The 115,343-nt window shown below is 65.7% G+C and carries 91 protein-coding genes, 6 rRNA genes and 2 pseudogenes (2 of these 99 cut by a window edge); 43 read left to right on the top strand and 56 right to left on the bottom strand.

All coding sequences use genetic code 11. The features are described 5' to 3' along the window. The 4 genes from P9849_RS01270 to P9849_RS01255 all read left to right on the top strand — a co-directional run. Window positions 1-2,626, top strand: partial view of a glycosyltransferase family 39 protein gene (locus tag P9849_RS01270; protein ID WP_278267936.1) — the 3' portion only. Its footprint begins 437 nt before the window's first position; only the last 2,626 of its 3,063 coding nucleotides appear in the window; its start codon lies beyond the left edge, outside the window; the stop codon is at window positions 2,624-2,626. 2 nt (window positions 2,627-2,628) lie between these two features. After that, on the top strand, window positions 2,629-3,774 hold the full coding sequence (locus P9849_RS01265; protein WP_278267935.1) for a glycosyltransferase family 4 protein: 1,146 nt from the start codon (window positions 2,629-2,631) through the stop codon (window positions 3,772-3,774). Further along, window positions 3,775-4,593 (top strand): PIG-L family deacetylase, encoded by an 819-nt coding sequence (locus P9849_RS01260; protein ID WP_278267934.1) that lies wholly within the window; start codon window positions 3,775-3,777, stop codon window positions 4,591-4,593. It abuts the gene before it with no gap. A 635-nt stretch (window positions 4,594-5,228) separates the two neighbouring features. Beyond that, window positions 5,229-6,578 (top strand): LssY C-terminal domain-containing protein, encoded by a 1,350-nt coding sequence (locus P9849_RS01255; protein ID WP_278267933.1) that lies wholly within the window; start codon window positions 5,229-5,231, stop codon window positions 6,576-6,578. A gap of 1,019 nt (window positions 6,579-7,597) precedes the next feature. Here P9849_RS01255 and P9849_RS01250 read toward each other — a convergent pair. Then, window positions 7,598-8,032 (bottom strand): AAA family ATPase, encoded by a 435-nt coding sequence (locus P9849_RS01250; protein ID WP_278267932.1) that lies wholly within the window; start codon window positions 8,030-8,032, stop codon window positions 7,598-7,600. 1,498 nt (window positions 8,033-9,530) lie between these two features. Here P9849_RS01250 and P9849_RS01245 point away from each other — a divergent pair. Next, window positions 9,531-10,109 (top strand): DUF1345 domain-containing protein, encoded by a 579-nt coding sequence (locus P9849_RS01245; protein ID WP_278267931.1) that lies wholly within the window; start codon window positions 9,531-9,533, stop codon window positions 10,107-10,109. 100 nt (window positions 10,110-10,209) lie between these two features. Here the strand turns inward: P9849_RS01245 and P9849_RS01240 are convergent, their stop codons facing one another. Continuing rightward, a complete protein-coding gene (locus tag P9849_RS01240; RefSeq protein ID WP_278267930.1) occupies window positions 10,210-10,848 on the bottom strand; it encodes a LysE family transporter in 639 nt (212 codons plus the stop codon). Between the two features lie 270 nt (window positions 10,849-11,118). Here P9849_RS01240 and P9849_RS01235 point away from each other — a divergent pair, with 270 nt between their 5' ends. After that, window positions 11,119-11,901, top strand: a complete 783-nt coding sequence (locus tag P9849_RS01235) for a VOC family protein (protein ID WP_278267929.1) — start codon at window positions 11,119-11,121, stop codon at window positions 11,899-11,901. Window positions 11,902-12,082: 181 nt separating this feature from the next. Here the strand turns inward: P9849_RS01235 and P9849_RS01230 are convergent, their stop codons facing one another. Then, window positions 12,083-12,700 (bottom strand): NAD(P)-binding domain-containing protein, encoded by a 618-nt coding sequence (locus P9849_RS01230; protein WP_278267928.1) that lies wholly within the window; start codon window positions 12,698-12,700, stop codon window positions 12,083-12,085. Between the two features lie 841 nt (window positions 12,701-13,541). Between P9849_RS01230 and P9849_RS01225 the strand changes: the two genes are divergently transcribed. Next, window positions 13,542-14,420: a sigma-70 family RNA polymerase sigma factor gene (locus tag P9849_RS01225; protein WP_278267927.1), complete on the top strand. Its 879-nt coding sequence runs from the start codon at window positions 13,542-13,544 to the stop codon at window positions 14,418-14,420. 36 nt (window positions 14,421-14,456) lie between these two features. On the opposite strand, the gene P9849_RS01220 is transcribed toward P9849_RS01225, so the two are convergent. Then, window positions 14,457-14,636: a hypothetical protein gene (locus tag P9849_RS01220; protein WP_347567922.1), complete on the bottom strand. Its 180-nt coding sequence runs from the start codon at window positions 14,634-14,636 to the stop codon at window positions 14,457-14,459. A 673-nt stretch (window positions 14,637-15,309) separates the two neighbouring features. On the opposite strand from P9849_RS01220, the gene P9849_RS01215 reads away from it, so the two are divergent. The 3 genes from P9849_RS01215 to P9849_RS01205 all read left to right on the top strand — a co-directional run bounded on the left by P9849_RS01215 (window position 15,310) and on the right by P9849_RS01205 (window position 20,384). Further along, window positions 15,310-17,397: a hypothetical protein gene (locus P9849_RS01215; protein ID WP_278267925.1), complete on the top strand. Its 2,088-nt coding sequence runs from the start codon at window positions 15,310-15,312 to the stop codon at window positions 17,395-17,397. Further along, a complete protein-coding gene (locus P9849_RS01210) occupies window positions 17,394-18,686 on the top strand; it encodes a sigma-70 family RNA polymerase sigma factor (RefSeq protein ID WP_278267924.1) in 1,293 nt (430 codons plus the stop codon). Before P9849_RS01215 ends, P9849_RS01210 begins: the two co-directional genes overlap by 4 nt. A 471-nt stretch (window positions 18,687-19,157) precedes the next feature. After that, complete coding sequence (locus tag P9849_RS01205) at window positions 19,158-20,384, top strand: UDP-N-acetylglucosamine 2-epimerase (protein ID WP_278267923.1); 1,227 nt, start codon at window positions 19,158-19,160, stop codon at window positions 20,382-20,384. On the opposite strand, the gene P9849_RS01200 is transcribed toward P9849_RS01205, so the two are convergent. Next, a complete protein-coding gene (locus P9849_RS01200; RefSeq protein ID WP_347567908.1) occupies window positions 20,377-21,024 on the bottom strand; it encodes an NAD(P)-binding domain-containing protein in 648 nt (215 codons plus the stop codon). The genes P9849_RS01205 and P9849_RS01200 overlap by 8 nt on opposite strands. A gap of 741 nt (window positions 21,025-21,765) precedes the next feature. Here P9849_RS01200 and P9849_RS01195 point away from each other — a divergent pair. From P9849_RS01195 to P9849_RS01165, 8 genes and pseudogenes are all read left to right on the top strand, one after another. Further along, entirely contained in the window at window positions 21,766-25,110 is a 3,345-nt protein-coding gene (locus P9849_RS01195) for a SpaA isopeptide-forming pilin-related protein (RefSeq protein WP_278267921.1), read from the top strand. 62 nt (window positions 25,111-25,172) lie between these two features. After that, entirely contained in the window at window positions 25,173-26,660 is a 1,488-nt protein-coding gene (locus P9849_RS01190) for a SpaH/EbpB family LPXTG-anchored major pilin (protein WP_278267920.1), read from the top strand. A 196-nt stretch (window positions 26,661-26,856) separates the two neighbouring features. Beyond that, the gene (locus P9849_RS01185) at window positions 26,857-27,744 is read left to right on the top strand and encodes a class C sortase (protein WP_278267919.1); all 888 of its coding nucleotides are present in this window, start codon (window positions 26,857-26,859) and stop codon (window positions 27,742-27,744) included. A 2,145-nt stretch (window positions 27,745-29,889) separates the two neighbouring features. Further along, a pseudogene (gene umuD / locus P9849_RS01180) lies at window positions 29,890-30,316 on the top strand (translesion error-prone DNA polymerase V autoproteolytic subunit). A gap of 52 nt (window positions 30,317-30,368) precedes the next feature. Then, complete coding sequence (locus tag P9849_RS01175; RefSeq protein WP_278267918.1) at window positions 30,369-30,947, top strand: hypothetical protein; 579 nt, start codon at window positions 30,369-30,371, stop codon at window positions 30,945-30,947. 27 nt (window positions 30,948-30,974) lie between these two features. After that, window positions 30,975-31,229 (top strand): annotated as a pseudogene (locus tag P9849_RS16205) (DNA polymerase V subunit UmuC); the annotation flags it as partial. Window positions 31,230-31,300: 71 nt separating this feature from the next. Beyond that, window positions 31,301-31,471: a hypothetical protein gene (locus tag P9849_RS16200; protein ID WP_347567907.1), complete on the top strand. Its 171-nt coding sequence runs from the start codon at window positions 31,301-31,303 to the stop codon at window positions 31,469-31,471. Between the two features lie 229 nt (window positions 31,472-31,700). Next, window positions 31,701-32,636 (top strand): AEC family transporter, encoded by a 936-nt coding sequence (locus tag P9849_RS01165; RefSeq protein WP_278267916.1) that lies wholly within the window; start codon window positions 31,701-31,703, stop codon window positions 32,634-32,636. Window positions 32,637-32,759: 123 nt separating this feature from the next. Here P9849_RS01165 and P9849_RS01160 read toward each other — a convergent pair whose 3' ends face one another. Next, window positions 32,760-33,734, bottom strand: a complete 975-nt coding sequence (locus P9849_RS01160; protein ID WP_278267915.1) for an EamA family transporter — start codon at window positions 33,732-33,734, stop codon at window positions 32,760-32,762. Between the two features lie 75 nt (window positions 33,735-33,809). On the opposite strand from P9849_RS01160, the gene P9849_RS01155 reads away from it, so the two are divergent. Continuing rightward, window positions 33,810-34,688 carry a LysR family transcriptional regulator gene (locus P9849_RS01155; protein WP_278267914.1) on the top strand — a complete coding sequence of 293 codons (879 nt, stop codon included), beginning with the start codon at window positions 33,810-33,812 and terminating at the stop codon, window positions 34,686-34,688. 27 nt (window positions 34,689-34,715) lie between these two features. Here the strand turns inward: P9849_RS01155 and P9849_RS01150 are convergent, their stop codons facing one another. From P9849_RS01150 to P9849_RS01140, 3 genes are all read right to left on the bottom strand, one after another. Next, the gene (locus tag P9849_RS01150) at window positions 34,716-34,991 is read right to left on the bottom strand and encodes an acylphosphatase (RefSeq protein WP_278267913.1); all 276 of its coding nucleotides are present in this window, start codon (window positions 34,989-34,991) and stop codon (window positions 34,716-34,718) included. A 69-nt stretch (window positions 34,992-35,060) separates the two neighbouring features. Next, entirely contained in the window at window positions 35,061-36,047 is a 987-nt protein-coding gene (locus tag P9849_RS01145; RefSeq protein WP_278267912.1) for an LLM class flavin-dependent oxidoreductase, read from the bottom strand. 109 nt (window positions 36,048-36,156) lie between these two features. Further along, a complete protein-coding gene (locus tag P9849_RS01140) occupies window positions 36,157-36,753 on the bottom strand; it encodes a TetR family transcriptional regulator C-terminal domain-containing protein (protein WP_278267911.1) in 597 nt (198 codons plus the stop codon). Between the two features lie 99 nt (window positions 36,754-36,852). Here P9849_RS01140 and P9849_RS01135 point away from each other — a divergent pair, with 99 nt between their 5' ends. The 3 genes from P9849_RS01135 to P9849_RS01125 all read left to right on the top strand — a co-directional run bounded on the left by P9849_RS01135 (window position 36,853) and on the right by P9849_RS01125 (window position 39,701). Further along, window positions 36,853-37,578 (top strand): GAP family protein, encoded by a 726-nt coding sequence (locus P9849_RS01135; protein ID WP_278267910.1) that lies wholly within the window; start codon window positions 36,853-36,855, stop codon window positions 37,576-37,578. A 37-nt stretch (window positions 37,579-37,615) separates the two neighbouring features. Beyond that, window positions 37,616-38,452, top strand: a complete 837-nt coding sequence (locus P9849_RS01130; protein WP_278267909.1) for a hypothetical protein — start codon at window positions 37,616-37,618, stop codon at window positions 38,450-38,452. 259 nt (window positions 38,453-38,711) lie between these two features. Beyond that, entirely contained in the window at window positions 38,712-39,701 is a 990-nt protein-coding gene (locus P9849_RS01125; protein WP_278267908.1) for an ABC transporter substrate-binding protein, read from the top strand. 92 nt (window positions 39,702-39,793) lie between these two features. Here P9849_RS01125 and P9849_RS01120 read toward each other — a convergent pair whose 3' ends face one another. After that, the gene (locus P9849_RS01120) at window positions 39,794-43,351 is read right to left on the bottom strand and encodes a bifunctional proline dehydrogenase/L-glutamate gamma-semialdehyde dehydrogenase (RefSeq protein WP_278267907.1); all 3,558 of its coding nucleotides are present in this window, start codon (window positions 43,349-43,351) and stop codon (window positions 39,794-39,796) included. A 254-nt stretch (window positions 43,352-43,605) separates the two neighbouring features. Here P9849_RS01120 and P9849_RS01115 point away from each other — a divergent pair, with 254 nt between their 5' ends. Continuing rightward, on the top strand, window positions 43,606-44,508 hold the full coding sequence (locus P9849_RS01115) for a LysR family transcriptional regulator (protein WP_066216589.1): 903 nt from the start codon (window positions 43,606-43,608) through the stop codon (window positions 44,506-44,508). A 92-nt stretch (window positions 44,509-44,600) separates the two neighbouring features. Here the strand turns inward: P9849_RS01115 and P9849_RS01110 are convergent, their stop codons facing one another. The 20 genes from P9849_RS01110 to P9849_RS01015 all read right to left on the bottom strand — a co-directional run bounded on the left by P9849_RS01110 (window position 44,601) and on the right by P9849_RS01015 (window position 62,413). Next, window positions 44,601-45,095 (bottom strand): MarR family transcriptional regulator, encoded by a 495-nt coding sequence (locus P9849_RS01110; protein WP_278267906.1) that lies wholly within the window; start codon window positions 45,093-45,095, stop codon window positions 44,601-44,603. 157 nt (window positions 45,096-45,252) lie between these two features. Then, on the bottom strand, window positions 45,253-45,429 hold the full coding sequence (locus P9849_RS01105; protein ID WP_066216585.1) for a CsbD family protein: 177 nt from the start codon (window positions 45,427-45,429) through the stop codon (window positions 45,253-45,255). A gap of 52 nt (window positions 45,430-45,481) precedes the next feature. After that, on the bottom strand, window positions 45,482-45,790 hold the full coding sequence (locus tag P9849_RS01100) for a hypothetical protein (protein ID WP_278267905.1): 309 nt from the start codon (window positions 45,788-45,790) through the stop codon (window positions 45,482-45,484). Window positions 45,791-45,997: 207 nt separating this feature from the next. Further along, the gene (locus tag P9849_RS01095; RefSeq protein WP_278267904.1) at window positions 45,998-47,206 is read right to left on the bottom strand and encodes an ABC transporter permease; all 1,209 of its coding nucleotides are present in this window, start codon (window positions 47,204-47,206) and stop codon (window positions 45,998-46,000) included. 38 nt (window positions 47,207-47,244) lie between these two features. Further along, the gene (locus tag P9849_RS01090; RefSeq protein ID WP_278267903.1) at window positions 47,245-47,823 is read right to left on the bottom strand and encodes an ABC transporter ATP-binding protein; all 579 of its coding nucleotides are present in this window, start codon (window positions 47,821-47,823) and stop codon (window positions 47,245-47,247) included. A gap of 101 nt (window positions 47,824-47,924) precedes the next feature. Beyond that, window positions 47,925-49,094 carry a hypothetical protein gene (locus P9849_RS01085; RefSeq protein ID WP_278267902.1) on the bottom strand — a complete coding sequence of 390 codons (1,170 nt, stop codon included), beginning with the start codon at window positions 49,092-49,094 and terminating at the stop codon, window positions 47,925-47,927. A 49-nt stretch (window positions 49,095-49,143) separates the two neighbouring features. Further along, on the bottom strand, window positions 49,144-50,130 hold the full coding sequence (locus tag P9849_RS01080) for a hypothetical protein (RefSeq protein ID WP_278267901.1): 987 nt from the start codon (window positions 50,128-50,130) through the stop codon (window positions 49,144-49,146). An 80-nt stretch (window positions 50,131-50,210) separates the two neighbouring features. Then, window positions 50,211-50,585, bottom strand: a complete 375-nt coding sequence (locus tag P9849_RS01075) for a hypothetical protein (RefSeq protein ID WP_278267900.1) — start codon at window positions 50,583-50,585, stop codon at window positions 50,211-50,213. A 535-nt stretch (window positions 50,586-51,120) separates the two neighbouring features. Then, window positions 51,121-52,605 (bottom strand): aldehyde dehydrogenase (NADP(+)), encoded by a 1,485-nt coding sequence (locus tag P9849_RS01070; RefSeq protein ID WP_278267899.1) that lies wholly within the window; start codon window positions 52,603-52,605, stop codon window positions 51,121-51,123. A gap of 33 nt (window positions 52,606-52,638) precedes the next feature. Continuing rightward, window positions 52,639-54,072: an FAD-dependent oxidoreductase gene (locus P9849_RS01065; RefSeq protein ID WP_278267898.1), complete on the bottom strand. Its 1,434-nt coding sequence runs from the start codon at window positions 54,070-54,072 to the stop codon at window positions 52,639-52,641. After that, window positions 54,069-54,404 (bottom strand): (2Fe-2S)-binding protein, encoded by a 336-nt coding sequence (locus tag P9849_RS01060; protein ID WP_278267897.1) that lies wholly within the window; start codon window positions 54,402-54,404, stop codon window positions 54,069-54,071. Before P9849_RS01060 ends, P9849_RS01065 begins: the two co-directional genes overlap by 4 nt. Next, window positions 54,401-55,573, bottom strand: coding sequence for an FAD-dependent oxidoreductase (locus P9849_RS01055; protein WP_278267896.1), 1,173 nt, complete (start codon window positions 55,571-55,573; stop codon window positions 54,401-54,403). The genes P9849_RS01060 and P9849_RS01055 overlap by 4 nt, the downstream gene beginning before the upstream one ends. Before the next feature lie 15 nt (window positions 55,574-55,588). Further along, entirely contained in the window at window positions 55,589-56,341 is a 753-nt protein-coding gene (locus tag P9849_RS01050) for a GntR family transcriptional regulator (protein WP_278267895.1), read from the bottom strand. Then, the gene (locus P9849_RS01045) at window positions 56,338-57,282 is read right to left on the bottom strand and encodes an ornithine cyclodeaminase family protein (protein ID WP_278267894.1); all 945 of its coding nucleotides are present in this window, start codon (window positions 57,280-57,282) and stop codon (window positions 56,338-56,340) included. The genes P9849_RS01050 and P9849_RS01045 overlap by 4 nt, the downstream gene beginning before the upstream one ends. Then, window positions 57,279-58,280: a proline racemase family protein gene (locus P9849_RS01040; RefSeq protein ID WP_278267893.1), complete on the bottom strand. Its 1,002-nt coding sequence runs from the start codon at window positions 58,278-58,280 to the stop codon at window positions 57,279-57,281. Before P9849_RS01040 ends, P9849_RS01045 begins: the two co-directional genes overlap by 4 nt. Window positions 58,281-58,366: 86 nt before the next feature. Next, on the bottom strand, window positions 58,367-59,272 hold the full coding sequence (locus tag P9849_RS01035; RefSeq protein ID WP_278267892.1) for a dihydrodipicolinate synthase family protein: 906 nt from the start codon (window positions 59,270-59,272) through the stop codon (window positions 58,367-58,369). A gap of 140 nt (window positions 59,273-59,412) precedes the next feature. Beyond that, a complete protein-coding gene (locus P9849_RS01030; RefSeq protein WP_066216544.1) occupies window positions 59,413-60,288 on the bottom strand; it encodes an ABC transporter substrate-binding protein in 876 nt (291 codons plus the stop codon). Between the two features lie 43 nt (window positions 60,289-60,331). After that, on the bottom strand, window positions 60,332-60,985 hold the full coding sequence (locus tag P9849_RS01025; RefSeq protein ID WP_278267891.1) for an amino acid ABC transporter permease: 654 nt from the start codon (window positions 60,983-60,985) through the stop codon (window positions 60,332-60,334). Then, on the bottom strand, window positions 60,982-61,626 hold the full coding sequence (locus P9849_RS01020; protein WP_278267890.1) for an amino acid ABC transporter permease: 645 nt from the start codon (window positions 61,624-61,626) through the stop codon (window positions 60,982-60,984). Before P9849_RS01020 ends, P9849_RS01025 begins: the two co-directional genes overlap by 4 nt. A 1-nt stretch (window position 61,627) precedes the next feature. After that, on the bottom strand, window positions 61,628-62,413 hold the full coding sequence (locus tag P9849_RS01015; protein WP_107003992.1) for an amino acid ABC transporter ATP-binding protein: 786 nt from the start codon (window positions 62,411-62,413) through the stop codon (window positions 61,628-61,630). A 213-nt stretch (window positions 62,414-62,626) separates the two neighbouring features. On the opposite strand from P9849_RS01015, the gene P9849_RS01010 reads away from it, so the two are divergent. Continuing rightward, window positions 62,627-63,094 (top strand): hypothetical protein, encoded by a 468-nt coding sequence (locus tag P9849_RS01010; protein ID WP_278267889.1) that lies wholly within the window; start codon window positions 62,627-62,629, stop codon window positions 63,092-63,094. A gap of 93 nt (window positions 63,095-63,187) precedes the next feature. On the opposite strand, the gene P9849_RS01005 is transcribed toward P9849_RS01010, so the two are convergent. Beyond that, the gene (locus tag P9849_RS01005; protein WP_278267888.1) at window positions 63,188-63,730 is read right to left on the bottom strand and encodes a DinB family protein; all 543 of its coding nucleotides are present in this window, start codon (window positions 63,728-63,730) and stop codon (window positions 63,188-63,190) included. A gap of 52 nt (window positions 63,731-63,782) precedes the next feature. On the opposite strand from P9849_RS01005, the gene P9849_RS01000 reads away from it, so the two are divergent. Next, window positions 63,783-64,802 (top strand): YafY family protein, encoded by a 1,020-nt coding sequence (locus tag P9849_RS01000; RefSeq protein ID WP_278267887.1) that lies wholly within the window; start codon window positions 63,783-63,785, stop codon window positions 64,800-64,802. A 6-nt stretch (window positions 64,803-64,808) separates the two neighbouring features. Here P9849_RS01000 and P9849_RS00995 read toward each other — a convergent pair whose 3' ends face one another. Beyond that, the gene (locus tag P9849_RS00995) at window positions 64,809-65,783 is read right to left on the bottom strand and encodes a helix-turn-helix domain-containing protein (protein ID WP_278267885.1); all 975 of its coding nucleotides are present in this window, start codon (window positions 65,781-65,783) and stop codon (window positions 64,809-64,811) included. 550 nt (window positions 65,784-66,333) lie between these two features. Between P9849_RS00995 and P9849_RS00990 the strand changes: the two genes are divergently transcribed. The 5 genes from P9849_RS00990 (at window position 66,334) to P9849_RS00970 (ending at window position 68,916) form a co-directional block, all read left to right on the top strand. After that, window positions 66,334-66,987, top strand: coding sequence for a hypothetical protein (locus P9849_RS00990; RefSeq protein WP_278267884.1), 654 nt, complete (start codon window positions 66,334-66,336; stop codon window positions 66,985-66,987). A gap of 83 nt (window positions 66,988-67,070) precedes the next feature. Then, the gene (locus P9849_RS00985) at window positions 67,071-67,385 is read left to right on the top strand and encodes a hypothetical protein (RefSeq protein WP_278267883.1); all 315 of its coding nucleotides are present in this window, start codon (window positions 67,071-67,073) and stop codon (window positions 67,383-67,385) included. A gap of 290 nt (window positions 67,386-67,675) precedes the next feature. Further along, on the top strand, window positions 67,676-67,909 hold the full coding sequence (locus tag P9849_RS00980; RefSeq protein ID WP_278267882.1) for a hypothetical protein: 234 nt from the start codon (window positions 67,676-67,678) through the stop codon (window positions 67,907-67,909). 43 nt (window positions 67,910-67,952) lie between these two features. Next, window positions 67,953-68,147, top strand: a complete 195-nt coding sequence (locus tag P9849_RS00975; protein WP_278267881.1) for a hypothetical protein — start codon at window positions 67,953-67,955, stop codon at window positions 68,145-68,147. A 208-nt stretch (window positions 68,148-68,355) separates the two neighbouring features. Then, window positions 68,356-68,916 carry a hypothetical protein gene (locus P9849_RS00970; RefSeq protein WP_278267880.1) on the top strand — a complete coding sequence of 187 codons (561 nt, stop codon included), beginning with the start codon at window positions 68,356-68,358 and terminating at the stop codon, window positions 68,914-68,916. 110 nt (window positions 68,917-69,026) lie between these two features. Here the strand turns inward: P9849_RS00970 and P9849_RS00965 are convergent, their stop codons facing one another. From P9849_RS00965 to P9849_RS00935, 7 genes are read right to left on the bottom strand one after another with little or no spacing between them, the layout of a single operon-like run. Then, the gene (locus P9849_RS00965; protein ID WP_278267879.1) at window positions 69,027-70,460 is read right to left on the bottom strand and encodes an NtaA/DmoA family FMN-dependent monooxygenase; all 1,434 of its coding nucleotides are present in this window, start codon (window positions 70,458-70,460) and stop codon (window positions 69,027-69,029) included. Then, window positions 70,457-71,614 carry an LLM class flavin-dependent oxidoreductase gene (locus P9849_RS00960; RefSeq protein ID WP_278267878.1) on the bottom strand — a complete coding sequence of 386 codons (1,158 nt, stop codon included), beginning with the start codon at window positions 71,612-71,614 and terminating at the stop codon, window positions 70,457-70,459. The genes P9849_RS00965 and P9849_RS00960 overlap by 4 nt, the downstream gene beginning before the upstream one ends. Continuing rightward, window positions 71,611-72,528, bottom strand: a complete 918-nt coding sequence (locus P9849_RS00955; RefSeq protein ID WP_278267877.1) for a DUF1684 domain-containing protein — start codon at window positions 72,526-72,528, stop codon at window positions 71,611-71,613. The genes P9849_RS00960 and P9849_RS00955 overlap by 4 nt, the downstream gene beginning before the upstream one ends. Further along, on the bottom strand, window positions 72,512-73,672 hold the full coding sequence (locus P9849_RS00950; RefSeq protein WP_278267876.1) for an LLM class flavin-dependent oxidoreductase: 1,161 nt from the start codon (window positions 73,670-73,672) through the stop codon (window positions 72,512-72,514). The genes P9849_RS00955 and P9849_RS00950 overlap by 17 nt, the downstream gene beginning before the upstream one ends. Further along, the gene (locus tag P9849_RS00945) at window positions 73,669-74,664 is read right to left on the bottom strand and encodes an ABC transporter substrate-binding protein (RefSeq protein ID WP_278267875.1); all 996 of its coding nucleotides are present in this window, start codon (window positions 74,662-74,664) and stop codon (window positions 73,669-73,671) included. Before P9849_RS00945 ends, P9849_RS00950 begins: the two co-directional genes overlap by 4 nt. Before the next feature lie 8 nt (window positions 74,665-74,672). Continuing rightward, on the bottom strand, window positions 74,673-75,530 hold the full coding sequence (locus tag P9849_RS00940; protein WP_278267874.1) for an amino acid ABC transporter ATP-binding protein: 858 nt from the start codon (window positions 75,528-75,530) through the stop codon (window positions 74,673-74,675). After that, window positions 75,527-76,705: an amino acid ABC transporter permease gene (locus P9849_RS00935; protein WP_278267873.1), complete on the bottom strand. Its 1,179-nt coding sequence runs from the start codon at window positions 76,703-76,705 to the stop codon at window positions 75,527-75,529. Before P9849_RS00935 ends, P9849_RS00940 begins: the two co-directional genes overlap by 4 nt. A gap of 286 nt (window positions 76,706-76,991) precedes the next feature. Between P9849_RS00935 and P9849_RS00930 the strand changes: the two genes are divergently transcribed. Then, window positions 76,992-78,965 (top strand): FAD/NAD(P)-binding protein, encoded by a 1,974-nt coding sequence (locus P9849_RS00930; RefSeq protein ID WP_278267872.1) that lies wholly within the window; start codon window positions 76,992-76,994, stop codon window positions 78,963-78,965. A 107-nt stretch (window positions 78,966-79,072) separates the two neighbouring features. Beyond that, window positions 79,073-79,669 carry a GNAT family N-acetyltransferase gene (locus P9849_RS00925; protein ID WP_278267871.1) on the top strand — a complete coding sequence of 199 codons (597 nt, stop codon included), beginning with the start codon at window positions 79,073-79,075 and terminating at the stop codon, window positions 79,667-79,669. 200 nt (window positions 79,670-79,869) lie between these two features. Here the strand turns inward: P9849_RS00925 and P9849_RS00920 are convergent, their stop codons facing one another. Further along, the gene (locus P9849_RS00920; RefSeq protein WP_278267870.1) at window positions 79,870-80,994 is read right to left on the bottom strand and encodes a GNAT family N-acetyltransferase; all 1,125 of its coding nucleotides are present in this window, start codon (window positions 80,992-80,994) and stop codon (window positions 79,870-79,872) included. Next, window positions 80,987-81,604 (bottom strand): DinB family protein, encoded by a 618-nt coding sequence (locus P9849_RS00915; protein ID WP_278267869.1) that lies wholly within the window; start codon window positions 81,602-81,604, stop codon window positions 80,987-80,989. The genes P9849_RS00920 and P9849_RS00915 overlap by 8 nt, the downstream gene beginning before the upstream one ends. A 112-nt stretch (window positions 81,605-81,716) precedes the next feature. Between P9849_RS00915 and P9849_RS00910 the strand changes: the two genes are divergently transcribed. Both P9849_RS00910 and P9849_RS00905 read left to right on the top strand, forming a co-directional pair. After that, a complete protein-coding gene (locus P9849_RS00910) occupies window positions 81,717-83,444 on the top strand; it encodes a helicase HerA-like domain-containing protein (RefSeq protein ID WP_278267868.1) in 1,728 nt (575 codons plus the stop codon). A 70-nt stretch (window positions 83,445-83,514) separates the two neighbouring features. Beyond that, window positions 83,515-84,510 carry a hypothetical protein gene (locus P9849_RS00905; protein ID WP_278267867.1) on the top strand — a complete coding sequence of 332 codons (996 nt, stop codon included), beginning with the start codon at window positions 83,515-83,517 and terminating at the stop codon, window positions 84,508-84,510. A 90-nt stretch (window positions 84,511-84,600) separates the two neighbouring features. On the opposite strand, the gene P9849_RS00900 is transcribed toward P9849_RS00905, so the two are convergent. Then, complete coding sequence (locus P9849_RS00900) at window positions 84,601-86,556, bottom strand: NHL domain-containing thioredoxin family protein (RefSeq protein WP_278267866.1); 1,956 nt, start codon at window positions 86,554-86,556, stop codon at window positions 84,601-84,603. Then, the gene (locus P9849_RS00895) at window positions 86,553-88,838 is read right to left on the bottom strand and encodes a cytochrome c oxidase assembly protein (protein ID WP_278267865.1); all 2,286 of its coding nucleotides are present in this window, start codon (window positions 88,836-88,838) and stop codon (window positions 86,553-86,555) included. Before P9849_RS00895 ends, P9849_RS00900 begins: the two co-directional genes overlap by 4 nt. Between P9849_RS00895 and P9849_RS00890 the strand changes: the two genes are divergently transcribed. The 3 genes from P9849_RS00890 to P9849_RS00880 all read left to right on the top strand — a co-directional run bounded on the left by P9849_RS00890 (window position 88,837) and on the right by P9849_RS00880 (window position 90,817). Beyond that, window positions 88,837-89,034 carry a hypothetical protein gene (locus P9849_RS00890; RefSeq protein ID WP_278267864.1) on the top strand — a complete coding sequence of 66 codons (198 nt, stop codon included), beginning with the start codon at window positions 88,837-88,839 and terminating at the stop codon, window positions 89,032-89,034. The genes P9849_RS00895 and P9849_RS00890 overlap by 2 nt on opposite strands. Further along, complete coding sequence (locus tag P9849_RS00885) at window positions 89,031-89,681, top strand: LysE family translocator (protein WP_278267863.1); 651 nt, start codon at window positions 89,031-89,033, stop codon at window positions 89,679-89,681. The genes P9849_RS00890 and P9849_RS00885 overlap by 4 nt, the downstream gene beginning before the upstream one ends. A 182-nt stretch (window positions 89,682-89,863) precedes the next feature. Beyond that, complete coding sequence (locus tag P9849_RS00880; RefSeq protein ID WP_278267862.1) at window positions 89,864-90,817, top strand: patatin-like phospholipase family protein; 954 nt, start codon at window positions 89,864-89,866, stop codon at window positions 90,815-90,817. Between the two features lie 413 nt (window positions 90,818-91,230). On the opposite strand, the gene rrf (P9849_RS00875) is transcribed toward P9849_RS00880, so the two are convergent. From rrf (P9849_RS00875) to P9849_RS00845, 7 genes are all read right to left on the bottom strand, one after another. Then, window positions 91,231-91,347 (bottom strand): 5S ribosomal RNA (rrf, locus tag P9849_RS00875). A gap of 231 nt (window positions 91,348-91,578) precedes the next feature. Next, window positions 91,579-94,707, bottom strand: a 23S ribosomal RNA gene (locus tag P9849_RS00870). A gap of 531 nt (window positions 94,708-95,238) precedes the next feature. Then, window positions 95,239-96,763, bottom strand: a 16S ribosomal RNA gene (locus P9849_RS00865). The 16S, 23S and 5S rRNA genes sit together here, the layout of an rRNA operon. 413 nt (window positions 96,764-97,176) lie before the next feature. After that, entirely contained in the window at window positions 97,177-97,812 is a 636-nt protein-coding gene (locus P9849_RS00860) for a class I SAM-dependent methyltransferase (RefSeq protein WP_278267861.1), read from the bottom strand. A gap of 92 nt (window positions 97,813-97,904) precedes the next feature. Further along, entirely contained in the window at window positions 97,905-98,189 is a 285-nt protein-coding gene (locus P9849_RS00855) for an HU family DNA-binding protein (protein WP_066217548.1), read from the bottom strand. A gap of 196 nt (window positions 98,190-98,385) precedes the next feature. After that, a complete protein-coding gene (locus P9849_RS00850) occupies window positions 98,386-99,252 on the bottom strand; it encodes a 3-hydroxyacyl-CoA dehydrogenase NAD-binding domain-containing protein (protein WP_278267859.1) in 867 nt (288 codons plus the stop codon). 9 nt (window positions 99,253-99,261) lie between these two features. Next, window positions 99,262-100,200, bottom strand: a complete 939-nt coding sequence (locus P9849_RS00845) for a hypothetical protein (protein WP_278267858.1) — start codon at window positions 100,198-100,200, stop codon at window positions 99,262-99,264. A gap of 194 nt (window positions 100,201-100,394) precedes the next feature. Here P9849_RS00845 and P9849_RS00840 point away from each other — a divergent pair, with 194 nt between their 5' ends. Next, window positions 100,395-101,297 carry an aminoglycoside phosphotransferase family protein gene (locus P9849_RS00840; RefSeq protein ID WP_278267857.1) on the top strand — a complete coding sequence of 301 codons (903 nt, stop codon included), beginning with the start codon at window positions 100,395-100,397 and terminating at the stop codon, window positions 101,295-101,297. Window positions 101,298-101,494: 197 nt separating this feature from the next. On the opposite strand, the gene rrf (P9849_RS00835) is transcribed toward P9849_RS00840, so the two are convergent. The 3 genes from rrf (P9849_RS00835) to P9849_RS00825 form a co-directional block, all read right to left on the bottom strand. Beyond that, a 5S ribosomal RNA gene (gene rrf / locus P9849_RS00835) occupies window positions 101,495-101,611 on the bottom strand. A 225-nt stretch (window positions 101,612-101,836) separates the two neighbouring features. Beyond that, window positions 101,837-104,965 (bottom strand): 23S ribosomal RNA (locus P9849_RS00830). Between the two features lie 531 nt (window positions 104,966-105,496). Beyond that, window positions 105,497-107,021: ribosomal RNA gene (locus tag P9849_RS00825) — 16S ribosomal RNA — on the bottom strand. Window positions 107,022-107,517: 496 nt separating this feature from the next. Between P9849_RS00825 and P9849_RS00820 the strand changes: the two genes are divergently transcribed. The 5 genes from P9849_RS00820 to P9849_RS00800 all read left to right on the top strand — a co-directional run bounded on the left by P9849_RS00820 (window position 107,518) and on the right by P9849_RS00800 (window position 113,172). Next, window positions 107,518-108,270 (top strand): SOS response-associated peptidase, encoded by a 753-nt coding sequence (locus P9849_RS00820; protein ID WP_278267856.1) that lies wholly within the window; start codon window positions 107,518-107,520, stop codon window positions 108,268-108,270. A 173-nt stretch (window positions 108,271-108,443) separates the two neighbouring features. Beyond that, the gene (locus P9849_RS00815) at window positions 108,444-108,869 is read left to right on the top strand and encodes an arsenate reductase ArsC (protein WP_278267855.1); all 426 of its coding nucleotides are present in this window, start codon (window positions 108,444-108,446) and stop codon (window positions 108,867-108,869) included. Between the two features lie 116 nt (window positions 108,870-108,985). Next, window positions 108,986-109,765, top strand: a complete 780-nt coding sequence (locus P9849_RS00810) for an SDR family oxidoreductase (protein WP_278267854.1) — start codon at window positions 108,986-108,988, stop codon at window positions 109,763-109,765. A gap of 147 nt (window positions 109,766-109,912) precedes the next feature. After that, window positions 109,913-110,290, top strand: coding sequence for a hypothetical protein (locus P9849_RS00805; protein ID WP_278267853.1), 378 nt, complete (start codon window positions 109,913-109,915; stop codon window positions 110,288-110,290). 23 nt (window positions 110,291-110,313) lie between these two features. Continuing rightward, window positions 110,314-113,172, top strand: coding sequence for a PHP domain-containing protein (locus P9849_RS00800; RefSeq protein WP_278267852.1), 2,859 nt, complete (start codon window positions 110,314-110,316; stop codon window positions 113,170-113,172). On the opposite strand, the gene P9849_RS00795 is transcribed toward P9849_RS00800, so the two are convergent. From P9849_RS00795 to P9849_RS00785, 3 genes are all read right to left on the bottom strand, one after another. Continuing rightward, window positions 113,084-113,677 (bottom strand): short chain dehydrogenase, encoded by a 594-nt coding sequence (locus P9849_RS00795; protein WP_278267851.1) that lies wholly within the window; start codon window positions 113,675-113,677, stop codon window positions 113,084-113,086. The genes P9849_RS00800 and P9849_RS00795 overlap by 89 nt on opposite strands. A gap of 106 nt (window positions 113,678-113,783) precedes the next feature. Beyond that, on the bottom strand, window positions 113,784-115,175 hold the full coding sequence (locus P9849_RS00790; protein WP_278267850.1) for an aspartate aminotransferase family protein: 1,392 nt from the start codon (window positions 115,173-115,175) through the stop codon (window positions 113,784-113,786). A gap of 117 nt (window positions 115,176-115,292) precedes the next feature. Continuing rightward, a protein-coding gene (locus tag P9849_RS00785) for a CoA-acylating methylmalonate-semialdehyde dehydrogenase (RefSeq protein ID WP_278267849.1) crosses the window boundary here: on the bottom strand, window positions 115,293-115,343 show its end. 1,440 nt of this gene lie beyond the right edge of the window; the window shows 51 of its 1,491 coding nt (coding positions 1,441-1,491); its start codon lies off the right edge, out of view — the gene reads right to left on this strand; its stop codon occupies window positions 115,293-115,295.

Genomic DNA, 115,343 nt, shown 5'->3' with positions numbered 1-115,343 from the left:
CGCTATTTTTATCGTGACCGCACCGGCTGGATGGCTTCAGGGCGAGCTGCGATTCACGTGGTATGCCTTGCGAACTATCGGCGAGGTCACCCTGAGGCTATTCTTCAGCCTGTTGGTGCTTGCGATGGCATGGGGTGCCGGAGGCGCCGTCACAGGCTTCGTGGTGGGAGCCTTGGGCGGGCTCCTCGTGCCTCGGGCGTTCTACCGGGACGTCCGCTGGCGACCCCAGGTCTTGCGCGAGAAGTGGCGGTGGGCCGAAACCAGCGATATTGCGTCTGTTCTCTGCGTGGTCTCTGTACTGGTGGGCATCGACGTCGTAATGGTGGGCTTCCTCGACGGTGGGTCAGCCGCCGCAGCAGGTTTCCAGGCGCTCTCCACGATCGCTAAGGGCCCCGTCTATGTGGCAGCCGGGACCGCCTTGGTGGCCTTCCCGTTACTGCGAACACCTGGCGTCAACGTGGGCGCGGTTCTCCGCGATGCTTTCGCCGCTTTCGGGCAACTCGCTGTGATGGCGTTCGCCATCATCGCCACCGCACCACACCTGCTGGTCGGGCTGGCTATTCCCCAGAAGTACCATGACTCACTCGACTTTCTGCCATGGCTGGCAGCCTCCGGCCTCAGCTACGCAGTACTGATGGGACTTTCCACCATCCTTCTGGCCTTGCGCGCTTATCGCCGTTGTCAAGTAGGACTGGCCTGTGCGTGCCTGCTCGTTGGCGGAGGTCTCTGGGTCGGCTGGAGGATGAACGCAGTCACCGGTATGGCTGTGGGATGCGCCATCGGGGCCATGTTGGCCGCACTGGTTTTAGTCGTCTTGGCGCGGCCCATCCTCCTTACGGCGAACCCAGGAAGAGTTGCCGGCCGGTATGCTCTCTACGCTGTCGCCCTCGTCGTGGTCCTTGCGGTAGCAAGCATCCTGAACCCCATTGTTTGGCTTCTTTTGGCCGCCGTCGCCGGCATCGCCGTTCTCGCCCACCAGCGCGAGTCTTTGCCGAGCCGAAAGGACCTCAGTAAGTTTCGACGGCACCTAACGGGGGCCGCGAGAAAGGGCACGGGCCGCCGGTCCAAAGCAGGACCCCACTCCACCAGCCCACTGGTGGCATGGGGAGCATGGACACTCTCACGCAATCTGACCGCATTTATCGCAGTGGTTGCCGCGGCGTTCGGAGTCCGAGCCTTAGGCCTCGAACGAGGATTTGAACTGTGGGTGGACGAAATGTTGTACGTCCGACTAGGGGAATCAATCAGCACCGGCCAATTCCCCACATTGCCTGACGGGCCGTTCTTCCTTCACCCGCCCGGATACTTCCTGCTCGAAGCCGGAGCCATCAAGCTCTTCGGCATCTCCGGCGAAATCATCGAGATGACACTTCAGCTACGCTGGCTCAACGCCGTCCTAGGGGCCATCACCGTAGGACTTGGCTTCCTCCTGGTACGCAAGCTGGCAACCAGCACCGCCGCTTGGTTCACAGCCGTTCTCCTCGCTTTCGAGCCATTCATCCTGCGCAACAACAGCCACGACTTCCTTGAAACCTCGGCCATGCTGCCGGCGCTGGCAGGATTGCTCATCCTCCTGGGAACCCGCGACCCACAGGGCAAGGCACGTTCCTTCCTGAAACTGGCAACAGTTGGACTGCTACTGGGGTACTCCGTCCTGTGCAAAGACTTCTTCCTCGTCTGCACCGTTGCGCCGGTAATAGCAGCCGTCGCATGGAGGAGGACCCTCACCTGGCGTAAAGCCCTCGTCATCATAGGGTTCGGGTCCCTGCCCTACTCGATCTACCTGCTGCTGGTGACCACCGACGGCAATCTTCCGGCTTGGGTATGGGCAAAAAGCAACGGACTGCTCCGCATGTCCGGTGTCGAGAAAACCACCGGATTCACCGCAGAAGGGTCACCAAGTCTCATCTCCCGGCTCATCGAGCAGAGCGGGCACTTCGGGACAAGTTACCTCCTGCTGGGCCTTTGCCCCGTTGCCGGATTGCTCGTGTGCTTCAGCCAACATGCCAAGAGACGTCTCATTGGGCTGACCGGGCTCTCCCTCGGAACAGCAGGCGCCTACAGCGCAATATTCGGCACGTTCGAAGAACAATACGGATACGGCGTCATGGTGGCCGGGGCACTGTGTTCAGTCCTGGCAGTAGTGGAGCTCCACGAAAGATACCCCAAGGCCCGCAAGACCCTCATCGTCATCAGCACCAGCTACATCGCACTAACCATTGCCCTCGGACTCCGCACCGAACTGACCACGGACAATGGATTTGCCAGGGCCAACGACTGGGTCAAGGCCAACCTGCCCGCCAACGCGCGCATCAGCGTCACCAACAGCACCACCTATTTCGCCTACATGGACGATCCCAGGTTCGGCATTTGGCCATCGGCCCCACTGATGAAACAAAACAAAGTCAGCTACATCATGACCCAGTCAACTCCCACCAGCCAGGGATATGGCTACGCCAACCCAACCATGCTCACCTGGCTAAAAACCCACGCAACCCCCCTGATCACCACGGCCGGCCCCACCAACGGTGACACCACCATATGGTTCGTCGATCCCCTGAAACTCGACACAGCAGCCGCAGCCAACGTCGGGGAGCCCTCAAAGGCGTACGGAACGGAAAAGTAACGATGAGAGTCTTACATCTAGGCTTCGAAGACCCCCGCATGCCAGGAGCAGGCGGAGGCTCCGTAAGAACCCACGAAATCAACCGCCGGCTGGCGGCAGAAGGCTTCCACATAACAGTACTGACCACCCGGTACCCAGGGTGGAAAGAACGGGTCCAAGACGGCGTGCACTACGTACCCATCGGCATCGGCACCGGCAAGAACAGAATGACCCGACTCCTGGCCTACGTGATACGGCTCCCCTTCGAAGTGCAAAAACGCCGCGGAACAACTGATCTAGTCGTAGAAGACTTCTTCGCTCCCTTCTCCACCATGGCCGCACCACTTTGGACCAGGCGCCCCACCATCGGCGTCGTCCAATGGCTAAATGCTAAAGACAAAGCACGCCAGTACAAACTCCCGCTGTACTGGATCGAACGCTGGGGCGTACGAAAACACCACAGACTCATCACCGTCTCCCACGGTATCGCCGAACGCCTGAGTGCACAGAACCCCACAGCGCACGTGGACGTCATAGGAAACGGAGTCGACCCCGAAGCCTGGAACCCACAACCCCACCTTGGACACGACGTTCTCTTCATAGGACGCCTTGAATACAGCGACAAAGGCCTCGACCTACTCTTGCAAGCCTGGGCACGAAGCTCCCAGCACCTAACCGCCAACCTCCTCATCGCAGGAACCGGCCCGGACGAAGCCAAAATCCGCACAACAATCCACACCCTCGGACTCACCGACCGAGTACATATGCTCGGATGGCTCTCCGGACCCAAGAAATTCCAAGCACTAAGCGACGCCCGCCTAGTAATAGTCCCTTCCCGCAATGAAACATTCGGACTCGTCGCAATCGACGCACTCGCAACAGGCACGCCCGTCATCGCCTTCAACATCCCCTGCCTCCGGGAGATCATCCCAACCGGCGCAGGCTGGCTCGTTGAACCATTCGACACCAACGCACTCGCCGAAGAGATAACCCGCCGGTATCTCCAACCCGGACTAGAAGAGGACAGCGTCCTCAGACGCCAATTTGCAGCACGGTACAACTGGGATGCGCTTGCCAGGATGCAGGCGCGCTCCTACCAAGATTCTCTGGCCGCTCTGGGTAACAGCACAGCCCGGCTCCAAGTGAACAACCAGGGGGATAGGGGATAAATGTCGAATCAAACAACATTCGAGCGTTCCTTGGAGGGCAACGCTCCCTGGCTATTCCTTTCACCCCACCTTGATGACGCTGTGCTGTCCTGTGGTGCACTTATCGAGGCGCAAACCCGCCAACGAGAGATCACCGTAGCAACGTTGTTCACCGAGGCAATGCCTGCGCCCCACACCCGCGCCGCACGCTCCTTCATGCGCCAATGCTCCGTCATGGACGCCGGGAGTTTGTTCCAAGCCCGGCAGGCCGAGGATCGGGCTGTACTTAAAGCAATGGGGGTTCAATCTGTCCATCTGGGCGCAGTGGATGCCCTTTTCCGAGGCAGACGCAGGCCGGCGAAGCTAAGGCGCGGCGTGTGGGATGCGCTCCTCCCTGAGCTGACCCACCGCTACCCTACCTTCCGGTTCGACATCGCCTTGGGCAGGATTGCGCGGGGAGATCGGGAGCTTATCCGTCACCTTCAGGGCAGCGTTGCCGAACTTCTGCATCAGACCAACTCCGAGCTGCTGTTCTGTCCAGCAGGGGTGGGAAAGCACGTGGACCACATGATTACCCGGGGTGTCGGCGAGGAGTATCCGGAAAAGCTAGTAATGTACTCAGACTTTCCCTACGATTTAGCCTCTGAACCGGATGAAGATCATCTCTCCGAGATGGGACTCTTGCGCTTCACTTGGGGTTCAGGCCTCGAAACCAAGTCTCGGCGGATCAAGGAGTACATCACCCAAGTCGACGCTCTATTCCCTGGCGGCGCAATCCCGCTGAAGCCGGAGACCTACTTCGTACCTGGACCTGGTAACGCCGTCTACGAGTCAATCTGAGCGGTGGACTCTGAGTAACCAACAGGTGAGGACCTTCGAAGGCAATACTGACCACCAGCCGCTCTCCCAGGGTAGTTGCTGGTCAGGAGAAGCCAGAGCTGGCCACGACCTCACCTGTTGCCTCCTTTCGGCGTCAAGCATGAAGCCCATGCGCTTGGCACTGCGCATCACAACCGTGCTCTGCACAAACTTGACTTCCGGAAGACGTTTCTGAATGCAGAACTCCGCCGTCAAGACGTCCGCCACGGTGCGTAACCACATGATGATGAGGAAATTGGTCTCCCCAGTGGTGGAAGCAACCAGGCGCACAGTTCGTTGACCGCTGGCACGGCGGCCAATTCAGCATGGCGGCCCGCTGGAACGTTGGCGAGCCAGCGGCACGCGATAGGGGGGTCAATGCAGAGAACCGCCACGAGCTTCCACCAGAATGCATCCGAGTGCACAATTGGCTGCGGACGCTGAGTACCCCGGGAAAGGATGAGATGCGGGACAGTACGTGTTCGGCGTGGTTGGCGAGTGAGGAGGTCACGGCTACGTAGAACTCCGGTGGCAACGGAGGCAGTGGCACGCGACCAGACGCTTAGACTCTGTTTACGATCGTCGCACCAGGCGGTCAAGGATGCGAGGAGTTCGCAATGAAGCGCACCGCCGAAGCCGCCACGTGGAGAGACCACGTCTCTCCACGTCGGTTGCCATTCCAGATGCAGCAGCCCCTGCCAAGGGCGACGATCGTTGACCGCATCGCGTTTCTTCTGGGTACGTTATCGGCGGTGTGGCTGGGCGCCTTGATCTCACTTCAAGGGCTTGGATCTCTGTGGTCCATTTGGCTGTTCATCCCCGTATGGGCGATCATCGCCTACCTTGTCCTCCCGAGACTTCACAGGCTCCTTTCAGACCTGTATGTGCCGGACTACTTTTTTGGACGAACCCGCACTGCCGATGGCCTACTGGGTGACCCTGTAAACCTAGGTGTCGACGGTGACGCAGCACAGTTAGACACAGCCATGACGGCAAGCGGGTGGAGCCGCGCAGATGAGATCACAGCTCCTTCAACATGGCGAATCATCACGTCGACGATCACGCGGCGTAGCTATCCCACTGCCCCGGTGTCACCACTCATGTTGTTCGGCCGTCGGCACGACCTCGCCTACCAGCAGGAAATCGAAGGAAACCCGAAACAAAGACACCACGTGCGGTTCTGGCATTGCCCCCCGGGATGGCTACTCCCCGGCGGCGCACACGCTGACTGGATGGGAGCAGCTACCTACGACACTGACATCGGGTTCTCGCTCTTCACCTTGCAAGTCACACATCGAATCGACGAAAACACCGACGAGGAGCGGGATTACGTCGTCACCAGTGTTAAATCATCGAACCCAAACGCCGGGTTGCGAGTGTTGAAAGACTTCACCACCGGATACCACTCGCGTAACGGTGGAGGAGACCGATTCATCACCGATGGTGATCTACCGATCATCGACGTATCGAAGATCAGCGTAGAATCGCTCCTCGATACTCCCGCCGCGCTCGGGCACCACGCGATCCCTGACGCTCGTGCCACCGCTCGAAGCGCACCTCTCAGTACCGTGGTCGCAGTCGTCTGTATAGTAATCAGCGCCCTGCTGGACCTGTTCGGGGTGCTTTCCAATCAGGATTCACTCACCGCCGAGCTGGATCAGGATCATGATGCGACCAGGAGCGCTTTCCTCGTCGTCGCTGTCGTATCTGGACTGCTCACTGTGGTCCAGATCGTACTGGCGTGGTTCGTATTACGGGGTGGACGCCGATCTCGAATCGTCTTGATGATCGCGCTCCTGCTCGGAATTCTCACCGTTGCATCAGACTTTCTGAGCGGTGCGGCAGCTCTAGGTCTCAACAGCCCCGTGTTATCAGCCACGCTGCTCAGCCTCGCACTTATCGCGCTCTCGTCGGAGTCGGCCGGGGCGTGGGCGCGGCGCGCGAATGAGCCTGAGCAGCATGAATAACGAGTTGCACGGAGAACCTGGCCCCCATGGCGTGCTGGTCCAGGCCTGAGGCGCAGCTTGGGTGAGCGGGAGAACCTCTTCTGGTGGTGCTCGCGCTGGCCGATGGCGTGATCATACTGCTGCTGGGGGTATGCCCGTCGACCGGGGCGCATTGCTGCCGCAGGAACTTGATGCTCTCCCGCTGCGTGACTAGGGCCGCCTCGGCGGCGTCCTCGAGGGCCTGGAACTCCTCGGTGCTACTCTGCTGACCGGTTGCTGGGCTGGAGCGTTCCACCGCGCCGCAGACGAGGGAAGGCTGTCCGCTGCGCAGGGTCGCAGCGAAGAGGGCTGCGGCGCTGTTCTGGCGTCCCGGGCCTCGGCAAGCTGGTGGTGGAGCGCCAGTGACTGCGTTGTGGCGGCTCGTTCTTGCGCGCGCCGATTTCGGTTCGTGTCCGCTCGATCTGCTGTTCCAGGGCGTCCATGTGCTCGCGGGCCTGTGCGGCGATCGTCCGGCGATGTTGTAGATGTTGTAGTTGTGTTTCGTTGATGAGACGGGCGGCGAGGGTGGCCACGGTTTGGTGGACCGTGGCCCGCCGGTCGGCCAGTTCCTGCCCTGGGAGCCTCTGCTCGCCCAGTGCGTCCAGGGCAGTGTCCAGGGAGGACTGTGCGGCGGCGTGTGCTTGTGAGGCGGTGTGGTAGGCGTTCAAGGGCACTGCCAGCGTCTGGACTTGTGCGTGGCGGGCCAGGAGAGGTGCTGGGCTTGCTTGGCGGCCGCCCGGTGGCGCTCGTGCGCTTCTTGGCGGCCTCGCAGTTCGTCCAGTGTCTGGTGCCGGCGCCGGCGGGCCGCGGCACCCTCCGCTGCTGTACGGGCCTCGCGGAGGGCGTCCGGGCCCTCTGGGTTTGCTCGTGGGCGGCCTGGGCGGCCGCCGCGGCAGTGTCGAAGAGTCCGGCCCAGGGATCCTCATGCGCTGCGCCCTCTTGGTCGACCTCGCCCGAGTTGGAGGCGTTCTCGTGTGAGGTTTCGGCGGCGGCGAGGGCGCTCAGGTGTGCCAGGTCGTTGCGGATCTCGGCGACTTCTTCGGCGGCTTTGCGGCTGAGCTCTGCCATTGGCCGTCTGGGTGTTCTTGCAGGAGAGCTTTGGCCCGTTCGGGCGTGGTGCCGGTGCCGCGTTGTTTGGGGCGTTCCCAGGGGAGGTTGCGGCGGATCTTCAGACGTCGGCCCTTGGTGGTGAACTCCAGGCTCACCCACGGGCCGGTTTCGGTGTCGGCGTGGTCGCTGCGCAGGTTCTGGCCGGCGCGTTGCCCGGGGACCTGGCCGTAGAGGGCATAGCAGATGGCGTCCAGCACGGAGGTTTTCCCGGAGCCGGTGGCGCCGTTGAGCAGGAAGAGCCCGTGGGGTGCGAGGGCGTCGAAGTCGACGACCTCGTGGCCGGCGAAGGGTCCGAATGCTTCGAGTTCGAGGCGGGAGAGTTTCATGCGCTGTGCCCTGCTGCTCGGGCGGTTTCCACCGCAGTAGTGAGCTCTGCCCGTTCTGCGAGATGCCCTGACTCGATTAAGAGCGTGGAAATAACGTCGATTCTCACGACCCGTGCACTACTCCCTCATGTCAAGAAGGCTCCAACCATATAGCTCTCACAACACGAGTGGCTGCTGGAACAGGATGACCGGGTAAGGGATACCTGCGGACGCGGCTTCGTCGCGGCAGCAAGACGAGTACTTTTCGCAGCCCCGCCCCCGGAAATCATGGGTGTCTCACTCTACTAGAAGGGCAACTAAGGCTCGATGGGCGCGGTTTCCGACACGGCATTGGTATCCTCTGATCCAGACCTTCGGACAGCCGTCGATACCTTTCTTGCCGCTGCGAAAAGCGACAAGCAGTTAAACACTCAGCACTCGTACGCTAGCGTGCTTGGGCGAATCGTTCACGAGTTGGGACCACACCGGCCTCTCGCGGGGGTCCGCTCGGCGGAAATCTCGTTAGTCCTGGCACAGGCCTGGGGATCCACGGCGCCTACGACTTGGAATCATCGCCGTCGCATCGTCCGTGCCTGGTTGAACTGGTGTCGACAGGACAAGGCTTGGTCGGCTCCAGAGTTCCCAGCCGATCTGATGCGACGCCAGGAGGACGCTGCAGCCAACAGAGCCAGCGCTCGGTCCCACATCGATGAGCTCCTGATCCGTCCAGACCTGCCGCTGCGTGAAAGGACTCTGTGGTGGATGCTTTACGAGAGCAAAGCTCGAACCAGCACCGTCCTGGCCCTGAACATCGAAGATCTCGACTTGGCCCGCAGACGCGCCTCTACCCATTTGAGCAGCGATAAGGCCCCATGGATCCAGTGGGGCGCAAGCACCGACCGTCTTCTCCCCCAGTTCATCGGTCACCGTACAGTTGGGCCGCTTTTCCTGACCACTCGCCCGAGGAAGTCTCTGTATCTTGATGAGGTCGCTGATCGCGACATCGATTCCGAATCAGGTCGCCTCCGGCTCGGCTACGCGGGCGCTCGCGAAGCTCTGCTGAAGTACTCTCCGACCCTACATCTTGCGCATTTCCGACTCGCATCCCCACATCGGCCCGGTGTATCTGAGTAGTAAGGCAACCTTCAGAGCCCCACCGCCGGACAGGCGAAACACACCCTGGACCAAGCCACCGAGGCCCGGCCCGGCCCGATCCACGCTACCCCGGCAGCCCGGGGATGAGGGGCGCAACGAGGTCCGGTCTGAGAGTGAAGGGCGTCCGCGTCTGTCCTCAGTCAAGCGCAGCGACAGGATTGGAGGTACTTCACTTCGCAGAACCGCGGACCTGGAACACGGGGAATCGCGGACTTATCGGCCGCCGACCTTTACCATTGCCGGTATGAGTCCAGAAGCAGCGGAACCAAGTCCCGGGGTCGAGCTTCGGCGGGCCTCGAACGTCGGGTTCGGGGTTCACTTGATTGCCCAACTGGCGCTGTGTGTATTGGGGTTCTTCCCCGTCATGGTCGCCGAGAAAAACACGAGCATCATCGAACTGCTGGCACTGTGGTGCCTGCTCGGATCGATCTACTCGTTTGTGATGATCCTCCAGCTCGGCCGCGAGGCCCGCTCAGTCCGCCCGAAGCCTTTGGTAGGCCCGACGGCAGCCGAGCTCGCGCCCGCAGTCCGGGTCCTGACCATCGTCGCGACTGCGTTGGCCAGCATGATCGGAGTGACGGCCGCAGCGCAGGTCCTTCTAACATCCAGCTCAGCGGATGAGGGGATCCGGATCCTCTCCAAAATGGTGGGTGTGTGGAGCATGCTGCTGTCCTGGGCGCTCATGCAGTGGGGATTCGCCCAGATCTACTTCCAGCGGCACTACGGGAAGACCGGCCCGCTCCTTCGCGTGCCGGGAACCACGACCCCACGGATGGTGGATTTCGTCTATTTCGCCTTCACCGTGGGGACCACGTTCGCGGCCTCCGACTGTGAAGTGCTGGACTCCCGCGGACGCTGGCTGGTCACCTGGCACTCGGTGCTCAGCTTCTTCTTCAACGGATTCATCATCGTCCTGGCCCTGAACACGATTTCGGGACAGTAGCCCATAGTTTTCACTCCGGCCAGTACGTAGGCAAGCGCATGAGTTCGGCACCACGGACCCCACCATCGACAACACCAGATGGGCTGCGGGGCGCCGCAGCTCAGGTCAAGATCGACTGGACACCGCTGACGAGGATGACAAAGCCGAGCGCGAGGATGAGCAGTGACGCCATGATCCCGATCGCATGGACAATTCGAGGCGTGAGCGCCCGGCGGAAGAAGGCCCCCGCCGAGACCAGCACAAGCTGCCACGCAAGCGATGCAAGACCTGCCGATGCCACAAAAACCCCAGCTACCACCCATGTTGTTCCTGGTGCCGTCACAGCCCCACCCAGCGCGACGAAGTAGACCAAGGTCAGAGGGTTGAAGGCAGTCAAGGCGACGAAGCGAAAGTACGCCGTGCGAGCCGTGCTCGGATCGCCCACCGCAGGTCCTTCGGCGTGCTGCCGGGAGCCCTGATGTAATTGCCAAGCTCCAATAGCAATCACCAGTGCACCCGAGATGAGCAGAAAGATCCCTCGGTGGCTTTCGATTGCCTGGACCAGCAACCTACTGGTGGCCGTTGCCACCACGCAATAAATCACGTCAACCGTGGCAACACCCATCGCGGCAGCTGCCCCGACCTTGAAACCGTTGACCAAGCCCTCTCGCAAAAGCATCGCGGCAATCGCGCCGACCGGCATTGCGACACCAAGCCCAGCGGCGATACCGGCAACAGTGGGCGCCCAGAGATCATTCATCTCCCTAGTGTGAGGTGCCCAACCCCGAAATGACCGAAACCCGAGAACACCGCAGGCGTTCCTCCCCCCTCAAGACAGGCCATCGCCGGCAGCACCGGAGATCGGACATGGATCGCGAAATCCGTTCCCCCCGTTAGTGGTGAGAAGGCAAGCATTCTTCGCGTCCAGACACGGCCTCTGCTCACCGAGCCAAACGCCGTCACTGTCTCAACAACTAGCCCTACTAAGAGATAGCGGCGGGAGGCGCCGCCCTAGTTAGAAGGAGCCTGTATGCCCACTCGTAGCGAACCGTGGCCCGAAGGGACCCCCACCTGGATTGATCTGGGCAGTGAGGACCTCGAGGGTGCCAAGGCCTTTTACTCCGGCCTTTTTGGCTGGGATTACGTTTCAGGAGGTCAAGAAGCGGGTGGGTATCTGCTCGCGGTACTCGATGGCAAAGCCGTAGCGGGTATTGGACCGAAGCAAGACCAACAGATGCCCACCGTGTGGACGAGCTATTTTGGCTCTGACGATGTCGACGCCACCGCAGAGAAAGTGACGGAGTCCGGCGGGCACGTAGTCGCCCCGCCATTCGGTGTGATGGATTCAGGGCGCATGGCCATCGCGTCTGACTCCGCGGGAGCTGTCTTTGGCATCTGGCAGGCGGGAAGCCATATCGGTGCTGAGCGATTCAATGAGCACGGGGCACTGTGCTGGACCGAACTGCACACCCCTGAGTACAACTCCGCACGTGAGTTCTACCCCAAGGTCTTCGGGGGAGAGGTCAGCGATATCTCTGAAGAGAGCTTCGTCTACTCGACGTTCCGACGGGCCTCGGACGGCGAAGAAGTCGCCGGAATGCTCCAAGATGATCGTTTGCCCGAGGCAGGCCCTGCCTACTGGCTTGCCTGGTTTGCCTCCAACGACGTCGACGCCAGTATTGCCACAGCGCTTGCACTGGGAGGATCGGTCCTGTTGGAACCGTCAGATTCTCCGTTCGGGCGTATGGCCATAGCGCGCGGGCCCCAAGGCGAGACATTCGGTCTCATCGCGGCCCCGCCTGAAAGCCACTGAAAACACAGGAAGTAGCTGTGGGGCGGCGCCATTGGGGGGGGGTGCCTCCCCACAACGGAGCAAGGCGACGATTCTGTTCCACGACGGATTTCGTCGTCTTCTCTGCCAGGCTTAGCCGTCGCAGCCTTGCTGTATGAGGCCAGGCCTTTGCCGGCACCTTTGTCAGCTCTCTGCCGTGAGCTCATGGGGAAGGGCGTTGGTCGGCGACCAGCACCGTCCTGCGGCCTCGACCACCGGTCACCGCTATCAAACCCCAATAGCGTGCGGCTTCTTCCATCGTGGCTGCCGCTGACAGGCCACCCACGGAGAGCGCGTCAAAGCCCATCTTGGTGGCGAGCTGAACGGTTCGGGCCAGCGCCCATGAGTCGTCACTGGCGACGGGAAGAACTGGTCGGCGCCCGTCCGGTAAGGCGGGGGATTCCATATGTTCGGCGCCCAGGACGTTGAACGCCTTAACTACTGTGACTGCAGGCCCAGCCGTGGAAGCGACAACTGCGGCGCCGCTGGCGAATCCGGGTGGGAGTTTCATTCCAAATGGATTGGTCGCATCGATCAGGACCGCTCCGTCTTCCAGGCCTAACAGCGGCACCGCCTCGGGCACGGCCGAAAAGGGCACGGCCAGGATAACGCGTCGATATCCAATCGCGGCCCCTTCAACGGGCACGGCATATTCAATGCCGACGCTGGCCAGTTCCGGGGTCCGCACGGCGAAACGAACCTCGTACCCGTTCCTGGTGAGGTTGGATCCCAGGGCACGGCCCACCCTTCCTGCACCAACAATCAGTACGTGGTGACTCATTGTCCCAACCTTCGCACTGAACAGCACACGTCACCATCGATGCCCTTCTGCGGGGCGCGTGATCTGTGACGCTCGCCGGCCATCTCACCACTCAGTTGAGCCACTCGCGCTCCTCTCGACGGTCTCGTCATCTCTGGGGACCGGTTGTTGGGTCGGGCAGGCCTCATCCCCCGATTCAGCCCGCCCGACCGGCCACGCCTCCTCGATAGCGTCCTATCAGCGCAGCCTTCACCAGAGGCTTAGGGAACCTCTGACACACCTAAATAGCATCTCCTCGGAAAATATCGACGCCGTTCCACGGACCAAGGCGATTCCCCTCTGGAGACAACCCGGTTCGATCCTTCACCGCTGCAGCCAGCGCAAGCGCCACTGGACACGCAACCCTCGGTATCCTCCGGCACGACAAAAATCGAGGGGTGGATGCAACAAAACTGGTCACAGTTCAGCAAAGACCACGCAAAATCAGCCGCATCGGCACCCGCAAACTCGGCTACGCGGCGAAGACGATAGACGATAGACGATTCTGTTGAATTACCAAGGAAATCGACTGTCGTATCTGTCCGGAACTCCAATTAACTTGAAGATTCAAACGTTTGTGCTGTTTTTGGGACCCCTAGGCAACCGAGCGATCCGTGAGCGAAAATGAGAGTCGACCATCTGGTTGATGACGATGTTGACAGGATCGCGCTATGTTGATCATGTAGGTCTGGACGACACTGCCGGTGTCATCCGGGCCCGCCAAATGCAAGGGGGCATGTATGGGGCTCAGTCTCCACAGGGCGATTTGCCACCACCGTTCCGCACCAGCGGGAACGCGAACTCGGTCGGAGCTTGTATAACCGTGAGCGTGCTCGACGACGACGCCAATCCCCCCTTCCCGTCCGACGCAGAACTTATCCAAGCCGTCCGTGCCGGCGATATGGTCGCCTACGGCGAACTCTATTCCCGTCACCGCCAGCGGGCTCTTGCCATTGCACGGCGACTGACTCCCGATAAGAACTTGGCTGAGGATGCCGTCAACGAAGCCTTCGCAGCTATCCTCATCGCGCTGAGATCCGGGCACGGTCCCACCGGGCTCTTCTGGCCCTACCTGTACTCGAGCGTCTCGCGCGCCATGCACCGCATGAATCGAGCCGCGCAGCGGGAAAGCCCTGGCCTGGATGATCGGGGCCAGGAGCCGCACCTTCCCGACTCGGATCACATCTTGGCCCTTTTTGAGGGCCCCGCGGCCCGCCACGCCTTCCGGCAGTTGCGGACGAGGTTCAAGGAAGTAATCTGGCTGTTGGACATTGAGCAGCTCAAGCCTCGGGAGGCCGGCAAGATCCTGGGCCTCTCGCCAAATGCGACCGTAGCCCTGCATCGCCGCGCCAAGGAGGCACTTCGCCTCGGCTACCTCGCCGCTCACCTGAGTCAGCCAACGAATCTTCCCTCGGCCTGCCGAAAGGCGATCCCCTCGATTCCTGCTTTCGTTCACGGGACGCTAAGTGAGACTAAGACCCATGCTCTGGTCGCTCACATGGCCCGATGCCCTGACTGCGTAGCCCGCGTGGACCAATTGCAGCTCTTGTGGACACCAAAGTCGAAGACCCCCCACGTCGTTGGTGAACCCAAATCAGCGCGCAGCGGCGGTCTGGACAGCAACGATCCAGACGCTCTACTCTGCGGCAACACTCCATGCCCCCCGGGATATTCAGCGGAGCCCGGGCTACGTCCATGGTGACGCTATCTGGATCGAGAGATGCAGGTAACGCTGAGCTCAGTTGAGATCGGAACAAATCCGGGACTTCAGTGCCGCCAGCTTGTCCGGGCGAAACCCGCTCCAACTTTCATGTGGCGTTACCACGACCGGCATCCTTGAGAACCCAAAGCTTTCAAGAAACCGCCGAGCCGCGGGGTCATCGGAGATGTCAATTCGGCGGTAAGAAAGCCCCTGCATCATCAACGCCTCGCAGGTGGCATCACACTGAAGGCAGTCCGGGCTGGTATACACCATGATCTCTGCTCGTAAATCGTCCCTCACCTGCTGCCTTCCCCAAAAATAACTTAGCGCTCTAGGTAACCACCTTCGCACGACGTGGGCTTCCACTGCGGTCAAATTTCCAAGTTATTTTTGGCTATTAACGATCCGGGAAGAGACCCAGGCCCAGTTGTGGACTCAGGAGTCAATGGCTTCGGCGCCGCCACGACCGGGCAAGCGTGCGAGGGCCCCGCGCCGGTCCAACCTCGCATTGGGGAGTCGAGGCTGCCTGGAACGGCCGTTGAGGTGGAGAAATATTCTCCACCGTTCTCCATCACTATCGGCGAGCAGCGAACTATCTCCGAAATGCCGGGTGGCCTTCACCTGGTGGAACAGGAGATGCCTACTCGGGTCGACAAGGGAGTTGTGCTCGCTGCCCATGCTTCTTCTCGTGCCGTGATACGGACGAAGCGCTCCCCCTGGACAGCGGGGTAGGTGGTTGCGCCAGGGGTCAGCGGAGAACATGATGTTCGACCTGATGGCGGCATCCCGGCAACAGGCTTGCGTTGTGAGGTGGCGTCTCTTGGGCGCAGTTTTTGGGTCGCCCGGTGCCGTGCTTCGGTGTGACTCAATGTTGGATGAGGGGCACACGATGAGCGAATCCTCGCTCTCAACTAAGCAGGATCGAACTACCACCCATGGAGGACATCGCCGGACTCTGGCAGGCTTGATGCTTTTGTTACCCACCCTGTTGGTGCTTGTGTTCCAAGGCGGTGCCGGCATCTCAAAGGCTTCAGCTGCCCCACAGCAGCTCGTTGAACCTCAGGCCTGGACCGTTGCCGGTACCACCGCCATAGGGCGCACAGCGGAGGGGGTGACCGTTTCGGCGTCATACTCGGGCCCCGGAAAATTGAGTTCGGAATCGCATCGACTGAGAATCGACCTGACCGGATGCACCGCCGCGTGCGGCGCTCTTACGTACACGTTCTCGGCGCCGGTGGCGACGCCGCGACTGACGGTGGCAGATATCGGAGCTGCCAGGGTAAACCCCTCGCGCATCATCACGGCCTATCACGATCACCCGATCACTGTTCGCGACGCTTCCTTTATCCCGGTGAACGCCACCCCTGATCTGGGCCTGTGGAATTCAAACAGGACCCTTGGGGTGCTCAATCCGCGGCAATTCATCGGCGCGAAAGCGGCTCCCCCGGGAAGCTGCTCGAACTTCGGCTGCGGCACCTTCGACCTGCAACTGCAGCAGCGTACGGTCTCCCAGATCGCCTTCAATTTCGGTTATGCCGGCACCGGCACCAACCGTGATGTCTTCTGGCTAGACCTCGCCTTCGTTCCCGCACCGGCCACAGTACAGGTGGGCGTATCGGCCGAAGGCCAAGCCGGAATGTTTCGCTTCACCACCAGCAACCTGAGCCATGCGGCTCAATCGATCACCACCCGAGAATCGGGCTTGGCTACGACGGCAACGCCCAGCACAGTCCTTAACTATGCTCAAGCTGCGTCCGTGACGCAGCTGACGCCGAAAGGTTTCGGCCTTAGCCAGGTGTCCTGCATTGACTCCAATTCGACGTTAAGCGGCAACCCCAGCAACGTGCCCTTCACGCTGCGCGGCACGACCATCAGCATCGCACCGAGATACCTGACCGGGGATGCCGCAATTCGGTGCACGTTCGGCAATGAAGCCACCCAACCCAGCCCAGGAACACCAAGCCAAACCCCTAACCGACCGACCCCGGCCCCCAGCGAGCCGACCCCAGCCCCCAGCATCACGACACGCCCTCTGCCCGTTCCGCAACCACCGATGGACTCGTGCGTGGCCGACTGTGTAGACACCACCTTCCATGCCGATCCGCCCAGCGGCACCTCGGTGAAGGCCGAGCAAACGGTCCACTACACGGCGACCTTCACCAATTCCGCCATCACGCCGGTTCACATCGCCCAGGGCATAGACCTCCGCGGGGTCCTCGACGATGCCGTCTACCTACCCGCCCTTCAGACAGCACCGGAAAACTGGGAGGTTCACGCCAGTGCTACGACGCTGGATGTTCTCGGAACTCTCGCACCAGGGGAAAGCAAACAGGTCAGCTTCGCGGTGAAAGTTCACCCCTCCCCCGCTGGCGACCACACCCTGGTCGCCGCCTTCACGGCCGGCGGCACCCATCCCGCCGGAGCAAAGCCGGCTCAATGCCGTTCTGGCAGCGCGTGCGCGGCCCACCCGGTGTCAGCGTTCACCCTCATGATCTCAGGACCTGCACAGGCCGAAGCACAGAATACGGCGACTTTCACGGTGGACGCAGTCAACTCTGGAAAAGGCCCGGCCTCCGGGACTGCCGTCATTGATCTCTCAGGAATCCTCCCCGGAGCCACTTATCGCGGGGATGCACCAGCCACGGTGGCGTATCAGGAATCTCGTCTGCTCTGGCAGGTCTCGCTCCCCCCACAGGGGCGCAGGTCCTTCACCTTTTCCGTCACCACTGGCACCAGCGGCGGCACCCTAATCGGGCGAGTCGTCGGCGGGGAAAACTGTCCCGCAGCAGCGAGCTCGTCGTGTCAAGCCACGATCACCACCGCCCACGCTGCCCCTACCCTCTCCGTCTTCTCCGTCCCGGTGCTCAGCCACGTCGTGAACGTTCGTTGGTCCCTCGTGATGGGCGGTCTGACGCTCATCTTCATCGCAGCCTTGCTATTGGCCGCGGTCCGCCCTGTGTGGGGTGGTCGGCGATGAGCGACGCATCCGACGTCATTCTGCCCACTGACGGTGAGCTGCTTGAGCAAGTTCGGGCTGGAGAGCTCGACGCTTATGGGGAGCTGTTTCGACGCCACCACGCCTCTGCCCTTCGGGTGGCCCGGCGTCTCACCCCGGATTACACCCTCGCTGAGGACGCGGTGAACGATGCGTTCACCACGGTGCTGACCGCGATTCAGGCCGGGAAGGGCCCCGTCGATGTATTCGGGCCATACCTGATCTCTAGCGTCTCCCGCTCCATGTACCGGATGAACCGAAAAGCCATGCGGGAGGTCCCCGTCATGGACACTGAAGTCCTGGATTCAGAAGTGGCCGACGCCAATCGCGTCGTCGCCGAGTTCGACGACGCCGCCGCCCGCAACGCCTTCCGGCAACTTGCGGACCGGTGGCGGGAAGTTATTTGGTACCTCGACGTCGAGGGCATGCCCCCACGAGAGGCCGCCCCTTTGCTGGGGCTCTCCCCGAACGCGACCGTTGCGCTGCATCGGAGGGCCAAGGAAGCGCTGCGCCTTGGCTATCTGTATGAGCACGTCACAGCACAGGGCCCCGAGCAGTGCCGCGTGTTCATCCGCGACATCCCGCCCTATGTGCGAGGGAGCTTGCGCAAGAGCCGCGCAGAGCTCCTAGAAGAGCACTTGCGCACGTGCAAAACCTGCCCCTCCATCTTGATGCAAGTACAAGAGGTTGGGCCTTTTCAACGCATGATTCTGCCCGCACTGGCCCTCTTGCCCCTCGCCCAGATCTATCCAGGCCAAGGCCACAACAACCTCGGAAGTCCCACACATTCACGCACCGTCTCCACCCTGGCCGCCGGCGCCACCGCACTAGCGATCGGAGTGGCGCTCCTACTCATCGCAGTTGTCACCCAATTAGCAGTGGCTCCGGGGCCCAGCATGACAGTGACCTCGCTTCCTTCCGCTGGGGTGGGACCACAATTCACTATCACCTCTCACCATGGAAGAATCGCAAGCGCAGATCTGAGCTTCCCGACCAGGTCCCTGACACCCCTGGATGTCACCCTCGACCCGGGGGCAACGAGTCAGATTATCGCCGTAGACCCGCCCGACTTTTGGAGCTGTCAGGCCACAGAAAGCGGAACTTGGCGGTGCATCCGCGATGCAGAAGCCGACGATGCGCGGCAGGCTCAGTTCCATCTCACCCTTGGCAGGAAGCCCTGCGTGGCCGGAGCAGATTTCACCCTCACCCAAAACAACCATCTCAGAGAACCAGCCACCACCAAATGGCCGAGCCCCTGCCTGAGGGCGTGAAAAATTTACACCTCCCACCGTCCCTTTAGGACTCCGCCGAGCTACTAAAGGTCAGAGAAGAGCCCGAAAAGGACAGGGCCACGAGGGACTTGGAGCTGAGCCGATGACATCCCCTGAACGGGTGGAGGTAGCCCGCACCGACGCGATCGTGGCCGCGGCGCTGGCCTTGCGTGAAAAAACACGCCCCGCACAGATCAAAGATCCGCCTCGTCCGGTGTGTGTATCCGCATCCGGCGCCTCGTTTCGCTCAGGCTCCAACGGTCATGGCAGCACCGAAGGGTGTCATCGCCGCGCGCGCTGGCGAGCTCTCTGCCGAGTGTGGGCAACCGCTCGAAACCTCGTCAGGCTCCCTCGCAAACCCTGACCACCCTCGAGAGCAAACCGTCGACTCGTCATCACACATCCCTGGTCAAAGCAGAGCCAGGATGACGCCTACGCCGAGCGTCGGTACTAGTAGAAAGGAGCCATCGGATGAACACCGCCGACATCGCCGTCGTCTTGGGCACCCCATCAGAAGCGATCAAGCTCGCACACGTGATCGCCGCGCTCGGTGAGCACGCACGAGTCCTATACGACATCAGCCAAACGAACGACCCGACGGACCACCCCCTGGCCCACTTGGGGCTGGCGCCAACGACCGTGACTTTCCGCTGCACAGGATCGGACCGCGGCACCCAAATCAGCAACCTGCTGCATACCTTTACCCAAGAGTTCACACGGCGCCGCCCCAGTGTCCTCATTGTCTGCGGTGCCAGCAATAGTGCTGTAGCGGCGGCACAAGCAGCAAGTTTCTCAGCTATCCCCGTCCTTCATGCCGAGTCGGGAATCCGATCCTACGACCGGTCCAGCCCAGAGGAGATCAACAGACTGATCCTCACAGCCGTAACCGATCTTCATTGTGCGGCGACCTCCAATAACCTGTACAACCTCATCGGAGAATATGTCGACACGCGCACCATCGCGGTCACGGGCAGTACCAGCGTCGAAGCGGTCAGCTCAGCCCTGTCGCTGGCGGAGACCCTTCCAGGTGATCACAGCCCGGTCCTGGAAGACTGGGCCGAGGTGCAAGATCTCGTCCTGGTCAGCGTTAACCGGCCTGAAAACGTGGGCTCTGCTCCCCAATTCAAGCGTCTCCTGGAAGGACTCGCCGGCATCGCAGCACCCGTGCTGATGGTGCTGCACCCCCGCACCCGTGAGGCCCTCAACGCCTTCGGCTTGGAAAACTACTCTCGTTTCATCCCCATGATCGACCCCGTGGAGCACTACGAATTTGTGAGGTTGGCCCGAGCAGCGGCCCTGGTAATTTCGGATTCCGGAACCATCCAAGAAGAATGCACAGTCGTCAAGACACCGTGCCTCGTCCTGCGAAGGAGCACTGACCGCCCTGAGAGCATCGATGCCGGTTTCGCGTGCCTGTTAACGCCAGATCGAGATCCAGCGGCTGCTGCCAACGCTCTGCTCACGGCACGACCTCATCTGCGCTTGAGCCAGCTGACCTCACCTTACGGGGATGGCAAGGCCAGCGAGAGGGTCGCCCTGCTAGCGCTCCAACTGGCGGCAGGCGCCTCCGCGTCCGAGGCGATCGCCGAGGTCGAGCAGACCCACCCCTTCCTGCGCCCCCACCAGCTTCTACGAGATCAGACGACGCCAGCGTGGCAATGCCAAAAGTCATCTAGTGTCTCCTCTGCCCTTAGCTGAGGGCTTCTCCTTCGAGGTGGCGAACCACCTTGAAAGTAAACTCAGCTGTTCCCAAAGCAGCCATGACACGCAACCACAGAGGCAGGAGCATCTCCGTGCCTCGGGCAGCACTCAACGCGCCAAGGTCTAGGACGTCGCGGTGGCCTAGTTCGCTTAGGATCACCGTCACCACCTGTTTCGCCTCGGCATCATCTCCGCAGAGGAAAATCGTTCCAGGCTCCGGCAGTCGTCCCGGCGCCGCCATGAGCGAGGCCGTCAAGGTGTTCAGTGCCTTCACGATCCGTGCTTCTGGGTGGGCCCGTTGTAGGACTTCCGCCAGCGAGTCCTCGTCCTTGACGAACAGGGTTGGAGGGAATCCCTGGCTGAAATCCAGCGGATTGGTCACATCGAGCACTACCTTGCCTGCCAGAGCTTCGCCAGCTTGCGCGAGCACGTCGGCTGCCGCAAACCCTGAGGTGGCCAGGACGACTAGGTCTCGGCCGCTCTGGGCGGCCTCGGCGAAAGAGGCCAGCCTGATCCGGGGATCATCTTTCAGCCATTCTCCGCGCTCAGAATCGGCCAGAGTCCTGGCACGATCTCGTGTGCCGACCGTCACCGTATAACCCAAGTCGGCGAAGGCGGAGGCCAAGGTCCTGCCCACGGTTCCCGTTCCTAGAACAGCAATATCCATACCTGATTGAACCAGCCCCGAACCCCTTGAGGAAAGGATTCGCGTCCGTCACGAGACACGAGGAGCAGGACCCTCCCCACGCTGACGCGCGACGGCAATCTCACTCAGGACGGTGCAATCCCAAAAACGAGCAGTAACGGACGTCACTATCCCTGATCGCATCCCTACTGATCAGCGCGGAGGGAATTTTGGCTTGGCATGTTCTCTCCGCATCTGGCCCCTCAGCTCAGATGATGCCCACCATCTGGTGTGGTTCCCTGACACCTGAGTTGGGGACGGGCCCGGAGCCACAGGCTCGCGCCTGCCGGGCCAGCGGGGCCCCTCCTCGACACCGCCCACCTTGCGCGGAGGGGTCCCGCCTCAAGGTGTGCAAGACCCTGCATGCAGTTGGGGGAGAGAAAAACAATTTTCAAATTCAGCGTCGAGAAGTGCATGATCTCGCCTTCTTCCTGGTAGCCGGACCATCACCATGGTCCGGCGACGACGGACCTGGCGTCTCGTCCTCTGCCAACGAGAGACGGGGCCTGGTGGGCAGACTTGGGGGCTGAGAAGCCCCCGAGGAGATCCGGACGGGAACCTCGTCACGCAGTACCAAGAAATTTGAAGACCAGACATCGAATCCAGCTCACAGGGGGCCTACCAATGACCACGCGATCGATCCCCGTCCTGCATCGCAGAGCACGCCATCGCCAGCAGCGGTCACCTTGGTTCGTGCGCGCCCTGGTAGCCGTGCTGACGATCGCCTTGCTTGGAATTGTTCCTCTTGTCTCCCCCACCAAGTCGGTTGCCGCTGCAGGCGACCCATTCGACCCGACAGTGCCGATGCAGTGGCAGATGGCGGGCCAGCCCAGCACCCTGTACGACATCGTGATCAACTCCGATGGAACGATCTCATTCGTCGCTGAAGGTACTGCCTCCATCACCTACAACGCCCTGGCTTTCAACCCGCTCGACGGTTACCTGTACGCTGCCGCCACTATCGGTGGGGTTAACAAGGTGATCAAGATCGGCCAAGGCGGGGTCGTCGTGAACAACAACGTCGCGACCCTCCCAGATGCAGTGCCAAACATCACCGGCATCCAGGCATTTATTGACGGTGCCATCGACCCTGCCACCGGGACAATGTACCTCTCAGGCAACAACAACAACATGTCGACTCTGACCAAGGTGAACCTGGCAACGGGCGCTGTGACCACCATCAATCTCTCGCAGACCCTCACCAACAGCGGTATCGCCGACTTCGTGTACCAAGCCGGGGCTCTCTGGACGGTCAATGCTGCGGGAAGCCTGATCAAGATCGACCCCACCACGGGCGTCGTCACGACCGTCAAGACCAACGTCGTCCCGGCTGCGACAGGGACTCCCACCGCCTACGGTGGCGGCTTCTCCCTGGGCAACGGCAACTTCGTATTCATCGACAACGGCACCGGCAAGGCCTACCAGATCGACATTTCCACCACGGCCTACCAGTCCTATTACATGGGCCAAGCGGTCTCGAGCAACAACAACGATGCCGCCAGTTCACTCGGCGCGCCGACCGACCTCGTCGTTGGCAAGTGCGGTCCCGGACAGGGGACCTGTACGTTCCCAACCGGTTCCAACACCCCACTGCACTCCTACCCGATCGGGCAGGACCCTGCCTCCGGGTATGCCGCCGGGCAGCAGTTCACCTACACCATCACCGTATTCAATGATGGGCCGGGGCTCAGTTCAGGGTCGGTAGTCACCGATACTCTCCCCGCCGGTACTACCTATGTGTCTTCATCGAACCCGACCTGTGTGGCCAGTGGCAGTACCGTGAACTGCGCCTCGGGACAGCTGGCTTCAGGAGCCAGCACGTCCTACACCGTCACAGTGCTGGTTGCCGCAGGAACGACGACGAGCCTGACCAATACCGCAAAGGTCCTCGGCAACGAGGCTGAATCTGACCCCACGGACAACACGGACACGCACACTATCGTTCCGGCAGCGGCCTCGATCACCCTGGCCAAGGATGTTGTCGCCAATAGCTGGACCGATGTCAACAACGATCAGCTCAAAGACGCCGGCGACACGATCAGGTACCAGTTCGTGGTGACCAATACGAGCAACGTGATCCTCAACCCGGTCACGCTCTCGGATCCGATGCTCGCCGGCGCAGGAGTGGCAATCACGTGCCCCCAGACCTCCCTCAACCCGGGTGCCTCCATGACCTGTACCTCGGCGCCGTATACGATCACCCAGGCCAACGTGGATACCAATGGCGGCCTGATCACGAACACGGCTACGGTGACGGGCAAGCCGCCCTATTCCTTGCCGAATGTCACGGCCACGGATCCGGCGACGTTCCAGACCGACCAGAAGTCCAGCATTTCGCTGACCAAGACCCCCAACACCTCGTCGTTGGTGGCCGGGCAGACGGTCACGTACACCTTCGTGGCCAAGAACACCGGCACCACCACCTTGAGCAATGTTGTGATCGCGGAGACTTCCTTCAATGGTTTGGGCATCGCTCCAGTAGTGACCAACTGCAACCCGGCCCAGGGCTCGTCCTTGGCTCCTGGCGCAACGATGACCTGTACGGCCACTTACGTCCCCACCCAGGGTGATATCGACGCGTACTCCACGACCGGCAAGAAGGTGGATAACTACGCACGGGTTACTGCGACCTCGCCCAACGGTGCGGTCTCTGCTACCGCTGAGGCGCACCTGCCCTCCACTGGGGCGCCGCAGTTGGTGGCCAGCAAGTCGGTCTCTCCGGTGGCGGGAACGATGGTGCAGCCAGGGCAGGTTCTGACCTATACGCTGACTTTTGACAACACCAGTGGCACCGCGGTAGCTCCAGTCGCCTATACGGACTGGCTGGGCGATGTGCTGGATGCTTCATCCTTCGTGTCGGGTTCGGTCACTTCCACGACTACTTCGGGTACGGCTCTGGTTGTGACCAACAACTCTGCGGCGACTCCGCAGACCCTGGGTATCACGGGGGCGGTCGCAGCGGGGGCGAAGAGCGTGGTGACGTACCAGGTGAAGGTCAACGACGCCGCACATCTGGCAGATGCGTTGCTGGAGAACTACCTCACCCCGTCCACGATCGTCACGCCCCCCACGACGTGTCCGTCAGGATCCACGACGTGCACGGTCAATCCTGTCGGTTCCTGGACGCTGTCGAAGACGGCGAACCCGGCCTCAGGTACGGTCATCAATCCCGGCGACCCGGCAGGATCCCGGCTGATCACCTACACGGTCACCGCGACAAACCTGACGGCGAATCCTGTCTCCGGTGTGGTGCTGACCGACGACCTGTCGCAGGTCCTCAACAACGCCACGTTCACCTCCGGTTCGGCCTCCTTGGTCATCAACGGCGGCTCGCCTACGGCGGTACCGAACCCGGTGGGTCAGAAGCTGACCACGAGTGCGTTCACGCTTCCGGCGAATGGCACGGCGGTACTGACGTATTCGGTGACCGTGAACTCCACGGCCTGGCTGGTCACCCTGACCAATAGCGTGACCGGCAACGGCACGGTTCCCCCGCAGCGGTGCGTCACTGGCGGGACGGGGCCCGTAGATCCCGCCTGTGTGGTGACGCACCCGACTAGCGGGCACATGTTCGTGCAGAAGACCGGCCCCGGCGCAACCGCGGGGTCCACGGTTCCGCTGGGCGGTGCCGTCTTCGAAGTCCACGCCGATGTTTCGGGCCAGATGAGTCCGACCGCCACCGGTCAGGTCAGCGCCGTGTCCGGTTCCACCGGTCTGGTGGAGGTCCGCCAGCTGGTGCCGGGCACCTACTGGCTGCTGGAGACCAAGGCACCTTCCGGCTACACCCTGCTCGCTGCCCCGGTGAAGTTCACCCTCAGCAGCACCGGGACGGTCACCGTCGACGCCTCCTCGGCGGGTCCGTCGGTGACCGCTTCGAATCAGACCATCACCGTCAATGACCTGCCGGCCGTAAAGCTGCCCTTCGCTGGAGGCCCCGGAATGGTGGGCCTGATCGGGACCAGTATCGGCGGGGTCCTCCTGCTGCTGCTGGCCGCGCTCCTGGTGATCCGGTCTCGGCGGGAAGAAAAGACCTCATGAATACGAAGAGGCCGGGCAATGTCGCCGGCCACTTCTCAGGGGAACACTATGAAAGGAAAACGATGAAACCATCGAAGGCAAGGCGGGCCATCCTGGCTTCGCTGGCCGCAATAGCCACCGCAGGAATGTTTGCCTTCGGTCTCGGAGGCGCGAACGCGGCCAACATCTCCAACATCGACCCGAACCAGACCGCGACGCTCTCGATCCACAAGTTCGAGACGCCCAGCACGCCGACGGGTCTGCCCAACGACGGCACTGCCCTCACCCCGGCGCAGCTGGCGGCCCTGACCCCGATGCCGGGTGTGACGTTCACGGTGCAGCCCATCAACGGGATTGATCTGACCACCAATGCCGGGTGGACGGCGGCGGCGGCTCTGACCCCGACGACAGCCGCAGCGCAGGCAGGCGCCGGCACCACCGTCACGACGGATGCCTCAGGTAATGCCACTCTCTCGGGTCTGCCTCTGGGCCTCTACCTGGTCACTGAAACCAGCTACCCGGCGGGTGTGACCCCGTCGGCTCCGTTCCTGGTGACGCTGCCTCTGACGAACCCGACGGACACCAGCAGCTGGCTGTACAACGTGAACGTCTACCCGAAGAACTCGGTAACGACCGCAACGAAGACGGTCAACGACGCCAACGCCATCAAACTCGGCGATCCGGTGAGCTGGACCATCAAGGCGGACATCCCCGATGGGAACCCGGTGGACGGTTACAAGATCACCGACCAGCTGGACACCAAGCTGACCTACAGCAGCGCAACGGTGTCGCTGAGCAACGGGGCAGCCCTGACCTCCGGTACGGACTACACCGTGGTCTACGACTCCACCACGCACACGCTGACGGTGAACTTCACCACCAGTGGCCTGGCGATCCTGACCGCTAACGCCACTGCTCAGGTCGTCGTCGACGTCAACACCACGGTCAACACGGTGGGCGAGATCTCCAACACCGCTGTCGTCTACCCGAACGCGGCCAGCTTCAACGTCACCCCGGGCCAGCCCGGGGGCCCGATCGTCACCCCGCCGGTCGTCACCAAGTGGGGCGACATCGTGCTGCACAAGCAGGACTCCAAGACCCAGGCCAGCCTGGCCGGTGCGACCTTCCAGGTCTACCCGACCCAGGCCGATGCTCAGGCAGGCACCAACGCAATCACTATTAATGGTGTGAGCTCCTGGACCACCGATGCCAGCGGCAACCTGGTCATCTCCGGTCTCCGGTACTCCAACTGGGTCAACGGTGCGGCCGTGAACCCGGGGGATCCCGGATACCAGTCCTACTGGCTCGTAGAAACTCAGGCCCCGACCGGTTACGAGCTCCTGGCCCAGCCTGTGGAGACCACGGTGACGAGCTCGGACCCGTCCGTGGTGACCGTGACCATCGATAACGTGCCGCACAACGCCGGATTCCAGCTGCCCTTCACTGGTGGCCCCGGCACCTGGGCTCTGACCGGCGGTGGGATCCTCCTGCTCACCGGCGCGGTCCTGTTCTTCGTGTTCGCTAACCGTCGCAAGAACGCCGCGGAAGCCAAGGAAGCCGAAGTCGCCTAAGACCGGCTGACCCGCCACTTCCACCTCACCCCTGTGGACGGGGCCACGACACCCCGTCGGAGGCCCCGTCCACAGGCGTAATCGGTCACAAAGGCTCCTCCCCATGACTCACACGGTTGAAGACACCCCAGCTGGGCTGTCCCTGCCGCCGGAACACAGCCGGCGGCGCCGTCGACGTGACTCCAAGCTCCTAGCGATGATGATCATCGCAGCCCTTGGACTCGCCCTGCTGATCTACCCCCAAGCCGGAGACTGGTTCAGCACCATCTCGCACAACACTCAGCTCTCCGGATACTCCCAAGATGTGAACAACCTGGAGCCTTCCGTTCGAAGCCGGCTGCTCAACGACGCTCGCGAATACAACTCGAAAATTCCTGTCGGCCAGTTGCTGGATCCTTATTCGCAGGCAGCAGCCTCGGCGCCCTCGGGCGCCCAACACGACCAGTACGAACAGCAGTTGAATGTCAATAACGACGGGGTCATCGGGCAGCTCAGCTACCCTGCCCTGAACATCGACCTCGCCATTTATCACGGCACCGGCGATGATGTTCTGGGAAAGGGCGTCGGGCACCTGTTCGGGTCGTCGCTTCCCGTCGGAGGGCCAGGAACGCACAGTGTCCTGACCTCGCATTCGGGAATCCCGAATGCGGAACTCTTCACTCCTCTGCACCAGGCCAAAGAGGGGCAAGTCTTCTACATCAAGGTTCTTGACCGCACTTTCGTCTACCAGGTCGAGAAGATCGAAGTGGTCCAACCAGACGACATCTCCTCCCTCAAAGTCGTCCCCGGCAAGGATCAGGTGACCCTGATCACCTGCACCCCGATCGGAGTCAACTCCAACAGACTCCTCCTCCACGCCTCACGTATTGCAGACCTCCCCCAAGACGATCCGCAACAGCAGACGCTGGCCGGCCGGCAAAGCACCCTCGCTTTCCCCTATTGGGCTCTCCTGTACGTCGCAGGGCTCCTCGCCTTCTATATTGGCGCTCGATATTGGAATCGCCGCGGCTCCCGCGCCCAGGCTCGACAGCTCAAGGGTTCACAAGAGCCGACCTCCCCCGAACCACCCTTAGAGTCGCAATGACGAACGGCCCGATCTAGGCCCGCTACCGCGTCACAGAAGTAACCTTCCTCACTACTACAAGATGTCACGGGGCCGCAGACCCCCATGTGTCTCCGTGGCATAGACCTCTTGTGATTGTTCGGCAGTAGAACCAGGACAGACCCGAGCTGCTCTCGGCCCACACAGGGGACAACGACAAGAGCTGGGTGGCATCGCAGAATGCCTGCGTGCCACCCAGTTCTTCGCTCTCTTTCGTCCTCGCCAGCCACTCGGTGTCCAGCGGGGACAAGAGGCAACGGTGGAGACGTCACAATCTCGGAGAAGTCAACTACTTGTCAGGTAAGAGCCGTTAGCGATTTCTTCAGCGAAACCCTTGATTCGCCTCCGTCGTGATGCGCAAACGGCACCGGCACCACAGACTTCTCTGAGCATCGGGCAGTCTGATAAGCGTCTGAAGAGGACATTATGGCCAGGTACCTACTCTTGTACCGTTTGTCAGCTGCGGCCCGCGACGCTCATTCGTCCTCGCCTGTGGAACAGAACAGCCACGGCACAGTCGGGTGGGTGGAATGGTTCGCCTCTGCGGGCCCAGCCATCCTTGACGGAGGCTCCCCCGTGGCGGGAGAGGACAGCTCACTGGGCGGGTTCTCTATCGTGGAGGCTAAGGACCACGTCGAACTGGACACCCTTCTGAAAGAACACCCACATCGAGCTATCGGTACGATCGAGATTTTCGAATTCTCACCCTCGACCTCGGCATAGACGCAACAAGGGGTGAGGGACTTGCTACCCCCGACATGCTTGATGCATCGGGCACATCATGCTGCACATCGGCAGAACCAAGACTCTTTCGTGCCCTGTGCCGCGTCAATCAGCGGTCGACTGTAGTTCCTGCTATGGCGTCTTCGAGCCTCATAAGGTCGAATGCGGCATCGACCCGTTCTGCTGTAGAGAGATCTTCTAAGGCAATTCGGACGCGCAGGAATGATCGTGTCTGCTGCAATTGCTCTTGGGGCCACCGGCGCAACTGATCGTCAGTGACATTCTTGATGCTATACGCCCAAGCCCTCCTTGTGGCATCCCTTCTACTTGACACATGCACGCACAAGGCAAAAGCCCCTGCCGGCACAACCATCAGACACAGGACGATGAGAAACTCGCCGATCAGACTCACAGAGCCTCCGTGTAGTGCTTTTTTGGGGACGGGGAACGAGACGCCATCAAGGAGCTCCACGCTCCGAGCCCTTCCCGACTGAAAGGACGGCTTCACGAACAAGAAGGAGTGAATTCGAAGAAAGTGACGGTGCTCGCACCTCATTTCGGCATGAGTCAAAGACGCCGTGGCGCTTGATGACAGTGAACACGGTGGGCACACGAGCCCGGGACTTCTCATTCACATGAGCTCGGCGCGATGCGGCGGAACTCCGCAGTTGCTGCGCCCCACTGTGAACGGACAGTCAGGTCCGGGGGCCAACGAGTGAAAGCGGCAGAGGTAACGCTCTAGGCTGCCACTTCCCCACCAGCCGCTTTGGAGGTGCAGCCACCTACGGCTTCGGCACCGTCGTGCGAACAAATGGGGGTTGCGCCAAGCGACGGAGTGGGGGGCATCCCGTTGCTTGGCACAACCCTGCGAAGCCGAGATCACTGGGGGGGTCACCAGTGCTCACTTCTCCGCGAGTGGAGGGAACCCGTCTACGCGACCAGCCGTGACATCTGTGGCGTCCATCCTGACGACAAGGCCCCGTCCTCTCAGCTTCAAGAAGTGCTCATGGGCGATTTTGTGACGCCGGAAGGACGGATTTCATCCGTTTGTGACACTGCGACCGCACAGGCTAGGTGAAATGCGGTCGATAGCTCCGCGCAGACTGGCGGGTTTCGGGCCTACCTTTCGAAGCCTTCGAGTTCGAGGTCGCCTTCCGTGATGGCGTTCGACGTCGCCGCGTCCTTGAGGCTGCGCCTGGTGCGAATGGTCGACGTCGACGGCTGGCCTGCGGCGGCGCTGAAGGAGCACCCGATCGCCTGAGCGGCGCGCCCGTGACTGGCCGCATTCGGTCATCGATGTCCGTGGTTCCGGTCTAAGCTTGGCATCGAAAATATGTTCGTTCGGTAGGGGCAGTTGGGCGAGTTGCTAGAACCGGTGTACTACTGACAATCGGAGTGTGGACCATGAGCGTGACTGTCCTGGGGCGCGTTGCGACGATAGCCGGCCTTTTGCCCATGGCCCCCGTTTCGGTGCCGGCCGGCTTCCCGTCGCCGTCGAAGTAATCCTGCGCCGGGGACGGGAAACCCGCCGGCGCAGGATTACTTCGACGGCGAGGTCAGCCTTGACCAGGTGCTCGTGAAGGACCGGGCGGCGACGTTCTTCCTGCGAGTGGCCGGGGAATCCATGGAGGGAGCCGGCATCTCGGACGGGGACGTGGTGATCGTGGACCGTTCAGTGACGCCTCGGCATGGCGACGTCGTGGTGGCCGTCCTGGACGGCGAGCTCACCCTGAAGCGCCTGGCGATCACCGGCCACAGCGTCATGCTGCAGGCAGACAACCCCTCCTATCCCTCGTTTCCGGTCAGTGTGGAGTCAGACTTTCTGATCTGAGGTGTAGCCACGGTCTGCCTGCACCAGCTCGGGCATCAGAGGGTCCTCCGCCATGCCGGTTGACCCCCACCCGCGCCTCTACTGCCACGTCGACGTCAACTCCGCCTACGCCTCCTTCGAACGGGTATTGACGCCCAGTGTGGAGGGCGTGCCGCTGGCGGTGCTGTCCAACAACGACGGATGCGCCGTCGCGCTCAGCTCCGAGGCGAAGAAACTGGGGGTGGAGCTGGGCACGCCATGGTTCCAGCTGCGCCCAGTCGCCAAGAAGCTCGATCTCGCGGCCGTGTCCAGCAATTACGAGTTGTATGGGTCGATGAGCGCCAGGGTCATGGAGGTGCTGAACCGGCACGCTCCCACGAGCCAATACAGCATTGATGAGGCGTTCCTGCTGCTGGGGGCGCGGTCCGCGGAGCAGGATCTGGTCGCATTCGGGCACCGGGTGAAGGACGAGATCCGCCGTCTGGTCGGGGTGCCGGTCTGTGTGGGGATCGCACCCACCGTGACCCTGGCGAAGCTGGCGAACAAGTGGGCGAAGAAGGCTGAGGTGTTCGGCGGGGTGTGCGTGTGGGAGGGCACTCCCCCGCTGTGGCGTGAGCAGCTGCTCGAACGCCTCCCCGTCTCAGAGCTCTGAGGCGTTGCCGGGCGGTTGGAGAAGCGCATGAACGCGCTCGGGATCTACACCGCCGGCGAGCTAGCCGCCGCGAACCCGGTCCGGGTTCAGGAACGGTTCTCGGTGGTGCGGATGCGGACCGTGCTGGATCTCCAGGGCGTGCAGGCCGTGCAGCTCGAGGAGGAACGCAAGGGCAAAGACCAGCTGATCTTCTCCAGGTCCGTCTCGGATCCTCTGACCACGACCAAGGACATGCGCCAGGTCCTCTCCGTCTACGCCTCCCAGGCCGCAGCGCGCCTGGTCAAGCATGAGCAGCTCGCGAAGGTCCTCACAGCCTGGGCCGGGACGTCGCCGCTCGCATCCGCTCCGGTGCAGTGCCCCCAGTCACTGTGCCACTGCCGGCTCCGAGGTCGGACCCGGTGGAGCTTACCCGGGCCGCGCACCGGCTCCTGTCCAGGATCCAGCCCGGGGCGAAGTTCGTTCGCGCCGGCGTGATGCTCACCGACCTGCGCCCGGCGCGCGAGCCAGCTGAGAAGAAAGACTGATGTCCCTGCAGGTATGGCTCACAGGTAGAGACCAAGAGGTCCCCAAGATCATCCAGTACGTCGAGGCGAAGGCGACGACTACGCGACAGCCCTGGAGGCTCCGGAGCAGCCGTGCGGGCCGGATCCGCGGCAATCTCCATCCACGCCAGCTAGAACTCAACGGAACCACAGCCGCCCAATAAATGAGACAAAATAGTCCACAGTTTGGACTTCGGGCTACGCTGGGAGCGTGTTGGGAGTTCTCGCCGGTTTCTTCGTGGTCTGGGCCATCATCGGGGTGGGCTGGTTCGTCGGCCGACGCGGGATCCTCGGTCCGAACGCCGGCCAGACCCTCAGTCGGCTCGCCTTTTTCGTCGCCAGCCCCGCACTGCTGTTCGAGACCCTGTCCAAGGCGCGCCTCGAGGACGTGCTCGGACCCCAGCTCGCGGTGGCGGCCATCAGCGGCACCGCCGTCGGGATCGCGTACCTCCTGGTCAGCAAGCTTCTCCTGAAGCGCGACAGCCCGGAGAGCATCATCGGCGCGATGAGCGCCAGCCAGGCGAACAGCGCCAACCTCGGCATCCCGATCGCGGTCTACGTGCTCGGCGACGCCTCGTACGTCGCTCCCCTGCTGATCTTCCAGCTGGCCTTCTACAACCCGCTGAACCTGATGCTCCTGGATGCGACGCTCGGCGGGCGCAGCACGCGGCAGAACCCCGTGCTCAAGTTCTTCCTGATCATCCTCAGGAACCCGGTGATCGTGGCGTCGGCCCTCGCCCTGGCGCTCTCCGCACTGCACCTCCGGCTCCCGGATCTGGTGCTGCAGCCGATCCACTTCATCGGCGGCGCGGCTGTCCCCGCGATGCTCATGTCGTTCGGCATGTCCCTGAACGGGAACCGGCCGCTGTCAGCCGCAAGCGGGCGCCGCACGGACATCCTGGTGGCGTCGTCCTTCAAGCTGCTGCTCCACCCGGTGCTCGCGTTCCTGGCGGCGCACTTCATCCTGGGCCTCGACGGCCACGCCCTGTTCGCAGCCACGATCGCCGGGGCACTGCCCACCGCGCAGAACGTGTTCGTCGCGGCGAACCGCTACCAGCAAGGCGTGACGGTAGCCAAGGACACGGTGCTGATCACCACGATCATCGCCGTCCCGGCCATGCTCGTGATCGCCGCATTCCTGCACTGAGGTCACGGGACGCTGGGGCCTGACCCCCGCCTCGGCTTTCCCCGGCCGTACGGTCATTCCCCACGTCTTCAGCGCCGGGGAATGACCGGACGGCCCTGGAAAGCCAGGGCAGCCTGGAACGTCTCAGCGACGGAGACGCCACCCTCCCAGCTGTCCGAGCAGCATCGCCCCAAAGGCCAGGATCAGCCCGACCACCTGCAGCGGCCCGAACGTCTCACCCTTGACCAGGACCCCCAGCCCGGCCGCCATGAGGGGCGAGAGGAAGCCGAGGAGCGAGGCCCGCGTGACCGGCAGTTTCCCGATGGCCCAGAACCACAGCGCGTAGGCCAGCAGTCCGCCGACGAGCCCCAGCCAGAGGTAGCCGCCCAGGGCGCGGGGGCCGACGTCGGCGGGCAGGCCCTCCACCAGCAGCGTGAGCGGGAGGAGGAAGAGTCCGCCGGCGGTCAGCTGCCAGCCGGTCATCGCGAGCGGTCGGACGCCTGCCGGACGCCCCCACTTCTTGGTCAGCACCACGCCCAGGCCCATCGAAGCGGTGCCCGCGAGACCCGCGAGGACTCCCACGGCGTCGAGCCCGGCGGACCGCCCCAGGACCACGAAGCCCACGCCGACCGCACCCACCACGGCCCACGCGAGCCGCCAGAAGACCAGCTTCTCCTGGAGCACCGCGACCGCGAGGAAGGCCACGAGCAGGGGCTGCGCGGCACCGAGCGTCGCGGCCACCCCACCCGGCAGATGCGCGGCGGAGATGAACAGGAGCGGGAAGAAGAAGCCGATGTTCAGCAGCCCCAGGACGGCCGCCCGGAACCACCACACGCCATGCGGCAGCGCGCGGCCGAGGGCGAGCGCCACCAGCCCGGCGGGCAGCGCGCGGGCCAGCCCCGCGAACAGCGGGTGACCGGCGGGCAGGAAGTCGGTGGTCACCAGGTAGGTGGTGCCCCAGGACAGAGGCGCCAGCGCCGCGAGCACGGTCACGAGTGCCAGGGGCAGCGCACGACGCCGCGAAGCCGGGCCGGAGGCGGGGGTGCCGGTCGAGCGGGGCACGCCGGCGTTCGGCGCACCGGGTCCGACGGGCGTTTCCAGAGCTGGTGAAGTGGTCATGCCTCCACCCTCGCCCCGAACCCATTGATGAGTCCAACACATGGATTTCATGCCGACCATGAATATTCTTGATGCATGGACTTGCAGCAGATGCGGTACGTCGTCGGCATTGCGGAGACCGGGAGCTTCACCCGCGCCGCGGCCCGGAACTTCGTGGTGCAATCGGCCCTGAGTCACCAGGTGGCGGCGTTGGAACGCGAACTCGGCGTACAGTTGTTCGTGCGCTCCAGCCGCCAGGTCCGGCTCACGGAGGCCGGCGAGGCGTTCCTCCCCCATGCCCGTGCCGCACTCGATGCCGCGGACCGGGCCCGGAACGAGGCGGCGGCGGCCCAGGGCGTGGTCCGCGGCACCCTCCGGATCGGCGTGATCCCGACCGTCACGGCCGTGGACCTCCCCGCCGTGCTGCGGGAATGCCGGACGCGTTTTCCGGAACTCGTGCTCGCGGCACGGGTCGCGAACAGCGAGGAGATGATCGAGGAGGTCCGGGCCGGGACCCTGGACATCGGCTTCCTGGGACTCCTTGACGGCACGCGCGTGGAGGGCGTGGCGCAGCGTGTCCTGACACGGGACACCCTGGCGGCGACCCTCGCTCCGGAGCACCCCCTCGCCACACGGGACAGGCTCTCCCTCGCCGAACTCGCGGAGGAGCCGTTCGCCGACTTCCCGCGTACCTCCGCGGGGCGCAAACAGAGCGACGCGGCGTTCGCGCGGGCCGGCGTCGAACGCCAAGTGGCCTACGAGCTGGGCTCCATGGACCTGACCCGCGAACTGATCGTCAGCGGCCTCGCCGTGGCGCTCCTGCCGAGCCGGTACGCGGCGGCGATGCCCGGCGTCGTCGTGGTGCCGCTCGTCGAGGAGACCGTGCGGCACGAGATCCTCATCTGGGACCGGCTGCACCCGAGTCCGGCGGCGCGCGCGTTCACGGAACTCGTCGCGGAACTGCGCACGCCCTGACCGACGACGGCGGTCCCCCGCCGCACCTCACGCGTCCGGCAGGACGTCGAAGCCGGTTCCCCCGGTCGGCGGCACCGGCTCGGACCGGACCGCATCGACCCGGGCCCAGCGAGGCCCGTGGTGCGCCCACGCCACGAGGTCGGCGAGGCGCTTCTGATCGCCCTCGGCTTCGGCCTCGACGGAGCCATCGGCACGGTTCCGCACCCAGCCGCTCACGCCGATCTCCTCGGCCGCCTGGCACATGGCGAAGCGGTAGCCCACGGCCTGGACCCGCCCCGTGATCAACAGTCGAATCCGCTCCATGTCCTCATGATGACCCGCGGCGCGGCCGTTGGCGAGACGCGGCCCCACGTCGATGCGGTTGAGCCCTGCTCAGCCCTGGCCGAGCGCGATCTGGCCCAGCAGTTCGGCGGAGCGCAGCTTGGCCTCGGTGCCCGGGGCCTGGTGGGCGACGATCAGCTCGTCGGCGTCGGCGTGCTTCGCGAAGCCCTCGAGGTACTCCAGAACAGCTGCGGGCTCGCCCACGGCGGAGTACTTCACCATCTCCCGCAGGTGCTGGCCCTGCGGGGCATCGAGCACCAGATCGGCCTCTTCGTCCGTGAACGTGTGACCGCGGCCGAAGAAGGTCTGCACGCGCTGGCGGAGCGCGTCGCGGAGGAGATCCTGAGCCTGCGCCGTGGAGTCCGCGGCCACGACGTTGACGCCGGCGATCACATAGGGCTCGGCCAGCTGCGCGGAGGGCTTGAACTGCTCGCGGTAGATGCGGACCGCGTCCTGCAAAGCGGCGGGGGCGAAATGGGACGCGAACGCGTACGGGAGACCGAGCGCGGCAGCGAGCTTGGCGCCGAACAGCGAGGATCCGAGGATGTACAGCGGCACGTGCGTGCCCTTGCCCGGAGTGGCCTCGACGCCCGGGATCAGGGTGCTGTCACCCAGGAAGGCCTGGAGTTCCTGAACGTCCTGCGGGAAGGTGTCGGCGGCCATCGGGTCGCGGCGGAGGGCCCGCATGGTGTTCTGGTCGCTGCCGGGGGCGCGGCCCAGGCCGAGGTCGATGCGTCCGGGATGCAGTGATTCGAGGGTGCCGAACTGCTCCGCGATGGTCAGCGGCGAGTGGTTCGGCAGCATGATGCCACCGGCGCCGAGGCGGATGGTCTTCGTGTGGGCGGCGACATGCGCGATCAGCACGCTTGTGGCCGACGACGCGATGCTGGCCATGTTGTGATGCTCGGCGTACCAGACGCGGCTGTAGCCGGCGTCCTCCGCGAGCTGCGCCAGGGCCACACTGCCATCCAGGCTCTCCTTCACACTCTGGCCGGGGCCGATCGTGGCGAGGTCCAGGATGGAGAGCTTGAGGGTCATGACTGCCTTTCGTCGACGGTGCGGGCCGGGATCACCGGCCCCATGGGCGACAACGACGACGCGCGGCCGGGCATTCCTGTGAGGTCCGCCGCGTGCCGCACAGGACGGTTCAGCGGACCCGATCGGCGCCCCGGATCCGGTCGAGCTCCTCACGGATCAGGACGACGGCCCACCCGGTGTCCGCGTCGGCCGGCTGATGCAGCAGATGGAGTCCCAGGCCGTCACAAAGGGCGAGCAGGCGCCGTCCGTCATGGCGCGAGCCCTCCCCGGACGGGTCCTCGTCCCGCAGGAACCCGGCCAGCCGGATGAACAGGTCCAGGAGGCGGGCATGGGCGTCGTCGCGGGCGCGGGCGAGTCCGGGGTGACCCGGGGTCTCCGCGATCAGGGCCATGTTGAGTTCGAATTCGCGGCGGGTGTCCGGGGTGAGCGGCAGGAGTTCGCTGATCACGGCGAGGACGTACTCCACTAGGTCCGTGCCCGGGACCAAGGCCGAAACCCGCTCCGTGGCGCGCTCCACCATGAGTTCGGCGGAGAACTCCAGCAGCTCGGACTGCGTCGGGAACAAGTGCCGCAAGGAACCGACGGCCACCCCGGCCCGGGCCGCGACCGTTCGGACCGACACGGCGCTGATGCCTTGGTCCAGGACGATCTCCCAGACCGCCTCGGCCAGTCGTGCTTTGCGCTCCTCGCGCGGCGTGTATCCCACCCCGTCATTCTAGTACGCTCGTGCCAGCCTCAAGTTGGTACGACTGTACCAACGAGTGTCGAAGAGCGCCTGATGCTGTGAAGCGAAAGAGGAGACCCGATGATCATTCCCGGCGAAGCAGCGGGGGCACTGCTCCTGCTCGCCCTCACGGATTCCCTCAGCTTCGGCACACTCCTGGTGCCGGTGTGGCTGCTCATGGCGCCAGGACGGATGCGACCTGGACGGATCGCGCTGTACCTGGGGACGGTGGCGGTCGCGTACTTCGCCGTGGGTGTCGTGCTCATGACGGGCGGCGGTCTGCTGCTGAAGAACGCCTCCGGTCTGCTCGACTCCACCCCGGCGCAATTCCTCCAGCTCCTCCTCGGCGTGACGCTGCTGGTCCTCAGTTTCGCGCTGGACACCAAGGCCGCGAGGGCACGGGCCGCGGAGCGCGGGGCGCAGTCCGGGAGGCTGCGGCGCTGGCGCGACCAGGCCATGGGTGCGGACAGCGGGGCCGCCGCGCTCATGGGGCTCGCGGTGAGCGCCGTCGTCGTCGAGATCGCGTCGATGCTGCCGTATCTGGCGGCCACCGGCATCATCACGACGCAGACGGCGGACCAGCCGACGGCGCTCCTGGTCCTGGCGCTCTACTGCCTGGTGATTATCGCGCCCGCGCTGGTGCTCACCGCGGGCCGGCTGTTCGCGCGGCGGCTCGTCGAGGCGCCCTTGAGGCGACTCGATGCCTGGCTCACGCGCAGCGCACGCTCCACCACGCTCTGGATCATCGGAATCGTCGGGTTCCTGCTCGCCGTGCACGCCGCCAAGGCGCTCGGCTGGGTGGCGTGAGGCCCGGCCGGTGCTGCACGACCGCTAGTCTCATGTCATGACTGCCGCGCCGCGCCGAATCCCCGCAGGTCCCGAACTCGACGTGCTGATGCGGCTCTACGGCTACCGTTTCACCCGCACAGGCGGGGTCGCAGGCGCCGAGGCAAGCACGGCTCCGGAGGATCTGACGACTGCCGGGACGCACGGCTGGCCGATTCGCGAGGCCGAGCACATCACGGCCGCCGAGATCTTCGAACGGTCGGTCTCCGCCGCGGCTGCCCTCGAGGAGGACGCCGTCCTGGGAGCGTTCGTCGCCGGACTCGGGAGTGCTCCGTCCGCACGTCAGATCGCGATCTCCTTCGCGTGGGCGCGGCATCTGTCGTCGGCTCCCCGGGACGGCGACGCCCTTCCGGACTGCGGCCTCGTCCCTCGCGACGGCGACGGATTCGACGTCGACGTCACCGAAGTGCTCCTGCGGCTCGCGCTCGGCTGGGCCTGGAACGAACTGCCGCAGCGGTACCTGCCCGATCTCGAAACGGCCGTTACGGCCGGTCTGCCGTCGCCGACGGCGGAGGACCGGGAGCGCCTGCGCGCTCTGCTCGACGTGGCGGCGGCGCAGCCCGCCGGGACGAGAGTGGGCGAACTCGAGAAAGCGGTGGCCCGCGCCAAGATCGTGCCCGGGACCGACAAGTACCAGCGCTACGGCATCCTGATCGGCCTCGCCGAGATCGGAATCCTGCCGAGCACCCTCACGCCCTCCTGGGACCGCTTCGTGTCCCACACGGAGTTCGCGGACGCCTGGTCCGGCGGGCCGAGGTCGGACATCACGCCGCCGCTCTCGGGGTGGCGCGGTGGCATCGACGCGGGCCGCGCCGAGCGCCTGCTCGGGGTCTGAGGGAGGCTGGTCCGGGCCCCGATCGTGGGATCCGGACTCCGGCAAGAGAGTTCCGCAGGGCCTTCACGAAGCGACAAAGTACCCGGGCACGGTCGCTTCCAGATGACCTTTCCGCACGCCGGGTGACTCCGTGTGAGACGCTCGGTGACGCCGTGATTCCCCGCGTTTCCGTGCGTCTCGCATCGTGTCGAACGGCTTTGACCGGGCACCCCGGCGACCGTGAAAGTTGCTGCACCAGCTCTACTTTCGAAAGGTCATCATGAGCTCTGCAAGATCAACCGCTGCGGCCGCCGTCGTCCTCCTCGCCAGCGTTTCCGTGGGGCTCAGCGCCTGCTCAGACCCCGGCGCGAACGCCGCCGGGAACAAGGACGCGTCGCCCGCACCCTCCGCCACCGTCTCCGGCAAGGTCTTCAACCTGACGCCGCAGCAGGACCGCTTCCCCGTCACCGCCGATCCCGCGGCCGCCGCCCTCGTCCCGGACGCCGTGAAGGCCGACGGGAAGCTGACCGTCGCGGTCAGCCCCTTCGCGGCGCCGCTGGCCGTCTACGCCAACGACGACAAGACCCCCGTGGGCAACGAAGTCGACATCGCCTTCGCTGTCGCGGAGAAGCTCGGTCTCAAGGCGGAGGTCGTCCCCACCACCTGGGAGAACTGGCCGCTCGGCGTCGCCTCCGGCAAGTACGAGGCCGTCATCTCCAACGTCACCGTGACGGAGGAGCGCAAGGAGAAGTTCGACTTCGCCAGCTACCGCAGCGACAAGCTCGGCTTCTACGCCAAGAGCGACAGCTCCATCAGCTCGATCGAGAAGCCGGCCGACGTGGCGGGCAAGAAGCTCATCGTGGGCTCCGGCACCAACCAGGAGTCGATCCTGCTGGCCTGGGACGCCGAGAACAAGAAGAACGGCCTGGCCCCGGTCCAGTTCCAGTACTACGACGACGACTCGGCCTCGTCGCTGGCCCTCCAGTCCGGCCGCGCGGACCTCACCCTCGGTCCCAACGCGACCGCCGCCTACAAGGCGGCCAAGACGGGTCAGACGAAGCTCGTCGGACTGCTCGACGGCGGCTGGCCGCTGAAGGCGAACATCGCCGTCGGCACCAAGAAGGGCAACGGCTTCGCCAAGGCCGCGCAGACCGCCCTGAACGACCTCATCAAGGACGGCACCTACGGCAAGATCCTGGACCGCTGGGGCCTGAAGGAGGAGGGCATCCCCGCCTCCGAGCTGAACCCACCGGGCCTGCCGAAGAAGTAGCCCCACCGACGACGCGAGCCGCCAGTAGATGCCCGAATCCAGCACGGATAAGGGCATCTACTGGCGGCTCGCGGCCGTGAGGGGAGGCGCTGCTAGATCAGCGCGTCCGAGAGGTGGTTCGGCGTGCCGAAGCGGTGCGCGGTGATGGAGACGGCCTGTTCCTTGAGGAAGGTCAGCAGCTCCACGCGGCCCGCGGCGACGACGTCGTTCGCGTAGATCGCCACGTCCGGCTTGCCGTCGGCCGCCTCGGCGGTCGGCAGCACCGGGGCGCCGATCAGGCGGATGCGAGCCGAGGACTCCGGACCGTTCTTCGCGGCGAGACGGCCGACGCGGGCGGCCCACGCGGCGTCGTCCTCCACGATGGCCGGCATGCCCGCGGCACTCAGTGCCTGCACGACGGCGGCCGGCAGCTGCTCCGCGGTGCTCACCACGGTGCCTTCCGGAGTCCGTCCGCCCCACGCCGTGGCAGCGGCGGCGGCGACGCGGATCAGCTCCGCAACGCCCCGGCCCGAAGCACCGGACTCGAAGCGGATCGTGGCCGGGACGGCGTGGTAGCGGAACACGTTGCGCTCGGCGGTCAGGCCGGAGGCGTCACGGGCGGCGCCGAATTCGGCGCCCCAGGCGACGGCGTCGGAGGCGAGGGCGCCTTCGAGCCACGCGAGGTCCTCGGCGCCGAGCTCCGCGGAACGGGCGGCCGCGAGGAGGCCACGGGCCGCAGCGGTCGGGGCGCCGGCGGCGGACACGTCAGCGTCCTTCCAGGAGCCCAGACCCACGAGGTAGTTCGGGCCGCCGGCCTTGGTGCCCGCGCCGACCGCGGACTTCTTCCAGCCGCCGAACGGCTGACGGCGCACGATCGCGCCCGTGATGCCGCGGTTGACGTACAGGTTGCCGGCCTGGATGTTCTGCAGCCAGTAATCCAGCTCGGCCGGGTCCAGGGAGTGCAGGCCGGAGGTCAGACCGTAGTCGATCTCGTTGACGATCGCCACGGCCTCCTCCAGCGTCTCCGCGGTCATGACACCGAGGATCGGGCCGAAGTACTCGGTCTTGTGGTACTCGCTGCCGCGCTTGACGCCGGTGCGGACGCCCGGGCTCCACAGCTTGCCGGACTCGTCCAGCTTCTGCGGCTTGAGCAGCCACTGCTCGCCCTCGCCGAGCGTGGTCAGGCCGCGCAGGAGCTTGCCCTGGGCCGGCTCGATGACCGGGCCCATCTGTGTCTGCGGGTCCACCGGGTAGCCGACCTTGAGGGAGCGTGCGGCGTCCTCGAGCTGCTGGTTGAAGCGGCGGGACGTGGCGACGGAGCCCACCAGGACCACCAGGGAGGCGGCGGAGCACTTCTGGCCGGCGTGGCCGAAGGCGGACTGGACGACGTCCTTCGCGGCGAGGTCCAGGTCGGCGGACGGGGTGACGATGATGGCGTTCTTGCCACTCGTCTCGGCCAGCAGCGGCAGGTCCTTGCGGAAGCTGCGGAACAGCTCGGCGGTCTCGTAGCCGCCGGTCAGGATCAGGCGGTCCACGGCCGGGTGCGAGACCAGGCGGGTGCCGAGCTCACGGTCGGCCAGCTGGACGTACTGGAGCACGCTGCGGTCGATGCCGGCCTCGTCGAAGGCCTCCCAGAGGGCCTCGACCATGACCGCGCCGGAGCGGCGGGCCTGCTTGGCCGGCTTGATGACGACGGCGGAGCCGGCGGCCAGCGACGCGAGGGTGGAGCCGGCCGGGATGGCGACCGGGAAGTTCCACGGCGGGGTGACGACGGTCAGCTTGGAAGGCACGAAGGTGGCGCCGTCCACATGGTCGAGTTCCTTGGCGAGCTCGGCGTAGTAGTGCGCGAAGTCGATGGCCTCGGAGACCTCGGGGTCGCCCTGATCCAGAGTCTTCCCGCACTCGGCGGCCATGACCTCGAGCAGCTCGGCACGGCGGGCCTCCAGGCGAACGCCGGCGCGGTGCAGGACCTCGGCGCGCTGGGCGCCGGTGAGGGAGCCCCATTCGGCGCCGCGCGCGACGGCGGTGGCGATCACGGCGTCGAGCTCTTCCGCAGTGTTCAGCACGTGGGAGTCTGCGGTCGCCAGGCCGAGGGCCGTGCCGGGCACGCGCTCCAGAATGGCGCGGCCCCAGGTGCGGTTGGCCGGGAGGTCCGGGTCGGTGTCCGGGGTGTTGTCGAAGCTGAGGGTCGGGCCGCCGAAGCCGGCCTCGCCGGTGCCGAGCGCGGCGCGGGACAGCTCCTCCTCGGCCAGGGCCGCGGCGTCGAACGCGGTGCGGTCCTGGACGCGGTTCGGGCCGGGGACGGTGTCCGTCAGAGCTTCCAGGGAGGCGAGGAAGCGGTTCTTCTCGCGCTCGAACAGGCCCTCGTTCTTGTCCAACTCGAAGACGGCGGACATGAAGTTCTCCTGGCTCGCGCCCTCTTCGAGGCGGCGGATCAGGTAGGCGATGGCGACGTCGAACTCACCCGGGTGCACGACGGGGGTGTAGAGCAGCAGCGAGCCGACGGTGCGCTTCACGGCTTCGGCCTGGCCGGTCGCCATGCCGAGCAGCATCTCGAACTCGAGGCCCTGCTTCACACCGCGCGCCTCGGCGAGCAGGTGGGCGAGCGCCACGTCGAAGAGGTTGTGGCCGGCGACGCCGATGCGGACGTTGGCGATGTGCTCAGGGGTCAGCGCGTAGTCGAGGACGGCCTTGTAGGAGGTGTCCGAGTCCTGCTTGGTGCCCCAGGTGGCCAGGGGCCAGCCGTGCAGATCGGCGTCGACCTGCTCCATGGGCAGGTTGGCGCCCTTCACGACGCGGACCTTGATGGGGGCGCCGCCCTGGGCGGTGCGGGCGGCCGACCACTCCTGAAGGCGGATCATGGCGCTCAGGGCGTCCGGGAGGTAGGCCTGGAGCACGATGCCGGCCTCCAGGTCCTTGAACTCGGGGCGGTCGAGGAGCTGGGTGAAGACCGCGATGGTCAGCTCCAGGTCCTTGTACTCCTCCATGTCCAGGTTGATGAACTTACGGGGGCTGGAGGAGGCGGCCAGGCGGTACAGCGGCGCGAGCTTCTCGATGATGTGCTCGACGGCCTCATCGAACGCCCAGTGGTTGTGCGGGGCGACCGTGGAGGAAACCTTGATGGAGACGTAGTCGACGTCGGGGCGCGCCAGGAGCTTCCGGGTGCCCTCGAGGCGGCGGGAGGCCTCATTCTGGCCGAGGATCGCCTCGCCCAGGAGGTTGACGTTGAGGTGGATGCCGGGCTTCTTGATCTTCTGGATCGAAGCGCCGAGCTTGGCGTCCGTGGCGTCCACGATCAGGTGGCCGACCATCTCGCGCAGCACGCGGCGGGCCACGGGGATGACGACGCCCGGCAGGACCGGGGCGAGGGAGCCACCCAGGGCGACGGCGGACTTCATGTACCAGGGCAGGAACGCCGGAACCTTCGGCGCGAGGGCCTTGAGGTTGCGGGCGGCGACGCTCAGGTCCTCGGGGCGGACGACGCCGTCCACGAAGCCGACGGTGAACGCGAGGCCGTTGGGATCCTTGAGGACGCCGGCCAGCTGAGCCGCGGAGGCGTCCACGGGGATCCGGGAGCCCTCCTCAAGCCAGCGGCGCACCAGGGCGATGGCCTCCGTGGCCAGGTCCTGTGGCCTTACGGATGGCAGTTCGACACGAGCAGGGGTGGTCATGGCGCTCCTTGCACTTCAGTGTTGTCCGCCGGTTCCGGGTTGCGTCACCGGGGGCGGAGAGAGGGGGTGATCGGCGTGCCGTGATTCGACTGTGAACCGTGCCGCCGGATCGATCTGATCATCAGTATGCGCCTTAAGGAAAATTAGGAAAAGTGATGTTTTCTGTAGGATATGGATCAGCTTTAGTGAACTATTCGCGCGGACCTTCCGAGGGCCGCCGGCACCCCTGAATCCACTCCTGAATCGAGGCCCTCATGCTGGAGATCCGCAGGCTCCGACTGCTCCGCGAACTGAGCATCCGGGGGACGCTCGCAGGGGTGGCCGACGCCCTCGCGTACAGCCCCTCCTCGGTGTCCCAGCAGCTCGCCCTCCTGGAGAAGGAGGTGGGCGTGGAACTCATGCGGAAGTCCGGCCGTGGAGTGCTGCTGACCCCGCAGGCACAGCTGCTGGCCGAGCACACGGGCGAACTGCTGGACGCCTTCGAACGGGCCGAAGCCGCCGTGGCCGCGAGCCAGGACGAGATCCGGGGCACCGTCCGGATGGCCGTATTCCAGAGCGCGATGCTCGCCCTCCTTCCGGCGACGCTCCAGGCCGTCGCCGAACAGCATCCCGCACTGCGGATCGAGATGGTCCAGTACGAACCGGAGACGGCCTTGCACGAGACCTGGGCCCACGGCTTCGATCTGGTGGTCGCGGAGCAGTATCCGCATCACGCCGCACCCCATCTGCCCGGCCTGGACCGCAAGCCCTTGGTGGAGGACGCGATCCGGCTCGCGGTGCCGCCGGAGAACACCTTGCAGCAGCTCACGGATGCCGCGGACCTGCCCTGGGTCATGGAACCCCGCGGCGCCGCGACCCGGCACTGGGCGGAGCAGGCCTGCCGGCTCGCCGGGTTCGAACCCGATGTCCGCTACGAGACCGCCGACCTCCAGGCCCACATCAGCCTGGTGGAGTCGGGGCACGCGGTCGCTCTGCTCCCGGATCTGATCTGGGTGGGCCGCACGCAGTCGTCCGTGCGGCTGGTCGATCTGCCCAGCGCTCCCCTGCGCACCGTGTTCACCTCGGCCCGGCTCGCCAGCGTGGGCCACCCTGCCATCACCGCCGTGCGCGACGCCCTCGAGGAGACCGCCCGGCGACTGGACCCCTCGGGGGCGTGAGGGTATCGGGATCGGGGCCGGGGGTGACAGCGCGACTCCCGGGCACCCTTCAGCCGCGCTGCGGTGAGCGGCGCGGTTCAGTCGCGCGGCGTTCAGTCCCGCGGCGGCAGCGGGTTCCGGAGCGCGGCGATACTCGCGCCGAGGAACTCCTCGACCACGTCCAGGTCCTCCCGGTCGAACGAGCGCACGACGGCGGCGAGCGCCTCCGTCTGGTGCTCGACGATCGAGCGCAACAGTGATTGCGCGTGCTCGGTCGGGAAGAGCAGGTTGGCGCGGCGATCCCCTGGCGCGGGCTCCCGCCGCAGATAATCGGCCCGTTCGAGACGGGACACGAGAATGGTGGTCGACGCCGAGGACAGCCCGAGCTGCTTGCCGAGCACGCTCGCCGTGACACCCCACGCATCGCTCTCGATGAGCAGATACTCCAGGGCTGCGAGGTCGGTCGCGTTGACTCCGAGTTCGCGGCGCATGCTCTCGCGGGCCCGTTCAGCCGCCACGGTGAACTCGCGGAGCAGCTTGACGGTCTCGCCCGGGTCGTTGTTGTCGCCGTCGTCGTTCCAGTGCTTGTCGATCAGTTCGAGTGCCATCGAAAGATCAGCCTTTTCCACATCGAGGTGTTTACGCGGTCCGCACCGGGGCGTGGCCGGAGGCCGCAGCCGCGGGCGGGGAGGCCCTCGGGGCCGGCACACTCACGATGGTGCGGGTCGATGCCGGCCCCGACGGCGCAAGGTCAATCAGCCAGGGTCACTTGCCCTTGAAGGCGTCCTTGACGTCCTCGCCGGCCTGCTTGACGTCACCCTTGGCCTGCTGAAGCTTGCCTTCAGCCTCCAGCTTGTGGTTGTCCGTCGCCTCGCCGATGACTTCCTTGGCCTTGCCGACCGCCTGATCGGCAGCGTTCTTGGCCTTGTCGATGAAACTCATGATGCTCGTCCTTTCGTTCGGTGATGGATTCGCCCGGGGGTTCTCACCCCGGTCAGAGTGAGACCAGAGACGCCGACTCGGGGAGCCGGTGCAGCCTGGAGGCGGAGCCGCTCTCCACCGCGAACCGGACGTGGCGCTGGACGAAGGCACCGCCCAGCACCTCCTCCAGGTCCGGGATGAGACGCTGCTCCACGAGGGCCATGGCCGCGACGGTGGTCGACGATCCGGACACCGTGTACACGGCATGGAGGACCCAGCCGTCGTCGTGCCACTCGAGGCGGACTTCCGCATCCGCAAGGGCGGTGCTCGCCCTCGCCGCGTTCTCCGCAGCCCTCGCGAGCACGATCTGCCGACTCTCCATGCCATCTCCCGACTTCTCAGGTCCTGCCCTTCAGCAGACATTCCCCGGAAACCAGGAATCTCTGGCGTCCCCGCCGACCTGAGCCGACCGGAACTTATGAAGCTAGGCTAACGTATATCTCGCTCATCGAGCTAGTTGTAGATCGAACTTATTTTTCGGGGGTGGGAGCGGGCCAGGAAACGCCGGCGCTGGGGTCGAATTCGTCGCTCACCGCGTGAGTGCACGAGCAGGGCTGATCCGCGTTGCGCGGATGCCGGGATGGATCCCCGCAAGCGTGCCTGCGACGATGCCCGCGGCTATGGCCAGGAGGGGTGCTGTCGGGTCGATGACGGGCACCCAGCGGTTGGCGAGCGAAACAGCGATGGTGACGACTGTTCCGGCGATGGCGCCTGCGGCCCCGCCCAGCAGGCCGATGCCGGCAGATTCCCCGACGAGTTGCCAGAAGATGTCGACCCTGCGTGCCCCGAGCGCTCTCCTCAGGCCGATTTCCGGGGTTCTGAGGACGACCCGCACGGCTGTGGTGCTCGCGATCGAGATGGCTCCGATCAGGAGGATGACGACGCTTACGACGAGGCTCAGGAGGGTGATGCTGCCTTCGATCGCTTGGCGGAGCGTCTGGGGGTCGGGCGGGGCGACGACCGTGACGGCGTCCGGATTGGTGGGGGCGACGGCGAGGGCGGCTTGGTCGCCGACTTGGGTGGCAGCCCCAGGCACGGTTTCCAGCAGTATCCTACGGGCAATCTGTGCACCGCGGAACGCTTCCGATCGTTCCAGGAAGGTGATGGGTAGGAGAAGGGCTCCTTGAGCGCCTGGTTCGCGATTGACGTCTGCGTAGATGCCGATGACGGTCAGACCTGTGTTACCGATGAAAATTGCCGGGCCCGGCGCGGCGATGCCGAGTTGATCGGCGACCGTCTTGGAGAGCATCACGACGCTGTCGGCACGTTTCACGTGACCGCTGTCGAAAGCCCTCCCTGCGATCACTTTCGGCGCGATGGCGGCCAGTGCACCGTCGTCAACACCGTAGGTGTCAACCGGAACGGGGTCGCTCTCGGGAAGGAACAGTCGGCGGTACGACACAGCGCTGGCGACCGAGATCCTTCCGCCGTGCAGCACTCCCGTAATCGTGTCGGCCCGAGCAACAGACGCGGACGTGTACCACCGGGCGAGAACGGCCTCGGCATCGGAGGGGTCCGCGGGAGGCACAGCAGTGACGGACACCTCTGTTGCCCGGCGGGCATCGAACTGACTGGAGACCTGATGGCTCGCAGTACCCGTCAATCCCAGGGTAGCGACGAAGGCGGCGCATCCCAGCAGCGTCCCCAGGGCCGCAAGAAACGACCGGGCAAGATCCCGGAAGACTGATCGGTAGGACTCACGCAGGATATCGACGAGACCGAGCCGGCTCTGCTTCACTGCGAGCCCAGCCGTTCTTGGCGTATGCCGTCGGGACATCAGGATGGGCTCCCAGCGGAAGAAAGGTGCCCGTCCTCAACATGGACGACCCGACTGAGCTGGGCTGCCAGTGCCATGTCGTGGGTGACCATGACAAGGGTCTGTCCCAGCTCGTTGAGCTCGAAGAGGGTCTCGATGACGGCACGGCTGTTCTTCGAATCGAGATTACCGGTCGGCTCATCGCAGAAGAGCACCTCCGGCTCGAAGCAGAGTGCCCTGGCGATGGCAGTTCGCTGGCGCTCACCGCCTGAAAGGTCTCGTGGATCCGCGAGTACCCGGTGTGCGAGTCCAAGCCGTGCCAGGGACTCTTCGGCGCGGGTTCTGCGGTCCCGGGCAGGGATCCCCGAGTACATCATCGCGAGCTCCACGTTCTCCACCACGGAACGCTGAGGCAGCAGGTGGAAAGCTTGGAAGACGAATCCGAATTTCTGGCCGCGAATCGAGCACCGCTCCGTTTCCGTGCACGACGAGATGTCCACGCCGGCCAGGGAGTATGTGCCGGTGGTGGGGACATCGAGCAGTCCCAGGAGGTTCAGCAAGGTGGACTTTCCCGAGCCGGAGGGACCGACGATCGCCACCGACTCTCCTTGCTGGATCGTGAGATCCGAGGGGTGAAGAGCCGTGACGGGTAAGCGGCCCGGATACGTCTTGGAGATGCCACGAAGTTCCAGAAGCGCGTTCAGTTGAGGCCTCCGTCCGATGATCCCAGGATGACGTCGTCGCCGGCCTTGAGACCTGAGCCATCCTCGAGCTGGACTGTGCCTTCGACGTTCGCCCGGATCCGCACCGGGATCTTCTGATCCGGGTGCTTGAGAGGGATGACATAGGTTCCGCCCTGCTGGTCTGAGTAGATGGCGGTGATCGGTAGCGTGAGTCCGCGGGTGGGGGTGGCGAGGGTGAGTTCAAGTTTCAGCGAGCCGCGGCCGGCGTCGGTCGGTTGCGCTCTGCTGCCCGAGGCGAACGACAGATCGATGCGGATTCCTGTGCCGAGCCCGGCGAGGTCGCCGATGGCGGAGCCGACCTTGGTCACGGTCACCGCGTGCTGTGTCCCGTCTTCTTGGTACAGGACACCGGTCATGTCGTTTTTGATCCTGGCGGCCCGGTCCACAGTGGCTATCGCCGCCACGCTGGGACTCTGACCGTCCAGGCGCAGCAGTACCGTGCCCGCGTCGATCTTCTGGCCGACTTTCAACGGCTCGGACGTCACGGCACTGCTGGCACGAGGAATGGTGACGATATCCCGGGCGGGCACATATGATGCGCGGGCAGTGCCGTCGGACGGGCTCGACACGGCTGCCCCTTGGGCGGGTGACTGAGTCGTCTTGGAGGGCGCAGAAGTCTGCTCGGAGGTTTTCGGCAACGCGTACCCTAGGTCGGCATACAACTGCGAAACTCCGACCAAGGTCGCAGTGTCAAACGCTCCCGTTGACCCGCTCGAATAGCCCAGTTCACCCAGGCTCTTCTGCAGTTCTCTCACATCGGGCCCCGCTTCACCCACGTGGAGATCCCGGTAGGCAGGAAATGGCCAGTTGAACGCGATCAGCGGCTCTCCGTCAACCTCAGCCACGACCGTTCCGGTCGTCACGGTGGCCGGCGATGGACTGGGCAGGCTCGTGACCACCATCCCGGCCGCGCTCAGCATGTCCGTGGCTTTTACGTCGACCGTTGCCCCCGGCAGGACCAGGGCACGGAGTACGACTTTCGAACTCAACGTCTGATCCACGACGCGGGCTGAAATCGGCTTGGGCGACGGTGGCGCCGCGTCGGCCGCCACCTGCTCTGGCGTTCGCAAGGCCGGGAAAACCATGGTTGTCAGAACGATGCCGACGATCACCAGTCCGGCCAGCACCGCTGCCGCTGTCCATGCCTTGCGTCTGCGCCGCGCGGGTTCGACCGGCCTACTTCCCATGGCCCTGCAAGGCGGCTGATGCCGTCTTGGCCAACGCCGTGATCTTTGGGTTCAGCTCGTCCAGAGCGGCTTCGTTCTGCGAGATCGCCGTCGCCTCGGCCTGGTGGATGTCGTTCAGCCACTCATCGTGGGCACCGGTTTCGACCGAACAGTGGTACATGGCCGCTGCCGATTCGCTCTCTTCCTTCGTCGGCACGTACGGTTTCGCCGGAATCGCCGGCGTGATGATCACAGCGTTGCCGTTCGTTCCGGAATCCTCCCGGTTCGGCTGTTGAGGCTGCACTCCCAGCGGCACCAGGAAATCCACGTTCCAGTCGTTGTTCCTGTTGGCCCCGTTCGGATCGACCGGATATTTCCCCTTGTTCATGCACGCCAGCACCTGATTGGTAAGGTCCCCCTTTGCCTTGTCCGTGATAGACCCCATAGAGCCAGCTAGCGTGTTGCCAAGTTCGGTGTAATTCTGGATGGTCCCGTCCCGGTCCCCCACCGCGGCCAAGGACTTCTTCGTGCAGTCGTTCATGACAGGGCCGATGGCCGGATCCATGGTCATGACCGTTGGGGCGAGGGCCTGCGCGGGTAAGCCATAACCCTTCGCTCGCGCATCTTGTTCAGAGGCAAACCATGGCAGCTCACCGTAGGAGGCGAAAGTCGCCGCGAAGTCCGGGGTCTCCTCCATATTCCGAAAGGAGTTTGCTTTCTGCGCCGGCAAAACCTGCAGGAATTGTGGGTAGCCGTTTTCCCCTAGGCATTTGTACCTGAGCTCATTGAACGCAGAACTGATCGCCAAAAGATCCGCCGACTTATAGACCGCATAGGGGTCCCCCGAAACTTTCGCCGCCCAGCCCGTCGCGGCACCAGGAGAACTCATGTGACCCCCACTGGTAGGAGGTGAGGGCTGCTCCGCCCCACACGCGGCGACGCTGGTGAGGAGCCCGCTCAGTGCGAACACCACGGTGACGATCTGCTTCTTCTTCATCTTCACTTCACTTCGACTCGATCCGTCACAACAATGTGGGGCGTTGGGCGCCAAAAACGCGTCCAACACCCCGAGAGTCCTTACGGCTTAAGCCTCACTGCCCAAGTGTTGACGTAGGGCGGCTCGAAATAGGACCTGTAGTTGTGCGGCCGAAGAGTGGACCAATACTGCAACCCGTCGGAAAAGTTGTAGTAGAAGACCTGGCCCCGGTTGTTCCCGGTCGAGAGGGAGGTTGTTTTGTTCTGGTACGTGTCCATCTGCCCCTGGTTCGCGAAGCACAGATGCTGGGGATCGTGTCCCCAAATCTCGTAGAACGAGCCGCCGGAGCAGGCCACCTGGTTCGTTGCATTGGCCGCAGGAGCGGCCACCATCAACGAGCCGGTCACCGCGCATGCACCCGCGGCCACAGCCAGCAGTGCCTTCTTCAGTTTCACTTTCCCTGCTTTCTTGACCATCAGGCCAGGCCTGATCGATGTGATGAGGGGATCAACAGGTCGTCAACGCCGGAGCTCAGTGCCTCTGGCTCGCGAAGGCTTGGTCACCTCGCCGTGACGTGCAGATGAACGACGAGGACAAGACTGGAACCCTCGGCCACCCCAGACTGGGGCAACCACCAGAATCCACTCCGACCCTTGATGAGCGGTCTGTCGCATCCCTCAACCCCGGAGGTATCCCGGCCCAGCGATACGCACTGAGCCGGGATACCCGTCAGCCCAAACGGCCTCATCTACCGGGGTTGGCCCCGAAATTCTTCCGGGACCAGTGTCATCATCCGACCCTTTGGCATGCGGTGTCAAATGTCCTACAGTTTGAGTGGATTCGACCGTTTCCGCTGGTCATCGAAGGCTTACTGCGCCTAGCGCGCCGTGCTCGCCCAGGACCCCTCGCTCCGCCGTCTAAGCTCCCACTTCCAGGAAACGCCTATGGCCGGCACCCTCTCGGGTGCCGGCCATAGGCCGTCGTGGGGCTGGGCGACAACGGCGGCTCAGCTCAGCCGCGCGCCCGCTGACCGTCGACCATCTGGGGCACGTCCAGCGGGTTCTCGTCCCGCAGGGCTTCCGGCAGGAGGTGCTGGGGGAAGCCCTGGTAGGCCACGGGCCGCAGGAAGCGCTCGATCGCCGCGGTCCCCACGGACGTGCTCCCGGAGGCGGTCGTCGCCGGGTACGGGCCGCCGTGCTGCTGCGCGTAGGTCACGGACACCCCGGTGGACCAGCCGTTCCACAGGACCCGGCCGGCCTTGCGGGACAGCACGTCCACGAGCTCTGCCACCTGGCAGGCGTCCGTTCCCTGGATCGTCGCGGTCAGCTGCCCTTCGAAGCTCTCCGCGAGCGCCACCAGCTGCGCTTCATCCGTGTACGTCACGACGACGGCGGTCGGCCCGAAGCACTCCGCCTGTAGCGCGTGCGGATCAGACAGCATGTCCTCCGCCGTGGTCAGCAGCAGCGTGGGCGACGGCGGATCGGACAGAGGATCCGGTCCCTGCGCCAGGATGCTCAGCTTCGAGTGGGCTTCCAGTTCCTGGAGCACCTCCGTGTAGCCCGCCTGGATCCGGTCGTTGAGGAGCGGTGCCGCGTCCGGCAGCACGGCGTCGCGGAGCCGGCCCACGAGGGTCGAATCCGCCGGGACGAACAGCGTCCCCGGCTTGGTGCAGAACTGGCCACTGCCCATCGTGAACGACCCGATGAAGCCCTCGACGATGCCCTCGGCCCGTTCCGCCGCCGCGGCTTCCGTGACGAACACCGGATTGTTGCTGCCGAGTTCCCCGTAGAACGGGATGGGCGTGGGCCGGGAGGAAGCGATGTCGAACAACGCGCGGCCACCCGGGATGGACCCGGTGAAGGCGCCCGCGGCGATCCGGGGGTCCTTCAGGGCTGTTGCCCCCGCCTGCGTGCCGAAGAGCAGCCCGAAGACGCCGTCCGGAGCCCCCGCAGAGGCCAGCGAACCGGTCACGACGTTGGCCGTCAGGCGGGACAGCTCGGGGTGACCGGAGTGGGCCTTGACGAGCACCGGGCAGCCGGCCGCGAGCGCGGAGGCGGTGTCGCCACCGGCCACCGAGAACGCGAACGGGAAGTTGCTGGCCGAGAACACCAGGACCGGCCCCAGCGCCTGCTTGACCCGGCGCAGATCGGGGCGGGGCGCGCCCATGGGCCATTCCGGGTCCGCATGGTCGATCCGGGCGTCCAGGTACCCGCCGTCGCGCAGTTCCTGAGCGAAGAGCCGCAGCTGGAAGGTGGTGCGCTTCAGCTCGCCGGTCAGGCGGCCCTCGGTGAGATGGGTCTCGGCCTGGGCGACGGGGATCAGTTCCCCGGCGGCGGCGTCGAGCCCGTCGGCGACGGCCTCCAGCAGCACGGCCCGCTCGGCGGGCCGGAGTGCGGCCAGCGGCGCGGCCGCGGCCTGGACACCGGCCAGCAGGCGTTCGAGTTCGGCCTCGCTGGTGGCTTCGGTGGTCGTGATCGGGGCGTGGGAGGCGCTCATGAAAAGTCCTTTCGGAATCGGAAGAAGGGGGGCTCAGTCGTCGAGCACGTCGAGGGAGGCGAGTTCGGGGATCGGGACGGGCACGGCGAAGGGCCGCTTCGCCGCGGAGGCGAGCGACGCCTGACCGGCGGCTTCGCCGGGTCCGGCGCCGAGGCAGGAGGCCGCGAAGCCGCACACCCTCCCCTGGCACCAGCCCATGCCCACCCGGGCGAAGGACTTCAGGCTGCGGGAGTCCTCAGCGCCGAGGGCATCCCGCGCCTCGGTGACCGCGGACACCGGTACCTCCTCGCAGCGGCACACCAGGGTCTCCGGGGTGAGCCAGTCCTGCCAGGCCGCGGGTACGGGATGCGCCTGGTGCATGGCCCGGGCGAAGCGGCGGTGCCGGTCGCGGCGGGCGGCGCCCTTCGCGGGCAGGACGACGGCGGCGGGGTCGGCGGCCGCGGTCCCCGCGGCCTGGCCTTCCAGCACGGCGAGCACGGCGCCGCCGACGCCGGTCACCTCCCCCGCCAGGAACAGGCCCGGCACGGAGGACTCCTGCCGGTCGTCGACCACGGCCACGAGGGAACCGTCGGCGTCCACACGGGTCTCGGCTCCCAGGGAGAGCGGCAGTTCCATCTGCGGGGTGAAGCCCCAGCCGAACCCGACCACGTCCACGTCCTCGAAGACGCCGGCGGTGCCAGGCAGCGCGCGGCCGTCGGCGTCGGCCTTCGCCCAGCGCACCGACCGCACCCGGTCCCCACCCTCGATCGCGGTCACGATGCTGCGGGTCTTATACGGGATGCGGTGCCGGGCGAAGACGCCCGCGTACTCGGCGCCTTCGAGCGCCTTGCCGGGGACGGAGGCCGCGGCCTTCCAGTGCGGGAGCCAGTTCGACAGCGACGAGGACTCCAGCACCGCCAGCACCTCTCCCCCGGCCTCGGCGATGTTCGCGGCCACGGGCAGCAGGAACGGGCCCGTCCCCGCCACCACGAACCGCCGGCCCGGCAGCGCGCCGTTGGCCTTGAGGAACGCCTGGACACCGCCGGCGGCCATGACTCCGGGGAGGTCCCAGCCGGGCACGGGAAGCTGGCGGTCGTACCCGCCCGGGCACAGCACGAGGCGCGCGGCGTGCACGGTGGGGCCGGCGCCCTCACCGCCCACCACGGTGCGCGTGGTGCGGAGGGTGAAGCCGGCGTCGTCCCGTGACGCCATCCAGACCTGCAGCCCGGGCAGGTGCTGCACGCGTCCGGCCGCGATGCCCGCCCGGAAGCGGCGGCGCAGATCCAGGAACACGTCCCAGTCGTGGTGGCCGCGCCCGTCGGGATCCGCATCGCCCACCTCGGGGCGGTGCCGCCAGAACTGTCCGCCTGGCTGGTTCGCGGCGTCGACGACGGCGACCACGGCACCAGCCTCCGCTGCCGCAACGGCGGCGGCCAGGCCGGCCGGGCCCGCGCCGACGACGGCGACGTCCACTCGCAGCTCGCTCATCGGGTCTCCTCCGCGCTGTCCGGGTCGGCGCCGGCTGAAACGTCAGAGCTGTCCGGGGCGCCGGCGTCGTCCGCGAGACTCCCGCGCACCTCCATGCCGTCGCACAGGTCCACGAGGCACGCCCGCTGATTGCTCACGCCGTCCACGGTCACGAGGCAGTCGAAGCAGACGCCGATCCCGCAGAACAGGCCGCGCGGACGGCCCTCCTTCCGGGTCCCGCGCCAGGCGGTGACACCGTTCGTGACGAGGGCCGCGCCGACGGTCTGGCCGGGGGCGGCGGTGAGGTCCCGGCCGTCGAAGGTGAAGCGGACGGCGTCGTCCAGGGCGCTCATCGGGTGGCCTCCAGCGGGGTCGGGGCGACGGCGCCGAATCGCGCCGGAGCGAAGGGGGTGAGGTCGAGGTCGGGCGCGCGGCCGCTGAGGGCCTGCGACAGGAGCTTTCCGGTGCCGACGGAGAGCCCGATCCCGGCGCCCTCGTGGCCGGCGGCGTGCCAGAGTCCCGGGGCGCGGTCGTCGTGGCCGATCACGGGGAGGTGGTCCGGGCAGTAGGGGCGGAAGCCGTGATAGTGCCGGATCGCCCGGACTCCGGCGAGGAACGGGAACAGGCCCGTGGCGTTCTGCGCGAGCCGCCGCAGCGCCTCCGTGCTGACCGTCCGGTCGAAGCCGACGCGTTCGCGGGTGGAGCCGATGAGGATGGTGCCGCCGGGCGTCCCTTCGACCACCGGGGACGCCTGCAGGCCGGCGTCGGAACTCCCGACGTTGTCGATGTACTCGGCCGCGTACACCTTGTGGTGGACCATGGGCGGGAGCGGCTCGGTGACCATGACGAAGCCGCGGCGTGGCATGACGGGAACGTTGACGCCCGCGAGCGCGCCGATCTCCCCGGCCCAGGTCCCGGTGCAGTTGACCACGTTCCCGGCGGGGAAGTCGCCCCGCGTGGACCGGACTCCGGTGACGCGGTCGCCGTCGCGCAGCATGCCGGTGACGGTGGCGCCTGCGTGGAACACGGCGCCCGCCTCGGTGGCCAGCCGCACGAGGTGCGCGGCCACGAGCATGGGCTGGACCTGCGAATCCTCCGGGTAATACGCGCCGCCGAGCGCGTCGGGGGTGATGTGCGGTTCGGCGCGGCGCAGGGCCGCCGGGTCCAGTTCTTCGACCACGACGCCGAACCCGCGCTGCACGGCCATCACCCGGTGCAGGGACTCCAGGCTGCTGGGCCGCGAAGCGACGATGATCCCGCCTTTCGCCTCGAACTCCCAGAGGTGGCGGTGTTCGGCGAGCTCGCCCTTCCAGACGGAGAGCGAGTAGCGGGTCAGCTCGAGTTCCGGGCCGAGTTCCTTGTCCGAGACGAGGATGTTCCCCTCGCAGGCCGACGACGTCCCGCTGGCGGGGAGGCCCTGGTCCACGATCGTCACGGACAGTCCGGCCTTCGCCGCGAAGTAGGCGGTGGCGGCGCCGATCACTCCCGCTCCGATCACCAGGACATCGCAGGCCCTGCTCATGGGTACTCCTTGGGGTTAAGGTGCCGGTGGCCGGCTGGTGTCGTGCGGGTCGGCCTCGTGCTGGCCGGATTCCTGGTGGCCCGTGGCCCAGAGGCCGCGGGTGTGCCCGAGGTGGCGGCGCATGAGGGCTTCGGCCCCCGCGGCGTCTCCGGCCTGGATGAGGTCCAGGAGCTCATCGTGCTCCTTGGCGGAGCTCGACAGCTGGTGGTTGTCGCTGAGGGTCCTCAGCCCGTACATGCGGGTCCGCATGCGGAGCCGGGTGGCGAGGTCCTCCAGCTGGCTGTTGCCGTAGAAGCTGAGCAGCTCGCTGTGGAAGGTGCGGTCGTTGACGAGGTAGGCCGTCAGATCACCCTCCTCCGCCGCGGTGACGATGGCGGCGGCCAGCGTCCGCAGGCGAGGGAACGCGCTCTCCGGGATTCGGCCGGGGAGCTTCCCGACCGTCGGCGCCTCGATCATGAGACGGATCTCGGTGATCTCGTCGAGCTCCTCCTCGCTCACGCCGAGCACCCGGAAGCCCTTGTTCTTCACGGTCTCCACGAGACCCTCGCGGGCGAGGTCCATCATGGCCTCCCGGACGGGGGTGGCGGACACCCCGAACACGGCGCCGAGCGCGGGCGCGGAGTACAGGGTCCCCTCCTCCAGGCTGCCGGCGATGATGGCCGCGCGCAGGGACTCCGTCACGCTCTCCCGCAGGTTCGGCTTGGGGGCGATCGGGGCGAGGGGAAGATCAGACACGGGGTTCACGGCTGTCACTCCTGGGGTGCTCATGGGATGGTCCCCCCTTCATACACCATCGCGGCCGTGACGAGGTCCTCCCAGGCCATGCCCACGCCCGCGTAAAGACAGGGCTTTCCGGGGGTCCGCGCGATCCCGTCGACCACCAGGTCGCGCAGATTCGCCGGCCGGATCCGCTGCCATTCCTCCGCGCTGCGCGCCGGGATCAGATCGCCGGCCTCGCGCAGCGCCGAGGCGCGCCCCTCGACCACCACGTCACTGCGGTGCACCAGCGCGGCGTCGACCTCGCGGGCGTCCAGGCCATGCTGCCCGACGGCGGCCACCACGGCGTCCGGCGCGACGGCGGCGCCGTCGAAGAGCGGCGTCGTGGACGTGGTCGCACAGAGGATCACGTCCGCCGTGCCGACATCCGCGGCCGTCCGGGCCTCGACGTGGACACCCTCTGCGGCGAGAGTCTCCACGAGCGCGCGGACATGGTCCTCGCTGCGGCCGACGACGCCGAGCCGCGCTCCCGGGAGAAGCGCGTGAGCGGCGCGGAGGTGATTGAGCGCCTGGACGCCTGCGCCGAACACCAGGACGCTCGGGTCCTCCGGCGCTCCGCCCGGCGTGGCCGCGAGGATCCGCGTGACCGCCAGCAGGGTGACCGCCGGGGTGCGGATGGCCGTCAGCTCGGTGCCGTCCAGGAGCGCCACCGGGGCCAGGGTGTCCGAACTGTAGAGCACGTACACCCCCTGGATCTTCTCGAGGCCTCGCGCGGGGTTGCCGGGGGCCACGGTCAGGGCCTTGACGCCGCTGTACCGGGCGCCGGAGGCCGGCATCAGGAGGAACTCGCCGCCCGGGGCCGGGCTGAAGACGCGGGGGCCGTCCTGTTCGGGGTCCACGTCGTGGCGGAGCGCCGCGGCCAGGGCGTCCACGGCGGCACGCCAGGGGGCGCGGGCCCGGACCTGTGCGGCGTCGAAGTACGGCAGGCTCATAGGAGGAACCCCTCCTGGAACGGATCGCTCGGGTCGAGGAAGTACTGCGCGGTCCCCGTGATCCAGGCGCGGCCCGTCACAGTGGGGACCACGGCCGGGCGGCCGCCCACCTCGGTCTCGGCCACGAGACGTCCGATGAACTGCGAGCCGATGTAGGACTCGTTGACGAAGTCCGTGTTCAGAGCGAGTTCGCCGCGGGCGTGCAGCTGCGCCATCCGGGCGCTGGTGCCGGTGCCGCACGGCGAACGGTCGAACCAGCCCGGGTGGATGGCCATGGCGTGGCGGGAGTGCTCCGCGGTGGACCCGGGCTCCTGAAGGTACACGTGGTGGCAGGCGCGGATGTCCGGACGTTCCGGGTGCACCGGTTCGTCCGTGGCGTTGATGGCGTCCATGATCGCGAGGCCCGCCTTCAGCAGGTCGTCCTTGCGTTCCCGTTTGAAGGGCAGCCCCAGGTCCTCCAGCTTCACGATCGCGTAGAAGTTCCCGCCGAACGCCAGGTCGTACGGCACGGCGCCGTAGCCCGGGACGTCGACGGTGGCGTCGAGCCGGTCCACGAAGGACGGCACATTGCGGAGCGTCACCGACTCGGCGTGCCCGTCCTTCACGGCCACCTCCGCGATGACCAGTCCGGCCGGGGTGTCCAGCCGCACCGTCGTCACCGGCTCGACCACCTCGACCATGCCCGTCTCCACGAGCACGGTCGCGACGCCGATCGTTCCGTGTCCGCACATGGGCAGCAGCCCCGACACCTCGATGTAGAGGACGCCGAAGTCCGCGTCGGGACGGGTGGAGGGCTGCAGGATCGCGCCGCTCATCGAGGCATGCCCCCGGGGTTCGTACATGAGGAGCGTGCGGATCCAGTCGCTGTTCTCCATGAACCAGAGGCGCTTCTCCGCCATCGTGGCGCCCGGGATGGTCCCGACGCCGCCCGTGATCACCCGGGTGGGCATGCCCTCGGTGTGTGAGTCGACGGCGTGAAAAATCCTCTTCGTCCTCATGATTCGCTCCCTCGTTTCATCGAGTGCTCCGTAACTGTCCTTTTGAGGCTCCATAACGACAGTTACGGAGCAATCGATGTCAGGTCCTACTTGTAACCCTTGGCGAGCACGGCTTCGGTGTCGCGGGTGATCGCGGCGACCGTTTCCGGGGAGAGCGGGCCGCGCGGCGGGCGGGTCACGCCGCCCCGCTGGCCCACGATGTCCTGCGAGAGCTTGATCGCCTGCACGAACTCGGTCTTGCTGTCCCAGCGCATCAGCGGGTGCAGATCGCGGTAGATGTCCCGTGCCCGGGCGAGGTCGTCACCCTGGTCCGAGATGGCCAGGCGGTAGAGCTCCATGGAGATCTCCGGGATGGCGTTCGGGTAACCGGACACCCAGCCCACGGCCCCGGCGAGGCCGAGCTCCAGGACAGTGTCGTCGGCGCCCATGATGATGTCCAGCTCCGGGGCGAGTTCCTTGATCTCGTACGGACGGCGGACGTCGCCGCTGAACTCCTTGACGCCCACGATCAGGCCCTCGCCGTGGAGGCGAGCGAGCAGGCGCGGCGTGAGGTCCACCTTGGTGTCGATCGGGTTGTTGTACGCCACGATCGGGAGGCCGGCCTTGGCCACCAGGCGGTAGTGCTCCACCACCTCGCCCTCATTGGCACGGTAGGTGTTCGGCGGCAGCGCCAGGACGGACTGCGCCCCGGCCTCCGCGGCCTGCTCGGCCCAGCGGAGCGACTGCAGGCCGCCATACGCGCCGACGCCGGCCATCACGGTGAAGCCCTCGGGTGCGGCCTCGATGGCGGTGGTGATGACGCGGGCCCGCTCCTCGTCGGAGAGGGTCTGGTACTCGCCCAGTGAGCCGTTGGGGGCCACGCCGTCGCAGCCGCCGGCGGCGAGGAACGCGATGTTCTGGGCGTACGCGTCGTAGTCCACGCTCAGGTCATCGTTGAACGGGAGGGTGGTGGCGACGTGGACTCCGCGCCACGGCTTACGGACTTCGGTCATTTCCGGTTCCTTTCAGGGAGGCGGCTCAGCGCCACGGGGGCAGCCGCACTGTGAGTCGCCTCACAGAATTAATTTACCATGTGACATTGCACAATGTTGAAGAGTGATGCCGGGGCACGCGCCCCGGCATCAGGGGTGAATCAGCTGGCGGGGACCACGTACTGCTGGTCGGCCACCTTGCCCAGGCCTTCGGTGAGACCCGCGCCCGTCAGGAGCTTGGTGATGGTGCCGTCCTTGCGCTGCGACTCGATGCCGTCGCTGAGCGCCTGCTTCAGGCTGGTGTTGCCCTTGGTCAGCGGGAAAGCCGCTTCCGGCGAGTGGGTGATGGCGCCGACGCGGGGGTCCGGCTTGTCGTTGGCCAGGGAAACCGTGACGCCCTTGGCGTCCTTGAACTGCAGCACCTGCACGCCGTAGGCGTCGACGTCCGCGTCCAGACGGCCGGCGTCGAAGTCCGCCTTCAGCTCCACGCTGGAGGGGTAGGTGACCAGCTTGTCGCCCAGGATCTTCTTGAGGTCCTCGACCCAGAGGTAACCGTCGATCGTGCCGACCTTGTTCATCTTCTCCAGATCGGCCACCGTCTTGGCGCCGGTCTTGGTGGCGATGCCCATGCCGTCCAGGTAGGTGGAGGCGGAGAAGTCCACGGCCTTCAGACGCTTCTCTGTGGCGTCGATCGTGCCGACGGCCAGGTCGATGCTGCCGCCGGAGATCGACTGCACGGCGTCGGCGTAGGTCGCCTGCTGGTAGACCGGGGTCAGGCATTCGTCCTTGGCGATCTTGTCCACGATCGAGATGTCGATGCCGGTCGGCTTGCCGCTGTTGTAGCTGCTGAAGGGCGGGATGTCGATGACGCCCACGGTCAGCTTGCCCGGAGCGACGGTGGTGACGCCCTGGTGCTTCGGCGTGCAGTCGGCCGACGCCGTCGTCGAACCGGAGCTTCCGCAGGCCGTCAGGCCGACGCCGGCGAGCAGAACGACGGCGGCCAGCGCACCAGGGCGCTTGAGCTTCTGGATTTTCATGGGGTTCCTCTCAAAGGGGGTTGTGGGAGTTTCAGAGGCCGGGTCACGCATGACGGGACATGCGCTTTTCGAAGTAGACGGTGATCCAGGTGGCCGGCATGGAGATCGCGGCGTAGCAGATGCCGGCCAGCGTGAAGATCTGCAGGTAATTGAAGTCCTGGCTGCCGATGTTGTAGGCGGACTTCATCAGCTCCGGGACCGCGATGGCGTAGGCCAGCGAGGTGCCCTGGAACATCTGGATGGCCACGCCCATCAGGCCCGGGATCGCCGACCGCATGCCCTGCGGCATGATGACGCGGAAGAACGTGTCCCGGGAGGACAGACCCAGGACCTGAGCCGCCTCGGTCTGCCCACGGGCCACGGACTGCAGACCCGCGCGGATGATCTCGCTCGAGTACGCCGCGGCGTTCCACACGAGCGCGATGCACGCGGCCTGGATGCTCTCGAACGCGATGCCGAACTTCGGCAGCCCGTAGTAGACCAGGTACAGGATCACGAGGGCGGGGGCGCCGCGGCCGATCTCGACGATCGCAAGGCCCAGGGTCCGGATGACCAGGTTGTTGCGCTGCACCATGACGCTCAGGAGCAGGCCGAGCGGGTAGCCGATCACGATCGACACCCCGGCGATGAAGAGACTCACGCCGAGCCCGGACAGCATCTGGGGCATGTACTCCGCCCATTGCTGAAGCCAGTTCATACGAAGATCGCCTTCCTCATGCGGGCGTCGAGACGCCGGGACAGGAAGGCCACCGGCAGGCTCAGGACGATGTAGATGATGCCCACGATCACGTACGGGAGGATGCCCTCCACCGTGGGGTGCTGACGGGCGAACGACTGGGACTGGAACACCATCTCCGCCACGATGATGGTCGAGGCGATGGAGGAGTCCTTCAGCAGGCCCACCAGGTACGTGGCGATGGACGGGGAGACGATCCGGAACGCCTGCGGGATCACGACGCCGAAGAACGTGGTCGCGCCGGACAGGCCCAGCGCCTTGGACGCCTCCAGCTGACCGCGCGGCACCGCCTGGATGCCGCCGCGGTAGATCTCGGCCAGGTAGGCGATCGACACCACGCCCAGGCCCACGATCGCGGCGTTGACGGGGTCGAACTTGAACGTCCCCATATGGATGCCGAACTTCAGCAGGAACAGCCAGACGATGATCGGCACGCCGCGGATCAGGTCCACGAGCAGGCGCGCGGCCCAGCGCAGCGGCGCCACGGGCGAGGTCAGAGCCAGGGAGAGCGGGACCGCTCCGACGATGCCGATGGCGAACGCGGCCAGCGTCAGCCACAGCGTCATGGGCAGGCCCTGGACGACGGCGGTGAGCGCTTCCATGTCAGCGCTCCAGGACGGCGCGCAGGAAGCGGCGGGTGCGCGCCTCCTGCGGGTCGCTCATGATGGCGCGCGGGTCGCCCTGCTCGATGATCTTGCAGTCCGCCATGACCACGAGGGTGTCGGAGACGTCCCGGGCGAACTGCATCTCGTGCGTCACCACCACCATGGTCATGCCGTCCGCCGCGAGCTCCCGCATGACGGCCAGCACTTCCAGGCCGACTTCGGGGTCCAGGGCGGAGGTGGGCTCGTCGAAGAGCATGATCGACGGGTCCAGGGCGAGGGCCCTGGCGATGGCGATGCGCTGCTGCTGGCCGCCGGAGCAACGGCCGGGGTGCTGGTTCGCCTTGTCCTTGAGACCCACGCGTTCGAGCAGCTGCATGGCCCGCTCGTCGGCCTCCTCCTTGCTGCGGCCCAGCACCCGCTGCTGCGGGAAACTGATGTTCTTCAGCGCCGTCATGTGCGGGAAGAGGTTGAAGGACTGGAAGACCATGCCGACGGCGCTGCGCAGGCGGGCCAGGTCCTTGGGGGCGATGTTCTTCCCGGGTTCGATCGTGTGACCGGCCACCCGGATGGTGCCGCCGTCGGGCTGCTCCAGCAGGTTGATGCACCGGAGGAAGGTGCTCTTCCCGGCGCCGGAGGGGCCGATCAATGCGGTGACGGTGCCGGGTTCCACATCCAGGGACACATCGTCCAGGACCACATGGTCGCCGTAGTGCTTCCTGATGTTCTCCAGCTGGATGCCGAGCCGTGGCACCCGGTGCGCTTCGGTGGGGGTTGATTTCGCCATGCCTGTCTTCCCTGCCAGGGCCGGAGCTCCGACCACGTGAGTGCCATGTGATTCACATCACTGGCTCAGTACAATGTTACATGTCACGTGCCGTGGGTCAAGGGTGTTTTTCGGGAAGTTCAGGAGGGCTTCGTGTTGGATCCTGAGCAGCGTGCGGCCTGCGAGCTGCGGGAGCCGCTGTCCATTCGACGGGGGTGATGGTTGACTGGGCCGGTGGCAGACATCCCGCACCATCTCGACATCGCCGGCACGGCGTTCACCCTCATCGACGCACCCGAGCCCATCGCCTGCTGGACGGCGTCGCTCGAGGCGGCCCACGGTGGCTCCTCCCCCACGGTGAACATCATCGTGGAGCCCGCGGCGGAGCCCGGACCGGAAGTCCTCCGGCTCACCGCTGAGGTGATCGCCCGGTTCGGCGAACTCGCCGACGTGGCCGGCGCGTATCTGCGGGAAGAGCTCCGTGAACCGGGCTTCGGCCTGCGCGACGACGAACTCCAGGCTCTGCGGAGCGACCAACCACCGTTCGGCGAACCCGAGGCGGTCATCTGGGACGACGGCGGCTGGATGCTCCGGTTCACGGAGTCGCCGCTGGAGCTCGCGGATCCCTACGGCATCGGAGTGCTGTTCGAGGGCATGACCCCCTCAGCGGTCGAGGACCTGTCCGACCCCGACCCGGCCTGAGGCCCGAGGTCCACCACGACGACGGGCGGGGAGCCGGAACTTCCGTTCCGGCTCCCCGCCCGCTCCGTGCCCCGCCTCGTCGGGCGGAGCCGTTCAGCCCATGGTCTTCTGACCGTCCAGGGCCTCCCGGATGATGTCCGCGTGCCCGGCGTGCTGCGTGGTCTCGGCGATGATGTGGATCAGCGTGCGCCGCGCTGACCAGCTCCGCGCTTCGCCCCACGGCGTCGCGGGGAGATCATGCGAGACCCCGAGGTCTTCCAGCCCCTCGACCACGCGTGCGGTCTCCTCCGCGGCGGCCTGATAGTCCTCCAGGGCGCCGGCCAGCGTCTCTCCATCGGTCAGTCGGAATCCATCGGCATAGCGGGCGAAATCCTCCTCGGTGAGGTTGGAGAAATCACTCGTCGCGGCCGCCGACTCCGGGCCGTTCACGATGAAGTCCACCCAATGCCGCTCCACCGACGTGACATGCTTGATCAGGCCGCCGAGCGTCAGCTCGCTGACCGTGGTGCGCTTCCGGGCGTCCTCTTCGCTCACCCCGCGACAGGTGTAGCTGAGGAACTCGCGGGCCTGCGCCAGGGCGCCCAGCAGATCGGCTTTCTCGCCCGTGCCCACAGCGTTGATCATCCGTGCAGTCATGACATCTCCTTGGTCGTTCCGGTCTTGATGTCTTCAACGCTACGCACCATTGGTGTCACTTTCCGTCCTCAATGAGGAGGAAACTGAGAACATGGCGAACACGAGTTCACGGACGCTCCGGCTGCTCTCCCTGCTGCAGGCACGACGGTACTGGCCGGGAGCGGAGCTGGCCGGGCGGCTGGAAGTCTCCGTCCGGACTCTCCGGCGCGACGTCGAGCGCCTCCGGGATCTGGGCTACCCCGTGGAGGCGGCGCGCGGAGTCGACGGCGGCTACCAGCTCGCGTCGGGGGCGGCCATGCCGCCGCTGCTGCTGGACGACGAGGAGGCCGTAGCCCTTGCGATCGCCTTGCGGTCGGCCGCCCAGGGGGCGGTGAGCGGGGTGGCCGAAGCCTCGGTGCGCGCACTGGCAAAACTCGTCCAGGTGATGCCGCGAGGGCTGAGGAGAAGGGTCGAGGCGATCGGGGCGGCCACCGAGAGCCACTTCTGGGAACCGGTCGAGGAGATGATCGATCCGGAACTCCTGATCATCATCGGGCAGGCCTGCCGGGACCGGGAGCGGATCGGATTCGACTACACCGCGGCCGACGGGCGCGCGAGCACGCGGCACGTCGAGCCTCTGCGCATGGTCCGCCTCGGGCTGCGGTGGTACCTGGTCTGCTACGACCTGGACCGCGGCGATTGGCGCTCCTTCCGCCTGGACCGGATGAGCCGGCCGGTCCCGACCGGCGCCCGGTTCGCCCCGCGGACCCTGCCCGCGGAGAACCCCGTCGCGTTCATCCGCGACCGGGCCGACAAGGCGCCAGGTCCGCAGGACGTGGTCGCACTGGTCGCGGCGCCGGAGCGCGAGGTGACCGAAAGGATCGGGCGGTGGGCCACGGCCTCGGCGGTCTCCGACGGCAGCTGCCGCGTGACCGTGCACGCGAAAACCCTGGACTGGGCGCTCCTCGCGCTCGGCATGCTCGACGCCGACTTCACCATCGAATCACCGCGGACCGCGATCGACGGCGCCCGGGCACGGGGCGAACGGCTGATCAGGGCGTCCGGGTCTCAGCCGCTCGACGCCGGCAGGTGACGTCCGTCAGCCCGCTGCCGCGGCCTCCCGCATCGCCTGGGCCCGGTAGGCGCGGGGATTCGGGAGCTTCGCGGTCTCGAAAGCCCTGCGCAGCCGCTGCGTATTGTCGAATCCCGAATAGGTCGCGACTTCTTCGACCGTGAGATTGATGTACACGGGATCACTCAGGAGCCGTTTGGCTTCCTGAAGCCTGCGATCGCGAATGGCCTGGCTGACATTCTTTCCCTGCTGCGCATAGATGTCCTGAAGATTCCGGACCGACATCTTCAGAAGCGAGGCGAGTTCGGTGACCGAGAATGACGGATCGATATAACGCCCGTTGATCAAATACTGGGACTGGCTGAAGGCGCCCGATCGCCCGCGGCGCTCGGCCTCGCTGACACCCTTCACGCTCAGAACGACACTGGCGACCATCTCCTGCAGGAATTGATCGATGAAATAATTGTTGAGCGGTCCCGCAGTGCGGTGATGTGCGACAGACGTGCCGAACGCGAGAATGGACTCGGAAAGAGTCCCCCCGGGCCCGAACTGCAATGGATCCTTATTCACCGCGCCATTGTTGTACCCCTCGAGGATTTCTTTGGACGTCTCGATGACGACGACGCGCGCGCCGTCGGAGAATTCCACGGTCCGGTCCTCGCCGGGGCGGAGGACGAACCCATGGCCCGCCGATCGGACCATGGTCCCGTTGCGGGAATGCACGCTCATCGTCCCCTCGGAGAGGATCGAGAGCTTCACCGACCCGATGCCCGGGTCATGGTGGACGTCATAGGTCCCACCCTCGACGACCACATCCGAGGCTCCCGTGTTGCCGGTGTAGAAGCTCACACCCTCGGCCGAGAAGGTGGGAGCGGACCGGGACGAGACCCCGAACTTGCCGAAGCTCTCCACATTGAGAAGGGTGCCCACGCCGGACGTGATGTCCTCGACGAGCCCGCTCTCCTCGACGATGAGCTTATTCTCGATGACCTTCCATTCCACGGGACCCCGGGGAGGGTGCGGAATCGGCGTCGTCGGCCTCATAGGTCTCCTTGTCTTGCCTGTCATGAAAGTCGCAGCGACCATCCACCGCCGGCCTGAACCGGATGGCGAAGGCGCACACGAGAAGAGCGCAAGCGCCACTCCGGAACCACCTCAGAATCGGCCGGAGCGCTACTCGGCAAAGAGTCGAAGCTCCATTTTGTGCACGATATGCGTCATTTTGCGCACCAGGTCTGATGCATGGTCCTCAGTGTCAGTGGCGCGCCTTCAGTTTCGTGACGCGATTAATCGGGATTAATATTCATCAGGCCTTCCTTCGCCGACCGGGCGCCAATGCTGAGAGAGCCCCGGGATGCCCCTCAGAGTAGCCTGTTGAATGCAACGGTCCGCGACATTTATCCGCAAAGTATCGTCTGGCACGTTTATGTCGTTTGTTTGGCGCAAATTTCATTCTTTTGGTTGAAAGCACCGAATTCTTGATGCATTGTTGCCTCGAAACAGTGCCCCGGAGAATCAGCCTCCGAACCACTTCATCCATGGGAGAAAAACCTTGCCCGACATCACTCCGCCTTCACCTCAACACGTCACCCGCCGGTCCGTCGCCCGGTCCGCAGTGTGGGCGACCCCGGTCATCGCCGCTGCCGTCGCCGCGCCGGCCGCCGTGGCCTCTACGACCCCCACCTGCCCCACCTGTGTCAAGGCCGGCATTCCGCTGGTCGGTGGCCTGGCCTCCGGCGCCTGGACCTCGCAGGCGCTGGTCGCCGGCAACAAGGGCACCATCGCCCTCGGAGGCGCCTTCGGCCTCGACGCGACCCAGTGCGGCATCACCTGGCAGAACATCTTCCAGCCGGCCTTCACCTTCGTCGTCACGCAGGCCACGCTGACCATGTCCGACGGCCGGACCTACACCTCCGGGGCAGGCCTGGGCGTCGGAGCCGGTAACACCTCCACCGTCGGCGTCTTCCCGAGCGCTTTCGTCTTCACCAACGTCACCCTTCCGAACGGCGGGGCGATCGTGGGGATCGGGTCCTACCCGGTCGTCCCCAAGACGCTGTCCGTGAACGTCACCCTGTCGCTCCAGTACGGCCTCGGCCTGACCCTCCAGTGCCCCTACACGCTCACGTGGAACCTCAACGGTCTGGCGACCGGTGGAGTGGCCTTCGGCATCGGCACCGTGAACTTCTCGGGTATCGCCACCGTCTGAGGCCTCCCGCCTCGTCATCTCTCCCGGTTCCCGGCCTGAGCCCTCAGGCCTGTGTCCGGACGATTTCTACCGAAGGAAACAGCATGTCCAACATTCCGTTCACCCAGGCCCGAGCAGACCAGATCGTGGCAGGCGTCAACCAGTCCGATGCCGCATCGTTCGCGTCGGTCCTGGCGCTGCCTGACAACCTGGTCCCCCTCCCCGCGGTCGCCGCGAACACCTCATGGCCGGCCGACGCCCACATCGACGCCTCGACGTTCGTGGCCAACGGCAGCACCGGCGTCGTGCAGATCTCCTCGAAGGGCCAGTCCGTCGAGCTCTCTCTCGTGCTCCAGGACAACGTCTGGAAGATCGCCCCGAGCGGCGCCTACAGCAATGCGGTCGAGGCCGCCGGCTAAGGCGACTGACGGACCGCTCGCGGTCCCATCCGAAGTTTGGGCAACTCACCCGATGGGGGAGTGAGATGTCCATGACGCGTGATCTTCACCTGACACCTCGAAGGTCACGCACCGCAAGCGTGGCTGCATGGAGTGCCCCCCTAGGTGGAAATGCAGCCACGCTTGTCCCCGTCCGGCGCGGGCTCGCGCGACGGGAACCCTTGGATCTTCCCGGCCGACGCACGCCACGCGTCCCACACCCCACAGCACAGCAGGATGGATTCCGCTTTCACATGCTTCTTTTTCACAACGTGTCACACCCGATCAGCGGAAAGCCGATGCTCCTCGAGGTCGAAGGAACGGATTACCAGGACGCTTACGGAAAGCTCCAACAGCGCCTCCGGGACCTCGCCCACGCGACCACCCATGTCGCGGCCGTCTCCTCCGCCGGGGGTCGGCGGACGTCCCTTGCGCGCTACGTCGAGCCCGAGGCCGTGGACACGCCCGGCATGCCTCAGTGCGCGTGCTGCTTCCACACCGCCTGATCCCTGTGCCAGACCCCTCATCTGAAAGAACCGCATGTCGCCCGTGACCCCTCCGATCACCGTCGGAGATCCCGTACGAGTCATCCGCCACACCCTTATCGAAGGGATCGACTACACGGACCGCAGAGGCACCGTGGTGCGCGAACGGTTCGATGTCCGCGGCTTCACCCTCTTCGTGACCTTCCCTGAAGCCGGGCTGCCCTCCGAGTGGTTCCACTCGGAAGAGCTCGAGCGATGAGCCGTCTCTCGGCCTCCTGAGCAGCGGCGCTTGGCAGCCCGGACGATCGCCACAGTGTAGGGCGGATCCCCCCCGCGCAGAAAGGGGGTCAACCGGCTCCGGTGAGACCTGTTTGAGTGGTTTCAAGGTCGCGCAAGGCGGCCGGTTGGAAGCACTCGAAAGGAGATCATCATGGTCGATCGCGAAAACCCAGGTCAGTTCGGAAACCGTGAAGACACCGAGGAGCTGGCCCGCCGCGGAGGCAGCCTATGAGCTGTGGAGCCGGGTCGAGCTCCTCCCGTGTTTCCTGAGACATCTCACCTCCGCCGTCCCCCTCGGAGACGAACTGGTCTGTTTCACCACCGAGATCGGCCGGCGCCGCCAGTTCGTCGCCCGTGTCCGGCAGCATCGCCCGGGCCAGGTCATCCTGTGGTCGTGCGCTGAAGAACCCAGCCACCAGGGCGAGATCACGTTCGTGAAAATGGGTCACCGACGGGCCCGTATCGACTTCACGATCCTCTGGGATCCTGCCCGCAGGTCCGAGACCTCAGGATCGCTCTTCCGCCTCGATCAGCTCAGCGTCCTGGAGGATCTCCAGGAGTTCAAACGCCTCGCCGAGGCGAGCCGTCGGGAAGAGCCCCGGCATTTCCATTTCCTTCCGCGGAAAAGCAAGGAATTCCACGACCTGCTCTCCAGGTTCCTGCGCGGCCCGAATCCGGCGTCCGCTCACCGCGCCACCCCGGAAACCGGCGAGACCCCGGTGGACGGAGCGCAGCCGACCCCCACGTGAACGGCCGTGCGCCGGGAACGCGCGATGCCGCCGTGCGCCGGGAACGCGCGATGCCGCCGTCGTCGTCCGGAAGAGACGACGACGGCGGGATCAGCCGACCCTGCAGCGCGTCAGTCGCGCGCCGGCACCGGGAGGCCCAGATGCTCGCGGAGCGTGCTCCCGCGGTACTCGGTCGGATACACGCCGCGTTCCTGCAGCGCCGGGACCAGGTGGTTCACGATGTCGTCGAGGCCGGTCGGGATGAGCCACGGGGAGATGTTGAACCCGTCCACCACTCCGTCCCGCGCATACTCGGCCAGGTGGTCGGCCACCGACTGGTACGAGCCCGTGAAGGTCGCGTCCCGTCGCGCCGACTGGGCCGTGACGAACTGCCGGATGGACAGCCCCTTGTCCTTGGCTTCCGCCCGCCACTGGTCGGCCAGCTGCCGGGCCCGGGCCCCATGGAACCCACTGCCCCGCGTCTCGCTGGTCTCCTCCACCACCGGATCGATCTCGGGCAGGGGGCCGTCCGGGTCGTAGCCGGACAGGCTCGTGCCCCAGAACTGCTCCAGGAACGCGATCGCCTGCTGAGGTCCGATCTGCTGAGACCGGACCCAGGCCTTCTTCTCCAGTGCCTCGGCCTCCGTGGGCGCCAGGATGAACTCGCTCGCGGGGAAGATCTGGAGTTCGTTGGGATGACGGCCCGCCGCCACCGTGCGCTCCACCAGATCGGCCCGGAAGGACCGCGCATCCTCCAGCTGCGGGTGGGCGGAGAAGATCACGTCCGCCTGCCGCGCCGCGAAATCCCGCCCTTCCGGCGAGTCCCCCGCCTGGAACAGCACCGGCCGGTACTGCGCGCTGCGCGGCAGCCGCGGGACGACGTCCACCGAGTAGTGCTGCCCCTCATGCCGGACGCGGCGCGCGAAGACGTGTCCCTCGCCGGATCCGGACGCCCACGACTCCGCCGCGCCGCTCCCCGCGATCACGCCGTCGTCCCAGGAATCCCAGATCTCCTTGGCCACCTTCACGAAGGCCTCCGCGTGCGTGTACCGGTCGGCGTGGTCCAGATATCCCCCGCGCCGGAAGTTCTGGCCCGTCCACGCGTTGTCCGTGGTCACGATGTTCCACGCGGCCCGGCCACCCGAGATCAGATCCAGCGAGGCGAGGCGGTGCGCCAGGTCCGCGGGATCGTTGTACGTGGTGTTCTGCGTCGCCACGAGACCGATCTTGTCCGTGACGCCGGCCAGCGCCGCGAGCATGGTCTGCGCGTCGGGCCGGCCCGCCACATCCAGTTCGTGGACGCGGCCCAGATGCTCCCGCAGGCGCAGGCCCTCCCCCAGGAAGAACGCCGCGAACAGGCCGCGTTCGGCGGTCTGGGCGATCCGGCGGAACGACTCGAAGTCGGTCTGCGATCCGGCTTCGGGCGTCTTCCACACGGTGCCCGAATTGACGCCCTGGAAGAAGATCCCGAACTGGATCTGCCCGCTCGGCCGGAAGTCCGCCACGGTGTGTCCCTGCGTGCCGTGTCCCTGCGTGCTGTGTCCCTGTGTGCTGTCGCCGCTCATGCCTGTGCCCCTGTCCCGGCCGCGACGCTGCGCGCGGCCTCCGTCGAATAGCGATTGACCGCGCGCTCCAGTCCGAGCACGGCGCGGAAGGCGCCTCCCGGCGTCGTCGGCCGCAGGAGGTTCCGCGAGCGCAGCAGCGGGAGGGTCAGCGCGGACAGTTCCGGCAGGTCCGTGTCGAGGACGGCCGGGTGCAGGCGGACTCCGTCAGCGAGGCCCAGGAGATCCGCGAGGGTCTCCGCAAGCTTCTCGGCCGTCCCCACGAACCGCGCGCGCCCGCTGGCCCACGGTGTGGCCGCGTCCAGCGCGGCCAGGCGGTCGGCGGCGCTCAGGCCCCGCACGTCGAGCACCACGTCCAGCTCGGCGACCAGGGCGGGACCGCCCTCGGAACGGGGGCCGAACTCCTCCCGCGCCTCGGCGAGCCGGGGGCGGAGGCTCTCGAGCGAGGGTGCGCTCACCAGGACGGCGTCCACCTCGCGCGGCGACAGCGGACCGTCCTCCGAGACCAGGTCGGCCGGCGCCACGACGGGCAGCTGACCCTGCAGGGGGCGCGGAATGATGGACGGGCCCTTCACGAAGTAGCCCTCGCCGTCGCCCAGGTCCGCCTGGAAGTCGGCGTAGTGGAGGCGGTCGGCGTCCAGGTAGCGGCCTGAGTCGACGTCCTTGATCACAGCGTCGTCCTCCCAGGAGTCCCACAGCCGGCGGTTCGCCTCCACGGACGCTCCCGCCTCGGCACGGCGGCGGTCACCGTCCGCCACGGAACGCCCGACGGCGGCGGCCTCCCGCGCGTCGTCGCTCGCCGCGAGCAGCCAGCCGCCACGGCCTTGGGACACGTAGTCGAGACTGGCCAGCTGCGTCGCCACATGGAACGGCTCGGTGTAGACGGTGTCGACCTCGGGCAGGAGCCCGATCGCATGGGTCAGCGGCCCCACGAACGCCGCGCGCTGGAGGGCGTTGAGCCGGGCCTGCGCGTCGGCGCCCTCCGGCAGGGGCCCGTCCGCGTAACTCAGGGCATGGAAGCCCGCCGATTCCGCGGCAAGCGCCACGTCCCGGAGCTGTTCGGGGCCCAGGACCGCGGCGGGCGCCGTGCGACTCGCGCGCCAGGCGGCCGGGTGCGATCCGGCGCCGTCCGCTTCAAGGATGAGGAACCCGCTCATGCCGCGGCCTCCTTCTCGGGAGCCCCGGCGGACCGCGGGGCCTCCGCCGTGGCCCGCTCGACCGGCAGCTTCTCCCCCGCCTCGACGGCCACCGGCAGGCGGTTCCCCGCAGGCGGCAGGGGGCACGTGGCGAAGTCCGTGTAGGCGCACGGCAGGTTCACCGCGCGGTTGAAGTCCAGGACGGCGGTCCCGTCCTCGGCCGGGGTGACCACGAGCGAGCGGTTGGCCGGGTAGGTGGTGTCGCCACTGGTCAGGTCCGTGAACAGCACGTTGAAAGTCCCGGGTGCGTAGCCGTTGAAGGCGGTCAGCACGTGCTCCTGCCCTCCCAGGGTGAACCGCAGGCGGGCAGGCGACTCGTAGACGTGCTCGATCCCCTCCACCACGGCCCCCACCGTGACGGCCTGCGGCTGCTCGAAGTACTCGACCTGTGCCGTCACGGCGAACTCCTCGGACGCCGGGTAGGCGGGCGTGCCCGGGTAGTCGGCACGGAGGGAGTATTCGGGGTCGCGGGGGCGGACCACCAGGAAACCTCCCCGGCGGGCGACCTCGATCTGCACACGACCGTGGTCCAGCAGCACGGCGTCCCGCTCAGCGATGGGGCCGAGGACGGTGGTGCTGCTGGTGCCGTCCGGGTTCAGTTCGCGGCCGTCCCAGCTGAGCCGCTCGACGGCGGAGAGGATGATGGTCACGGTGTCCTCGACGGCGTTCCAGAGGCCGGGGATGCCGGGGATCCTCTGGGGCGCGTCGTCCAGGAAGTGCAGCCCGGTGACCGCCAGGAATCCGTGAGGCGCGGCCCGCTGTTCCTCGTGGCGGGCGTGCCAGGCGTACCACTCGGCCTGGAAAGCGCCGGGCTCCGGGGCCGCCGTGGCGGCCTGGCCGGTCGCGGCCGTGGTGCTGTCAACTGACGAAGGCATGCTGACTCCTGTGCTGGTGGTTGAGTTCGGTGATGCGGGCGGCGGCGTCCGGTTCGTGGGCCCCCGCGACGGCGGGCCGGCCGCCGTAGGGGTCCGACTCCTCCCACAAGGTGGTCGGGGCCGCCGCGCGGACGGCCGGGACGACCTCCGTGGCGAACCGTTCGAGCAGCTCGAGCTGCTGGTCGAACGGCAGGGTGGTGGGCAGCGAGATGGACTGCAGATCGTGGCCGTAGAGCTCGTGATAGGACAGGATCTTGTCCACCACCTGCTCCGGACTGCCCACGAGCGCCGGGCCTTCGGCCACCGCGTGGTCGATGTCCCGGTACGGCGAGTTGTTGCCCGGGACGTTCCGGTGCGCGGTGAGCGCTTCGTAGACCGGGCCGAACTGGGCCTTGGCCTCCTGGGTGGTGTCGGCCAGGAAGACCCCGCCCGCGCCACTGCCCGACCCCAGGTACGCGAACCGGGGATCGTGACCGTGCCGTGCGTACTCCTCGCGGTAGTGATCGATCAGGACCTTGTAGTTCTCCCGCGGCTGGATGGCGTTCGCGGTGAAGAGCGGGTCGCCGTACTGGGCGGCGAGCGCCGCGCTGGTCAACGACGTCGCCGAGCCGTGCCAGACGCGCGGCGCCCCGGCGAAGGGGCGCGGCGTCGTCGTGGTCGGGTCGGTGAGCGCGGGACGGAAGCGGCCCTCCCAGGTGACGCCCTCCTCCCGCCAGAGGCGGTGCAGCAGGCCGTACTTCTCGGCGAGCAGATCCCACTGGTCCTCCAGGGACAGGCCGAAGAGCGGGTACTGCAGCACCTCGTTGCCCTTGCCGATCACCAGTTCGAGGCGGCCGGCGGAGAGCTGGTCGATCGTGGCGTAGTCCTCGGCCACGCGGACCGGGTCGAGCACCGAGAGCACCGTGACCCCGCTCTGCAGGCGGATGCGGCTGGTGACGGCGGCGATCGCGGCCAGCACCGTGGTGGGCGAGGACGAGATGAACTCGCCCGCATGCCGCTCCCCGACGGAGAAGGAGTCGAAGCCGAGCTCCTCGGCCCGCCGCGCGGTCTCCACCACCTGGCTGAGCCGCTCGGACGGAGACACGATCTCCCCGGTCAGCGGGTTCTTCAGATGCGGGATGATGTCCAGGACCTGGAATTTCACTTCTTCGCTCCCGGGGTGGATCCGTAGTTCTCCGCCGTGATGGTCTCGGAGTCCGGCAGGGCCTCTTCGGACAGGCCCCAGCGGGCGAGGACCTTGGCGTAGCTGCCGTCCTTGATGCTCGAGTTCAGCGCCGCGGTGATGGCGTCGGCCAGGCCGTTTCCGCGCTTGGCGACCGCCGCCACGAGCGTGGTGGCCGGCCAGCCCGCGTTGACCTTGCCCACGACCTTGAGGTCGTCACGCGTGTTCGCCCGGTACACGGCAGACGGGTACGGGCCGAGGTTCAGATCGGTGCGGCCGGAGGACAGGGCGAGGATGGTGTCCGCCTCGTTGGCGTAGTACTCCAGCTGCGCGGGCGCCTTGCCCTTCGCTTCAAGCTCCTTGTTCCAGGCCAGCAGGATCTTCTCCTGGTTGGTGCCGGATCCCACGGAGATCTTCTTGCCGGAGATGTCGTCCGAGCCCTTGATCTCCAGCGTGGAGTCCTTCTTCGCCTCGAACCCCATGAACGCGGCGCGGTAGCTGGAGAAGTCGAACAGCTTCACGCGTTCCCCGTTGATCCCGACGTTCGAGAACACGGTCTCCACCTCGCCGGACTGGGTCTTCAGCGGCCAGCTCTCCCACGACGTGACCTTCACGTCCAGTTCCAGGCCGAGCTTGTCCGCCACGAGCTGGGCGATGTCCAGCTCGCTGCCGACCGGCGTCTTGTCATCCGTGGCGTGGAAGGACAGCGGGATGGAACCGGCGCTCGTGGCGACGGTCAGCTTCCCGTCCTTGGACACGGCGGCGGGGACCTTCGCGGCGGCGGCCGGGTCCTTCTGCACCCGGATCCGGTCCTGCTGCGGCGAGGTGTTGTAGGTGACGCCGTTGCGGGCGGCGGTGGTGGGACCCGAGGCCGCGCTGGCTCCCGGGTCGGAGCACGCGGCGAGCGTGGGGATGACGACGGCGGCGAGCGCCGCGAGAGCCAGGGCGCGCTGGGGTGCGGTGCGGTGAAGCATGGTGGTCCTTAGATGTTGAAAGCAGGTTCGATGACTTTGGAGAGGAACGCCCGGGTGCGTTCCTGCTGCGGACTGCCGAAGAGCTGGGCGGGCGGCCCGGACTCGACGATGCGGCCCTGGTCCATGAAGACCACGGTGTCGGCGACGTCCCGGGCGAAGCCCATCTCGTGCGTGACCACGATCAGCGTGGTGCCGGTGCGGGCGAGGTCCCGGATGACGTCCAGCACCTCGTTGACCAGCTCGGGGTCCAGGGCGGAGGTGGGCTCATCGAAGAGGACCAGGCGGGGTTCGAGGGCCAGGGCCCGGGCGATCGCGACGCGCTGCTGCTGACCGCCCGAGAGCTGCCGCGGGTAGGCCTGGGCCTTGTCCGCCAGGCCGACGCGGTCCAGGAGGACCTTCGCCTTGGCGGTCGCCTCCTCGCGGCTCCGGCCCTGCGCCACGATGGGCGCCTCGATCACGTTCTCCAGCACGGTCAGGTGCGGGAAGAGGTTGAAGTTCTGGAAGACGAAACCGATGCCGGTCCGCTTGGCCAGGATGTCCTTCTCCTTGCGCTCCAGCAGGCGGTTGCCCTTGAGACGGTAGCCGACCGGTTCGCCGTCGATCGCGATGTAGCCGGAGTTCAGGGCCTCCAGGTGGTTGATGGTCCGCAGGAGGGTGGACTTGCCGGAGCCGGACGGCCCGACGATCACGGTCACCTCACCGGGCCGGACGGTCAGGTCGACGCCCTTGAGGACCTCGACGTGGCCGAAGCTCTTGTGGGCGTTGACGATGTCCACACGGCCCACGGTCCCGGGGGCGACGTCCCCCGGTGCGGCATGCTTCGCCGTGGCCGGGGTGGCCGGGGCTGCTGCTTCGACGGTGCTCATGGGAGGTCCTTCCGGGCGGGTTCCTGACCAGTGGTCCGATCATTCGAAATCCGGGCGGCGGGCTGAGCCGCGGACTGGAGTGCCGGGCGGCGGCCCGGCGTGAGGTTGGCACGGATCCGCTGCCAGGGGGTCGGCGGCAGATTGCGCACCGAACCCCGCGAATAGTGGCGTTCGATGTAGTACTGGGCGACGCTCAGCACCGAGGTGATGACCACGTACCAGAGGGTCGCCACCAGCAGCAGCGGCAGCACCTGCTGGGTCCGGTTGTAGATCACCTGCACGGTGTAGAACAGCTCCGAGTAGGCGAGGACGTAGACCACGGAGGTGCCCTTGACCAAGCCGATGATCTCGTTGAAGGCGTTGGGCAGGATGGCCCGCATAGCCTGCGGGAGCACGATGCGGGTGTTCCTCCGCCAGGCCGGGATGCCGAGGGCCGCGGCCGCTTCGAGCTGGCCCGCGTCCACGGAGAGGATCCCGCCGCGGATGATCTCGGCCGAGTAGGCCGCCTGATTGAGGCTCAGGCCGAGGACCGCCGCCGCGAACTGGCTGATCAGCGTGGTGGTGGAGGCTTCGAAGAACCGGACATCCGTGAACGGGATGCCGAGGCTGATCTTCTCGTACAGGTACCCGAGGTTGTACCAGAGCAGCAGCTGGACGAGCAGAGGCGTCGAGCGGAAGATCCAGGAGAACGTCCAGGCCACGCCCACCAGAAGCGGCGAGGCGGAGAGCCGCATGAGAGCCAGGACGAAGCCGAGCAGGAAGCCGAGGGTTCCTGCGATCACGGTCAGCTTGAGGGTCTCCAGCAGACCGTTGACCACCGATTGCGCGGTGAACCACTGCGCCACCACGCCCCACTCCCAGCGCGGGTTGGTGGCCAGCGAGTAGGCGACGGCCGCCACGAGGATCGTGACGAGCACGGTGCCCACCCAGCGCCAGGGGTGCCGCGCCGGGACCACCCGGAGGTCGGCGCCGGCGGGGAGGGCCGGCGTCGCGCTGTCCGCAGTGGCGCTGTCCGCCTCACCGTCCGCGGTCAGGAGGCCGAGAGAGTGGCGATGTTCCGTCCCGTCGTCGAAGGTCGTGGGGAAGCCCGTCGCGGGGGCCGCCTTCTGCGGTTCGGCGGGCTGGCCGAGCACCCCCTCGGGGGGCCCTGCCGGGGTGTTGGTGATGACACTCATGGGAAGTCCTCGATGATCAGTTCCAGTGGGATTGGGTGCCAATCTATGGACCGTCGAGGGGCGCGTTCAAGGGGCCGATTCACATTCCTGCACCCCCGTTCATGGCGCGTCTTTCCGGGTCACACGGGGCCATATGCGGCTCCCCACGACGCTCCGTGACGAGCCGTGAACCCCGGCGTCGGGGCGTGACGGCAGGGCTGGATTCCGGGCCGTCCACGCTCCTAGGGTCAGGTTCCACCAGACCGTTCCCGCAGCCGTTCCCCGGCCCGCGTCCCAGGAGGAAGCCATGAGTCACCGCAGGCCCACGCTCGTCATGATCGGGGCGGGTCCGCGCGTGGCCGGAGTCCTGGAGCGACTGGCCGCGAGCGCGCCCGAACTCCTCCGCAGCCCGGTGGATCTGCACCTCGTGGACCCTCAGGAGCCGGGGTCGGGCCGCGTCTGGCGGCACCACCAGTACGCCGGTCTGCTGCTCAACTCCATGGCCCAGGACATCACCCTGTTCACGGACGCCACCGTGCATTGCGCGGGGCCACGGGCCGAGGGTCCTGACCTGCTGGCCTGGGCGGGTCTCCTGACCGCTGGGGAATTGGACGACGACGGCCACCCCGCCGACCCCGCGCTCGAGGATCCGGCACTGCTCGCCGAAGCCGCGGCCCTGCGCACCGGATCCTTCCCGAGCCGCCGGCTCTTCGGCGCCTACGCCCGCTGGTTCCTCCACCGGGCCGTACTGCGGCTGGCTCCGCGCGCCCGGGTCACCGTGCACCGCGACACCGCCACGGCCGTCCACCACGACGACGCCGGCTACCGCGTGCAGCTGGGCTCCGGGCCGGTGCTGGACGCCGACGTCGTGCTCTACTCCCTGGGGCACAGCGACGCCCGGCCGGACGCCCGCGAGCGCACCCTGACGTCTTTCGCCGAACGGCACGGCGGCCTGTACCTCCCTCCGGCCTACACCGCCGACGCGGACTACGCGGGCATCGCACCAGGTCAGGACGTGCTGGTGTCCGGCATGGGGCTGGCTTTCGTGGACCTCGTGGTCCTGCTGTTCGAGGGCCGCGGCGGGCGATTCACCCGGCGCGCCGAAGGCGGACTGGACTATGTGCCCTCCGGACGCGAACCCCGGCTGTGGGCGGGGTCCCGCCGCGGGGTGCCGTATCACGCGAAGCCACAGGTCCCCCTTCGGGCCCCGGCGCCGAGCGGCACCCGCTACCTCACCCAGGAGGCCGTGGGGGCACTGCTGAACTCGGTGGACGAGATCGGATTCCGGGAGCATCTCTGGCCTCTGGTGGCCAAGGATGTCGCCCACGCTTATTACGCGGAGCTGTTCGCGGCCTCGCCCGAACGGGTGGACGGACCGTGGGACGCCTTCGAGCGACGGCTCGACACCGTGGAGTGGGGGTCAGCCGAACAGCAGCGACTCCTGGCCGACTTCGTCCCGGACCCGGCGTACCGGCTGGACTTCGACCAGGTCGACCGCCCCCTCGGCACGGGACTGAACCCGGAGTTCGGCGGCCTGGCCGATCGCGAGGCGGCGGTGCTCCGGCACGTGGAGGAAGACCTCCGGCTGCGCAGCGACCCCTCGCACAGCGAGCAGACCGCGCTCTTCACCGGATTCCTCTACGCCTACTTCTCCCTGGGCACGCTCGTTCCAGTGGAGCGGCTGAGCGCGTCGGCGCTGGCCGAGATCAACGAGTGGTGGCACGGGTTCTTCTCCTTCATCGACTCCGGCCCGCCCCCGCACCGGCTCGAGGAAATGCTCGCGCTGCACCGCGGGGGGTTCCTGCGCTTCCTCGGGCCCGGGGCCGTGATCGCGCCGGACGAGACGAGCGGCCGGTTCGTCGCGTCCCTCCCGGGCAGCGACGACACCGTCAGCGCCGCCGTCTTCGTGGAGGCCCGCCTGCCCGAGCCGACCGTCGAGGGTTCCCGCAATCCCGCGCTCTGGCAGCTCGGGAGCAGCGGGCTGGGACGGGAGAAGCAGGTGCTCACCCGCGCCGGGGTCAGCAGCTCCGGGCGCCTGGCCGTGGATGCGCAGCAACGCATTCTGGGGCCCGATGGCGCGGAGCGGCGTCACCTGTTCGCCGTCGGCCCGTGGACGTCGGCGTGGGGGTCGGCCGCTTTCGCGCGGCCGCGCACCAACGCCGCCCCGTTCCGGGAGAACGACGCCCTGGCGCGGAGGCTTCTCAAAGCGCTCAACGACGTCGCGGCCGGCGGGCTCACCGGTTCGGACGCGGCGCCCGCGCCGGAAAGGCTGCGCGCCTGAACCGGCTCGTTCCCGGCTTCTCCACCCACCCACAGCAGGCCGCCGCCTCGCAGGCCGGCCCTCCGAAACAGACCCTCCGACACAGCCCCTCAGAGACGGAAGATCCCATGAGCATCACCGCGAACCACCTGACCGAATCCGCCCCCGGCGTCTCCTCGCAGGCTGTCCCCTCACCGGCAGTGTCCTCACAGAGCGAGTCCTCCCCAGCCGGACTTCTCGACGTGACAGTCGTCCAGGTCGCCCTGGATGACGCCCGGGTGAAGCCGCTGCTGGACGAGCTCGCCGTCGAATACTCCACCCGGTACGGCGATTTCTTCTCGGCGGCCGGCGCACAGGAAGAGCTGTCCCGGTATCCGGCCAGCGAGTTCGAGCCCCCGCACGGCGCGCTCCTGATCCTGCAGGAGGGCGGAGAGACCGTGGCCGGCGGGGCGTTCCGCCGCTATGACCAGGAGACGGCCGAGTTCAAGAGGATCTGGACGCACTCCGCGCACCGCCGCAAGGGCCTGGCCCGCCGGGTGCTGGTGGAGCTGGAGCATGTGGCCCGGGACCGCGGGTACACCAGGGTCTACCTGACGACGGGTCCCCGGCAGCCCGAGGCGAAGGCGCTGTACCTCGCCACGGGGTACACACCGCTCTTCGACCTCGACGCCGACCCGGAGGAGATCAAACACCTGGCCTTCACCAAGCCTCTCTCGGCCGCCTGACGCTCCTGACTACTCCTTCTCCTCCTGAACGCCGCTCCCGTGAGCGCGGAAGATGTGCGCGCGAAGGATGTGAGCGCGAAGGAACAGCTGGTGCCCGAATCTTCCGCGGATCCGGGCACCAGCTGTTCTCTCGCGGAACCGGCCTCGCCCCCTGGACTCCCCGGTCCCCCAAACGTGCCGCTCTACCCGAACTCCCAGCTCTACCCGAACTCGCGCTCGAACGGCGTGGTCCCCGTGACGCGGACGAAGCCGTACCGTTCCAGGATCGGCCGCGAGTAGTCGGTCGAGTCGCTGTTGATCAGTGAGATGCCCTGGGCCAGCGCCGCGCGGGCGCGTTGCGCGGTCACCGCCCGGTAGATGCCCTGGCCACGCCACTCCTCCAACGTGAAGCCACCCCAGATCCCGGCGAAGTCGGTTCCCGGCACCGGCTCCAGCCGCCCACCGGACACCACTTCACCGTCGGCCACCGCCATCCACGCCTCGGTGCCGTTCCCCCGGGCCAGCCGACCCATCAGATCAGCGGCGCGACGCGGAGCATCGGCGGCGCTCCCGCCGAACGCGTCCTCCGCCGCGATGCAGAGCGCCAGGGCGTCCTCGAGGGTCAGCACCTGCTGCAGGCTGACGCCGTCGGGAAGAGGAACCTCGACGGCGAGCGCGGCGGCATCCCCGATCATCACCGATTCCTCCTCGCCCTCCGTGAAGCCCGCCGCCCGGAGCGCGTCCCCCAAACCGGGGAGCCCGTCATGGCTGCGGGTCTTCCATTCGAGCGTGGACAGCGGACGGCGAGGAGCGCGCACCGGTGTGCCGGCCGGCACCGAGCCACTCTGCATGACCGTCCCGGCCCGAGTTGCGGACGTCAGCGATCCGGCACCGGGCGAGAGCGCAGTGTCTGTGGTGAGCGCAGCGTCTGCGGTGAATCCCGTGCCGTCGGCTTCTCCCCCGGCGGCACTGTTCCTGCCGGATCCGGTGGCGGACTCATCGTCCAGACCTCGGAGCTCGCCCGCCAGGTCCAGAACGGCGGCGACCCCGGCATCCACCAGAGCGGCCAGGCGCCCCGGACGGGTCAGCTCGTCCCGCAGCAGTGCGGCATTCCCTTCCTGACCCACCGCGCCATGACTGATGAAGCCCGCTTCTCCCGCGAACACCGCCGTCATGACCGGGAGGAACGGGCCGTCCCCCGCGCCCTCCCCGACGCCCGGAGCCTCCACCAGCACGCCCTCCCGGGGATACCAGTGCAGCAGGCGACGCGCCAGCGCGCCCTGGGCCTCGGCGTCGAGCCTCAACTGAGAGTCATACTCGGCCAGCATGTCCGGTTCCTCACCCATGGACGGTCTCCCCCGCAGCGGCGGCAGCGGCACGGGCCGCGTCCTCGACCCGGTCACGGTAGGCGGACCAGCGGGCCTCATCGAAGTCGGGAAGGTTCGGATGCCCCGCGGTGTATCCGACACTGCCGTCGATCAGTTCGCGCACGATGTCCGCGTGGCCCGCGTGATGAGCGGTCTCCAGGTCCACATGGACCAGGATCTGGTGAAGCGTGACGTTCCGCGTCTCCGGCTTCCACCAGGGCACCACGCCCGGGGCGTCCAGGTCCAGTGCCTCGATGGTGGCGTCACTGTGAGCGGCCGAGGCGTGATGCAGGTCCAGGATGCTCTGGACCGATTCCGTCTCCGGCACCCACATGTCCGCGTTGTCCTCGGCGTCCGGAGCGCCCCAGGGCATGGGGTGCTCGAAGGGTCTGTCGAAGACCAGCCCGAAGTACTCGGCCTGGACGCTGGCGACGTGCTTCACCAGACCCAGGAGATTGGTCCCGGTCCGGGTCAGAGGACGGCGGAGATCGTACTCTCCGAGCCCGTCCAGTTTCGCCAGCAGGCCCGTTCGCCGCGCCCGGAGATAACGGTGCAGGGTCGTCTTGATGTCCTCTGGGGTGTGAGTCATGCCACGAGCCTACGACAAGGGTCCGACAGAAGATCCAGCCCTCGCACCGCCCCCTCGATTCCCGGCGGGGTCCCAGTGGTTCAAGAGCTTTGACACCCCCTCCCGCTAAGCTATGGCCATGGCCAGCAAGAGCACTGACTCCAAAAGCACCGAGGACAAAGTCCAGACGATCCGCGAGGGCTACACCTTCTCCGGCCCCGTGATCGAGCTGGGGGCGGCGATCGTGGACGACGCCGTCCACCAGGACGCCCCGGTCCGGCTTCCCCTGGGCATGATGAACCGCCACGGTCTCGTGGCGGGCGCCACGGGCACCGGCAAGACGGTCACTCTGCACATGATGGCGGAGCAGCTGTCCGCCGCCGGGGTGCCGGTCTTCCTGGCCGACATCAAGGGCGATCTGTCCGGTCTGTCCGTACCCGGCGCGGGCGGGGACAAGCTCCTGGCACGCACCGCCGAACTCGGCCAGCAGTGGAAGGCCTCGACGTTCCCGGTCGAATACCTCGCCCTGGGCGGCAACGGCAAGGGCATCCCCGTACGGGCGTCGATCACCAGCTTCGGCCCCATCCTCCTGTCCCGGGTCATGGACCTCAATGACACCCAGGAGTCGAGCCTCCAGCTGATCTTCCACTTCGCGGATCAGAACCAGCTGGAACTGGACGACCTCAAGGATCTCCGGGCGGTTATCCAGTACCTCACCTCGGACGAGGGCAAAGAGGCGCTGGCCCAGCTCGGCGGCCTGTCCAAGGCGACCGCGGGCGTCATCCTGCGCGAGATCGTGGCGCTGGAAGCCCAGGGCATGGAGCAGTTCTTCGGACTCCCCGAGTTCGACCCCTCCGAGCTCCTGCGCACGGCCCCGGACGGACGCGGCGTCATCAGCGCGCTCGAACTGCCCACACTGCAGGACAAACCCGCGCTGTTCTCCACGTTCCTCATGTGGCTGCTGTCCGAGCTGTTCGAGACCCTTCCGGAGGCCGGCGACCTGGACAAGCCCAAGCTCGTCTTCTTCTTCGACGAGGCACACCTCCTCTTCACCGGAGCCTCCAAGGCGTTCCTGCAGGCCATCACCCAGACCGTCCGGCTCATCCGGTCCAAGGGCGTGGGCATCTTCTTCGTGACCCAGACCCCCAAGGACGTTCCCGCGGACGTCCTCGGCCAGCTCGCGAACCGGGTGCAGCACGCGCTGCGCGCCTTCACCCCGGACGATGCCAAGGCGCTCAAAGCCACGGTCTCCACCTTCCCGGTCAGTGACTACGACCTGGACAAGGTCCTCACCTCGGCCGGGATCGGCGAAGCCGTCATCACCGTCATGAACGAGAAGGGCGCCCCCACGCCGGTGGCGCTGACCCGTCTCCGCGCGCCGGAATCGCTCATGGGCCCGGCGGACGACGCCACCATGAACCAAGTCGTCCAGGCGTCGTCCCTGGCCGCCAAGTACAGCCAGGCCACGGACCGTCAGTCCGCCTTCGAGAAGCTCCAGGGAGCCCCGGCCGCCGCTGCTTCCGGGCAGCCGGGAGCGACGGCGGGCACGGGCTCCGGAGACCAGGGCGCCGTGAACCAGGGCTCCGTGGACGAGGAGGCCCGCCGCATCGAGGCGGAGATCCTCGGGCACTCGGTGCCCGGCACCCCGGCACAGGCGCCTGCCCCCAGCGCCCCCGCGCCGAGCGCACCCCCGCCCCCTGCCCCGGAACCCGCGCAGAACCCGATGGGTGACATCATGGGAGGCCTGGGCTCTGCGCTGGGCGGCGGACTCCGCTCCATGGTGCGGTCGCTCGGCACCCAATTGGGCCGCGACCTGGGTCGCAGCATCTTCGGCACGTCCTCGAGAAGCAGGCGCCGCTGACACGGTGCGCCCCGCAGCCCGGGCGAAGGACAGGAAGGACGACCGGACGCGAGATGAGGTTCAGAGCAGCGTGACGTGGACACAGACCACCATCAAGGTGGCCGCATCCTGGCTTGCCGGCATCATGCTGGTGGCCGCCGCTGCCATCGTCACCATCGTCGTGGTGAACTCCGGCCCGGCGGGTGCGCAGGAACCGGTGCGCGCCTACCTCTCGGCCCTCAAGGACGGCGACGGCGGCAAGGCCCTCGGACTGGTCCGCGCCCAGGTGCCGGCCGGGAACCCCGGCCTCCTCGACGGCGCCGGCCTCAAGGCGTCCGTGGAGAAGCTCGAGGACCTCACGGTGGGGAGCCCGGAACGCCAGTCGGACGGCAGGATGTCCGTCCCGGTCACGTACTCCCTGGAAGGCGTGCAGAACAGCACCCGCTTCCTGGTGGAACCCGCCGGGCACGAGTGGCTGTTCTTCACGCGCTGGCAGCTGGTCCCTTCGAGCCTGCCCACTCTCACGGTGAACGTGGTCAACTCGAACCTGGCCACCGTCAACGGCGTCACGATGAACACCCCCAAGGGCCACGGCCAGTTCCCGGTGTTCTTCCCGGGCACGTACGAGGCTTCGTACAGTTCCCCGTACTTCGCGGCCCCGGCACAGCGGGTCTCGGTCTCGGGACCCAGCAGCAGCCAGACGGTCAATCTGAACACGGAGGCCACCAAGAGCCTGGCCGACGCGGTCTCCACCCAGGTGCACAAGTACCTCGACGACTGCGCCGCGGAAGCCAACCACGAACAGCGCCTCCAGCCGGACTGCCCGTTCTATCACGCCGGACTGGAGCGGGTCACGCAGGGGTCGATCCGCTGGAGCATCGTGGAGTACCCCAAGGTGGAGATCCAGCCGTACAACGGCCGCTGGGTGGTCACGCCGCTCGGCGGGAAGGCGAAGCTGAACGCGAAAGCGGTGGATCTGTTCACCGGCGTCGACGGCCCCCTGGAGCAGGTGCACCCGTTCAGCTTCACGGTGACGCTGAGCTTCACGGCGGACAAGGTGACGGTCACGCCCGTCGTCGACTACTGACCCCACCGCCACCGCGAAAGCACAGATGGTGCCCCTTCCCACCTCGGGAAGGGGCACCATCTGTGCTTTCGCGTGCGGAGCGGGCCGGACTCAGTCCATGCCGCGCAGGTCCAGGACCAGGTCCGTGTCGCCGTCGGCGCTCAGGACCACGGGGATGCCCCAGTCCTGCTGGTACAGGTGGCAGGCGGCGTGATCGGGGATCTCGCCGTCGGGGCCTTCGGCGCCGTCGCAGGCCGCCGCACGGGCGGTGATGTGCAGGATGCCCTCGGTGACCTCGGAGGACAGCTCGAGCGTGCGGTTCAGGCCTTCACCGGTGCCGCCGCCCGAGACCAGGAGCTCGGCCGGGGTCGAGGAGATCTTCAGCTGAGTCGGATCGCCCCAGCGGTAGTCCAGCTTCTGGCCGGTGGGAGCGGTGAAGCGGACCGACAGGTCGAAGGACCCCGGCGCCACGGGCGACGTCGGACGCTGCGTCTGGGAGGCGCCCTCGTCCACCTGCTGCGCCTCGGCCGGGATCGGCACGTAGATCAGCTGGTGCTTGTTGGCCTCCACCACCACGAGCAGCGGCTCGGCGCCCCGGGGGTCGAGGACCACGTCGCTGGGCTCGGCGAGGCCGCGCGTCAGGGTGGACACGACGCCGGTCGCCGGGTCGTAGCGGCGCACGGCGCCGTTGTAGGTGTCCGCGATCGCCACGGAACCGTCGGGAAGCACGGTGACACCCAGCGGGTGCTGGAGCCGCGCCTCGGAGGCTTCGCCGTCGCGGAATCCGAAGTCGAAGAGGCCCTTGCCGATGGCGGTCTCCACGGTCACACGGCCGGCGTCGCCCGTGGGCACGAGGCGGCGCAGCGCGGAGGTTTCCGAGTCGGCCACCCAGATGGAGCCGTCCGGTCCTTCGGCGAGGCCGGAGGACTGGGCGAACCAGGCGGAGTCGGCCGCGCCGTCGAGCAGGCCTTCCAGACCGTTGCCCGCCAGGATGGACACCTCGCCCGTCTCCGGGGAGAACGCGAAGATCTGGTGCACGCCCGCCATGGCGATCACCACGGTCTGCAGCGACTCGGACCAGAGCACGTCCCACGGTGAGCTGAGAGCGACCTGCAGCGGATCCGCGCCGAGCGGCCCGCCGTAGCCGGCGCCGTCGTCGTCCACCCGGGCGGGACCGGCTTCGAGCAGCCGCTGCACGCCGCTGCCGGCGAGTGTGGTCACCTCACCGGTGGCGAGGCTGATGCCCCGCAGGCGGTGGTTCACGGAGTCCGCCACGACGACGTCGTACCCGACGCGCGCCGCCAGCTCGGCGGGCAGGAGGGTGAGTCCCTGGGGCTCGTTGAAGCGGGCGCCCTCAGCCCCGCCGTCGACATGTCCCTTGGTCCCGTCGCCATACGCGGACAGGATGGTGTCGAAGTCGTCGGCGAGCTCCAGGACGCGGTGATGACCGGTGTCGGAGACGAGCCAGGACTCCTGCTCAGAACCGCGCCCGGCGGGCAGCAGCAGGGCCTTGCCCGGGAAGCGGAGCGTCCCGGAGGTCGCCTCCGGCGCCACGTACGGGCCATCGCCACGGTGCAGGGTGCCCTTGGCCTCGTGCTCCGCGATGAGTTCCGGGATCAGCACGGCCAGGCCGTCCGCGTGGCCCTCGCCGGAGAGGTGCGCCACCACGTAGCCCTCGGGGTCGACGACCACCAGGGTCGGCCAGGCGCGGGCGGTGTAGGCCTTCCAGGTGTCCAGCTCGGGGTCGTCGAGGACCGGGTGGTGGATCTCGTAGCGCTCCACCGCGGCGGCGATGGCCACCGGGTCGGCCTCGTGCTCGAACTTGGGCGAGTGGACGCCGACCGTCACCAGGACGTCACTGTACTGCTCCTCGAGCGGGCGCAGTTCGTCCAGGACGTGCAGGCAGTTGATGCAGCAGAAGGTCCAGAAGTCCAGCAGCACGATCTTGCCGCGGAGTTTCTCCAGGGAGAGCTGTTCCCCACCGGTGTTGAGCCAGTTGCGGCCCACCAGCTCGGAAGCGCGGACACGGGTGGCGCTGCGCACGGAGGTCGCGTTCTCGGTGGTCATTCTTTCTCCTTCGGTTCCGGCGTGCCGGCTCCCGGCGTTCCGGGTTCCAGCGTAGAGGCCGCGCCGGCGGTGGGCGCAGTGCGTCCGGTGGGTGAACCGTCCCTCTGGGCAAGACGGGTGAACATGTCGTTGTAAGCGGTCAGCTCGGCGTCGTTATTCCTGTCGGCCGCCCGGTCCTTGCGCCGCGTCTCCCGTTCGTCCGAGCGGGACCACATGATGGCCACTCCGATCGCGAGCAGAACGGTGGGGACTTCGCCGATCCCCCAGGCGATCGCGCCGCCATGCTGCTGGTCCACGATCGCGCTCGGACCCCAGGCACGGCCCAGGTTGCCGAAGTAGTCAGCCGCGAGCAGGCTCGTGCCGCCCATGATCGAGACGCCGAAGAAGGCGTGGAACGCCATGGTCGCCAGGAGCAGCAGCAGCCGCATCGGGAACGGGGCGCGGCGCGGCAGCGGGTCCTGGCCGATCATGGTCAGCGCGAAGATGTACCCGGTCAGCAGGAAGTGCAGGTTCATCAGCTCGTGGCCCACGTGATCCCGCATCGCGAAGCCGAAGAAGTCGGAGTAGTAGAACAGCACGATCGAGCCGGCGAAGTTCGCGGCCGCGAAGAGCGGATGCGTCACCACCTGGGAGAATCGGGAGTGCACGAAGGCGAGGATCCATTCGCGCAGACCACGGCTGCCGTCAGTGCGCGGTGCGAGCGCGCGGAGCGCCAGGGTGATGGGCGAACCGATCACCAGGAAGATCGGCGCCACCATGGTCAGGGCCATGTGCTCCACCATGTGGATGGAGAACATGACGTGCCCGTACACGCCGGGGGCGCCGGAGATGATGTACGTCAGCGCCGCGAGGCCGATGAACCAGGACACCGCCCGCATGACGGGCCAGCGGTCGCCACGGCGGACGACCTTGATGACACCGAGGGCGTACGCGACGGCGCCGAGCACGGCCACCGCGACCCACAGCCAGTCGAGGCGCCAGACCGTGAGCCAGCGTTCCGGGGTCAGTTCAGGCGGCAGCTCATAGCCGCTGAGGATGAAGGCCGGGCTGGCGTCCTCGGAGTACTTGGTCTCGGACGGCGGGGCCGAGGAGGACAGCGCGACGGCGACCGCGCTCGTCGCGGCCATGACGAGCAGCTCGACGCCGATGATCTGCCAGAGCACGCGCTGCGCCGTGAGGGAGCCCTTGGACGGGACCGAAGCCGCCTTGCCCCGGGAGGCCGCGCCGTCGTCGTCGCCCAGCCGCGGAATGATCCACGAGCGGTGCATGTACCCGATCGCACCGAGGACCAGGGCGCAGAACGTCTTGACCAGCACCAGCTGGCCGTAGGGCGAGTAGAAGAGGTTGTGCCAGCTGGTGATGCGGATGGAAGCGCTGATGATCCCGGATGCCGTGACCAGCACGAAGCAGAAGAGCGCCAGCGCGGAGAAGCGTTTGAGGGTGGCCGCGGTGATGTCGCGGCGCGGGGTGCCCGAGGCCGGGCGGGCCAGGAGGCCGGAGATGAGGGCGAGGACGGCGATGCCGCCCACCCAGAGCGAGGCCCCCAGCACGTGGAGTCCGATCGAGTTCACGGCGCCGGCGTGGTCGTTGGAGCTCGCCGCGTGGCCGTTCAGCGCCGGCGGCACCATGCCGAGGAGCGCCAGGAGCAGCGTGAACGCGAGCGCCGTCGTGTTGCGCAGGCCGAAGCTGGCGGTCGCCACGAGCGCCGCGACGATCACCACGAAGAGCCACCCCCGGCCCAGCGGGAAGTCGCTCATGAAGAAGACGAGGGCCTTGGTGTACTCGGTGTCGCCGCTGAGGGCCTGTCCGGACACGTTCGCGTAGGTCAGCACCAGCACCGCGATCGCGGACACGGTCCAGAGGCTTCCGGCCACGCCCGCCAGCAGCATGGTCCGGGTGAAGGCAGGGTGTTCCGGCACGTCCTTCGTCTCGCCACCGCGCCGCGGGGCGCGGATCCCCTGCGGCAGCACGACGACGGCGAACGCCAGCGCCGCGACCGTCACGGCCAGGCTGAGGTTGTGGACGGTCTTGGCCACCGGGAGCCCCCAGCGCACCAGGGCGCCGGGATCGGAGAGCTGACGCACGCCTGCGGCACCGGTGAACAGCAGGCCGAGGACCAGCGTCACGACGGCCACGGCGATCGCCGCGAACTGCCAGCCCGGTCCCAGCCCCGTCCGGGTGGCCTGGGGTGCGGGACCCTGGCCGGCCTTCCCGTTCGACCCCTGCCCGCGCGCGGGTCTTCCGGGGCGTGAGGAGACCTGGTTCCTGGTGGTTGCTGGCATGCCTCCATTGTCCCGCGCGCGCGAGGGCGGGTCGAATCGGGGCGTCTGGTTCACAGGTGGCGGTCAGGTACCGGCCGGGCCGGATTTCCGTCTCGATTCGCTGCGTGCGCCCGTCTTCGCCTTCGGCGCCCCGATTGCGGCGCCGAAGGTCATCAAGGGCGCGGAAGCCGCCAAGCGCTTTAAGATGACCGGGTGACCCTCGAACAGTCCCTGCTGGGCTTCGCCGCCCTGTCCGTCCTCATCACGATCCTTCCGGGAACGGACACCGCCCTCGTCCTCCGCTATGCCCTGGGCCGGAGCCGCCGTCACGCGTACACCGCGGCGCTGGGCATGATCACGGGCGCGTTCATCTGGGGCGTGGCCGCAGCCACCGGAGTCTCGGCGCTGCTGGCCGTCTCGACCGCCGCGTATGACATCCTCCGTGTCATCGGCGCCGGGTACATGCTCTGGCTCGCCTTCTCCTTCTGGAGGGCCTCCTTCCGCACGGGCGACGGCACCGCCGACACCGCCGGCGGGCCGGCCACCGTGGCGCCCGAACACCTCGGGAAAACCTGGGCGAAGGGCTTCCTCTCCAACATCCTGAATCCGAAGTACGGGATGTTCTGCCTGGCGGTCATCCCGCAGTTCCTGGTCCCATCGATCGCTCCCCTCTGGATGGGGCTGATGCTCTCGGTGATCAGCAATCTGGAGGCGGCCCTCTGGTTCACCGTGATCATCACAGCGGCACACTATTTCCGGCGCTGGCTGGACGGACCCCGGTTCCGCAAGATCATCGACCGCGTGACGGGGACGGCGCTCGGGGCCTTCGGGATCGTGGCCCTGGCGGAGACGCGGCACGGCTGAGGCCGACGTCCGTTGCACCGCCGCCGTCGATGTGCGACTATTCGACTGATCGTGAACGAATCACAGGAGGTGAGACCCATGGACGCAGTATCCGCAATGGGCGCTCCCCTCCGCCCACGATTCCGCGGCTGACGCAGCCGCCCTGGGAGCGCCGTCCAGGCACTTCGCGAAAGGCGACTCCCATGCACCACGACACTTCTTCTGATTTCTCCTCTGCCACCCGCACCTCCAGCGCTCCGGGCCGACGCGCCCTGGTCCTCGGTGGAGGCGGGTCCACCGGCAACGCCTGGCTCCTCGGCGTCATCGCCGGCCTGGCCGACGCAGGCCTCACCGTGACGGACGCCGACCTGATCATCGGCACCTCCGCCGGCGCCACGGCGACGGCGCAGCTCACCGGAGCCGATCCGGCCGAACTCTACGAGGCCTCTCTCACGCCACCACCCGCCCGACGTCCCCAGCCGTCGACGGGGGACGCGGGAGGCCGAGGGTTGGCAGGATCCACCATCAATCACCTCGAGCGGACCGACAGGATCATCTCGGACGCCAGTGACGCCGACGATATGCGCCGCCGGATGGCCGCCGCTGCGCTCGAGCTCCCAGGTTCATCCGACCCGGAGATCCACTCCCGATGGCGCGCGACTGTCGCGTCGCGCCTGCCGAGCCAGGAGTGGCCCGATCAACAGGTCCTGCTGACCGCCGTGGACGCGAACACCGGCGAGCCTGTCGTGTTCACCCGTGAGAGTGGCGTCTCCCTCGCCGACGCCGTGGCGGCCAGTTGCGCGAGCGGCTTCGACTATCGCCTCGGGGACCGGCAGTACATCGACGGCGGGTACCGGCGTAACGAGAACGCCGACCTCGCCGCCGGCTGCGCCCGGGTCCTGGTCCTCTCACCGTTCGGCGGACGGACGCGCACGCCGCTGGAGTGGGGCCAGCACCTCGGCGCTCAAGTCGACGAACTGCGCGACGCCGGCAGCGCCGTCGAAGTCATCTCACCTGAGCCGGAGAACGAGCACCTCTTCGGCGCCAACGCCATGAACCTGGCCCTGCGCCCGAACGCGGCGCGGGTTGGGTTCGAGCAGGGCCAGCGCCTCGCTGGGAAGCTGGCGCTGTTCTGGGATGTGTCGGCAGCGGTGTGATCTACAGCTGAGCTCGGGTGTTCCGGCATGGCGCCGGTGTGGGTGGTGCTCGTTCCCCTGTGGGGCGGGTGCCCCCTCTTTTTCTGGCCCTGTGGGGTGGTGTGGGCGGTGGCGGCCGTCGCCTTTGTCCGGGTGTGGTGGTGCGTGTGTTTGCCCACAGGGAGAGTTCGGTGGCGGGTGGTTGGTTACGGCCGGCCCCGTGCTCAGATGTTGGTGGGGGCTGTGGTGTGGGCGCTGGTGGCTGACTGCCGGGGGTGTGCCCTTAAAGACGAACAGCCCCGTGCTGGTTGGCTGGGGGCTGATGCTCGTGGTTGGTGGTTAAACGCGAACTGCCCCCTGTGTGTGGGGGCTGTTGGGTTGTTAATGCAGTGATGGCCCGGGCGTCGTTGCCTGGGCCATCTCTGTGTGGTTGTGTCCGGCGGTGTCCTACTCTCCCACACCCTCGCGAGTGCAGTACCATCGGCGCTGTGGGTCTTAGCTTCCGGGTTCGGAATGGGACCGGGCGTTTCCCCCACGCTATGACCGCCGTAACTCTTTCAAACACCCCACCCGTGGTGGGGGTTGGTTTGTAAGGGTCACTGGATCGTTTCCGTGACACGCAACACCGATCCATTGCTTCCCCGTTGTGGTGGGGTGGTGGTGTTGCTGTATTTAGTTATGTCTGGTTCCCTCGGAACAAACTGGTGGGTTTGTTGTTTGGGGACCGCATGGTGGACGCGTAGCACAGTTTTTTCACTCCACACCCGTATGGGGTGTGGTGTGTGGTCAGGTTGTCGGCTTATTAGTACCGGTCAGCTTCACAGGTCGTTAGTCCCTGCTTCCACGTCCGGCCTATCAACCCAGTGGTCTGCTGGGAGCCTCTCGACCCCGAAGGGTCATGGAAATCTTATCTTGAAGCGGGCTTCCCGCTTAGATGCTTTCAGCGGTTATCCCATCCGAACGTAGCCAATCAGCGGTGCACTTGGCAGTACAACTGACACACCAGAGGTTCGTCCGTCCCGGTCCTCTCGTACTAAGGACAGCCCTTCTCAAATTTCCTGCGCGCGCAGCGGATAGGGACCGAACTGTCTCACGACGTTCTAAACCCAGCTCGCGTACCGCTTTAATGGGCGAACAGCCCAACCCTTGGGACCTACTCCAGCCCCAGGATGCGACGAGCCGACATCGAGGTGCCAAACCATGCCGTCGATATGGACTCTTGGGCAAGATCAGCCTGTTATCCCCGAGGTACCTTTTATCCGTTGAGCGACGGCCATTCCACAATGTACCGCCGGATCACTAGTCCCGACTTTCGTCCCTGCTCGAGATGTCTCTCTCACAGTCAAGCTCCCTTGTGCACTTACACTCGACACCTGATTGCCAACCAGGCTGAGGGAACCTTTGGGCGCCTCCGTTACTTTTTAGGAGGCAACCGCCCCAGTTAAACTACCCATCAGGCACTGTCCCTGACCCAGATCATGGGCCGAAGTTAGATGTCCAAAGTGACCAGAGTGGTATTTCAACGATGACTCCACGAACACTGGCGTGTCCGCTTCACAGTCTCCCACCTATCCTACACAAGCCACTCCGAACACCAATACCAAACTATAGTAAAGGTCTCGGGGTCTTTCCGTCCTGCTGCGCGTAACGAGCATCTTTACTCGTAGTGCAATTTCGCCGAGTTCATGGTTGAGACAGTAGGGAAGTCGTTACTCCATTCGTGCAGGTCGGAACTTACCCGACAAGGAATTTCGCTACCTTAGGATGGTTATAGTTACCACCGCCGTTTACTGGGGCTTAAATTCCCGGCTTCACACCAAAGGTGTTGACCGGTCCTCTTAACCTTCCAGCACCGGGCAGGAGTCAGTCCGTATACATCGTCTTGCGACTTCGCACGGACCTGTGTTTTTAGTAAACAGTCGCTTCCCCCTGGTCTCTGCGGCCCTTATCCGCTCCGAGGAGCAAGTCCTCTTCACAGTCCGGGCCCCCCTTCTCCCGAAGTTACGGGGGCATTTTGCCGAGTTCCTTAACCATGATTCTCTCGATCGCCTTAGTATTCTCTACCTGATCACCTGTGTCGGTTTCGGGTACGGGCGGCTGGAACCTCGCGTCGATGCTTTTCTCGGCAGCATAGGATCACTGAATCCCCCACAAGGTGGGGTCCCATCACGTCTCAGCCTTATATGCTCCCCGGATTTGCCTAGGGAACGGCCTACCTGCTTAGACCGGGACTACCATCGCCCGGCTCAGCTACCTTCCTGCGTCACACCTGTTAATACGCTTACCTCCCCCGATCAGTTCCCAGCCTCACCACACACCACTTGCCCGAAGGCTCCTGGAGGCGGATTGGGTGGTTAGTATCCCGGGCTCAGTATGGGCGGTTCTTCGCCGGTACGGGAATATCAACCCGTTGTCCATCGACTACGCCTGTCGGCCTCGCCTTAGGTCCCGACTCACCCAGGGCAGATTAGCTTGACCCTGGAACCCTTGATCATCCGGCGGACGGGTTTCTCACCCGTCTTTCGCTACTCATGCCTGCATTCTCACTCGTGTGGTCTCCACCACTGGTTTACACCGCGGCTTCACCGTCCACACGACGCTCCCCTACCACTCCAGACGACTGAACCACGAAGGCTTGTCTACTATCTGAAATCCACGACTTCGGCGGTGTACTTGAGCCCCGCTACATTGTCGGCGCGGAATCACTTGACCAGTGAGCTATTACGCACTCTTTCAAGGGTGGCTGCTTCTAAGCCAACCTCCTGGTTGTCTAAGCAACTCCACATCCTTTCCCACTTAGCACACGCTTAGGGGCCTTAGTCGGTGGTCTGGGCTGTTTCCCTCTCGACCATGAAGCTTATCCCCCACGGTCTCACTGCTGCGCTCTCACTTACCGGCATTCGGAGTTTGGCTGACGTCAGTAACCTTGTAGGGCCCATCGGCCATCCAGTAGCTCTACCTCCGGCAAGAAACACGCAACGCTGCACCTAAATGCATTTCGGGGAGAACCAGCTATCACGAAGTTTGATTGGCCTTTCACCCCTACCCACAGCTCATCCCCTCCATTTTCAACTGAAGTGGGTTCGGTCCTCCACGACGTCTTACCGTCGCTTCAACCTGGCCATGGGTAGATCACTTCGCTTCGGGTCTAGATCACGCCACTCAAACGCCCTATTCAGACTCGCTTTCGCTACGGCTTCCCCACACGGGTTAACCTCGCGACGTAACACTAACTCGCAGGCTCATTCTTCAAAAGGCACGCCATCACAGGTACAAGCCTGCTCTGACGGATTGTAGGCACACGGTTTCAGGTACTATTTCACTCCCCTCCCGGGGTACTTTTCACCTTTCCCTCACGGTACTGGTCCGCTATCGGTCATTAGGTAGTATTTAGGCTTATCAGGTGGTCCTGACAGATTCACACGGGATTTCTCGGGCCCCGTGCTACTCGGGTATCATCCCTCGAGCGGTGCATCAACGCGACAATTACGGGACTCTCACCCTCTATGGTCGACCATCCCAGGCCGTTCATCTACGCCAGCACATTCACACCCGACCAGGTCAGTGACCCTGGTACGGAACAACCCCACAACCCCGACCATGCAACGCCCACTGGCTATCACACATGGACCGGTTTAGCCTGATCCGCTTTCGCTCGCCACTACTCACGGAATCACATGTTGTTTTCTCTTCCTGCGGGTACTGAGATGTTTCACTTCCCCGCGTTCCCTCCACACAGCCTATGCGTTCAGCTGCGGGTGACTACCCATAACAGGCAGCCGGGTTTCCCCATTCGGACATCCTGGGATCAAAGTTCGGTTATCAACTCCCCCAGGCTTTTCGCAGATTCCCACGTCCTTCATCGGCTCCTAATGCCAAGGCATTCACCGTGCGCCCTTAAAAACTTGGCCACACAAAAACCAAGACAAACACCACAACCCACACAACCCCCCAAAAGAAGGGCCACCCAGGCCATGACGCTCGCCTTATAAGATGCTCGCGTCCACTATGCAGTTCTCAAACAACAACCCCACACCCCCATCCAACACACCCAACCGGGCACGCCTTCCAGAAGCAGGGCAACCAAACGAAACAACAACCACCACACACCCCCAAAGGAGACATGCGACGGGCCTGTTGCTTCAGGACCCAACAGTGTGTCAACAACCCCAGCACCACCACAACACCACACCCGTTCCAACCAACCGTCACCGGCCGGCGTACTAAAACGCAGCATCACAGCACCCGTGCAGGAACCGCACCCCCAGCCAACGGGCCCCCTTGTTTCACAGGAACCCACCAACCATCACGAGGATGTGTTTCTTCGATATTCCACCCATGAGCACCACACCCCAGGAACGAACGCCCTGGCAGGCGGGTTCTACACTCAACCACCACCACAACCCATGCAGGAAGCGGCCATGATCTCGTTTGCTCCTTAGAAAGGAGGTGATCCAGCCGCACCTTCCGGTACGGCTACCTTGTTACGACTTAGTCCCAATCGCCAGTCCCACCTTCGACAGCTCCCTCCCACAAGGGGTTAGGCCACCGGCTTCGGGTGTTACCAACTTTCGTGACTTGACGGGCGGTGTGTACAAGGCCCGGGAACGTATTCACCGCAGCGTTGCTGATCTGCGATTACTAGCGACTCCAACTTCATGGGGTCGAGTTGCAGACCCCAATCCGAACTGAGACCGGCTTTTTGGGATTAGCTCCACCTCACAGTATCGCAACCCTTTGTACCGGCCATTGTAGCATGCGTGAAGCCCAAGACATAAGGGGCATGATGATTTGACGTCGTCCCCACCTTCCTCCGAGTTGACCCCGGCAGTCTCCCATGAGTCCCCGCCATTACGCGCTGGCAACATGGAACGAGGGTTGCGCTCGTTGCGGGACTTAACCCAACATCTCACGACACGAGCTGACGACAACCATGCACCACCTGTGAACCAGCCCCGAAGGGAAACACCATCTCTGATGCGATCCAGTCCATGTCAAGCCTTGGTAAGGTTCTTCGCGTTGCATCGAATTAATCCGCATGCTCCGCCGCTTGTGCGGGCCCCCGTCAATTCCTTTGAGTTTTAGCCTTGCGGCCGTACTCCCCAGGCGGGGCACTTAATGCGTTAGCTACGGCGCGGAAAACGTGGAATGTCCCCCACACCTAGTGCCCAACGTTTACGGCATGGACTACCAGGGTATCTAATCCTGTTCGCTCCCCATGCTTTCGCTCCTCAGCGTCAGTTAATGCCCAGAGACCTGCCTTCGCCATCGGTGTTCCTCCTGATATCTGCGCATTTCACCGCTACACCAGGAATTCCAGTCTCCCCTACATCACTCAAGTCTGCCCGTACCCACTGCAGAACCAGGGTTGAGCCCTGGCCTTTCACAGCAGACGCGACAAACCGCCTACGAGCTCTTTACGCCCAATAATTCCGGATAACGCTTGCGCCCTACGTATTACCGCGGCTGCTGGCACGTAGTTAGCCGGCGCTTCTTCTGCAGGTACCGTCACTTTCGCTTCTTCCCTACTGAAAGAGGTTTACAACCCGAAGGCCGTCATCCCTCACGCGGCGTCGCTGCATCAGGCTTTCGCCCATTGTGCAATATTCCCCACTGCTGCCTCCCGTAGGAGTCTGGGCCGTGTCTCAGTCCCAGTGTGGCCGGTCACCCTCTCAGGCCGGCTACCCGTCGTCGCCTTGGTGAGCCATTACCTCACCAACAAGCTGATAGGCCGCGAGTCCATCCAAAACCACAAAAGCTTTCCACCACCAACCCATGCGGGCAATGGTCGTATCCGGTATTAGACCCAGTTTCCCAGGCTTATCCCAGAGTCAAGGGCAGGTTACTCACGTGTTACTCACCCGTTCGCCACTAATCCACCCAGCAAGCTAGGCTTCATCGTTCGACTTGCATGTGTTAAGCACGCCGCCAGCGTTCATCCTGAGCCAGGATCAAACTCTCCAAAAAGAAATTCAAAACCCAGCAAACACCAATCCACCACAGGGGCGGCAAGATCGGTGATTACCAAAAAAACATTGGTATCAAAAAAACATGACACACTATTGAGTTCTCAAACAACAGACTGCTCTGCGATACTCACCGGAGCAATTCCTCCAGGCTTTCCCGCCGCAACCCTTCAATCCTAACCCATCCGCTTTCCCTTTCGCAAATCCGCTCCCGGCCGGATAAACCATCCAACCAGAAATCGAATTCACAAAAACAAACACCCCAGGCACCACAAAAAAGCACCCAAAAATGGTGAATGAAATCAAAGGAATGAGAATCGAAGACCGCCACCAGAACCAGCACAACCGGCCCGGCAACCCGATCTACTCTACACACTTCCGCGGCGCTCCGCAAGCCCGGCGAGACAGGAGTCTTCAGGGCACGCGGATCGCCTCCCAGTGCCCCTGAGCCCTCTGCGCGTCAGTGGCATCCCGGGGCCTGAACACCACCGGCGAGAATCCCGCAGTGACGAGCTCCCGTTCCACCCACGCGGGAGGCCAGGCCCAGGCCGGCGCCACCTGGTGCGCGAAAGATCGCGGCTCGTCCCCCTCCTCCGTGAAGAAACCGAGCAGCACTCGTCCCCCGGGGACGAGCACCCGGTGGAACTCCCCCAGTACGGTCGCCACTTCCGTGGGCTGGAGATGAATGAGGGAGAACCAAGCGAGCGCGCCCGCCCACTCGCCGTCCGCTGACGGGAGGCGGCGAAGGTCGGCCTGCTGAAACGACAGACCCGGGTGCCGGCGTCGCGCGTGCTCCAGGAACTCCCCCGAGAGGTCAACGCCGGTGGCCTCCACACCCCGCCGCGCAAGAGCCGCGGTCCAATGGCCCGGTCCGCAGCCGGCGTCGAGCACCGGCCCTTCGCACGCCGCGGCCCAGGCGGTGATCGCTTCTCGGTCCTCCGGTTCCGCGCGGTCCTCATCTCCGAAGAGGTCGATGTACACGCCGGCCACCGCGTCATAGGATGCCGCGACGGCCTCACCGTCGGTTCGTGCTTCGTCTCCCCGCATCATGCTTCCCTCCTCCATGACCATGTCACCAGGCGCCCAGGCTTAACCAGCTGAGGGCACCGGCGGATGCCGGTGCCCTCAGAAAGCGAAGGTGCTTACTTCTTGGAAGCAGCGGCCTTCAGCTTGGAGCCTGCGGTCAGCTTGACGCTGTGGCCGGCCGGGATCTGAATGGTCTCGCCGGTCTGCGGGTTGCGGCCGGTGCGAGCTGCACGGTCGGTGCGCTCAACGGCGAGCCAGCCCGGGATGGTGATCTTCTCGCCGGCGGCGACGGAAGCTTCGAAAACCTCGAACAGGGCATCCAGCACGTTGTTGACGGAAGCCTGGCTGACGTCAGCCTTCTTGGCAACTTCGGCGACGACGTCGCTACGGTTCTTAGCCATGGGTGTCCTCCTGGACGTATCGACTACTTGGAATTACCACGCGGTTCGCGCGGGAACCACTGTTCTGAAACTTACCAGCCCTGACGCCCCAGAACCGCAAATCCCGCGTGTTTTCGGTGTTTTTTGCTCCATCTCACCCGGATTCCGGTCCAAATCAGACACATCCGGGCGTGCAGGACCCCCGTTCGGACACGCCTCAGGACTCGTAGCGGTAGAAGCCCTCACCGGTCTTGCGGCCCAGTTTGCCCGCCTCGACGTACTCACGCAACAGGGTCCGCGGCGCCTCGGGCAGGTGGGGATCCTCCTGCGCGTAGTGGTCCTCGATGTCGAGCACCACGTCCAGACCGACCCCGTCCATCATCTGGAACGGGCCCACCGGCATGTGCCAGTTGAGCCGGAACATCGCGTCCACGTCCTCCGGCCGGGCCACACCGTCGGCCACCACCGCCAGGGATTCCCGCTTGATGGCGGCCCACACCCGGTTGAAGATGAACCCGGTGCTCTCCTGACGGGCTTCGAACGGGTGCACGTCGAACTCCGGCAGCACCCTCAGAAGGGTGTCCAACAGCGCGCGGTCCGTCTCGCCGTCGGACATCACGTCGGCGGCATTGGAAGCGGGTGGCATGTAGAAATGCAGATTGCAGAGCCGCGACTTGTCCCGGATCCGCTCATTCATCAGCCGCGATGCGTACGAGGAGGAATTCGTGGCGAAGATCGCGTCGGCCGGCGCCAGCTGATCCACCTCGCCCCAGAGCGGGATCTTGATCTCGAGGCGTTCCGGGACCGCCTCGATCACGAGCCAGGCGTCCTCGAGCGCGTCCGCGAGGCTGGTGGCGGCCACGACGGTCCCTGCCTCGCCGGAGCCGCGGTCGGTCAGAACTCCGGGCAGCGTCTCGGCGACGTACTGGACGGCGGCTTCCGCCACGGCGGGCTGCGGGTCGGAGATCCGGACCGTCCCGCCCCGGGAAGCCATCATGAGGGCGATCCTGCGGCCGAGCGTGCCACCGCCGATCACGGTCACGGGGCGGTTCCGGATCTGTTCGAAAGTGAAGTCGTATGCCATGAGTGGTCCTCAGTCCTGCTGTTCGTTGATGCTGTTCAAGCCGGCCAGGCCTGACAGTGGGGTGCCGAGGTCGGCGACCACGCGGGGCGCCGCGCTCTCCCCGGCGGTGTGGAGCTCGACGGCGAGGATGCGGCCGCCCAGCTCGGAGACGTACGCGATGCCGGCGTCGCCGTCGATCGCCAGACCGATCGCCTCCTGGAAGCCCCGGGCGAGGATCTCCGGCTCCGCGCCCTTGGCATCGTGAGCCGGCAGCGGTGCGCGATTCAACGTGTTGCCGTGTGGCTCGGCTCCGCGATCGGTCCAGTACAGGCAGCCCTGGTGGATCTCCAGATCGATGGGCTCCGGCAGCCCCTGCCACAGTTCTTCGATATCCGTCCGCGAGCGGGCGTCCTGCCCCTCCGGCAGAGTGAGGCCGGCGCGGAAGATCCGACCGTGGCCGCCTTTCGCCGGGCCCTTCTGCGTCCAGTACAGGTGACCGGCCTCCGCATCGACGGCCACGCCGACGCACTCCGGATCTTTCGACCCGTCCGGCATATTGATCACCAGGTCCTGCAGATCGGACCCGTCAACGCGCGATGACGAGATCCGGCACCCCTCGCGATCGCTCCAGTAGAGGCGCCCTGCGCCATCGGTGCACAGCTGCTTGCCGGTGGTGATCCCACCAGGTTCGACGACGGCGAAGGGGCTGCCGTCCGCCAGTGCGGCCCCGCTGATCCCACCGTTACGGGCGCCATAGTCGAGGCTTTCCTCGCCGCTGAGCCCGGGGACCACGGACGGGACGCCCATGGTGGTCCAGTAGACCATCCGGCCGTCGACCGCGATGCCGTCCGGGCAGGGCCCGGCATCCGGCACGAAGGTGGTGAAGGAGTTCGCACCGAAGCCATCGGTGAGAGGAATTCTGATGATGTCCCCGGCTGCCAGCCGCAGGACAAGGAGCGAGTCGAACACGTCGACCTCCCTAATTAGTTGCGCTATGCAACATAGCCTACGCCTCTTTTGTTGCTTCTTGCAACAATTGAGAGCGGTGGTGCTTCTGTGATTCGCTGGCGCGGAGGAGTTCGATCGCTCGGCGGCGACAGGTCGGCACCAGTAGCCGGCAGAGACAGACCGGCACGACGGGCCAGCAGAGGCGAGGGAGCACGATGACGATGCATGAGGGGCAGGTCGTCCTCAGTGAGGCCGATGCTGCGCGCTTGATCTTCCGCAGGTTTCCGGAGTACCGCGGCGAGACCGTCAGGCCCCTGGACACGACCGGAACGGTCAATGCGATCTATCGGGTCGGAGAGAAGGCGACCGCTCGTTTCCCGTACCTGATCGCGGATTCGACGGGCGCGGAAGCCACGCAGGAGAAGGAGGCACAGGCCATGGAGGAGTTCCTCCAGGCGTCCCCCTTCCCCGGTCCTCGCCCACTCGGCGTCGTCGGGCCGTCGGAGATCTATCCCGGCGCCTGGAGCCTCCAGAGCTGGCTGCCCGGCACCACTCCCTCACCGCACAGTCACGAGGATTCGGAGGGCTTCGCCGACGATCTCGCAGACCTCATCGCGGCCTTGAGGCGCCGCCCCACCCTCGGCAGGACCTTCTCCGGGACCGGGAGAGGTGGCACGCTGCGCGACCACGAGGAGTGGATGCGTGAATGCCTCGAGCGGAGCTCCGGGCTGCTCGACGTCGGCCCGCTCGCACAGATGTGGGAACGGTTCCGTGAACTTCCTACAGCCGGCGCCGACGTCATGAACCACGGGGATCTCATTCCGGCGAACCTTCTGGTGGACGGCGACCGGCTGTCCGGGGTGCTCGACACCGGAGGGTTCGGTCCCGCCGATCCGGCTCTCGACCTGGTCGTGGCCTGGCATTTGCTGGATGGCCCGCGACGCCGTCGCTTGCGTGAGCGGTTGGGCGTCGGCGCAGAGGAGTGGGAGCGCGGAGCCGGCTGGGCGTTCCAGCAGGCGATGGGCCTGGTCTGGTACTACCGGGAGTCGAATCCGGACATGAGCGACCTGGGTCGGAGCACGCTGGATCGGCTGCTGGGGCGTGGAGAAGGTGGCTGACTGCCGGGGGTGTGGCTTAAAAACGGGCAGCCCCCGGTGTTCCGTGGGGGCTGTGGTGTGGGGGTGGCGCTGGTCCCCACTGGTGTGGGCGCTTAAAGACGAACAGCCCCCGTGCACGTTGCGTGTGTGGGGGCTGTTTGGTTGTTAATGCAGTGATGGCCCGGGCGTCGTTGCCTGGGCCATCTCTGTGTGGTTGTGTCCGGCGGTGTCCTACTCTCCCACACCCTCGCGAGTGCAGTACCATCGGCGCTGTGGGTCTTAGCTTCCGGGTTCGGAATGGGACCGGGCGTTTCCCCCACGCTATGACCGCCGTAACTCTTTCAAACACCCCACCCGTGGTGGGGGTTGGTTTGTAAGGGTCACTGGATCGTTTCCGTGACACGCAACACAAATCCATTGCTTCCCCGTTGTGGTGGGGTGGTGGTGTTGCTGTATTTAGTTATGTCTGGTTCCCTCAAACTGGTGGGTTTGTTGTTTGGGGACCGCATGGTGGACGCGTAGCACAGTTTTTTTCACCCACACCCGATGGGGTGTGGTGTGTGGTCAGGTTGTCGGCTTATTAGTACCGGTCAGCTTCACAGGTCGTTAGTCCCTGCTTCCACGTCCGGCCTATCAACCCAGTGGTCTGCTGGGAGCCTCTCGACCCCGAAGGGTCATGGAAATCTTATCTTGAAGCGGGCTTCCCGCTTAGATGCTTTCAGCGGTTATCCCATCCGAACGTAGCCAATCAGCGGTGCACTTGGCAGTACAACTGACACACCAGAGGTTCGTCCGTCCCGGTCCTCTCGTACTAAGGACAGCCCTTCTCAAATTTCCTGCGCGCGCAGCGGATAGGGACCGAACTGTCTCACGACGTTCTAAACCCAGCTCGCGTACCGCTTTAATGGGCGAACAGCCCAACCCTTGGGACCTACTCCAGCCCCAGGATGCGACGAGCCGACATCGAGGTGCCAAACCATGCCGTCGATATGGACTCTTGGGCAAGATCAGCCTGTTATCCCCGAGGTACCTTTTATCCGTTGAGCGACGGCCATTCCACAATGTACCGCCGGATCACTAGTCCCGACTTTCGTCCCTGCTCGAGATGTCTCTCTCACAGTCAAGCTCCCTTGTGCACTTACACTCGACACCTGATTGCCAACCAGGCTGAGGGAACCTTTGGGCGCCTCCGTTACTTTTTAGGAGGCAACCGCCCCAGTTAAACTACCCATCAGGCACTGTCCCTGACCCAGATCATGGGCCGAAGTTAGATGTCCAAAGTGACCAGAGTGGTATTTCAACGATGACTCCACGAACACTGGCGTGTCCGCTTCACAGTCTCCCACCTATCCTACACAAGCCACTCCGAACACCAATACCAAACTATAGTAAAGGTCTCGGGGTCTTTCCGTCCTGCTGCGCGTAACGAGCATCTTTACTCGTAGTGCAATTTCGCCGAGTTCATGGTTGAGACAGTAGGGAAGTCGTTACTCCATTCGTGCAGGTCGGAACTTACCCGACAAGGAATTTCGCTACCTTAGGATGGTTATAGTTACCACCGCCGTTTACTGGGGCTTAAATTCCCGGCTTCACACCAAAGGTGTTGACCGGTCCTCTTAACCTTCCAGCACCGGGCAGGAGTCAGTCCGTATACATCGTCTTGCGACTTCGCACGGACCTGTGTTTTTAGTAAACAGTCGCTTCCCCCTGGTCTCTGCGGCCCTTATCCGCTCCGAGGAGCAAGTCCTCTTCACAGTCCGGGCCCCCCTTCTCCCGAAGTTACGGGGGCATTTTGCCGAGTTCCTTAACCATGATTCTCTCGATCGCCTTAGTATTCTCTACCTGATCACCTGTGTCGGTTTCGGGTACGGGCGGCTGGAACCTCGCGTCGATGCTTTTCTCGGCAGCATAGGATCACTGAATCCCCCACAAGGTGGGGTCCCATCACGTCTCAGCCTTATATGCTCCCCGGATTTGCCTAGGGAACGGCCTACCTGCTTAGACCGGGACTACCATCGCCCGGCTCAGCTACCTTCCTGCGTCACACCTGTTAATACGCTTACCTCCCCCGATCAGTTCCCAGCCTCACCACACACCACTTGCCCGAAGGCTCCTGGAGGCGGATTGGGTGGTTAGTATCCCGGGCTCAGTATGGGCGGTTCTTCGCCGGTACGGGAATATCAACCCGTTGTCCATCGACTACGCCTGTCGGCCTCGCCTTAGGTCCCGACTCACCCAGGGCAGATTAGCTTGACCCTGGAACCCTTGATCATCCGGCGGACGGGTTTCTCACCCGTCTTTCGCTACTCATGCCTGCATTCTCACTCGTGTGGTCTCCACCACTGGTTTACACCGCGGCTTCACCGTCCACACGACGCTCCCCTACCACTCCAGACGACTGAACCACGAAGGCTTGTCTACTATCTGAAATCCACGACTTCGGCGGTGTACTTGAGCCCCGCTACATTGTCGGCGCGGAATCACTTGACCAGTGAGCTATTACGCACTCTTTCAAGGGTGGCTGCTTCTAAGCCAACCTCCTGGTTGTCTAAGCAACTCCACATCCTTTCCCACTTAGCACACGCTTAGGGGCCTTAGTCGGTGGTCTGGGCTGTTTCCCTCTCGACCATGAAGCTTATCCCCCACGGTCTCACTGCTGCGCTCTCACTTACCGGCATTCGGAGTTTGGCTGACGTCAGTAACCTTGTAGGGCCCATCGGCCATCCAGTAGCTCTACCTCCGGCAAGAAACACGCAACGCTGCACCTAAATGCATTTCGGGGAGAACCAGCTATCACGAAGTTTGATTGGCCTTTCACCCCTACCCACAGCTCATCCCCTCCATTTTCAACTGAAGTGGGTTCGGTCCTCCACGACGTCTTACCGTCGCTTCAACCTGGCCATGGGTAGATCACTTCGCTTCGGGTCTAGATCACGCCACTCAAACGCCCTATTCAGACTCGCTTTCGCTACGGCTTCCCCACACGGGTTAACCTCGCGACGTAACACTAACTCGCAGGCTCATTCTTCAAAAGGCACGCCATCACAGGTACAAGCCTGCTCTGACGGATTGTAGGCACACGGTTTCAGGTACTATTTCACTCCCCTCCCGGGGTACTTTTCACCTTTCCCTCACGGTACTGGTCCGCTATCGGTCATTAGGTAGTATTTAGGCTTATCAGGTGGTCCTGACAGATTCACACGGGATTTCTCGGGCCCCGTGCTACTCGGGTATCATCCCTCGAGCGGTGCATCAACGCGACAATTACGGGACTCTCACCCTCTATGGTCGACCATCCCAGGCCGTTCATCTACGCCAGCACATTCACACCCGACCAGGTCAGTGACCCTGGTACGGAACAACCCCACAACCCCGACCATGCAACGCCCACTGGCTATCACACATGGACCGGTTTAGCCTGATCCGCTTTCGCTCGCCACTACTCACGGAATCACATGTTGTTTTCTCTTCCTGCGGGTACTGAGATGTTTCACTTCCCCGCGTTCCCTCCACACAGCCTATGCGTTCAGCTGCGGGTGACTACCCATAACAGGCAGCCGGGTTTCCCCATTCGGACATCCTGGGATCAAAGTTCGGTTATCAACTCCCCCAGGCTTTTCGCAGATTCCCACGTCCTTCATCGGCTCCTAATGCCAAGGCATTCACCGTGCGCCCTTAAAAACTTGGCCACACAAAAACCAAGACAAACACCACAACCCACACAACCCCCCAAAAGAAGGGCCACCCAGGCCATGACGCTCGCCTTATAAGATGCTCGCGTCCACTATGCAGTTCTCAAACAACAACCCCACACCCCCATCCAACACACCCAACCGGGCACGCCTTCCAGAAGCAGGGCAACCAAACGAAACAACAACCACCACACACCCCCAAAGGAGACATGCGACGGGCCTGTTGCTTCAGGACCCAACAGTGTGTCAACAACCCCAGCACCACCACAACACCACACCCGTTCCAACCAACCGTCACCGGCCGGCGTACTAAAACGCAGCATCACAGCACCCGTGCAGGAACCGCACCCCCAGCCAACGGGCCCCCTTGTTTCACAGGAACCCACCAACCATCACGAGGATGTGTTTCTTCGATATTCCACCCATGAGCACCACACCCCAGGAACGAACGCCCTGGCAGGCGGGTTCTACACTCAACCACCACCACAACCCATGCAGGAAGCGGCCATGATCTCGTTTGCTCCTTAGAAAGGAGGTGATCCAGCCGCACCTTCCGGTACGGCTACCTTGTTACGACTTAGTCCCAATCGCCAGTCCCACCTTCGACAGCTCCCTCCCACAAGGGGTTAGGCCACCGGCTTCGGGTGTTACCAACTTTCGTGACTTGACGGGCGGTGTGTACAAGGCCCGGGAACGTATTCACCGCAGCGTTGCTGATCTGCGATTACTAGCGACTCCAACTTCATGGGGTCGAGTTGCAGACCCCAATCCGAACTGAGACCGGCTTTTTGGGATTAGCTCCACCTCACAGTATCGCAACCCTTTGTACCGGCCATTGTAGCATGCGTGAAGCCCAAGACATAAGGGGCATGATGATTTGACGTCGTCCCCACCTTCCTCCGAGTTGACCCCGGCAGTCTCCCATGAGTCCCCGCCATTACGCGCTGGCAACATGGAACGAGGGTTGCGCTCGTTGCGGGACTTAACCCAACATCTCACGACACGAGCTGACGACAACCATGCACCACCTGTGAACCAGCCCCGAAGGGAAACACCATCTCTGATGCGATCCAGTCCATGTCAAGCCTTGGTAAGGTTCTTCGCGTTGCATCGAATTAATCCGCATGCTCCGCCGCTTGTGCGGGCCCCCGTCAATTCCTTTGAGTTTTAGCCTTGCGGCCGTACTCCCCAGGCGGGGCACTTAATGCGTTAGCTACGGCGCGGAAAACGTGGAATGTCCCCCACACCTAGTGCCCAACGTTTACGGCATGGACTACCAGGGTATCTAATCCTGTTCGCTCCCCATGCTTTCGCTCCTCAGCGTCAGTTAATGCCCAGAGACCTGCCTTCGCCATCGGTGTTCCTCCTGATATCTGCGCATTTCACCGCTACACCAGGAATTCCAGTCTCCCCTACATCACTCAAGTCTGCCCGTACCCACTGCAGAACCAGGGTTGAGCCCTGGCCTTTCACAGCAGACGCGACAAACCGCCTACGAGCTCTTTACGCCCAATAATTCCGGATAACGCTTGCGCCCTACGTATTACCGCGGCTGCTGGCACGTAGTTAGCCGGCGCTTCTTCTGCAGGTACCGTCACTTTCGCTTCTTCCCTACTGAAAGAGGTTTACAACCCGAAGGCCGTCATCCCTCACGCGGCGTCGCTGCATCAGGCTTTCGCCCATTGTGCAATATTCCCCACTGCTGCCTCCCGTAGGAGTCTGGGCCGTGTCTCAGTCCCAGTGTGGCCGGTCACCCTCTCAGGCCGGCTACCCGTCGTCGCCTTGGTGAGCCATTACCTCACCAACAAGCTGATAGGCCGCGAGTCCATCCAAAACCACAAAAGCTTTCCACCACCAACCCATGCGGGCAATGGTCGTATCCGGTATTAGACCCAGTTTCCCAGGCTTATCCCAGAGTCAAGGGCAGGTTACTCACGTGTTACTCACCCGTTCGCCACTAATCCACCCAGCAAGCTAGGCTTCATCGTTCGACTTGCATGTGTTAAGCACGCCGCCAGCGTTCATCCTGAGCCAGGATCAAACTCTCCAAAAAGAAATTCAAAACCCAGCAAACACCAATCCACCACAGGGGCGGCAAGATCGGTGATTACCAAAAAAACATTGGTATCAAAAAAACATGACACACTATTGAGTTCTCAAACAACAGACTGCTCTGCGATACTCACCGGAGCAATTCCTCCAGGCTTTCCCGCCGCAACCCTTCAATCCTAACCCATCCGCTTTCCCTTTCGCAAATCCGCTCCCCGGCCGGATAAACCATCCAACCAGAATTCGAATTCACAAAAACAAACACCCCAGGCACCACAAAAAGGCACCCGAAAATGGTGAATGAAATCAAAGGAATGAGAATCGAAGACCGCCACCAGAACCAGCACAACCGGCCCGGCAACCCGATCTACTCTACACATCCACGGGACCGAGCACAAATCGCGGACGGTGGGGCACCTGTGGGTCATCCGTCAGGCCGGCTGTCCACAGAGGGAATCGGACGACTGCCGTCCTCCTCGCAGCGGACCTATGCTGGGCACATGTGCGGACGCTATGTCATGGCCCAGAGCGCGGAGGATCTCGCTGCGGAGTTCGAAGCCGATCATTTCGCGGAAGAGCGGCCCCTTCCCCCCTCGTGGAACATCCCGCCCACCAGTGATGTGCCCATCGTGCTGGAGCGGCTGGTCGACGGTGAACTTCACCGCCGGATCCACATCGCGCACTGGGGGCTGGTGCCCCGCTGGGCCAAGGATGAATCCGTCGGGGTCCGCTCCTTCAATGCGCGGAGCGAAACGGCAGCCGAGAAGCCGACGTTCCGTTCGGCTCTTAAAGCCCGCCGGTGCGCGGTACCGGCCGAAGGGTACTTCGAATGGCTGAAGGGAACGGGATCCACGAAGCAGCCCTTCTATGTCCACCCGGCTGACGGGAGCTTGCTCGCCTTCGCCGGGCTCTATGAATGGTGGCGGGATGTGAGTAAGGAGGAGGGGGCGCCCGACGCCTGGCTGCTCTCCACCTCGATTCTGACCATGGCCGCCCCTTCGCCAGACCACGAAGTTCCCGTGCTGGCGGAGCTCGGGAGGCTGCATGACCGCCTGCCCCTCGCGCTGAGCCGGGATGCTCTGGCCAAATGGCTGAATCCCGCCGAACAGGACGGCGCGGGATTGCTCGAAGCCGTCCGCGCCCAGGGCCACGAGCAGGCCTCGCAGTGGGTCCTGGACCGCGCGGATCCGGCGGTCGGCAATGTCCGCAACAACTCCCCCGCCCTGCTCAAGGAGTCGGGGTCACTGTTCTGAGAGGGGCACTGTTCTGAAGTGTTCACCGCGCTCAGGTCGTCGCTGTTCCGCGGCGGGCGCTGCGTTCAGGTATTCGCCGTACTGAAACAGAGCCGTACTGAGACAGCGGGGCCTTCGCCCCGCTCCTCCTCGATCCCGCCCACCGCTTCCCCTGAAACCCAAGGATTCCTGCCATGACCTCTCCGACGAGCGCCTTCCGGCCCTCCGTGCTGTTCGTCTGCGTTCACAACGCCGGCCGTTCCCAGATGGCCGCAGCCTTCCTCACCCATCTCTCCGACGGCGCCGTCGAGGTGCGCTCCGCCGGCTCCCAGCCCGCGGACACAGTCAACCCCGCCGTCGTCGAGGCCATGTCCGAGGTGGGCATCGATGTGTCGGCGGAAGTGCCGAAGGTGCTCACCACCGATGCCGTCAAGGAATCCGACGTCGTCATCACGATGGGCTGCGGCGACAGCTGCCCCTTCTTCCCCGGCAAGCGCTATGAGGACTGGGTCTTGGAGGACCCTGCCGGACAAGGGGTGGAGGCGGTCCGGCCGATCCGTGAGGAGATCCGGGCGCGCGTCGAGGAACTGATCCGTTCCCTGCTGCCGTCCTCCTCCTGACCGCCGAGGACCCAGGACGGTCGGTCGACACGGCCATGCGAGGGGCGCGTCGCCATCGGCCCTCTCGGTCGGCCTGCCGGGTGGTCACCGAACCGAGCGGCCCCTAGAGTCGGGGCATGAACAGTGAACAGCGCCCCGTCGCTCTGATCACCGGCGTCGGGCGACGGCGATCGATCGGCGCCGCTCTCGCCGTGGCCCTGGCCGAGGACGGGTGGGACCTGGCCCTCAACTACTGGACCCCGTACGACGAGCGCCTCGGACTGGCGACCGACGCCGACGGCCCGGCCGCCGTCGCGGAGGAGTGCCGTGCGGTGGGCGCCGTCGTCGAGCTGCTTCCCGGGGATCTCAGTGGCCCGGAGGCGCCGGCAATCCTCATCCGGGATGCCGCAGAGCGGCTCGGGCCGCTGACGGGGCTGGTCCTGTCCCATTGCGAGTCGGTCGACAGCGCCCTGCTGGACACCAGCCTGGACAGCTGGGACCGCCACTTCGCCGTCAACGCCCGGGCGAGTTGGCTCCTCATCAAAGCGTTCGCCGACCGGCTGCCGGTGGCCGAGAACCCCGGGCGGGCGGAGGCTCGGATCGTCGCCCTGACGAGTGATCACGTGGCCTACAACCTCCCCTACGGAGCCAGCAAGGGCGCCCTCGACCGCATCGTGATCGCTGCCGCCACCGAGCTGGCGGACCGCGGCGTCCGAGCCAACGTGATCAATCCGGGCCCCGTGGACACCGGTTGGATGAGTGACGAGGTGCGGGCCTGGTGCCTGAGGGAGACCGCGGCCGGACGGCTCGGGACCGCCCAGGACACGGCGAACCTGGTGCGATTCCTGTTCTCCGACGCAGGTTCCTGGATCAACGGACAGCTGCTGCACAGCAACGGCGGCTTCAAGATCGGCTGAGAAGCACCCGAGGCGCTCGGGGATTCGCGGGGTGGGAATTAATGTCAGTGGGCCTGGCGTAGACTGAAATCATTCGAATATACATTCGAAGATGCGCCTCTGGGGCCAGGGCGCATCGTCCGTCCCGGTCCACCACGGAGGTACACCATGGGCTCCTTCACCCAGCGCCTGAACGTCATCTGCTCCACGGGGAACATTCCAGCATTCGTGTCCTACGAAGGGCGCGAATACCGGGTCTGCCAGATCCCCAGCCGCTGGTACACCCGCAAGGCCCGGTGGGCCGAGGACAGCCGGGCGGGCTGTGGCCACAGTGGAGATCTGGTGGATTACGAGATCTGGCGCGTCCAGCTGGTGCGGGACCTGAACGGGCAGGAGATGACCCTGGATCTCGCCCACTACACGGAGCCGGACCAGTGGCGTCTGATCAAGGTGCATGATGCGCCGCTGCTGGACCGCCATGACGCCGCTGATCCCGGCGCCCAGCCGGGCAACGTCCTCTACGCGGACTTCACGCAGACGGTCTGACTCACGGGCCGACCTCACCAGCCATGAGCTTCACCCATCTGCACGTCACCACCACGTTCTCACCTGGGCACGGCACCGCGGCCCCCGCCGAGCTGGCGGCGGCCGCGGGCATGCAGGGCGCGACGGCGCTCGCCTGCACCGACCATGACGGGTTGTACGGCGCGGTCGACCACGTCGTCGCCTGCCGCGCCCACGGGCTGGCACCTCTCCTCGGTGTGAACCTGGCCGTGCTCGAACCGGACGGCGGTCGGGCTCGAGGGCGTGTCTCGGGAAGGGTGGTGGTCCTGGCACACGGCGGGGGCGAGGGGTACAGAGCACTCTGCCGGCTGGTCGCCGACGCCCACGTCCACACCGCCGGACGTGCGGGCACCACTGTTCCTCCGGGAGTGACCCGCCAGGAACTGGCAGCCCGCGCCGTGGACCCCGGCAGCGGAACTCCCCTGCTGACCGTGTTGCTGGGCCCTGAATCGGACGTCGGGCTGGCCATGCAAGGACCTCGCTATCTGCGGCCCCGGACCCTCTTCAAGGAATGGCTCGCGGCCATGCCCACCGGGACGGTCGCCGCGGAAGTGGTCAGCCACCACACGGGCCCGGGCTCCACCTTCACCACCGGCCAGTTCACCACGGCCCACTTCACCACCGCCCACGCGGCTCGCATGCTCAAGCTCGCCAGGGAGCACCACATCCCTGCGATCCTGAGCAACGCGGTTCGCCACCTGAGCGCGCCCGCTCCTGCACCGCAGGAAAGCCCTGTGCGTGAAAGCCCAGTGCGGAAAGGCCCACGGCAGGAAAGCCCACTGCAGGAAGGCCCGGCCTCCATGCACTCCTCCCCCCGCCTGGCACTGGCACCTGCCGGTCGGGACCTCCGTCAGCCTGCAGGAGCTCACGCCTTCCTCAAGAACATCAGCGAAATGGAGCAGACAGCTCGCGGGATCTGCCATGCAGCCGACCTTCGCGTGAAGGATCTCGAGCAGCTTCTCGAAGACACGCATCGCCTGGCGCAAACCTGTCGGCTGGATCCGGCCACGGATCTGGGCTGGGGAACGGCGCTGCTTCCTGAGGCCAAGCTCCTCGGCCTGACGATGGCTCCTCAGGCCGAACTCGCCGAACGCTGCCAGACCGCTCTGGAACGCCGCTCGTCCGGTCTCTCGGCGGCCGAGGGTCTGGACCTGCGCGAACGCGCCGCCCGGGAGCTGGACGTCATCGAAACCCGCGGAGCCGCTTCGTTCTATCTGGCTGCGGCTGACGTCACGGCGACCATCAGGGGACTCGGCATCCGAGTGAGCGGACGGAGCTGGACGACGGCGAGCGCGGTCGCGCATCTCCTGGACATCTCTTCCGTCAACCCGCTCGGCCTCCCCACGGAGGGCGGTTCGCCCCCGTCCGCGAGCGCAGCCGGCCCTGATGGAGCATCAGCCCCCGAGGGAGCAGCTGCCCTCGAGGGAACGGCGCCCGACGTGTTCCCGCCGCTCGAGCTGGACCTCGAAGCGGGTGGACTGCGCGAGGTGCACCGGGCGCTGACCCGGAGATTCGGCAAAGACCGCGTGTGCCTCCTGGGGTCGGCCCCCGCTGCGGACACGGAATCGGAGACTTCCCCTCTTCTCACAGGAGCGGGGACGCTCGTCGAGGTTTCCGATCCCTCCGGCACCTTGCCCGGCGGCCTCTCCCGGCGGAGTTCCGGAGTGCTCCTCGGAGACGCGTCGCTCCTGCACCGCATCCCCACTCAACCGGGACCTTCGGGGCTGCCCCTCAGCCAGTACGCCCCTGGGGATCTGGGGCACTGGGGATTCCTCCGGGTCACCCTGCGGGAATCGTCTGCGCAGACCGTCGTCGCCCGGACGTTGCGGAGGATTCACGGCCAGGAGGTGACCGCGGACCTCGACCCCGGGGAGGCGGAGCCCTCAGAGGAAGCGCTGGCGTTGCTCGAATCCGAGCAGGGCCTGTTCGCCCTCACCGATCCGGCGGATGTGCTGGCGGCACGCCACGTGACCTGGCTCCGATCGCATCACCCGGCGGAGTTCATCGCGGCATGCTGGGACTCCCCGGCGGGCTCAGTCCTGCAGAACGTGCTCCGGGCGGAGGCCAGGAAGCTGGGCATCCCGGTGCTGCCGCTCGACGTGAATCGGAGCGCTGAAGAATGTGAAGCGGAGGATCACCGCGAGACGCCCGACGGCGCCGCCGCCGGCACACACGAAAGGTCCAGGGCTCATGAAACGCCCGGCACTCCTGAATGGTCCAGGGCTCATGAGAAGACCGGCACTCATGAAGCGCCCGGCACCCATGAAAGCTCCGGTGCTCCTGCAAGCTCCCGGGGCCTGGGGCTCCGTCCGGGGCTGCGCGATGTGCCGGGACTGTCGGCCGCCGAGCGGAAACGCCTGATCGCCGGACGCCCGTACCACTCGGTGGAAGAGCTGCTCACTCGGCCCGATGTCTCCCGCGCGACCGTCAGGAAGCTCGCCGAGGCCGGAGCGCTCGATTCCCTGTGCGGCCCCGCGGGCGGCCAGGAGGCGCGCGCAGCGCTGGTCCGGAACCTGCAGGAGCTCGCGCATCGCCCGTCCGGTGTCCCCCTGGCCGGGGTCCGCGGTCAGTCGATGCTCCCCCTGGGAGACGGACTCGAGGTCCACGACGCCGAAGAGCTCCTCCCGGGATCGCCCGTCGAGGGCGCGCCGGAGACCGACTCGCCAACCGACGCGGATGCGGGCGCTGGCTCAGAGGTGCCGGACTCAGAAGCCGGCGCGGAAACCCCCCTTGGGGCAGCTTCCGAGCCGACAGTCACCCCAGCGCACCGGCGGCTCAGCCGAGTTCGTACACCTGCCCCGTCTGAATTCCCTCCACCGACTTCACGTACGCCTGACCCAGTACGTCGGACGGGATCCGGGTGAACCCGGGGAAGGAGTCGAAGTACCCCGGAGCGTCCTCCAGGACGCTCGGGCTCACCGCATTGATGCGCAGGCCACGAGGCAGTTCAGGAGCGGCCGCCAGGACGAACGACTCCAGAGCCCCATTGGCGAGGGATGCTGCGGCGCCCGTGAGGATCGCCTCGCGGGCCAGGATTCCGCTCGTGAGGGTGAAGGAACCGCGGTCGGCGACCACGTCCATCCCCAGGCGGACCACATTGACCTGCCCGAGCACCTTGTCCTCGAGGCCTGACCGGAAGTCCTCGGCCGAGAGCTCGCCCAGCGGCTTGAAGGGCACCGATCCCGTGCAGCAGATCACGGCATCCACCGTTCCGGCCTTCTCATACATCGCGCGGATGGACGACTCGTCCCGCAGATCCACGGGGATGTCGCCCTTCCGGGACGCCTGCAGCACCTCATGCCGGCCCTGGAGCGCCTCCAGGGCCGCCCGTCCCACGTGCCCACCTGCACCCACCAGCAGAATCCTCATGCGGTCCATCCCTTCCCGTCGGGGGGCCGCATCGGCTCCCACGCGCCGTCGAACGTTTGGCTCCAGCCTACTCAGCCGGCCCGGAGGCGCGTGGGAGACCCGGCGGTCATGCGCGGGCGGCCACCGCGGCGTCGGCGACATCCAGCGCCCGGTCGATGACGGCGAGCGCCTCCCGCAGCTGCTCATCCGGGATGTTGAGCGCCGGGACCACGTGGATGCGGTTGAAGTTGGCGAAGGGCAGCACGCCCCCGGCCTTGATCTCCGCGATCACGGCGTTCATCTCGGGGCTGGATCCGCCGTACGCCGCCAGCGGCTCACGGGTCTCGCGGTCCCACACCAGCTCGATCGCCCAGAAGACACCGGAGCCACGGACGTCGCCCACACTCGGGTGCTTCGCCTTGAACGCCTCCAGAGCCGGGCCGATGATCTCTTCGCCCAGACGCCGGGCGTTCTCCACCATGCCCTCTTCCCGCATGGTCTCGATGGTCGCCACGGCCGCGGCGCAGGCGAGGGGGTGGCCGGAGTAGGTCAGACCGCCCGGGTACACGCGCTGGCGGAAGGTGTCGAAGACCTCGTCGGAGATGATCACGCCACCGAGCGGAACATAGCCCGAGTTCACGCCCTTGGCGAAGGTGATGAGGTCCGGGGTGATGCCCCAGCGGTCGATCGCGAACCATTCACCGGTGCGGCCGAACCCGGCCATGACCTCATCCGCGATGAACAGGATCCCGTGCTTGCGGGTGAGCTCCCGCACGCCCTCCAGGTACCCCGCGGGCGGCCCGTAGATGCCCGCCGTGCCGGGGACGGATTCCAGGATGACGGCGGCCACATTCGCGGTGCCTTCCAGAAGGATCATGTCCTCCAGGTGCCGGAGTGCCCGCTCGGTCTCCTCGGCCTCGGTCGTGGAGCCGAAGTAGGAGCGGTACAGGTAGGCCGGGAGGAAGTGCACCACGCCCGAGTCGCCAGCGTCGTTGGGGAAACGGCGCGGGTCGCCGGTGACGTTGACGGCCAGCTCCGTGCCGCCGTGGTAGCTGCGGTAGGCCGAGAACACCTTGCGGCGCCCGGTGTGGAGGCGCGCCATGCGGATGGCGTGCTCGTTGGCGTCCGCACCGCCGTTGGTGAAGAACACGTGGTTCAGGCCCTCCGGCGCCAGATCGGTGACCAGACGGGCCGCCTCGGAACGGGCCTCGTTCACGTGCTGCGGCGCGATGGTGCAGAGCTTGCCGGCCTGGGCGTGGATGGCGGCCACCACGCGGGGGTGCTGATGCCCGATGTTCGTGTTGACCAGCTGGCTGGAGAGGTCGATCAGACGCCGGCCCTCCCCGTCCCAGATCTCGGAGCCCGCGGCCTTGAGGATGGTCAGGGGGTTGAGGGTGTCCTGGGCGGACCAGGAGTGGAAGACGTGCGCGCGGTCCAGTTCGTGGGCGCGGCGTCCGGCTTCGATCTCTTCGGCGGTGGGCGGGATGGTCTCCGTGCCGGGGAGCGTCTCGAGGCTCATGAGAGGGTCCTTTGTGTCTAAGGGTGAATCTGAAGGGAATGCACGACGGCGCGCCCACCCGGGCGGGCCGTCACCCGGCCGCCGGGCTCCCCGCAGCCGCGGGGAGCCCGGAACGACTCAGGAGTTGGTGGGGAAACCGAGGTTGAGCCCGCCGTGGCTGGGGTCCTG

This window comes from Arthrobacter sp. Y-9 (assembly GCF_029690065.1).
Lineage (GTDB): Bacteria > Actinomycetota > Actinomycetes > Actinomycetales > Micrococcaceae > Arthrobacter_E.
This window is presented reverse-complemented; position numbering and strand designations above follow the sequence as displayed.

What these genes read in the sequence shown, in the direction of transcription:
- P9849_RS01220 (WP_347567922.1), bottom strand. Translation starts at nt 14,636, where the DNA reads ATGCAGGGGCTTTCTTACCGCCGAATTGACATCTCCGATGACCCCGCG.
- P9849_RS01135 (WP_278267910.1), top strand. Translation starts at nt 36,853, where the DNA reads ATGATCATTCCCGGCGAAGCAGCGGGGGCACTGCTCCTGCTCGCCCTC.
- P9849_RS00920 (WP_278267870.1), bottom strand. Translation starts at nt 80,994, where the DNA reads ATGGGTGAGGAACCGGACATGCTGGCCGAGTATGACTCTCAGTTGAGG.
- P9849_RS01020 (WP_278267890.1), bottom strand. Translation starts at nt 61,626, where the DNA reads ATGGAAGCGCTCACCGCCGTCGTCCAGGGCCTGCCCATGACGCTGTGG.
- P9849_RS01255 (WP_278267933.1), top strand. Translation starts at nt 5,229, where the DNA reads ATGAAGCGCACCGCCGAAGCCGCCACGTGGAGAGACCACGTCTCTCCA.
- P9849_RS00925 (WP_278267871.1), top strand. Translation starts at nt 79,073, where the DNA reads ATGAGCATCACCGCGAACCACCTGACCGAATCCGCCCCCGGCGTCTCC.
- P9849_RS00795 (WP_278267851.1), bottom strand. Translation starts at nt 113,677, where the DNA reads ATGAGGATTCTGCTGGTGGGTGCAGGTGGGCACGTGGGACGGGCGGCC.
- P9849_RS01190 (WP_278267920.1), top strand. Translation starts at nt 25,173, where the DNA reads ATGAAACCATCGAAGGCAAGGCGGGCCATCCTGGCTTCGCTGGCCGCA.
- P9849_RS00850 (WP_278267859.1), bottom strand. Translation starts at nt 99,252, where the DNA reads ATGGCATACGACTTCACTTTCGAACAGATCCGGAACCGCCCCGTGACC.
- P9849_RS00985 (WP_278267883.1), top strand. Translation starts at nt 67,071, where the DNA reads ATGTCCAACATTCCGTTCACCCAGGCCCGAGCAGACCAGATCGTGGCA.
- P9849_RS01215 (WP_278267925.1), top strand. Translation starts at nt 15,310, where the DNA reads ATGAGCGAATCCTCGCTCTCAACTAAGCAGGATCGAACTACCACCCAT.
- P9849_RS01265 (WP_278267935.1), top strand. Translation starts at nt 2,629, where the DNA reads ATGAGAGTCTTACATCTAGGCTTCGAAGACCCCCGCATGCCAGGAGCA.
- P9849_RS01155 (WP_278267914.1), top strand. Translation starts at nt 33,810, where the DNA reads ATGGACTTGCAGCAGATGCGGTACGTCGTCGGCATTGCGGAGACCGGG.
- P9849_RS00790 (WP_278267850.1), bottom strand. Translation starts at nt 115,175, where the DNA reads ATGAGCCTCGAGACGCTCCCCGGCACGGAGACCATCCCGCCCACCGCC.
- P9849_RS00900 (WP_278267866.1), bottom strand. Translation starts at nt 86,556, where the DNA reads ATGACCACCGAGAACGCGACCTCCGTGCGCAGCGCCACCCGTGTCCGC.
- P9849_RS01160 (WP_278267915.1), bottom strand. Translation starts at nt 33,734, where the DNA reads ATGACCACTTCACCAGCTCTGGAAACGCCCGTCGGACCCGGTGCGCCG.
- P9849_RS00965 (WP_278267879.1), bottom strand. Translation starts at nt 70,460, where the DNA reads ATGAGCGGCGACAGCACACAGGGACACAGCACGCAGGGACACGGCACG.
- P9849_RS01100 (WP_278267905.1), bottom strand. Translation starts at nt 45,790, where the DNA reads ATGGAGAGTCGGCAGATCGTGCTCGCGAGGGCTGCGGAGAACGCGGCG.
- P9849_RS00955 (WP_278267877.1), bottom strand. Translation starts at nt 72,528, where the DNA reads ATGCCTTCGTCAGTTGACAGCACCACGGCCGCGACCGGCCAGGCCGCC.
- P9849_RS01045 (WP_278267894.1), bottom strand. Translation starts at nt 57,282, where the DNA reads ATGAGCCTGCCGTACTTCGACGCCGCACAGGTCCGGGCCCGCGCCCCC.
- P9849_RS01080 (WP_278267901.1), bottom strand. Translation starts at nt 50,130, where the DNA reads ATGAAGAAGAAGCAGATCGTCACCGTGGTGTTCGCACTGAGCGGGCTC.
- P9849_RS00960 (WP_278267878.1), bottom strand. Translation starts at nt 71,614, where the DNA reads ATGAGCGGGTTCCTCATCCTTGAAGCGGACGGCGCCGGATCGCACCCG.
- P9849_RS00890 (WP_278267864.1), top strand. Translation starts at nt 88,837, where the DNA reads ATGCCTCCATTGTCCCGCGCGCGCGAGGGCGGGTCGAATCGGGGCGTC.
- P9849_RS00935 (WP_278267873.1), bottom strand. Translation starts at nt 76,705, where the DNA reads ATGAGTGTCATCACCAACACCCCGGCAGGGCCCCCCGAGGGGGTGCTC.
- P9849_RS01185 (WP_278267919.1), top strand. Translation starts at nt 26,857, where the DNA reads ATGATGATCATCGCAGCCCTTGGACTCGCCCTGCTGATCTACCCCCAA.
- P9849_RS01060 (WP_278267897.1), bottom strand. Translation starts at nt 54,404, where the DNA reads ATGAGCGCCCTGGACGACGCCGTCCGCTTCACCTTCGACGGCCGGGAC.
- P9849_RS01125 (WP_278267908.1), top strand. Translation starts at nt 38,712, where the DNA reads ATGAGCTCTGCAAGATCAACCGCTGCGGCCGCCGTCGTCCTCCTCGCC.
- P9849_RS01145 (WP_278267912.1), bottom strand. Translation starts at nt 36,047, where the DNA reads ATGACCCTCAAGCTCTCCATCCTGGACCTCGCCACGATCGGCCCCGGC.
- P9849_RS01015 (WP_107003992.1), bottom strand. Translation starts at nt 62,413, where the DNA reads ATGGCGAAATCAACCCCCACCGAAGCGCACCGGGTGCCACGGCTCGGC.
- P9849_RS01130 (WP_278267909.1), top strand. Translation starts at nt 37,616, where the DNA reads ATGACTGCCGCGCCGCGCCGAATCCCCGCAGGTCCCGAACTCGACGTG.
- P9849_RS00930 (WP_278267872.1), top strand. Translation starts at nt 76,992, where the DNA reads ATGAGTCACCGCAGGCCCACGCTCGTCATGATCGGGGCGGGTCCGCGC.
- P9849_RS01005 (WP_278267888.1), bottom strand. Translation starts at nt 63,730, where the DNA reads ATGACTGCACGGATGATCAACGCTGTGGGCACGGGCGAGAAAGCCGAT.
- P9849_RS01235 (WP_278267929.1), top strand. Translation starts at nt 11,119, where the DNA reads ATGCCCACTCGTAGCGAACCGTGGCCCGAAGGGACCCCCACCTGGATT.
- P9849_RS01075 (WP_278267900.1), bottom strand. Translation starts at nt 50,585, where the DNA reads ATGGTCAAGAAAGCAGGGAAAGTGAAACTGAAGAAGGCACTGCTGGCT.
- P9849_RS00820 (WP_278267856.1), top strand. Translation starts at nt 107,518, where the DNA reads ATGTGCGGACGCTATGTCATGGCCCAGAGCGCGGAGGATCTCGCTGCG.
- P9849_RS00810 (WP_278267854.1), top strand. Translation starts at nt 108,986, where the DNA reads ATGAACAGTGAACAGCGCCCCGTCGCTCTGATCACCGGCGTCGGGCGA.
- P9849_RS00895 (WP_278267865.1), bottom strand. Translation starts at nt 88,838, where the DNA reads ATGCCAGCAACCACCAGGAACCAGGTCTCCTCACGCCCCGGAAGACCC.
- P9849_RS01210 (WP_278267924.1), top strand. Translation starts at nt 17,394, where the DNA reads ATGAGCGACGCATCCGACGTCATTCTGCCCACTGACGGTGAGCTGCTT.
- P9849_RS00815 (WP_278267855.1), top strand. Translation starts at nt 108,444, where the DNA reads ATGACCTCTCCGACGAGCGCCTTCCGGCCCTCCGTGCTGTTCGTCTGC.
- P9849_RS01065 (WP_278267898.1), bottom strand. Translation starts at nt 54,072, where the DNA reads ATGAGCGAGCTGCGAGTGGACGTCGCCGTCGTCGGCGCGGGCCCGGCC.
- P9849_RS01025 (WP_278267891.1), bottom strand. Translation starts at nt 60,985, where the DNA reads ATGAACTGGCTTCAGCAATGGGCGGAGTACATGCCCCAGATGCTGTCC.
- P9849_RS01030 (WP_066216544.1), bottom strand. Translation starts at nt 60,288, where the DNA reads ATGAAAATCCAGAAGCTCAAGCGCCCTGGTGCGCTGGCCGCCGTCGTT.
- P9849_RS01040 (WP_278267893.1), bottom strand. Translation starts at nt 58,280, where the DNA reads ATGAGGACGAAGAGGATTTTTCACGCCGTCGACTCACACACCGAGGGC.
- P9849_RS00880 (WP_278267862.1), top strand. Translation starts at nt 89,864, where the DNA reads ATGCACCACGACACTTCTTCTGATTTCTCCTCTGCCACCCGCACCTCC.
- P9849_RS01205 (WP_278267923.1), top strand. Translation starts at nt 19,158, where the DNA reads ATGAACACCGCCGACATCGCCGTCGTCTTGGGCACCCCATCAGAAGCG.
- P9849_RS01260 (WP_278267934.1), top strand. Translation starts at nt 3,775, where the DNA reads ATGTCGAATCAAACAACATTCGAGCGTTCCTTGGAGGGCAACGCTCCC.
- P9849_RS00910 (WP_278267868.1), top strand. Translation starts at nt 81,717, where the DNA reads ATGGCCATGGCCAGCAAGAGCACTGACTCCAAAAGCACCGAGGACAAA.
- P9849_RS00945 (WP_278267875.1), bottom strand. Translation starts at nt 74,664, where the DNA reads ATGCTTCACCGCACCGCACCCCAGCGCGCCCTGGCTCTCGCGGCGCTC.
- P9849_RS01240 (WP_278267930.1), bottom strand. Translation starts at nt 10,848, where the DNA reads ATGAATGATCTCTGGGCGCCCACTGTTGCCGGTATCGCCGCTGGGCTT.
- P9849_RS01120 (WP_278267907.1), bottom strand. Translation starts at nt 43,351, where the DNA reads ATGACCACCCCTGCTCGTGTCGAACTGCCATCCGTAAGGCCACAGGAC.
- P9849_RS01105 (WP_066216585.1), bottom strand. Translation starts at nt 45,429, where the DNA reads ATGAGTTTCATCGACAAGGCCAAGAACGCTGCCGATCAGGCGGTCGGC.
- P9849_RS01110 (WP_278267906.1), bottom strand. Translation starts at nt 45,095, where the DNA reads ATGGCACTCGAACTGATCGACAAGCACTGGAACGACGACGGCGACAAC.
- P9849_RS00915 (WP_278267869.1), bottom strand. Translation starts at nt 81,604, where the DNA reads ATGACTCACACCCCAGAGGACATCAAGACGACCCTGCACCGTTATCTC.
- P9849_RS00940 (WP_278267874.1), bottom strand. Translation starts at nt 75,530, where the DNA reads ATGAGCACCGTCGAAGCAGCAGCCCCGGCCACCCCGGCCACGGCGAAG.
- P9849_RS01250 (WP_278267932.1), bottom strand. Translation starts at nt 8,032, where the DNA reads ATGAAACTCTCCCGCCTCGAACTCGAAGCATTCGGACCCTTCGCCGGC.
- P9849_RS00840 (WP_278267857.1), top strand. Translation starts at nt 100,395, where the DNA reads ATGACGATGCATGAGGGGCAGGTCGTCCTCAGTGAGGCCGATGCTGCG.
- P9849_RS01035 (WP_278267892.1), bottom strand. Translation starts at nt 59,272, where the DNA reads ATGACCGAAGTCCGTAAGCCGTGGCGCGGAGTCCACGTCGCCACCACC.
- P9849_RS01055 (WP_278267896.1), bottom strand. Translation starts at nt 55,573, where the DNA reads ATGAGCAGGGCCTGCGATGTCCTGGTGATCGGAGCGGGAGTGATCGGC.
- P9849_RS01150 (WP_278267913.1), bottom strand. Translation starts at nt 34,991, where the DNA reads ATGGAGCGGATTCGACTGTTGATCACGGGGCGGGTCCAGGCCGTGGGC.
- P9849_RS01050 (WP_278267895.1), bottom strand. Translation starts at nt 56,341, where the DNA reads ATGAGCACCCCAGGAGTGACAGCCGTGAACCCCGTGTCTGATCTTCCC.
- P9849_RS01070 (WP_278267899.1), bottom strand. Translation starts at nt 52,605, where the DNA reads ATGAGCGCCTCCCACGCCCCGATCACGACCACCGAAGCCACCAGCGAG.
- P9849_RS00860 (WP_278267861.1), bottom strand. Translation starts at nt 97,812, where the DNA reads ATGATGCGGGGAGACGAAGCACGAACCGACGGTGAGGCCGTCGCGGCA.
- P9849_RS00855 (WP_066217548.1), bottom strand. Translation starts at nt 98,189, where the DNA reads ATGGCTAAGAACCGTAGCGACGTCGTCGCCGAAGTTGCCAAGAAGGCT.
- P9849_RS01115 (WP_066216589.1), top strand. Translation starts at nt 43,606, where the DNA reads ATGCTGGAGATCCGCAGGCTCCGACTGCTCCGCGAACTGAGCATCCGG.
- P9849_RS00805 (WP_278267853.1), top strand. Translation starts at nt 109,913, where the DNA reads ATGGGCTCCTTCACCCAGCGCCTGAACGTCATCTGCTCCACGGGGAAC.
- P9849_RS01175 (WP_278267918.1), top strand. Translation starts at nt 30,369, where the DNA reads ATGCCGGTTGACCCCCACCCGCGCCTCTACTGCCACGTCGACGTCAAC.
- P9849_RS00800 (WP_278267852.1), top strand. Translation starts at nt 110,314, where the DNA reads ATGAGCTTCACCCATCTGCACGTCACCACCACGTTCTCACCTGGGCAC.
- P9849_RS01230 (WP_278267928.1), bottom strand. Translation starts at nt 12,700, where the DNA reads ATGAGTCACCACGTACTGATTGTTGGTGCAGGAAGGGTGGGCCGTGCC.
- P9849_RS01245 (WP_278267931.1), top strand. Translation starts at nt 9,531, where the DNA reads ATGGTCGCCGAGAAAAACACGAGCATCATCGAACTGCTGGCACTGTGG.